General features: G+C 67.8%; 98 protein-coding genes, 1 tRNA gene, 1 other RNA gene and 1 pseudogene. 66 read left to right on the forward strand and 35 right to left on the reverse strand.

Annotated elements, in window-relative coordinates; genetic code table 11:
• Nucleotides 1–132: 132 nt before the first annotated feature.
• The 4 genes from GWK18_RS02275 to GWK18_RS02290 all read right to left on the reverse strand — a co-directional run bounded on the left by GWK18_RS02275 (nucleotide 133) and on the right by GWK18_RS02290 (nucleotide 4,498).
• Nucleotides 133–1,845 carry a DEAD/DEAH box helicase gene (locus GWK18_RS02275; protein WP_348535820.1) on the reverse strand — a complete coding sequence of 571 codons (1,713 nt, stop codon included), beginning with the start codon at nucleotides 1,843–1,845 and terminating at the stop codon, nucleotides 133–135.
• Nucleotides 1,846–2,166: 321 nt separating this feature from the next.
• Nucleotides 2,167–2,403: a DUF3107 domain-containing protein gene (locus GWK18_RS13045; protein ID WP_123825510.1), complete on the reverse strand. Its 237-nt coding sequence runs from the start codon at nucleotides 2,401–2,403 to the stop codon at nucleotides 2,167–2,169.
• 69 nt (nucleotides 2,404–2,472) lie between these two features.
• Nucleotides 2,473–3,087, reverse strand: a complete 615-nt coding sequence (locus GWK18_RS02285) for a TetR/AcrR family transcriptional regulator (RefSeq protein WP_123825509.1) — start codon at nucleotides 3,085–3,087, stop codon at nucleotides 2,473–2,475.
• 19 nt (nucleotides 3,088–3,106) lie between these two features.
• Complete coding sequence (locus GWK18_RS02290; RefSeq protein WP_166832946.1) at nucleotides 3,107–4,498, reverse strand: glutamyl-tRNA reductase; 1,392 nt, start codon at nucleotides 4,496–4,498, stop codon at nucleotides 3,107–3,109.
• Nucleotides 4,499–4,622: 124 nt separating this feature from the next.
• Between GWK18_RS02290 and hemE the strand changes: the two genes are divergently transcribed.
• From hemE to hemL, 8 genes and pseudogenes are all read left to right on the forward strand, one after another.
• Nucleotides 4,623–5,801, forward strand: coding sequence for a uroporphyrinogen decarboxylase (gene hemE, locus GWK18_RS02295; RefSeq protein ID WP_199732579.1), 1,179 nt, complete (start codon nucleotides 4,623–4,625; stop codon nucleotides 5,799–5,801).
• A gap of 68 nt (nucleotides 5,802–5,869) precedes the next feature.
• Nucleotides 5,870–7,369 (forward strand): protoporphyrinogen oxidase, encoded by a 1,500-nt coding sequence (gene hemG, locus GWK18_RS02300; RefSeq protein WP_348535805.1) that lies wholly within the window; start codon nucleotides 5,870–5,872, stop codon nucleotides 7,367–7,369.
• 80 nt (nucleotides 7,370–7,449) lie between these two features.
• A complete protein-coding gene (gene hemQ, locus GWK18_RS02305) occupies nucleotides 7,450–8,178 on the forward strand; it encodes a hydrogen peroxide-dependent heme synthase (RefSeq protein ID WP_123825505.1) in 729 nt (242 codons plus the stop codon).
• Complete coding sequence (locus tag GWK18_RS02310) at nucleotides 8,175–9,542, forward strand: ferrochelatase (RefSeq protein ID WP_123825504.1); 1,368 nt, start codon at nucleotides 8,175–8,177, stop codon at nucleotides 9,540–9,542. The genes hemQ and GWK18_RS02310 overlap by 4 nt, the downstream gene beginning before the upstream one ends.
• Nucleotides 9,539–10,606, forward strand: coding sequence for a hydroxymethylbilane synthase (hemC, locus tag GWK18_RS02315; RefSeq protein ID WP_166832948.1), 1,068 nt, complete (start codon nucleotides 9,539–9,541; stop codon nucleotides 10,604–10,606). Before GWK18_RS02310 ends, hemC begins: the two co-directional genes overlap by 4 nt.
• Nucleotides 10,607–10,662: 56 nt before the next feature.
• A pseudogene (locus GWK18_RS13050) lies at nucleotides 10,663–11,526 on the forward strand (uroporphyrinogen-III synthase); the annotation flags it as partial.
• 81 nt (nucleotides 11,527–11,607) lie between these two features.
• Nucleotides 11,608–12,597 (forward strand): porphobilinogen synthase, encoded by a 990-nt coding sequence (gene hemB / locus GWK18_RS13055; RefSeq protein WP_348535821.1) that lies wholly within the window; start codon nucleotides 11,608–11,610, stop codon nucleotides 12,595–12,597.
• Between the two features lie 144 nt (nucleotides 12,598–12,741).
• Nucleotides 12,742–14,058, forward strand: coding sequence for a glutamate-1-semialdehyde 2,1-aminomutase (gene hemL / locus GWK18_RS02325; protein ID WP_166832952.1), 1,317 nt, complete (start codon nucleotides 12,742–12,744; stop codon nucleotides 14,056–14,058).
• 63 nt (nucleotides 14,059–14,121) lie between these two features.
• Here hemL and GWK18_RS02330 read toward each other — a convergent pair whose 3' ends face one another.
• The gene (locus GWK18_RS02330; RefSeq protein WP_123825572.1) at nucleotides 14,122–14,307 is read right to left on the reverse strand and encodes a CsbD family protein; all 186 of its coding nucleotides are present in this window, start codon (nucleotides 14,305–14,307) and stop codon (nucleotides 14,122–14,124) included.
• 75 nt (nucleotides 14,308–14,382) lie between these two features.
• Nucleotides 14,383–15,177, reverse strand: a complete 795-nt coding sequence (locus GWK18_RS02335; RefSeq protein WP_166832954.1) for an exonuclease domain-containing protein — start codon at nucleotides 15,175–15,177, stop codon at nucleotides 14,383–14,385.
• A 128-nt stretch (nucleotides 15,178–15,305) separates the two neighbouring features.
• Here GWK18_RS02335 and GWK18_RS02340 point away from each other — a divergent pair, with 128 nt between their 5' ends.
• Entirely contained in the window at nucleotides 15,306–18,794 is a 3,489-nt protein-coding gene (locus tag GWK18_RS02340; protein ID WP_166832956.1) for an ATP-dependent DNA helicase, read from the forward strand.
• A complete protein-coding gene (locus GWK18_RS02345; protein ID WP_123825498.1) occupies nucleotides 18,791–22,366 on the forward strand; it encodes an ATP-dependent DNA helicase in 3,576 nt (1,191 codons plus the stop codon). The genes GWK18_RS02340 and GWK18_RS02345 overlap by 4 nt, the downstream gene beginning before the upstream one ends.
• Here the strand turns inward: GWK18_RS02345 and GWK18_RS02350 are convergent.
• On the reverse strand, nucleotides 22,359–23,576 hold the full coding sequence (locus GWK18_RS02350; protein ID WP_166832958.1) for a macrolide 2'-phosphotransferase: 1,218 nt from the start codon (nucleotides 23,574–23,576) through the stop codon (nucleotides 22,359–22,361). The genes GWK18_RS02345 and GWK18_RS02350 overlap by 8 nt on opposite strands.
• 115 nt (nucleotides 23,577–23,691) lie before the next feature.
• Here GWK18_RS02350 and nudC point away from each other — a divergent pair, with 115 nt between their 5' ends.
• Complete coding sequence (gene nudC / locus GWK18_RS02355; RefSeq protein ID WP_348535806.1) at nucleotides 23,692–24,717, forward strand: NAD(+) diphosphatase; 1,026 nt, start codon at nucleotides 23,692–23,694, stop codon at nucleotides 24,715–24,717.
• Nucleotides 24,718–24,720: 3 nt separating this feature from the next.
• Nucleotides 24,721–26,727, forward strand: coding sequence for an ATP-dependent helicase (locus tag GWK18_RS02360; protein WP_166832960.1), 2,007 nt, complete (start codon nucleotides 24,721–24,723; stop codon nucleotides 26,725–26,727).
• On the opposite strand, the gene GWK18_RS02365 is transcribed toward GWK18_RS02360, so the two are convergent.
• Entirely contained in the window at nucleotides 26,710–27,546 is an 837-nt protein-coding gene (locus tag GWK18_RS02365) for a hypothetical protein (protein WP_166832962.1), read from the reverse strand. The genes GWK18_RS02360 and GWK18_RS02365 overlap by 18 nt on opposite strands.
• A gap of 129 nt (nucleotides 27,547–27,675) precedes the next feature.
• Here GWK18_RS02365 and GWK18_RS02370 point away from each other — a divergent pair, with 129 nt between their 5' ends.
• Nucleotides 27,676–28,281, forward strand: a complete 606-nt coding sequence (locus GWK18_RS02370; RefSeq protein WP_123825494.1) for a M48 family metallopeptidase — start codon at nucleotides 27,676–27,678, stop codon at nucleotides 28,279–28,281.
• Here GWK18_RS02370 and GWK18_RS02375 read toward each other — a convergent pair.
• Entirely contained in the window at nucleotides 28,266–29,672 is a 1,407-nt protein-coding gene (locus GWK18_RS02375) for a zinc-dependent metalloprotease (RefSeq protein WP_166832965.1), read from the reverse strand. The two genes, GWK18_RS02370 and GWK18_RS02375, sit on opposite strands and share 16 nt — an antisense overlap.
• Before the next feature lie 233 nt (nucleotides 29,673–29,905).
• Between GWK18_RS02375 and GWK18_RS02380 the strand changes: the two genes are divergently transcribed.
• From GWK18_RS02380 to GWK18_RS02400, 5 genes are all read left to right on the forward strand, one after another.
• The gene (locus tag GWK18_RS02380) at nucleotides 29,906–30,922 is read left to right on the forward strand and encodes a S16 family serine protease (RefSeq protein ID WP_166832967.1); all 1,017 of its coding nucleotides are present in this window, start codon (nucleotides 29,906–29,908) and stop codon (nucleotides 30,920–30,922) included.
• A gap of 304 nt (nucleotides 30,923–31,226) precedes the next feature.
• On the forward strand, nucleotides 31,227–34,160 hold the full coding sequence (locus GWK18_RS02385; RefSeq protein ID WP_166832969.1) for a UPF0182 family protein: 2,934 nt from the start codon (nucleotides 31,227–31,229) through the stop codon (nucleotides 34,158–34,160).
• 94 nt (nucleotides 34,161–34,254) lie between these two features.
• Nucleotides 34,255–34,328, forward strand: a tRNA-Met gene (locus GWK18_RS02390).
• 489 nt (nucleotides 34,329–34,817) lie between these two features.
• Nucleotides 34,818–35,723, forward strand: coding sequence for a helix-turn-helix domain-containing protein (locus GWK18_RS02395; protein WP_166832971.1), 906 nt, complete (start codon nucleotides 34,818–34,820; stop codon nucleotides 35,721–35,723).
• A complete protein-coding gene (locus tag GWK18_RS02400; RefSeq protein ID WP_123825489.1) occupies nucleotides 35,716–36,354 on the forward strand; it encodes a hypothetical protein in 639 nt (212 codons plus the stop codon). The genes GWK18_RS02395 and GWK18_RS02400 overlap by 8 nt, the downstream gene beginning before the upstream one ends.
• A gap of 104 nt (nucleotides 36,355–36,458) precedes the next feature.
• On the opposite strand, the gene GWK18_RS02405 is transcribed toward GWK18_RS02400, so the two are convergent.
• Together GWK18_RS02405 and GWK18_RS02410 are read right to left on the reverse strand one after the other, a co-directional pair.
• Complete coding sequence (locus GWK18_RS02405; RefSeq protein WP_123825488.1) at nucleotides 36,459–37,226, reverse strand: PspA/IM30 family protein; 768 nt, start codon at nucleotides 37,224–37,226, stop codon at nucleotides 36,459–36,461.
• Between the two features lie 95 nt (nucleotides 37,227–37,321).
• The gene (locus GWK18_RS02410; protein ID WP_166832973.1) at nucleotides 37,322–38,995 is read right to left on the reverse strand and encodes a TPM domain-containing protein; all 1,674 of its coding nucleotides are present in this window, start codon (nucleotides 38,993–38,995) and stop codon (nucleotides 37,322–37,324) included.
• Nucleotides 38,996–39,204: 209 nt separating this feature from the next.
• On the opposite strand from GWK18_RS02410, the gene GWK18_RS02415 reads away from it, so the two are divergent.
• Nucleotides 39,205–40,572, forward strand: coding sequence for a trypsin-like peptidase domain-containing protein (locus GWK18_RS02415; protein ID WP_166832975.1), 1,368 nt, complete (start codon nucleotides 39,205–39,207; stop codon nucleotides 40,570–40,572).
• Here the strand turns inward: GWK18_RS02415 and GWK18_RS02420 are convergent.
• The 4 genes from GWK18_RS02420 to arsB all read right to left on the reverse strand — a co-directional run bounded on the left by GWK18_RS02420 (nucleotide 40,569) and on the right by arsB (nucleotide 43,872).
• Nucleotides 40,569–41,036 carry a tRNA (cytidine(34)-2'-O)-methyltransferase gene (locus GWK18_RS02420; RefSeq protein ID WP_166832977.1) on the reverse strand — a complete coding sequence of 156 codons (468 nt, stop codon included), beginning with the start codon at nucleotides 41,034–41,036 and terminating at the stop codon, nucleotides 40,569–40,571. The genes GWK18_RS02415 and GWK18_RS02420 overlap by 4 nt on opposite strands.
• A 27-nt stretch (nucleotides 41,037–41,063) precedes the next feature.
• Nucleotides 41,064–41,843 carry a dihydrofolate reductase family protein gene (locus tag GWK18_RS02425; RefSeq protein WP_166832979.1) on the reverse strand — a complete coding sequence of 260 codons (780 nt, stop codon included), beginning with the start codon at nucleotides 41,841–41,843 and terminating at the stop codon, nucleotides 41,064–41,066.
• Nucleotides 41,836–42,696, reverse strand: a complete 861-nt coding sequence (gene folP / locus GWK18_RS02430) for a dihydropteroate synthase (protein WP_348535807.1) — start codon at nucleotides 42,694–42,696, stop codon at nucleotides 41,836–41,838. Before folP ends, GWK18_RS02425 begins: the two co-directional genes overlap by 8 nt.
• Nucleotides 42,697–42,804: 108 nt before the next feature.
• Nucleotides 42,805–43,872, reverse strand: coding sequence for an ACR3 family arsenite efflux transporter (gene arsB, locus GWK18_RS02435; RefSeq protein WP_166833166.1), 1,068 nt, complete (start codon nucleotides 43,870–43,872; stop codon nucleotides 42,805–42,807).
• A 199-nt stretch (nucleotides 43,873–44,071) separates the two neighbouring features.
• Between arsB and GWK18_RS02440 the strand changes: the two genes are divergently transcribed.
• The 11 genes from GWK18_RS02440 to secA all read left to right on the forward strand — a co-directional run bounded on the left by GWK18_RS02440 (nucleotide 44,072) and on the right by secA (nucleotide 58,175).
• Entirely contained in the window at nucleotides 44,072–44,419 is a 348-nt protein-coding gene (locus GWK18_RS02440) for a metalloregulator ArsR/SmtB family transcription factor (protein WP_166832983.1), read from the forward strand.
• A 70-nt stretch (nucleotides 44,420–44,489) separates the two neighbouring features.
• Nucleotides 44,490–45,755 carry a cysteine desulfurase family protein gene (locus GWK18_RS02445; protein ID WP_166832985.1) on the forward strand — a complete coding sequence of 422 codons (1,266 nt, stop codon included), beginning with the start codon at nucleotides 44,490–44,492 and terminating at the stop codon, nucleotides 45,753–45,755.
• 136 nt (nucleotides 45,756–45,891) lie between these two features.
• Entirely contained in the window at nucleotides 45,892–47,085 is a 1,194-nt protein-coding gene (mnmA, locus tag GWK18_RS02450; RefSeq protein ID WP_209280891.1) for a tRNA 2-thiouridine(34) synthase MnmA, read from the forward strand.
• Nucleotides 47,082–47,411 (forward strand): chorismate mutase, encoded by a 330-nt coding sequence (locus tag GWK18_RS02455; protein ID WP_166832987.1) that lies wholly within the window; start codon nucleotides 47,082–47,084, stop codon nucleotides 47,409–47,411. Before mnmA ends, GWK18_RS02455 begins: the two co-directional genes overlap by 4 nt.
• Nucleotides 47,412–47,428: 17 nt before the next feature.
• Complete coding sequence (locus tag GWK18_RS02460) at nucleotides 47,429–48,502, forward strand: hypothetical protein (RefSeq protein ID WP_166832989.1); 1,074 nt, start codon at nucleotides 47,429–47,431, stop codon at nucleotides 48,500–48,502.
• Between the two features lie 142 nt (nucleotides 48,503–48,644).
• Nucleotides 48,645–49,331 (forward strand): MtrAB system response regulator MtrA, encoded by a 687-nt coding sequence (gene mtrA, locus GWK18_RS02465; RefSeq protein WP_123825480.1) that lies wholly within the window; start codon nucleotides 48,645–48,647, stop codon nucleotides 49,329–49,331.
• A 33-nt stretch (nucleotides 49,332–49,364) separates the two neighbouring features.
• Nucleotides 49,365–51,674: an MtrAB system histidine kinase MtrB gene (mtrB, locus tag GWK18_RS02470; protein WP_280720410.1), complete on the forward strand. Its 2,310-nt coding sequence runs from the start codon at nucleotides 49,365–49,367 to the stop codon at nucleotides 51,672–51,674.
• Entirely contained in the window at nucleotides 51,671–53,389 is a 1,719-nt protein-coding gene (locus tag GWK18_RS02475; RefSeq protein ID WP_166832991.1) for an LpqB family beta-propeller domain-containing protein, read from the forward strand. The genes mtrB and GWK18_RS02475 overlap by 4 nt, the downstream gene beginning before the upstream one ends.
• A 120-nt stretch (nucleotides 53,390–53,509) precedes the next feature.
• On the forward strand, nucleotides 53,510–54,370 hold the full coding sequence (locus GWK18_RS02480; protein WP_123825478.1) for a phosphoribosyltransferase family protein: 861 nt from the start codon (nucleotides 53,510–53,512) through the stop codon (nucleotides 54,368–54,370).
• Nucleotides 54,371–54,479: 109 nt separating this feature from the next.
• A complete protein-coding gene (raiA, locus tag GWK18_RS02485) occupies nucleotides 54,480–55,160 on the forward strand; it encodes a ribosome-associated translation inhibitor RaiA (protein ID WP_123825477.1) in 681 nt (226 codons plus the stop codon).
• 207 nt (nucleotides 55,161–55,367) lie between these two features.
• Nucleotides 55,368–58,175, forward strand: a complete 2,808-nt coding sequence (gene secA / locus GWK18_RS02490; RefSeq protein WP_166832993.1) for a preprotein translocase subunit SecA — start codon at nucleotides 55,368–55,370, stop codon at nucleotides 58,173–58,175.
• 3 nt (nucleotides 58,176–58,178) lie between these two features.
• On the opposite strand, the gene GWK18_RS02495 is transcribed toward secA, so the two are convergent.
• Nucleotides 58,179–58,631, reverse strand: a complete 453-nt coding sequence (locus GWK18_RS02495) for an Rv3235 family protein (RefSeq protein WP_166832995.1) — start codon at nucleotides 58,629–58,631, stop codon at nucleotides 58,179–58,181.
• 126 nt (nucleotides 58,632–58,757) lie between these two features.
• Nucleotides 58,758–59,393: a LysM domain-containing protein gene (locus GWK18_RS13280; protein WP_209280892.1), complete on the reverse strand. Its 636-nt coding sequence runs from the start codon at nucleotides 59,391–59,393 to the stop codon at nucleotides 58,758–58,760.
• 217 nt (nucleotides 59,394–59,610) lie between these two features.
• Between GWK18_RS13280 and GWK18_RS02505 the strand changes: the two genes are divergently transcribed.
• Nucleotides 59,611–60,183, forward strand: coding sequence for a hypothetical protein (locus GWK18_RS02505; protein ID WP_166832999.1), 573 nt, complete (start codon nucleotides 59,611–59,613; stop codon nucleotides 60,181–60,183).
• Nucleotides 60,184–60,264: 81 nt separating this feature from the next.
• Here the strand turns inward: GWK18_RS02505 and GWK18_RS02510 are convergent, their stop codons facing one another.
• The gene (locus GWK18_RS02510) at nucleotides 60,265–60,483 is read right to left on the reverse strand and encodes a helix-turn-helix domain-containing protein (protein WP_123825473.1); all 219 of its coding nucleotides are present in this window, start codon (nucleotides 60,481–60,483) and stop codon (nucleotides 60,265–60,267) included.
• A gap of 259 nt (nucleotides 60,484–60,742) precedes the next feature.
• Here GWK18_RS02510 and GWK18_RS02515 point away from each other — a divergent pair, with 259 nt between their 5' ends.
• The 3 genes from GWK18_RS02515 to GWK18_RS13380 all read left to right on the forward strand — a co-directional run bounded on the left by GWK18_RS02515 (nucleotide 60,743) and on the right by GWK18_RS13380 (nucleotide 64,526).
• On the forward strand, nucleotides 60,743–61,429 hold the full coding sequence (locus GWK18_RS02515; RefSeq protein ID WP_166833001.1) for an SAF domain-containing protein: 687 nt from the start codon (nucleotides 60,743–60,745) through the stop codon (nucleotides 61,427–61,429).
• The gene (locus GWK18_RS02520) at nucleotides 61,426–62,883 is read left to right on the forward strand and encodes a P-loop NTPase (RefSeq protein ID WP_166833003.1); all 1,458 of its coding nucleotides are present in this window, start codon (nucleotides 61,426–61,428) and stop codon (nucleotides 62,881–62,883) included. The genes GWK18_RS02515 and GWK18_RS02520 overlap by 4 nt, the downstream gene beginning before the upstream one ends.
• A 65-nt stretch (nucleotides 62,884–62,948) precedes the next feature.
• A complete protein-coding gene (locus GWK18_RS13380) occupies nucleotides 62,949–64,526 on the forward strand; it encodes a histidine kinase N-terminal domain-containing protein (RefSeq protein ID WP_348535808.1) in 1,578 nt (525 codons plus the stop codon).
• 54 nt (nucleotides 64,527–64,580) lie between these two features.
• On the opposite strand, the gene GWK18_RS02530 is transcribed toward GWK18_RS13380, so the two are convergent.
• Complete coding sequence (locus GWK18_RS02530; RefSeq protein WP_123825470.1) at nucleotides 64,581–64,829, reverse strand: WhiB family transcriptional regulator; 249 nt, start codon at nucleotides 64,827–64,829, stop codon at nucleotides 64,581–64,583.
• Between the two features lie 249 nt (nucleotides 64,830–65,078).
• On the opposite strand from GWK18_RS02530, the gene GWK18_RS02535 reads away from it, so the two are divergent.
• From GWK18_RS02535 to GWK18_RS02575, 9 genes are all read left to right on the forward strand, one after another.
• Nucleotides 65,079–65,519 (forward strand): hypothetical protein, encoded by a 441-nt coding sequence (locus GWK18_RS02535; RefSeq protein WP_166833005.1) that lies wholly within the window; start codon nucleotides 65,079–65,081, stop codon nucleotides 65,517–65,519.
• Between the two features lie 208 nt (nucleotides 65,520–65,727).
• Complete coding sequence (glf, locus tag GWK18_RS02540) at nucleotides 65,728–66,915, forward strand: UDP-galactopyranose mutase (protein WP_166833007.1); 1,188 nt, start codon at nucleotides 65,728–65,730, stop codon at nucleotides 66,913–66,915.
• A 50-nt stretch (nucleotides 66,916–66,965) separates the two neighbouring features.
• Nucleotides 66,966–68,927: a glycosyltransferase gene (locus GWK18_RS02545; RefSeq protein WP_166833174.1), complete on the forward strand. Its 1,962-nt coding sequence runs from the start codon at nucleotides 66,966–66,968 to the stop codon at nucleotides 68,925–68,927.
• 108 nt (nucleotides 68,928–69,035) lie between these two features.
• Nucleotides 69,036–69,902, forward strand: a complete 867-nt coding sequence (locus GWK18_RS02550; protein WP_166833009.1) for an ABC transporter permease — start codon at nucleotides 69,036–69,038, stop codon at nucleotides 69,900–69,902.
• Nucleotides 69,903–69,907: 5 nt separating this feature from the next.
• On the forward strand, nucleotides 69,908–70,873 hold the full coding sequence (locus GWK18_RS02555; RefSeq protein WP_166833011.1) for an ABC transporter ATP-binding protein: 966 nt from the start codon (nucleotides 69,908–69,910) through the stop codon (nucleotides 70,871–70,873).
• A gap of 21 nt (nucleotides 70,874–70,894) precedes the next feature.
• A complete protein-coding gene (locus GWK18_RS02560) occupies nucleotides 70,895–72,070 on the forward strand; it encodes a helix-turn-helix domain-containing protein (RefSeq protein WP_166833013.1) in 1,176 nt (391 codons plus the stop codon).
• Between the two features lie 132 nt (nucleotides 72,071–72,202).
• Nucleotides 72,203–73,423 carry an acetyl-CoA C-acetyltransferase gene (locus tag GWK18_RS02565; protein WP_166833015.1) on the forward strand — a complete coding sequence of 407 codons (1,221 nt, stop codon included), beginning with the start codon at nucleotides 72,203–72,205 and terminating at the stop codon, nucleotides 73,421–73,423.
• Nucleotides 73,424–73,480: 57 nt separating this feature from the next.
• On the forward strand, nucleotides 73,481–74,293 hold the full coding sequence (locus GWK18_RS02570; protein ID WP_166833017.1) for a CoA transferase subunit A: 813 nt from the start codon (nucleotides 73,481–73,483) through the stop codon (nucleotides 74,291–74,293).
• Nucleotides 74,290–74,982 (forward strand): CoA transferase subunit B, encoded by a 693-nt coding sequence (locus tag GWK18_RS02575; protein WP_209280893.1) that lies wholly within the window; start codon nucleotides 74,290–74,292, stop codon nucleotides 74,980–74,982. Before GWK18_RS02570 ends, GWK18_RS02575 begins: the two co-directional genes overlap by 4 nt.
• A gap of 116 nt (nucleotides 74,983–75,098) precedes the next feature.
• Here the strand turns inward: GWK18_RS02575 and GWK18_RS02580 are convergent, their stop codons facing one another.
• The 4 genes from GWK18_RS02580 to GWK18_RS13300 all read right to left on the reverse strand — a co-directional run bounded on the left by GWK18_RS02580 (nucleotide 75,099) and on the right by GWK18_RS13300 (nucleotide 78,272).
• Nucleotides 75,099–75,599 (reverse strand): GyrI-like domain-containing protein, encoded by a 501-nt coding sequence (locus GWK18_RS02580; protein WP_123825461.1) that lies wholly within the window; start codon nucleotides 75,597–75,599, stop codon nucleotides 75,099–75,101.
• Nucleotides 75,600–75,757: 158 nt separating this feature from the next.
• Complete coding sequence (locus GWK18_RS02585) at nucleotides 75,758–76,969, reverse strand: alpha-hydroxy acid oxidase (RefSeq protein ID WP_167739227.1); 1,212 nt, start codon at nucleotides 76,967–76,969, stop codon at nucleotides 75,758–75,760.
• 2 nt (nucleotides 76,970–76,971) lie between these two features.
• Complete coding sequence (locus tag GWK18_RS13295; protein WP_280720415.1) at nucleotides 76,972–77,748, reverse strand: MFS transporter; 777 nt, start codon at nucleotides 77,746–77,748, stop codon at nucleotides 76,972–76,974.
• Complete coding sequence (locus GWK18_RS13300) at nucleotides 77,637–78,272, reverse strand: MFS transporter (RefSeq protein ID WP_280720411.1); 636 nt, start codon at nucleotides 78,270–78,272, stop codon at nucleotides 77,637–77,639. Before GWK18_RS13300 ends, GWK18_RS13295 begins: the two co-directional genes overlap by 112 nt.
• Nucleotides 78,273–78,461: 189 nt before the next feature.
• On the opposite strand from GWK18_RS13300, the gene GWK18_RS02595 reads away from it, so the two are divergent.
• From GWK18_RS02595 to GWK18_RS02630, 8 genes are all read left to right on the forward strand, one after another.
• On the forward strand, nucleotides 78,462–79,139 hold the full coding sequence (locus tag GWK18_RS02595; protein WP_348535809.1) for a GntR family transcriptional regulator: 678 nt from the start codon (nucleotides 78,462–78,464) through the stop codon (nucleotides 79,137–79,139).
• A 409-nt stretch (nucleotides 79,140–79,548) separates the two neighbouring features.
• Complete coding sequence (locus tag GWK18_RS02600) at nucleotides 79,549–80,832, forward strand: ATPase, T2SS/T4P/T4SS family (protein ID WP_166833180.1); 1,284 nt, start codon at nucleotides 79,549–79,551, stop codon at nucleotides 80,830–80,832.
• Entirely contained in the window at nucleotides 80,832–81,692 is an 861-nt protein-coding gene (locus GWK18_RS02605; RefSeq protein ID WP_166833021.1) for a type II secretion system F family protein, read from the forward strand. The genes GWK18_RS02600 and GWK18_RS02605 overlap by 1 nt, the downstream gene beginning before the upstream one ends.
• Nucleotides 81,689–82,630 carry a type II secretion system F family protein gene (locus GWK18_RS02610; protein WP_123825301.1) on the forward strand — a complete coding sequence of 314 codons (942 nt, stop codon included), beginning with the start codon at nucleotides 81,689–81,691 and terminating at the stop codon, nucleotides 82,628–82,630. The genes GWK18_RS02605 and GWK18_RS02610 overlap by 4 nt, the downstream gene beginning before the upstream one ends.
• Nucleotides 82,631–82,781: 151 nt before the next feature.
• Nucleotides 82,782–82,979 (forward strand): hypothetical protein, encoded by a 198-nt coding sequence (locus GWK18_RS02615; protein WP_123825300.1) that lies wholly within the window; start codon nucleotides 82,782–82,784, stop codon nucleotides 82,977–82,979.
• Between the two features lie 53 nt (nucleotides 82,980–83,032).
• Nucleotides 83,033–83,383 carry a pilus assembly protein gene (locus GWK18_RS02620; protein ID WP_123825299.1) on the forward strand — a complete coding sequence of 117 codons (351 nt, stop codon included), beginning with the start codon at nucleotides 83,033–83,035 and terminating at the stop codon, nucleotides 83,381–83,383.
• Nucleotides 83,364–83,843 carry a hypothetical protein gene (locus tag GWK18_RS02625; RefSeq protein WP_233568776.1) on the forward strand — a complete coding sequence of 160 codons (480 nt, stop codon included), beginning with the start codon at nucleotides 83,364–83,366 and terminating at the stop codon, nucleotides 83,841–83,843. Before GWK18_RS02620 ends, GWK18_RS02625 begins: the two co-directional genes overlap by 20 nt.
• A gap of 8 nt (nucleotides 83,844–83,851) precedes the next feature.
• Nucleotides 83,852–84,307, forward strand: a complete 456-nt coding sequence (locus GWK18_RS02630; RefSeq protein WP_123825298.1) for a pilus assembly protein TadG-related protein — start codon at nucleotides 83,852–83,854, stop codon at nucleotides 84,305–84,307.
• 85 nt (nucleotides 84,308–84,392) lie between these two features.
• Here the strand turns inward: GWK18_RS02630 and GWK18_RS02635 are convergent, their stop codons facing one another.
• Complete coding sequence (locus GWK18_RS02635; protein ID WP_123825297.1) at nucleotides 84,393–85,808, reverse strand: aldehyde dehydrogenase family protein; 1,416 nt, start codon at nucleotides 85,806–85,808, stop codon at nucleotides 84,393–84,395.
• 192 nt (nucleotides 85,809–86,000) lie between these two features.
• Between GWK18_RS02635 and GWK18_RS02640 the strand changes: the two genes are divergently transcribed.
• Nucleotides 86,001–86,975: a helix-turn-helix domain-containing protein gene (locus GWK18_RS02640; RefSeq protein ID WP_209280894.1), complete on the forward strand. Its 975-nt coding sequence runs from the start codon at nucleotides 86,001–86,003 to the stop codon at nucleotides 86,973–86,975.
• 79 nt (nucleotides 86,976–87,054) lie between these two features.
• Here the strand turns inward: GWK18_RS02640 and GWK18_RS02645 are convergent, their stop codons facing one another.
• The 3 genes from GWK18_RS02645 to GWK18_RS02655 form a co-directional block, all read right to left on the reverse strand.
• Nucleotides 87,055–88,410, reverse strand: coding sequence for an NAD(P)/FAD-dependent oxidoreductase (locus tag GWK18_RS02645; RefSeq protein ID WP_166833023.1), 1,356 nt, complete (start codon nucleotides 88,408–88,410; stop codon nucleotides 87,055–87,057).
• Nucleotides 88,411–88,498: 88 nt separating this feature from the next.
• The gene (locus tag GWK18_RS02650) at nucleotides 88,499–89,974 is read right to left on the reverse strand and encodes an APC family permease (protein WP_166833025.1); all 1,476 of its coding nucleotides are present in this window, start codon (nucleotides 89,972–89,974) and stop codon (nucleotides 88,499–88,501) included.
• 202 nt (nucleotides 89,975–90,176) lie between these two features.
• Complete coding sequence (locus GWK18_RS02655; protein WP_166833184.1) at nucleotides 90,177–92,072, reverse strand: FAD-binding monooxygenase; 1,896 nt, start codon at nucleotides 92,070–92,072, stop codon at nucleotides 90,177–90,179.
• A 144-nt stretch (nucleotides 92,073–92,216) separates the two neighbouring features.
• Here GWK18_RS02655 and GWK18_RS02660 point away from each other — a divergent pair, with 144 nt between their 5' ends.
• From GWK18_RS02660 to GWK18_RS02695, 8 genes are all read left to right on the forward strand, one after another.
• A complete protein-coding gene (locus GWK18_RS02660; protein ID WP_348535810.1) occupies nucleotides 92,217–93,053 on the forward strand; it encodes an IclR family transcriptional regulator in 837 nt (278 codons plus the stop codon).
• A 21-nt stretch (nucleotides 93,054–93,074) separates the two neighbouring features.
• On the forward strand, nucleotides 93,075–94,664 hold the full coding sequence (locus GWK18_RS02665; RefSeq protein WP_123825294.1) for a fumarylacetoacetate hydrolase family protein: 1,590 nt from the start codon (nucleotides 93,075–93,077) through the stop codon (nucleotides 94,662–94,664).
• Nucleotides 94,645–95,331 carry a GntR family transcriptional regulator gene (locus GWK18_RS02670; protein WP_166833027.1) on the forward strand — a complete coding sequence of 229 codons (687 nt, stop codon included), beginning with the start codon at nucleotides 94,645–94,647 and terminating at the stop codon, nucleotides 95,329–95,331. The genes GWK18_RS02665 and GWK18_RS02670 overlap by 20 nt, the downstream gene beginning before the upstream one ends.
• Nucleotides 95,328–96,836, forward strand: coding sequence for a 5-carboxymethyl-2-hydroxymuconate semialdehyde dehydrogenase (gene hpaE, locus GWK18_RS02675; protein ID WP_166833029.1), 1,509 nt, complete (start codon nucleotides 95,328–95,330; stop codon nucleotides 96,834–96,836). Before GWK18_RS02670 ends, hpaE begins: the two co-directional genes overlap by 4 nt.
• Before the next feature lie 83 nt (nucleotides 96,837–96,919).
• A complete protein-coding gene (hpaD, locus tag GWK18_RS02680) occupies nucleotides 96,920–98,086 on the forward strand; it encodes a 3,4-dihydroxyphenylacetate 2,3-dioxygenase (RefSeq protein WP_166833031.1) in 1,167 nt (388 codons plus the stop codon).
• Between the two features lie 11 nt (nucleotides 98,087–98,097).
• Nucleotides 98,098–98,883 (forward strand): 2-oxo-hept-4-ene-1,7-dioate hydratase, encoded by a 786-nt coding sequence (gene hpaH / locus GWK18_RS02685; RefSeq protein ID WP_123825290.1) that lies wholly within the window; start codon nucleotides 98,098–98,100, stop codon nucleotides 98,881–98,883.
• Entirely contained in the window at nucleotides 98,868–99,659 is a 792-nt protein-coding gene (locus GWK18_RS02690) for an HpcH/HpaI aldolase/citrate lyase family protein (protein ID WP_123825289.1), read from the forward strand. The genes hpaH and GWK18_RS02690 overlap by 16 nt, the downstream gene beginning before the upstream one ends.
• Nucleotides 99,660–99,782: 123 nt before the next feature.
• Nucleotides 99,783–100,196: a GNAT family N-acetyltransferase gene (locus tag GWK18_RS02695; protein ID WP_158609555.1), complete on the forward strand. Its 414-nt coding sequence runs from the start codon at nucleotides 99,783–99,785 to the stop codon at nucleotides 100,194–100,196.
• 40 nt (nucleotides 100,197–100,236) lie between these two features.
• Here GWK18_RS02695 and GWK18_RS02700 read toward each other — a convergent pair whose 3' ends face one another.
• A complete protein-coding gene (locus tag GWK18_RS02700) occupies nucleotides 100,237–100,665 on the reverse strand; it encodes a hypothetical protein (RefSeq protein WP_166833033.1) in 429 nt (142 codons plus the stop codon).
• Nucleotides 100,666–100,756: 91 nt separating this feature from the next.
• Nucleotides 100,757–101,206: a hypothetical protein gene (locus tag GWK18_RS02705; protein WP_123825286.1), complete on the reverse strand. Its 450-nt coding sequence runs from the start codon at nucleotides 101,204–101,206 to the stop codon at nucleotides 100,757–100,759.
• 309 nt (nucleotides 101,207–101,515) lie between these two features.
• Between GWK18_RS02705 and prfB the strand changes: the two genes are divergently transcribed.
• The 4 genes from prfB to GWK18_RS02725 all read left to right on the forward strand — a co-directional run bounded on the left by prfB (nucleotide 101,516) and on the right by GWK18_RS02725 (nucleotide 104,451).
• Nucleotides 101,516–102,637 (forward strand): peptide chain release factor 2, encoded by a 1,122-nt coding sequence (gene prfB, locus GWK18_RS02710; protein WP_123825285.1) that lies wholly within the window; start codon nucleotides 101,516–101,518, stop codon nucleotides 102,635–102,637.
• Between the two features lie 42 nt (nucleotides 102,638–102,679).
• The gene (gene smpB / locus GWK18_RS02715; RefSeq protein WP_166833035.1) at nucleotides 102,680–103,165 is read left to right on the forward strand and encodes an SsrA-binding protein SmpB; all 486 of its coding nucleotides are present in this window, start codon (nucleotides 102,680–102,682) and stop codon (nucleotides 103,163–103,165) included.
• A gap of 125 nt (nucleotides 103,166–103,290) precedes the next feature.
• Nucleotides 103,291–103,659: a transfer-messenger RNA gene (gene ssrA, locus GWK18_RS02720) on the forward strand.
• Between the two features lie 138 nt (nucleotides 103,660–103,797).
• Nucleotides 103,798–104,451 carry a DUF4190 domain-containing protein gene (locus GWK18_RS02725; RefSeq protein WP_166833037.1) on the forward strand — a complete coding sequence of 218 codons (654 nt, stop codon included), beginning with the start codon at nucleotides 103,798–103,800 and terminating at the stop codon, nucleotides 104,449–104,451.
• Here the strand turns inward: GWK18_RS02725 and hisN are convergent.
• Genes hisN through GWK18_RS02745 form a run of 4 tightly spaced genes read right to left on the reverse strand, consistent with a single transcriptional unit; the run spans nucleotide 104,432 to nucleotide 108,477 of the window.
• Nucleotides 104,432–105,355, reverse strand: coding sequence for a histidinol-phosphatase (hisN, locus tag GWK18_RS02730; protein ID WP_166833039.1), 924 nt, complete (start codon nucleotides 105,353–105,355; stop codon nucleotides 104,432–104,434). The genes GWK18_RS02725 and hisN overlap by 20 nt on opposite strands.
• 23 nt (nucleotides 105,356–105,378) lie before the next feature.
• A complete protein-coding gene (gene rsgA, locus GWK18_RS02735) occupies nucleotides 105,379–106,479 on the reverse strand; it encodes a ribosome small subunit-dependent GTPase A (protein ID WP_123825281.1) in 1,101 nt (366 codons plus the stop codon).
• On the reverse strand, nucleotides 106,476–107,885 hold the full coding sequence (gene aroA, locus GWK18_RS02740; protein WP_166833041.1) for a 3-phosphoshikimate 1-carboxyvinyltransferase: 1,410 nt from the start codon (nucleotides 107,883–107,885) through the stop codon (nucleotides 106,476–106,478). Before aroA ends, rsgA begins: the two co-directional genes overlap by 4 nt.
• Nucleotides 107,886–107,919: 34 nt before the next feature.
• On the reverse strand, nucleotides 107,920–108,477 hold the full coding sequence (locus GWK18_RS02745) for a DoxX family membrane protein (protein ID WP_123825279.1): 558 nt from the start codon (nucleotides 108,475–108,477) through the stop codon (nucleotides 107,920–107,922).
• Nucleotides 108,478–108,772: 295 nt separating this feature from the next.
• On the opposite strand from GWK18_RS02745, the gene GWK18_RS02750 reads away from it, so the two are divergent.
• Nucleotides 108,773–109,654, forward strand: a complete 882-nt coding sequence (locus GWK18_RS02750) for a sigma-70 family RNA polymerase sigma factor (protein WP_123825278.1) — start codon at nucleotides 108,773–108,775, stop codon at nucleotides 109,652–109,654.
• Nucleotides 109,655–109,662: 8 nt separating this feature from the next.
• Nucleotides 109,663–109,977, forward strand: a complete 315-nt coding sequence (rsrA, locus tag GWK18_RS02755; RefSeq protein ID WP_123825277.1) for a mycothiol system anti-sigma-R factor — start codon at nucleotides 109,663–109,665, stop codon at nucleotides 109,975–109,977.
• Nucleotides 109,978–110,361: 384 nt separating this feature from the next.
• Here rsrA and GWK18_RS02760 read toward each other — a convergent pair whose 3' ends face one another.
• Both GWK18_RS02760 and GWK18_RS02765 read right to left on the reverse strand, forming a co-directional pair.
• Nucleotides 110,362–110,961, reverse strand: a complete 600-nt coding sequence (locus GWK18_RS02760; RefSeq protein ID WP_123825276.1) for a GDSL-type esterase/lipase family protein — start codon at nucleotides 110,959–110,961, stop codon at nucleotides 110,362–110,364.
• A gap of 214 nt (nucleotides 110,962–111,175) precedes the next feature.
• Nucleotides 111,176–115,072, reverse strand: coding sequence for a multifunctional oxoglutarate decarboxylase/oxoglutarate dehydrogenase thiamine pyrophosphate-binding subunit/dihydrolipoyllysine-residue succinyltransferase subunit (locus GWK18_RS02765; protein WP_348535811.1), 3,897 nt, complete (start codon nucleotides 115,070–115,072; stop codon nucleotides 111,176–111,178).
• Nucleotides 115,073–115,343: the final 271 nt, after the last annotated feature.

Consider the following 115,343-nt stretch of genomic DNA (forward strand, 5'->3'; position numbering starts at 1 on the left):
CCACCCCTCCGCGGCGGGGGACCGAGCCCGAGGGGGGGGGAGCCACCCCCGTGCTCCGGTAGCCACGAACGGAAGGGGCCGGTGCCCCGAGACCTCGGTCTCGGGGCACCGGCCCTTTCCGTGGCTGTCGGGTTAGCCCTCGCCGCCTTCGGTGGTGCGCTGGTTCTGACCCGAGCCCTGCCCGTTCGTGGTCCGCCGCCGACGGCGCCGCCGCTTGGCCTGGCCTTCGCCCGAGCCCTGCGCCCCGGAACGGTCGTGGCCCTGACCGGAGTCCCCGTTGCCCGATCCGCTCTTGCGTTCGTGATCGTGCGGACGACCGTCGCGCTCGGCGCCGTCGGGAGCAGTGTCACCCGAGCGCTGTTCGCCGTGGTGGGCACGGTTGCCGCCGCGGCCGCCCGAACGACGACGCTGCCGGTCGGAACCGCGTCCGGAGCGTTCGCCGTTGCGATCCGAGGAGCGACCGCCACGTCCGCTGCGGCCACCGCGCCCGTTCTCCGAACCCTGACGGGCGGACTTGTCCGGCCCTCCCAGGTCCTCGAGCTCTTCGGCGGCCAGACCCGCGTGAGTGCGCTTGCTCTTGGGCAGACGGCCCTTCGTGCCTTCGGGGATCCCCAGGTCGGTGTAGAGGTGCGCGGAGGAGGAGTACGTCTCGCGCGGCTCCTGTACCCCGAGCTCCAGGGCCTTGTCGATCAGGCGCCACCGCGGGACGTCGTCCCAGTCCACGAACGTGACGGCGGTGCCCTTGTTCCCGGCACGGCCCGTACGGCCCGTTCGGTGGAGGAACGTCTTCTCGTCCTCGGGGCACTGGTAGTTGATCACGTGCGTGACATCGTCGACGTCGATGCCGCGGGCCGCGACGTCCGTGGCGACCAGCACGTCCACCTTGTTGTTGCGGAAGGCCCGCAGCGCCTGTTCGCGCGCGCCCTGGCCGAGGTCGCCGTGCAGGGGAGCGGCGGCAAAACCGCGCTTGGACAGTTCGTCGGCCACTTTCGCGGCGGTGCGTTTGGTGCGGGTGAAGATGATGGTCTTCCCGCGGCCCTCGGCCTGCAGGATCCGGGACACCACCTCGTCCTTGTCCAGGTGGTGGGCGCGGTAGATGACCTGGCGGATGTCCGCCTTGGTCGTGCCTTCGTCCGGGGCCGCGGCGCGGATGTGCATGGGCTTGGACATGTAGCGGCGGGCCATGGCGACTACGGGGCCGGGCATGGTCGCGGAGAACAGCATGGTGTGGCGTACTCGGGGGACCGTCGAGAGGATCTTCTCCACATCGGGCAGGAAGCCCAGGTCCAGCATCTCGTCCGCCTCGTCCAGGACCACGGCTTTGACCTGGGAGAGGTCAAGGTGGTGCTGACGGTTCAGGTCGATCAGGCGACCCGGGGTGCCGACCACGATCTCCGCGCCCTTCTCGAGGGCTTCGATCTGGGGCTCATAGGCGCGGCCGCCGTAGATGGTCAGTACGCGCGCGTTACGGGTCTTGGCCGCGGTGGCCAGGTCGGAACCCACCTGGACGGCCAGTTCACGCGTGGGGACGATGATGAGTGCCTGTGGGGCTCCGGCGTTCTTGAGGTCATCCCAGCCCTCGTCGTCGCGTCCCACGACGCGCTGGATCACGGGGATACCGAAGCCCAGGGTCTTGCCGGTTCCGGTCTTGGCCTGGCCGATGATGTCCTGCCCGGTGAGAGCCACCGGGAGGGTCATGGCCTGGATGGGGAACGGGGAAGTGATGCCTTCGGCCGCCAGAGCGTCGACGATGTCCTGGCGGACCCCGAAGTCCGCGAAGGACTTGGGCGCCTCGGCGACCGTCTTCTCGTTCGCATCCACGGAGGCCTCGGCGACCTCTTCGATCGTCGCAGCGGTTTCAGCGGCCTCGGGAGACTCTGGGGTCCCAGCGATGTCAGCGGGTGCTGTGGGCTCGGTGGTCTCTGCCGATAGGTTCTCGGTCACGGTGGAATGGTCCTTGTCCGTCGATCGGGTGCGCGCGGGGCCGGAAACGTTGATCACGTCCGACCGCGGGAATCAGGGCCCGCGGGAAGCGGACGCATGCGCGCAGTGGGGAAGCCGATCGCGGTGGGTGCGGCGAAGACGGTGCCTCCGCCACGTGGTTGTGACTTGATCTCGTCGACGACCGGTCATCCAGTGCGCAACCACTCTACCGGTTGGTCGAGGTCAGGCGTTGGAGACGCCCGGCATGAATCCGACCTTGCGACGGGCTTCGGAGCCGATTTCGACGTAGGCGATGCCCGCGGTCGGGATGATGGTGGTGTGATCCTTGGCATCGGTCAGTGACAGGACCGATCCCTCGGACAGGGCCTTGTTGACCAGTTCCTGGGCCTCTCCCGCGCTCAACGGGGAGTCGACGACGACTTCGCGGCCGACGTTCTGGATACCGATCTTGATCTCCACGGTGCCTCCTGCGGCTGGGTTTGACTCGTCCGGCTGCAAGGCCGATCCGCGAGCCATTCTAGGAACCGGTCAGGTCCAGTCCTCGTCGATGATGCTGATTCCGCCCCAGGCTAAACGAAAGACCTGCCGTTCGGCCTCGGCGCGATCGCCGACCTCGGCGTGATGCGCCCAGTAGGAGGCACCGGCCTCTGCCATTGCGGTCAGGGAACGGGAGAGCATCACGGCGTGTCCCTGACTCAGACCCGCGTTCGGACCGAGCACCGATCCGATGGCCTCGGCCACCCCCACGTGGAAGTTTTCAAACCGGGTGCGGATCTCCGGATCGGCGAGCAGGTCGCTTTCGAAGATCAGCCGGTAGGCCTGGGGCTGGTCGGCCACGAAGTCGAAGTACACGGACAGCATGGACTCCACGCGCGTGCGGTTCACGGGGCTCGAACGCAGGGCCTCGATCAGCCGGGCGGCCAGCCCTTCCAGGTTGTCGTCCACCAGGGCCAGGTACAACTCCCGCTTTCCGGGGAAGTGCTGGTAGAGCACGGGTTTCGAGACCCCGGCCGCTTCCGCGATGTCGTCCATGGAAGCCTTGTGGTACCCGTGCAGGGAGAAAGCCTCGAGCGCGACAGCCAGGAGCTGTGCACGCCTCTGGGCTCGCGGCATCCTCGGTGAGCGCGGGCGTTGTTCTGACATGGTGGCTCCTGCCGCCGGGTCACCCCGCCGCGCGCGGCACGGAACGAAGTCGCGGCTCGGAGTTGGTGGTTGTGTCGCGGTGACCGCGCACCTGTTCGGTGCCCCGTTCGTGGGCGGCGGGATCCGCAGACGTGGGCTCGGAGGCGTCGCTCGCGTGCTTGGCCTCGGGCTCCGGGACCTCGATGCCGAAGAGTGCCTCCAACCCTGCCAGGTAGTCCTCGGCGCGGCCTTCCTGGGCGAGTTTGCGGGCACGCACCGTGGGCTCGTGGAGCAGGGACTTCACCATGCGGCGCATGGCGAACTCCACTTCCTCGTGTGCCGCGGTGCACCCGTGCTGTTGCCGGATCTTCTCGAGTTCCCGGTCGAGCACACCCATCGTGTACTGCCGAAGTGCCACGATCGCGGTGCTCATGTCCCGCCCTTCGCGGCGCTGCCGGAACCGCTGGGTGGCCTGGTCCACGATCTGTTCCGCCGCGGCCACGGATTCGTCGGTCTCCTCCGGGGCGGCGAGCTTGACGGACTCCAAGGTGATCAGTTCGACCTCGGGCAGATCGGCGACGGCGGGGTCGAAGTCCCGGGACAGGGCAAGATCCACCACGGTCAGCGGTCCGAGCGGGATCTCCTCGACCGACATGGGTTCTGAACCACCCGAGCAGCCGATCACGACGTCGCAACGTAGGAGGGCGTCCTGCAGGCCGTCGCCATCCACCGGGGTTCCGCCGCGGTTGGCCGTGAACTGCTCGGCCCGGCCCGAGGCGGAGTAGACCTCGATGTCCGCGCAGCCGCGGTCGCGCAGGGCCGCCATTGTGGCGCCCGCGTAGGCACCCGTGCCGAAGACCAGGGCGCGGCGCTGGGGCCACTTTCCGGCCGTGACGTCGTCGGCAAGGTCGAGGGCGACGGAGACGATCGAGCGCCCGCGCTCACCCAGGCTGGTGTGCGTGCCGACTTCCCGCGCGGTCTGTGCCGCCGCTTCGAACAGTCGCACGAGTTCTCCCGAGGCGGTACCGGAGCGCTGCGCTTCGGTCAGGGCGCGCCGCACTTGTCCGGTGATTTCCCGTTCACCCACGACCGCGGACTCCAGTCCCGAGACCACGGTGAAGAGGTGACGGGCGGCGTCGTCGTCGACCAGCAGGCGCACGCCGGAGGCGACGTCACCGGGGTCGAATCCCGCGCGCTGGGCCAGCAGCTCCACCAACTGATCGCGCGACTGCGCGACCACCCGGGGGTCACCGGCGTCAGCGTCGAGTTCGCCGTAGAGCTCGAGTCGATTGCAGGTCGACAGTGCGACAGCGCCGGTCAGGGCACCTGAGTTGACCATGTCCGAGGGCAGGCCGAACGCACCGTCCGCCAGACGGGCAACGGTTGTGAGATCGACATCGCGGTGTGAGGCGACCAGAGAAAAGAGCACCACAGTGATTGCATCGTAACGCCAACCGGTGGCGGCACATGTCACCGCAGTGCTCGAAGTGGTGTCGGACCCAATCACTGACGACGCGTCACCAAACCCCGGCGAGGTGCTTGGCACAATGGCGGTGATGACGACTTCACCTACCCCCCACAGTGCTGCGCCGGGGCATGTGATCGGGCACGACGACGTGACCGACTCCACGGCTCCCTCCGGTTTCAGAGGCGGGTTTGCCAACCTCCCCACTGACCACCCCCTCCGCTCCGGTCGCACGCTCGAGACACCTCTCCTGCAGGCCCTCACCGCACGGAAACCGGCTCACCCGCCCGTGTGGTTCATGCGCCAGGCCGGCCGGTCCCTGCCCGAGTACCGCGAGGCCCGCGGCCAGACGGCCATGCTCGATGCCTGCCTGACCCCGGATCTGGCCGCCGAGATCACACTCCAGCCGGTGCGTCGGCACAACGTGGACGCGGGCATCTTCTTCTCGGACATCGTGGTGCCGCTGCGCCTGGCCGGCGTGGACGTGGAGATCGTGCCGGGCAAGGGCCCCGTCCTGGGCACCCCGGTCCGTACGGCAGCGGACGTCGCCGCCCTGCCGGAAATCGACGACGACGCACTGGAGCCCATCCGCGAGGCGGTGGCCCTGACGGTGGCCGAACTCGGGGAGACCCCTCTCATCGGGTTCGCCGGTGCCCCGTTCACGGTGGCCGCCTACATGGTCGAAGGCGGACCGTCCCGTGACCACCTGCTCCCTCGCACGATGATGCACGCGGACCCGGAGGCCTGGGACGCGCTCGCGAACTGGGCGGCACGCGCCTCCGGTGCGTTTCTGCGGGCGCAGGTGCTCGCAGGGGCCTCCGCCGTGCAGCTGTTCGACTCCTGGGCGGGATCGTTGTCCGTCCACGACTACCTGGACCACGTGGTGGGGCACTCGGCCACCGCACTGTCCGCCGTCGCCGACCTCCCCGTTCCCCGGATCCATTTCGGAACCGGAACCGGCGAACTGCTCGGGGCCATGCGCGACGCCGGGGCGGAAGCGGTGGGCGTGGACCATCGAATCCCGCTCGAGGAGGCCAACCGCCGACTGGGCGGGCGTACGGTGGTTCAAGGCAACATCGACCCCGCGTTGCTCCCCGCCCCGACGGACATCCTGCACCGGCACGTCGACGACGTGCTCCGTGGTGGATCGCAGGCCCCGGGGCACGTGGTGAACCTGGGCCACGGTGTGCCGCCGAGCACCGACCCGAACGTCCTGACCGACCTGGTCAGCTACATCCATGCGAGCACCGTCGCCTCCGGGCGCGGCTGAGCCGCTACCACCACCTCCGGTGACCGCCTAGGCAGCGGGCCCCACCGGAATCTGAAAGGAGCCTTCCGGTGACCCCCTCCTCGGACGAGCGCCAGAGCGCCACGAAGCACCGCCGAGCACGCAGTGCGCTCGTGGTCGGGGGTGGTGTCGCCGGACTCGTGGCCGCGCGGGACCTGGCGATCGCGGGGCTGCGCGTGACCCTGGTCGAATCCCGGCCCCAGTTCGGTGGCGCCGTGGGCTCCCACATGGTTGCGGACCTGGTCCTGGATTCCGGGGCGGAGTCCTTCGCGACCCGCACCGACGATGTTGCCGACCTCATCAAGGAACTCGGCCTGACCGGTCGGGTGTGCGCACCGAATCAGGCGGGGTCTTGGGTGTACCTGGCCGACGGCGCGCGGCCCGGCGAGCGCTCCGGCGTGCTCGGAATCCCGGGTGATCTGGACCGGGAAGGGCTGAGGGAGACCCTCGGCAAGTACGGCATGTGGCGGGCCAAGCTGGACCTGAAACGACCGGCACGCGTCGGTGTCAAGGCCAAGACGGTGGGGGAGCTCGTCCGGGCCCGTATGGGCGCGGCCGTGGTCGAGAAACTCGTGGCACCCTTCACCCTCGGCGTGCATTCGCTGCACCCCGACGAACTCGACGTCGACACCGTGGCACCCGGCCTGCGCAAGGCCCTCCAGGAGTGCGGGTCCCTGACCGCTGCCGCCGCCTCCCTGCGGCAGGCCACACCGGCCGGGCAGAACGTTGCGAGCCTCAGCGGCGGCATGAACGTCCTGGCCGAAGCCCTGGTTCGTGACCTGACCACCAGGGGAGTCAAGCTCGTGACCGGGTACGACGTCCTGGCCCTGGACCGCGACCCCCGGCGTTCGGGCTGGATGGTGGTCCAACGGCAGCCGGACACCGGGGACAAGACGGCGATCGCCCGCGGTGAGCTGCTGGTCATGGCCGCCGACGGCAGCAGCGCCATCCGTCTGCTCTCCGGGGTGGACCGGGACTTCGCCCAGTTGCAGCCCGACCCGAGCCCCAAGGTGGCCCTGGCCACGCTCGTCGTCGACCGCCCGGAGCTCGATGCGGCCCCGCGAGGCACGGGCGTGCTGGTCGCCCCCGACGCCAAGGACGTGCGGGCGAAGGCCATGACCCACGCCTCTGCCAAGTGGCAGTGGGTCCGTGACGCCTTGCCCGCGGGACGCCACGTGGTCCGGCTCTCCTACGGCCGAGGCGGGGAGAAGGACAACCAGGTATCACCCGAACTCGCCCTCACGGACGAGCAGTTGGTGACCCTGGCCATGCGGGACGCCTCCACCCTCCTGGGCGTCCGTCTGCGCCCTCAGGACTTGGTGGATGCGGACGTCGTGCGCTGGGAACAGGCGCTGAGCCGGCCCTCGCCCGGACACCGTGACCGGGTCGTGCGGTTGCGTGAGGACGTGGCCAAGCTGCCCGCGGCCGTCGCCGTGGGCGCGTGGCTGGCCGGTACCGGCCTGGCCGCCGTCGTCAAGGACACCCGCCGTGAGGTCGCCGAACTGCTGGAACGCGAGGCCGCGTCACCGGCCACGGACGACCACCCGTGAACGACACCCACCAGTCAGAATCACCCGACAGACAGTCCGAGGATCCCGACGAGGACCGGACCAGGAAGGACGAGAGAACCGTGAGCGAGAACGCACCGTCGAGCACGCAGAGCACACAGACCCCGGAGCAGGCGGAGGAGACCCTCTACTGGGCCGTGTGGTCGGTGTACGCCCGTGATCACGGCCGCACCGCGTTGACCGCGGCGGAGGAGGCCCCGGCCGTCGAGGAGTTCGACGCGCTGGTGGCCGCCCTGGCCGAGGAAGGTGTGATCGTCCGCGGCACCTACGACGTTTCCGGGCAGCGCAACGACGCCGACGTCATGCTCTGGCTGCACGGCGACGACCCCCAGGCGCTGCAGTCCGCCCTGCGCCGCGTCCGCCGCACCGCGCTGATGGCAGGCACCCACCAGGTGTGGTCCTCGATGGGTGTGCACCGCGACGCGGAGTTCACCCGCAACCACCTGCCCTCCTTCGCCCGCGGGGTGGCCCCGGAGAAGTGGATGTGCGTCTACCCGTTCGTGCGCTCCTACGACTGGTACTACATGGACGACGAGCATCGCTCCAAGATCCTGCGCGACCACGGCATGAAGGGCCGGGATTACCCGCAGGTGCTGGCCAACACCATCGCCTGCTTCGGGCTCAACGACTACGAATGGCTGCTCGGCCTGGAGGCTCCTGAACTCGTGGACCTGGTGGACCTCATGCGTCACTTCCGGAACACCGAGGCACGGCTGTACGTACGCGAGGAGACCCCGTTCTACACCGGCCGCCGGGTGGAGACCGCGGAACTGCTCGAGGTTCTTCGATGAGCGCCGGTCAGACCCGGGACCGGGAGGTCGAACCGGAGGAGGTGCTCGCGCCGTCGTCGGTCGTGGTGCCGACCGGTGACGAGCTGGCCCGCCTTGCAGCCGACGGCGGAACGGGTGCGACGGCGGGTGCAGCGCAGATTTCCTCTGCGGCGCTGAGCCAGGCCCGCGCCGACGAAGCCGCCGAGTGGGACGCCGTGGTGCTGTCCTCCTTCGGCGGGCCGGAAGGTCAGGACGACGTGATCCCGTTCCTGCGTAACGTCACGCGCGGCCGCGGCATCCCGGACGAGCGCCTCGAGGAAGTCGCCACGCATTACCGGGCCAACGGTGGGGTCTCGCCGATCAATGCGCAGAACCGTGCCCTGCTGGCCGCGCTGGAGGCCGAAATGCGGGACCGCGGTGTCGAGACGCCGATCCTGTGGGCGAATCGCAACTGGGAACCCTACGTCGGCGACGTCGTCCGGCAGCTGCACGACGAGGGCAAGGACCGGGTGCTGGTGCTCGCGACCTCCGCCTTCTCCGGGTACTCGTCCTGCCGCCAGTACCGCGAGGACTACGGGGTGGCGGTGCGGGAAGCGGGCCTGCAGGACCGGATGACGATCGGCAAGATCCGTCAGTACTACGACTCCGAAGGCTTCCTGCTCCCGTTCGTGGAGGGTCTGGAAACCGCCCTGACCGAGATCACGGCCCAGGACTCCTACGGCGAGGGCCCCACGCGGATCCTGTTCGCGGCCCATTCCGTGCCCGACGTGGACGCCGTGGCCTCCGGGCCCGAGCAGATGCGGGACCGTTTCGTGGGTGGCTCCGCCTATGTCCACCAGCTGCTCTCGGCTTCCCGGGAAATCATGGCCCGCCTGGCCGACCGTGCCGGGCACGGGTCCGTCGATCAGCTGCCCGACTGGGAGCTGGTCTTCCAGTCCCGCTCCGGCTCGCCGAAGGTGCCGTGGCTGGAACCCGACGTCAACGACGCGATCGAGAAGGCCGCGGGTGACGGCGTGGGTGGCGTGATCGTGGTCCCGATCGGATTCGTCTCCGATCACATGGAGGTCATCTGGGACCTGGACACCGAAGCGCGGGAAACGGCCGCCGAACAGGGCCTCGCGTTCATCCGCACGGCCACCCCCGGTACGCACCCGGCATTCGTCGCGGCACTGGTGGACCTGATCGAACAGCGCATGGTCGGACGCTCCGCCCCCGAGCGGGTCTCCGCGTGCGCCGAGGGCACCTGGTTCGACACCTGCGCGGCCGAATGCTGCACCAAGGTGCTCCGCGGCGCCACCGAACCCCGGCCCACGGTCGCCCAGCGCGAGCCCGGGGCTCCGCTGCCGGTGGGTACCGATGACGACGGAGCCGTGGTCTACGCATGAGTTCTGCACCGACGGCGGTCCTGCGCGTGGGAACCCGGGGCTCGGACCTGGCGGTGACCCAGACCGGTCACGCGGCACAGGCGCTGAGTGTCGCCGCCGCGGCCGCCGGAGCACCGTTGGAGCACGAGCTCACGATCATCCGCACCGAAGGTGACGTGGCCACGGGCTCGCTGGCCTCCTTGGGCGGCACCGGCGTGTTCGCCGCAGCCTTGCGGCACGCCCTGGTGGAGACCCGGGTGGATCTGGCGGTGCATTCGCTCAAGGACCTCCCCACGGCCCCGCACCCTGGACTGGCCATCGGCGCGGTCCCCGTCCGCGAGGATCCCCGGGACGCCCTGTGTGCCCGCGACTGCCTGGCCCTTGCCGATCTGCCCCTCGGGGCCAAGATCGGTACGGGGTCACCGCGCCGGGCCGCGCAGTTGTTGGCGGCCCGCCCCGACCTGGTCATGGTCGACATCCGCGGCAACGTCCCCACCCGTCTGGGCAGAGTTGCCGGGCTGGACGAGGACGGGCCGGGGGACCTGGACGCCGTGGTGCTGGCGGCGTCGGGACTCAACCGGCTGGGACTCGGTGACAGGATCACGGAGTACCTGGACCCGTCGGTCGTGTTGCCGGCCCCCGGTCAGGGTGCCTTGGCGCTCGAGGTGCGCGCGGACCTGCTGTTGGCCGATCCGGAACTGGCGACCCAGGCCTCCGGGGCCTACGGCGAGTTCCCCTCCGTTCGCCCGGACCCCGGGCGTGCGGGGCAGGCCGAACTGGACGCCTGCCTGCTCGCCGCACTGGGTGCGGTGAACCACCAGGAGACCCGGTGGGCCGTGACCGCCGAGCGGTCCTTGCTGGCCCGGCTGGAAGCCGGGTGCGCGGCGCCGGTCGGCACGTTGGCCACGGTCGAGGACGGGTTGCTGGTGCTGCGCGTTGCCGTGGCAGCCCCCGACGGGAGCCGGATCATGCGGCGCACGGAAGCCTCCGACGAACTCTCCGCCGAAGCCGCGCGTGAACTCGGCCGGAGGGTCGGCGATGGGCTGTTGGCCGACGGCGCCGCCGCACTGGCGGGACTGGCCTGAGGCTGCGGTCCACGGTGCGACCGAACGACGGCGAATCTCCGCTCTCCGGGGCGCGCGTGCTCGTAACCCGGACCCCGGACCGGGCCCGCGACCTCGTCGCCGCACTACGGGCGGCGGGTGCCGAACCCGTCCTGGCTCCCGTGCAGGAAGCCGTCCCGGTCTCGGGTGCCGACGCGCAGGCGTTCCAGGACCTCTTGGACCGCCTGGCCGGTTCCGGTGCGCCCCACTGGGTGGCCGTCACCTCGGCCAACACCGTGCGAGCCATGGCACGCGCGGTGTGGGCAGGGTTCTCCGGCAACGGGCGTGGGCTCGGGGAATGGCTGGCGCCTGCCTTGCAGCGGGGGCTCCAGGTCGCGGCGGTCGGTACGGCCACGGCCGCTGAACTGGAAGCCCACGGGGTCCCCGTCCACCTGCTGCCCCCGGCCGAGCATTCGAACGCCCGGGGGATGGCGCGGGTGTGGCCCACGCCGCCGTCGTCGGGCCACGACGACGCCCCCACGGTGTACCTGCCCCAGTCCGCGAACGCCCGCCCCACCCTGGCCCGGGGACTCACCGAGCACGGGTGGCGGGTTCGAGTCGCCACGGCCTACCGGATGGCCGAATGGCCGTCCGCGGACCCGCTGGTTCCGGCTGACCCGCTGGACGGGCTCCCGGTCTGGACCACGGACAGGGCCCGGACCGAACTGCACTCCGGGGCCGTGGATCTGGTGGCGGCCACGGCGCCGTCGGTCATCCAGGCACTCGCGGCACCCGCAGAACCCGCGGCGACCCGTGACGACGTCGTGAACCGCGACACGCGACGTGGGTACCGGCCACCTGTGCCCGCTACCGTGGGAGTGGTCGCGATCGGGGAACCCACGCGACAGGCCTGCGAGAAGCTGGGCATCACCGCGCTCGCGGCCCGCGACCCGTCAACGGACGCATTGATCGAAGCACTCGAGGAGCAACGAACCATGAGCACAGCTCAGAACCAAGCCGGGAGCCCGGAAACCCGCGGGTCCGTGGACCTGCCGTACCGGCCGCGGCGGCTGCGCACCTCACCGATCATGCGCGCGCACGTCCGTGAGACCCACCTCCACCCCAGTCAGCTCATCCTTCCGGTCTTCGTGCGCGAAGGTGCTCAGGAGCCCCGCGCGATCAGTTCCATGCCGGGCGTCGTGCAGCACTCGATGGATTCCCTGAAGCACGCCGCGACCGAGGCCGTGGAGCTGGGGCTCGGTGGATTCATGATCTTCGGCGTGCCCACGACCTTGGACGCCACCGGCTCCGGACTGGTGGCCGAGGACGGTGTGCTCAACCAGGCCCTGTGCGCCGTCCGTGCGGAGGTCGGCGACGACATCCTGGTCATGGCCGATCTGTGCCTGGACGAGTTCACGGACCACGGCCACTGCGGTGTCCTCGACGACCGCGGCCGGGTGGACAACGACGCCACGCTCGCGCTCTATGCCCAGGCCGCCGTGGCCCAGGCCGAGGCCGGTGCCCACGTGCTGGGCCCCTCCGGCATGATGGACGGTCAGGTGGGCGTCATCCGCACGGCCCTCGACGAGGCCGGGTTCATCGACACCTCCGTGCTGGCCTATTCCGTCAAATACGCCTCGGCCTTCTACGGGCCCTTCCGAGAGGCCGTGGACTCGAGTCTCACCGGGGACCGCAAGACCTACCAGATGGATCCCGCCAATCGCCGGGAGGCCATGCGCGAGCTGGAGCTGGACCTGGACGAGGGGGCCGACATGGTCATGGTCAAGCCCGCGATGTCCTACCTGGACATGGTCCGCGAGGTGGCCGATCATTCGCCCGTCCCCGTCTCCGCCTACCAGATCTCCGGCGAGTACTCGATGATCCAGGCGGCTGCCGCCAACGGGTGGATCGACCGTCGTGCCGCCATCCAGGAGTCCCTGCTCTCGATCCGGCGAGCGGGTGCCGACACCGTCCTGACCTACTTCGCGACCGAGGCCGCGCGGTGGTGGCGGGAGGAGAACGGAGTGGCCTGAGAACAGGCCCGGACCGGTCCGGACCGGCCCCGTGGTGAGGACCCGGGCCCGAGCGCCGCGCAGCCACACCGAACCGACCAGACTTTCCCGCCCCGTACCGGCGGCGACCCCAGCAACAGACCAGAAACCAGAGAGGACGATCTCGTGACCGTCTCCGAAGAACTCTTCGACCGTGCCCGGCGTGTGATGCCGGGTGGCGTGAACTCGCCCGTGCGGGCCTTCAACTCCGTGGGTGGCACACCCGCCTACATCACCGCCGCGCGCGGGCCCTACCTGCAGGACGTCGACGGACGCGAGTACGTGGACCTGCTCGGCTCCTGGGGCCCCGCCCTGGTCGGCCACGCGCATCCCGTGGTGTTGGAAGCCGTCCACTCGGCAGTGGAGAAGGGCCTGGGATTCGGCACCTCCACCCGCGCCGAGACCGAGCTGGCCGAGGCCGTGGTCGACCGGATTGCGGCGATCGAGGAGATCCGCATGGTCTCCACGGGCACCGAAGCCACCATGACGGCGATCCGACTGGCGCGAGGCGTCACCGGACGCGACCTGGTCATCAAGTTCGCAGGTTGCTACCACGGCCACGTGGACTCGTTGCTCTCGGAGGCCGGCTCCGGCGTCGCAACCCTGTCCTTGCCGGGCTCCGCGGGGGTCACGGCCGCCACGGCGGCGGAAACCCTGGTGCTGCCCTACAACGACCTGGAGGCCGTTCGCGCCGCCTTCGCCGCCCATCCCGATCGGATCGCGGCCGTCATCACCGAAGCCGTGCCCGCCAACATGGGTGTGGTCCCGCCGGAGCCCGGTTTCAATGCCGGACTGCGGGAGATCACCCGCCAGAACGGGGCGCTCATGATCTTCGACGAGGTCATGACCGGTTTCCGCCTCCATCCCGCCGGGTACTGGGGCCTGTCCTCACCCGACGAGGGCGGGTGGGAACCCGACCTGTTCACCTTCGGCAAGGTCATCGGTGGCGGTCTCCCGGCCGCCGCGGTCGCGGGCAAGCGTGAGGTCATGGAGCAGCTGGCACCCACCGGGCCGGTGTACCAGGCGGGCACCCTGTCCGGCAACCCCGTGGCCATGGCGGCCGGACTGGCCACGCTTCAGTTGGCCGACGACGACTGCTACCGCACCGTGGACCGCCGGTCCGAACAGCTGCGGGCCGCCGTGACGGAGGCCTTCGACGCGGCGGGTGTGGACCACTCCGTGCAGAACGCGGGGTCGCTGTTCTCGGTCACCTTCGGCACCGCGGGCAAGCCCGTGCGCACCTACGCCGATGCCAAGGCCCAGGAGGTCTTCCGCTGGGCCCCGTTCTTCCACTCGATGCTCGATCAGGGTGTGCACCTGCCGCCGTCGGTGTTCGAGGCCTGGTTCCTGTCCGCGGCCCACGACGACTCCGCCATGGAGCGCATCATGCAGGCACTGCCGGCCGCTGCCAAGGCGGCCGCGGAGGCCACGCCGAACGCCTGACAGCAGACCGGAAGGGTCGGGCCCGCGTGTGTGCGTGCCCGACCCTTCCGGTCTGTCAGCGGGTCACTGACCCGTGATGTTCTTGGCGGCGTCCTTGACGTTCTCGCCCGCCTGCTTGGTCTTGGCCGATGCCTGGTCTCCGGCGCCTTCGGCCTGCATCTGCTCGTTGTCGGTGGCCTCGCCCAGGGCTTCCTTGCCCTTGCCGGATGCCTCTTCCGCCTTGTTCTTGATCTTGTCGCCGAATCCCATGACTGCCTCCTGGGTGGTGATGGATAGTGACATTGCCAACAGTACCCTTAGCAAGTTGGTGGGTGAGACGGGCCGTCAGGACCTGACGGGCCAGGTCCCGTCGATCACGATCGTGGGATCGTTCTTCACCCCGCGCAGGTAGTCCTGCAGGTTCAGTGCCTGTGCCTCGGCCCAGCCGATCTGCGCGTCGTGCAGGGCTGCGGCCGGAACACACAACTCCGCGTGTTCCCGGGCCAGGATCTGGGCCAGTCGCACCGCCGCCAGGGCGTCCTCCGCGGACGTGTGGGCGGATTCCAGGGGGATGCCGTAGGCCTCGGACAGTGCCACGAGGGTTCGCTTTCCGTGCCAACGAACCCGGACCTGCTTGTGCATGACATACGGGTCCAGGACGGGGCGCGGGGCGGCCAGGTCCAGACCGTGGCGCTGCGCCTCCGCGGCCAGGACGGTGAAGTCGTACGGTGCGTTGAAGGCCAGGACGGGGATGTTCCGGACGAACAGGTCGCCGATCACCTGGACCAGTTCGGAAACCACCTGTCCGGCCGGAGCACCGTGCTCGCGAGCGTGTTCCGTGGTGATGCCGTGGATGGCGGCGGCGCCGTCGGGAATCTCGACGCCGGGGTCGGCAAGCCATTCCCATTGCCCCAGGATCTGGCCGTCCGGAGCCACGAGCAGCACGGAGGCGGTCACGATGCGGCAGGTCCGCGCATCACGGCCCGTGGTCTCCAGGTCGAAGGTGGCCAGTGCCTGGTCGGGCCAGGCGAGCTGCGCGTCGATCACGACGTCGTCGAGGTCGGCGGCCTCCGGCTGGGTGCCCTCCGCGACGGGGGTGTCGAAGAGGGTCGGCTGATCGGGTCCGGGCACGTGCGGCATGTCCACACCGTACGTGCCCGTACCGACACCGTCTGGCAACCCACCCGGAGGGCTGTTGTGTGAGCCGCCTTACGCCGCGATGGTGCTCGGATGCTTGTGTCGTCCGGGACTCGTGGTGGGATATGGCCATGGTCGATCTCAGCCCAGTACAGCCTGATTCCGCTGCCCAGGACGCGGACGTGCTTGCCGGTGTGCTCCCCGTCGAACGCCGGGGCAGGTGGGCCATCACCGCTCCCGAGCCCAGTGGACTGCACGTTCCACCGTGGGAGGCACTGGATCCTGAGCAACAGGAGATCGCCGGACTGGAATTCGGGTGTGGGCCCCGCCTGGTCCTGGGAGCACCCGGCACCGGACGCACCACAGCCTTGGTGTCGCTTGCCGCGCGCCGGCTCCGGGAGGGGCTGTCGGCGGACAATCTCCTGGTCCTCACCCCGAGCAGGAGTTCCGCCGCGCGGGTACGGGACACCCTGACGGCCACGGTGGCCACCACGATGTCCACCCCGCCGGTGAGGGCGTGGCAGGCGTACGCGTTCGACCTGCTGCGCCGAGCCCATGTCCAAGGCCGGCTGCCGGGGGTGGAGAACCCGCCCAAACTGCTCTCCGGACCGGAACAGGACGTCCTGATCCGCGAACTGATGGAGGGCCACGCCCACGGCATCGGCGCGGGCGTCGTCTGGCCCCCGGATCTTCAGGAAGCCGTGTCGACGCGCGGCTTCCGGCAGGAGATGCGGGAACTGTTCGACCGGCTCTCGGAGCACGACCTGTCCCCGGAAGACCTGGCGGACCTCGGGCGTCGGCTGGGCCGACAGGACTGGGTGGTTGCGTCGTCGTTGCGAGCCGAGTACCAGGCCGTTCGGCGGCTGCGCATGCCGGAGGCCTTCGACCCCGCGGAGCTGGTCACGGAGGCCGCTCGGCTGCTCGAGAACGACCCCGAGATGCTCGCCACCGAGCAACAACGGCTGGAACTGGTCCTCGTCGACGATCTCCAGGAGGCCACCCGTTCGATCCACCGACTCCTGGCCGTGCTGTGTGCGGGCCGGGACGTGATCATGACGGCCTGCCCGGACACCGTGGTCCAGGGTTTCCGTGGCGCCCGCCCGGACGCGCTGCGCGGGCTGACCGACCGCGTCGGTACGGCAGCAGCACCGCTGCGGACCCACCTGCTGGTCACGGGCCACCGCATGCCCGCCGAGATCCAGGAGGCGTGGGGGAGGGTTGCCGCCCGGGTTCCGGCCGTGACGGGCCAGTCACCGCGGTCGCGGCGCCCCTCACCGGCCCCCACCCCGAACACTGCGTCGGCGCCGGGGCCCGAATCCTCTGGATCCGGGGCTTCCGCCGCGCAGCCAGGTTCGGGTGATTCGGGCCTGCACGCCGTCGTGTTGGCCTCCGAGGTGCATGAGGCACGGTGGATCGGACACGGCATCCTCCGGCGCCATCTCCTGGAGGGGGTGCCGTTCCAGGACATGGCCGTGGTGGTGCGCAACAGTGCTCGGCTCAAGAGCGTCCAGCGCCAACTGGAAGGACTCGGGATCCCCGTGACCACGTCCGCCGCGGAGACGCCCGTGCGGGACGAACCCGCCGTCAAACCGCTGTTGGACGCGCTCAAACTGGTGGTAGACGCGCACCACAACGACCAGGAGCCGACCGACGAGTCCGCGTCCCTGCTGGCCGCGGTCGAAGCCGTGGACCTGTTGGGCTCACGGATCGGCGGGGCCAGCGCCATGGACATCCGGAGGCTGCGTCAGAGGCTGCGCTACGCGGAACTCAGGGACGGTGGCGGCCGCAATTCGGACCAACTCCTGGTGGAAGCCCTGGTGGTGCCGGGGGCGCTGGACGCCGCTGGGGTGCGCTCGACCCCCGCCAGGCGGATCGCTCGCATGGTCCAGGCCGGCCGGGCCGCGTTGGGTGGGCCCAATGCGACCGCGGAGACGGTGCTCTGGGCGCTGTGGGAGGCCGCGGGGGTCGCGGATGCGTGGCAGCGGGAGGCGCTCAACGGTGCGGAGGCCGGACGACGAGCGGACCGCGACCTGGACGCCGTCGTCGGTCTGTTCGAAATGGCCGAACGATTCGTGAACCACCTGCCCGGTGCCGGTGCGGCGGAGTTCCTGGACTTCCTGGAATTACAAGAGCTGCCCATGGACACCCTTGCTGCACGGGCCCCCACCCGGGCGACGGTCGAGATCATGACCCCCGCCACCGCGGCCGGCCGGGAATGGCCCGTCGTGTTCGTCGCGGGAGTCCAGGAGGGCCAGTGGCCCAACACCACCCTGCGCGGCCAGCTCCTGGGTGCCGATCTGCTCGACGACGCCGTGGAGCTGGGGGTCGAGGCCGCCGCCAGGACCTCGCCGGTCACGCGCGTCACCCTGGTCCGGCATGACGAACTGCGGTCCTTCTCGACCGCTGTATCCCGCGCCGGGCGTGAACTGCTCGTCAGTGCCGTGGTGGACCAGGACCACGAACCCTCCGATTTCCTGGGCCTCGTGGACCCGTGGGAGGTGTCCCGCCACCCGGAGGCCGCGGAGAACAGCAGGCCCGTGCTCAAGGCACCCCGGCCCCTGACCCTGCGCGCTTTCACCGGGCAGTTGCGCGCCGCCGTCGGGGACGGGGCCGAAGCCCCTGAACACGCAGAGGCCGCAGCTCGCCTGCTCCACCGGCTCACCCGGACCCGCACGCCCGTGCCGGGCGCGCATCCGGAGCAGTGGTGGGGTCTCCTGCCGCTGTCTTCCGAGGGCCCCGTCCTGGATCCCGACCAGCCCGTTCCGGTGTCGCCGTCGCGGATCGAGACCATCAGCCGCTCGCCGTTGGACTGGTTCGTGTCCACGGCGCGGGCGGAGGAAGCCACGGATGCCGCGCGCAGCCTGGGCACGCTCGTGCATTCGATCGCGGAGGAGTTCCCGAACGGCTCGGGGACCGAACTGGTCGCCCAGTTGGAACGTCGCTGGCCGGAACTCGGTCTGCCCACCGGGTGGGAAACGGACCTCCTGCTGGAACGGGCCCGCACCATGCTCCGCAAGTTCGCCGCGTACGTGATCGATGCCCGCAAGGACGGCGGGCGGGAACTCGTCGCGGTGGAAGGCTCGTTCAGCGTGCTGGTTCGTGGACGCGCGCGGGACGCCCTGCTCCGGGGCCGCGTGGACCGGCTGGAGGTGGATGCCCAGGGTCGTTACGTCGTGGTCGACCTCAAGACCGGGGCCGTGCAGCCCAGCGGGGCCGATGTTGCACGGCACCCGCAGATGGGCACCTACCAGGTCGCCCTGGCCGCCGGGGCGGGGGAGGCAATGGCTGCCGCTGCTCGATCCCAGGACGACGACGCCGCGCCCGATCAGGAGGCCGACCTGGTCCTGGACCTCGGCCCGGAATCCCGGGTGTCCGATCCGGGCGGAGCCGTCCTCGTGCAACTGGGCCGAACAACCAGCGGCTACACGGCACAGCGCCAGGACCCGCTGGCACCCGACGAACGATGGGCCCAGGAACTCGTCACCGCCGCGGCCGAACTGGTGTCCCGCGACCATTTCATCGCCCGCCACACGGGGCAGAACACCGGCTCGTACGGGATGCGCTGTCGCCTGCCGGAGATCTGCCCGCTCTGTAGTCAGGGAAGGCAGGTCACCGAATGAACGCCCATCCGTACGGTGGGATCGACCCTCGATTCACCCCCGAGGAACTGGCCGCCGCGCTGGGGACAAACACCCCCACGGGCCAGCAGTCCGCTGTCATCTCCGCGCCTCTCACGCCCAAGCTCGTGGTCGCGGGCGCAGGTTCGGGCAAGACGGCCACGATGGTCGACCGCGTGGTCTGGCTGGTGGCCAACGGGATTGTGCGGCCGCACCAGGTCCTGGGCGTGACCTTCACCCGCAAGGCCGCCGGCGAACTGCGGGACCGAGTGCGCGGGCGGCTCAGCGTTCTGCGCTCCAAGGGGCTGCTGGTCCCGTCCGAGGACACGGCGATGGAGGACACCGCCGCCGCAGATGTCGGAGACGTCGGCGACTCGCTGCCCCTTGACCCCACCGTGTTGACGTACCACTCCTACGCGAGTGCCCTGGTGCGGACCTACGGGCTGAGGATCGGGGTCGAGCCCGAGACCGTGTTGCTCGGCCAGGCTCAGGCCTGGCAGCTGGCCACCCGCGTGGTGCAGTCCTGGGACGGCGAGGTCACGGCCGACCTCAAGGCCTCCACCCTGACCCAGGACGTGTTGTCCCTCAGTTCCGGGGCAGCGGAGCACCTGCTGAGTCCGGGGGAGATCGACGAGTTCCTGGAGGGCTTCCTGCCCCAACTGTCCGACGTCCCGCCGTCCAAAAAATCCAGGGCACTCGACAAGGCCGTCAAAGATGCGGTGGCCAAGATGCATCGCACCCGTTTGCTCACGCGGTTGGTCAAACGGTTTCGTGACCTCAAGCGGGAGACCGAGACCATGGACTTCGGGGACCTGCTGGAACGCGCGGCCCGCATCGCCAAGGAGGACCCGGCGGCCCGAACCCTGGAACGTGAACGCTTCCGCGTGGTCCTGCTCGACGAGTTCCAGGACACCTCCCACGCGCAGATGGTGCTGTTCGCTTCTCTGTTCGGAGACGGCCATTCCGTGATGGCCGTGGGAGATCCCCAACAGTCCATCTACGGTTTCCGCGGCGCCTCCGCGGGGCAGCTGTTCAGCTTCGACCGGTGGTTCCCCGCCCCGGACGCAACGGCTGCCGAACCGGCCTACCTCACCACGGCCTGGCGGAACGACACCGCGATCCTGGACGTGGCGAACACCATCGCCCAACCGCTGCGCACGCCGCCGCCGTGGTCCGTGAGCACCGGCCGGGGCCTGCAGGAGGTCCCTCAACTCGACCCCCGCCCGGGCGCCGGGACCGGCCGTGTGGAGGTCAACCGCTATCTCACCGACGACGACGAGGCCCGCGCCATCGCCGGATCCATTGCGGGATCCATTGCGGGATCCATGGGTGGGTCCATCGCCGAGTCCGACCAGGGCCCTGGTTCTGCGCACGGTCAGGTCGCCTCGGAGCGCACTCCGCCGGTCACCACCGCGGTGCTGTGCCGGCGTCGTGCCCAGTTCGAGCCCGTGCGACGGGAACTGGCCGCACGCGGCATCGCCTACGAAGTCGTGGGCCTCGGTGGCCTGCTCGAGGTTCCCGAGGTGGCCGACGTCGTCGCCACCCTGCAGGTCCTCACCGACCCCGGACGTTCCGACGCCCTGGCACGCCTGCTCACCGGGGCGCGCTGGCGCATCGGAGCCCGCGACCTGGTCGCTCTGGCGGACTGGGCGGGGCACCTCGAGCGGCGTCGCACGCAGGCGGCGCGCACCGGCCGCCTGGTCGAGGAGATCGACGCCGACGCCGAGGCCGGGGCGGGGGAGGGCGGCGACGTCGTGATCGAACCCGACCTGTCCGATGCCGCATCGCTGATCGAGGCGGTCGAAACCCTGCCGCGGCCGGGGTGGACCTCCGGGGCCGGGCGCAGCATCACGGACAGCGGACGCGATCGCATGCAGCGCTTCGCCGACGAGCTGCACGGCCTGCGGTCCTGGCTGTCCGAGGACCTGGCCACGGTGCTGACCGTGGTCGAACGAACCATCGGCGTGGACATCGAGGTTTCGGCCAGGGCCGGGGCTTCCGCGGCGGAGGGGCGGCGGAACCTGGACGCCTTGCAGGACGTGGCGCTCGAATACAGTGCTGCGACCGGGTCGCAGGACATCGGGGCCTTCCTCGCCTGGCTCAAGGTCGCCGCTTCCGAGGAGAATCCGGACACCGCACCTGCGGATCCGAACCCCGGCGCCGTACAGATCCTCACCGTCCACGCCTCCAAGGGGCTGGAATGGGACCACGTCTACGTGCCGGGCATGAACGCGAAGTCGTTCCCGTCCGACAAGTCCTCCGCCTGGACCAAGTCTGCCGCGGCCGTGCCCTGGCCGCTGCGTGGTGACCGGGACTTCCTGCCACAGTGGGCCCCGGACACCACGGACGTGGTCACGCTCAAGGAGTCCATGGCGCTGTTCGTCGAGGACTGCGCGCAGCACACGACCGATGAGGAGCGACGGCTGGCGTATGTCGCGTTCACCCGTGCCCGTAGCCTGCTGAGCCTGTCGTGCTCGGTGTTCGTGGGCGGCACAGCCATGCAAAGGGCTCCCTCGGAGTTCCTGGACGAGTTGAACGATCTGACGGAGCCCGGACCGGCGGGTACGTCCGTGGTGCGTCGGGGAACCTGGGTCGAACCGGACGAGGACTTGCCCAACCCTGCCAAGTCGAGGACCCTCGAAGCGGCCTGGCCCTACGATCCCCTCGAGGGCCCCGAGGTCACCGAGATCGTGGCGAGCACAGCAAGCCCCGGTGCGGACACCACCGGAGCTGAAGTCCACGGGGCTGAGGGCACGGGTGCTGAAGTCATCGAGTACCGCACGGTGCGGCCCCCAGTCCGGGCGGGACGACGTCGCCACCTGGAACAGATCGCGCGAGCGGTACTGGACGGAGGTTTCCGGGAACACCGTGACCTGAGCGACCAGGAACTCTTGGCGCTGCCCGAGGTCCGCCGCTGGGCGGAGGAGGCCCAGGTGCTCGTAGCCGCCCACGAGGCGCCACCGGACCAGCAGGTGCTGCCCATGCCGTCCCACATCTCGGCCTCGACGGTGGTTGCCTTGGGCCAGGACCCGGAAGCCGTCGCCGCCCAGTTGCGGCGCCCCATGCCGCGGCGCCCCGCCGTGGCAGCCAGGGCCGGAACCACGTTCCACGCCTGGGTCGAGGAGTATTTCGGTTCGAGCGCGATCTTCGACGTGGACGAACTCCCCGGCGGCGCCGACGACTTCGTGGACGAGGGCTACGACCTCCCCGCGCTGGCGCGGACCTTCCGGGAGAGCGAATGGGGGCAGCGTCAGCCGTGGGCGGTCGAGCACCCGATCGAGACACCACTGGGCGGATTGACCGTCCGCGGCCGGATCGACGCCGTGTTCAAGCTGCCCGACGACCGGTGGGAACTGGTGGACTGGAAGTCCGGGCGAGTCCCCGGGGCCGCAGACCTGGCGGGTAGAGCTGTGCAGCTGGCGGTGTACCGCCTGGCCTGGTCACGGCTGATGGGGGTGGAGCTGGAGAAGGTGTCGGCGGCGTTCTACTACGTGGCCTCGGACAGGACGGTTCGCCCGCACGACCTGGCGGGCGAAGCCGAGCTGGAGGCGATCGTGACGCGAACCCTCAAGTGAGCGGGTCGCGGCGCAGCTGCGTCACATTGGTCGGCGGCTCGGCCTGACCGGCCTGATCCGTCTGACCGGACGGACCCGTCTGATCGACGCCGTTGGCCTGCCCGTCCACGTCAGGAACGCCGGCCGCTTGAGCCTGCTCGCTCTGCTCCGGCTGAGACTGTTCCGCGCGGGTACGCGCTTCACGCGCGTGCTCCGTGCGGGCCTCCACCGAGTCCTCCGCCTGTGCGGGGCGGCCGGAGGCCAGCTCCTCGTCGTAGTCCGCCACGTCCTTTTCGAGCACCCGGAGCGTGTGCTGCGCGTCGGCCACCATGTCCGGTCGCTCGCGGGAGACCCCGCGCACCAGCCAACGGGCCAGCGCGAACTCGGCTTCCAAGTGGGCCCGACGCAACAGGTGCGGGTCGGGGGCGCGGACACCGGATCGCGTGTAGGCAGCCACCACAGCCTCCGCGAAACCGGCGTCGTTGGCGCCGATCAACCAGGCGAAGTCCAGGGCGGGGTCGCCCACGTGGACGTCGGACCAGCCGGTGACGGCGGTGATGCGGTTGCCGTCGACCACCAGGTTGTCCTCGTTGAGGTCGCCGTGCACCACGTGGGTGGAGAAGCGCCACAGGGTGCGGTCCTCGAGGGCGTTCTCCCAGCGTTGCAGCAAGCCGGACGGGATCTTCCCCGTGGTGGCGGCCTGGTCCAGCTCGTTGAGCATGCGGGTCCGGCACTGGTCGGCGCTGTAGGCGGGCAGGTCGGCGTCCATGACCATTGCGCGCGGCAGGTCGTGGATCGCGGCCAGGAGCTGGCCGATCTGGGTGGTCACGGGCGGGACGGGCTCCGCGCTGGGTGGTTGCGGCCGCGTGGGTGCCGCGTCCTGCAACCGGTCCAGTCGGTCGATCGGCACCGGCCCACCGGGGAGGTGAGAGTAGATGAAGGTCCTGCGTCCGCCGTCGTCCACGGAGCCCACCACGGTGGGGATCAGGAACGGCAGCTTGGACCGCAGCGCCGGGGTGAACGCGCTCAACACGGCGTGCTCGGCGGCCAGTCGGGTACCGGCTTCCTCCGTCAGGGGGCTGCGCACCCGCCAGCGTTTGTGGGCCTGATCCGTTACGACGGCGGAGCGGAAATCGGCGTCGTCGTCCGGTGACGGACCAACCGATGCGGGCACGATCCCGGGCACCCCGGCGACCGCCACCGCTGCCAGATGTTCGAGGGAGGGGCGCATGGAAGCAACCCTACAAGGGGCGGGGAAGGTCACCGCGCCGGTGCGTGGCAGGGGAGTTACCCACCGCCGTGGAGGGCACAGGCCCGGCCCACGTGCGCGCCGTTAGAGTGGAACGGTGCAGTTGCCCAGGCCCACAGTCCTCAACCCCGATGTCATGCCGCTGACGCGTTCGCGTCTGGAACGGCGCAGCCCGGAACGCGACCGCGATGACCAGCGGCCGGGTTCACGGTGGACGTTGGTCACCCTGGACGGTCGGATGCCCGTGGCCGACGGGCGCCTGGTGCTCGTGGAACGCTCAGACCTTGCGCGGATTATCGAGGGCTTGGACGATCCCGACGCCGACCCGGGACTCCCGGAGGTCTACCTCGGTGAACTCACCGACGGCAGCGCGGAGGGCGTGACAGTCCGCCCTCAGCAGGGTCAGGGCGAGATGACACAGGCCCTCACGGAACTGGTGGAACTCAGCCACGCCAGGGGAGATTCGGCCGGCCAACCGCTCGAATGGGCCACCCTGCGGGCGATCGCCCCGGCCCTGGGAGCAGCCGAGCCGGAACACGCAGCCCTGGCGGTCACGGCCCAGGCCGTCACGGCCTGGCACGTCGACCACCCGCGCTGCCCCCGGTGCGGCGAGCTCACGCACGTCGAACGCTCCGGCTGGATGCGTCGATGCCCCGCCGACCGGTCCATGCACTTCCCCCGCACTGACCCCGCGGTGATCGTGGCGGTCACGGACGGTGCCCCTGACTCGTCCCGCGAACGCATCCTCTTGGGCCAGTCCGCGGCCTGGAGCGGTAACCGCTTCTCCACGCTGGCCGGCTTCGTGGAACCCGGCGAATCCATCGAACAGGCTGTTGTCCGGGAGATCGAGGAAGAATCCGGGATCGTGGTCGACCAGGTGCGGTACCTGGGCTCCCAACCCTGGCCGTTCCCGCGGTCGCTCATGATCGGCTGCACGGCCGTCATGCAGTACGGCCAGTTGACCCCCGACGGGGACGAGATCGCTCAGCTGCGGTGGTTCACCCGCGATGAACTCCGGGAAGCCTCCCTCAGCGGAGAGATCGTACTGCCCGGCAAGGTTTCGATCGCCCGCGCGCTGATCGAGCACTGGTTGGGCGAAAACCTGCCCGAATCCGGTTGGTGACCCGTGCTCGCCCCTGACGCAGCGGCTCAAGCGCTCTTCCCGGTCGAGAGTGAGGATCAGCGGTCCCTCCCCGAACGCATCCTGGACGGGCTGGACCCGGAACAACGCCAGGCCGCCACGGCACTTCGCGGCCCCGTGTGCATCCTGGCGGGAGCGGGAACGGGCAAGACCCGCGCGATCACCCACCGGATCGCCTACGGAATCGCCACCGGCGTCTACACCCCGCAGAAGGTGCTCGCCCTGACGTTCACCACCCGCGCCGCCAACGAGATGCGCAACCGCCTCCGGGTCCTGGGCGCCGACGGCGTGCAGGCCCGTACGTTCCATTCAGCGGCACTGCGCCAGCTGCAGTACTTCTGGCCGCAGGCGATCGGGGGCAGTGTCCCGGAGCTGGTGGAACACAAGGCGCGCCTGATCGCGCAGGCCGCGGGCGCCATGCGTCTGAGCAACGACCGCGCCACCATCCGTGACCTGGCCGGGGAGGTCGAGAAGGCCAAGGTCTCCATGCTCACACCCGACACCTACGCCGCGGCGCACGAATCCGGTGGCGTTCCGCGGCCGTTGCCGGGCGGTCACGACGCCCGCACGATCGCCCGGCTGTGGCAGACCTACGAAGAGATCAAGACCGACCGCAACCAGATCGACTTCGAGGACGTGCTGCTCCTGACCGTCGGCATCCTTGAGGAGGACGAACGCATCGCGGCCACCGTGCGTGCGCAGTACCGCCACTTCGTGGTCGACGAGTACCAGGACGTCTCCCCGTTGCAGCAACGGCTCCTGGACGCGTGGCTCGGCCCGCGTGACGACCTGTGCGTGGTCGGCGACGCCTCCCAGACCATCTACTCCTTCACGGGGGCGACCTCCCGCCATCTCCTGGACTTCCCGCGCCGGTATCCGGAGGCCACCGTGGTCAAACTGGTCCGGGACTACCGGTCCACACCGCAGATCGTGAACACGGCCAACCGGTTGCTCGCCGCCCGCCGCCCCGGGACGGACTCCACACCGGGTACCTGGGCCACCCCGCTACGACTGGTGGGCCAGCGCAAGGAGGGCCCCGCGCCGTCGTGGAACGAATACGACGACGACCAGCTCGAGGCCCAGGGCGCGGCGGTGCGGATCCAGGACCTCCTGGACGACGGTGTTCCCGCCTCCGAGATCGCGGTTCTGTTCCGCACCAATGGCCAGGCCCAGGCCTACGAGACGGCGCTCGCCGACGCCGGGATCGGATTCCGGCTCCGGGGTACCGAACAGTTCTTCCGCCGTCCGGAGATCCGACAGGCACTGCTGCAGATCCGCTCGGGCGCCCAGGCCGAAACTCCGGCGACCGCCGACGACGCCACGGCCACACCCGCCGGTGACACGCACGGCAACTCCGGGGGTGCCGCAGCCACCGGGACCGCCGGGGCCGCTGCGGTGCGGCAGACCGTGAGGGACATGCTCTCCTCGTTGGGCTGGTCACCGCAGGCACCGCGGGTCACGGGGGCGGTCCGTGAGACCTGGGAGTCGCTGGCCGCGCTGGTGGACATGACCGATCGGATGGCCGCGGCGCACGAGGAGGCGGCACGCACGGCCGAGGAACACGGCAGGACCGGGCCGGGGGAGTTCACCCTGCGGCAGGTGGCCGAGGAACTGTCCCGCCGTGCCACCCAACAGGACGCCCCCGCGGTCGAAGGGGTCACCCTGGCCTCCTTACACTCCGCCAAGGGCTTGGAATGGGACGCGGTCTTCCTGGTGGGACTCACGGAGGGGCTCATGCCCATCACCTTCGCCGAGACCTCCGACGAGATCGACGAAGAACGTCGCCTGCTGTACGTGGGAATCACGCGTGCGCGGGAACACCTGATGCTCTCCTGGTCCCTGACCCGGACTCCCGGCGGGCGCCCCAACCGGCGGGCCTCACGGTTCATCGATGATCTCCTCCCGGAACGCCCGGGCAGTTCGCGGCGTTCGGCCCGCCCGGCGGGCCAGGGACGCGGTGCTGCGCGCCGCGGTTCAACCCGCCGCGCATAAGGGGCAGGCGGCCTGCGGATTCGGCACCCGCTCGATCGTCGACACCGGCCCGCCCGGGTGCAGAACGGTCACGTGCTCGGCGGCGGACCCGTCGACCGGGCCGTTGCTCGGGTGACCCCGGTGGCCGACCTCCGGACCACCGGCACCGGCCTGGGCGATCACCGCTTGGGCGAGCACGGCGGCGGCCAAGGCGGTGTGGGTTGGCCAGGCGTCGTACCGCGCACCCCGGGAGGGCTCGGGCTGCGCGGTCCCTGCGGCCTTGGCCATGCAGTCGGGGCAGGCCCGGGCGTACCAGGGGCGAACGGGCCACAGCATCGTGGTCCCCGGAGCGTGGCCACCCGGAACCACGACGTCGAGCACCTCCTGGCGCTCCCGCACACGACCCTCGGCGGCAGCTGCCCGGAGATCCAGGGACGCGCCGTCCGGGTCCGACAGGTCCACCGCGCGAATGACCAAACTGCTCGGACGGTCCTCGGCCGTGAAACGGGCGGGATCCGAGAGGGCCACGGCGTTCGGGTTGGCGGCACGGATCCGCTGCCGAACGCCCAGGTCCCGGGACCGGCCGACGTCGGGAAGGTCAAAGGCGCCCGCGGCGGCGTCGTCCCAGGTCACCGGTCGCGGGTCCGAGATCACGAAGCCTCGGACCCCGCAGCCGGCCAGGAGAACGGCGGCCGCCGCGGTGACGGGGCTCAGGCCCAGGAACATCAGCTGCAGGTCCGTGACGGGCGGTCGGCCGTCCAGCCGGACACCGGTGCTCACGGTGCGGCGGAGCTGGGGATGGCGGGCTGCGGGTACGGCGGGGACGGCAGATGTGGGCACGGTGTCCCTCCTGGATACGCGGTGCTCTGTCCCGGCAAGGAATCGCCGGTGTGCACATCAGTGTGACCCGACACCGGGCCAACCGGACCTTGTCCACAGGCGCGGTCGGGGGCTGGCTACCATCGTGGGGTGGACCGAGCCAACCCCGCTGAAGAGCCCGTCGAGAGCCCCGTCGCACCCGCGTGGGCGCAGAACCCACCCGTCGAGGTTCGGCGTTCGGCGCGGCGCCGCAAGACGGTGTCCGCCCACTGGTCGGGGGACTCCGTGGTGCTGCAGGTACCGGCGCGGATGTCCGCGCGGGAGGTCAAGCGGTGGGAAACCGAGCTCGTGGCCAAACTCGTGGCCTCACGCTCCAGGGCCACCGCGGCAGGGCGCCGTCGTTCGAGTGACGAGTACCTGGGCGAACGGGCACAGCACCTGTCCCGCACGTACCTGGATGGTCGCGCGCGTCCCACCAGCATCACCTGGTCGTCCCGCCAGAACACCCGGTGGGGATCGGCCACCCCCGCCACCGGGAGCATCCGCATCAGCGACCGCCTGCGTTCTGCCCCGGAATGGGTCATCGACTCCGTGGTCCTCCACGAGCTGTGCCACCTGCTGGAGGCCAACCATGGCCCCGCGTTCCGCGCCCTGGAGGCCCGCAGCCCTGACACGGCAAAGGCCCAGGCCTTCCTGGACGGAGCGGCCTGGGCCCTGCGGTCACCGGCGGAGGAACCGGGTCAGTCGGTGGACTGACCGGAAGAGCCACCCGCCCCGCCGTCGTCGGTGTCGTCCCCGGTGTCGTCGCTGGTTTCGTCCTTGGTGTCAGACCCCAGCAGCTGTTCCAGGGCGGCGTCGAACTCCTCGTCGGAAGCGGTGAGCAGGCCGCGACGCGACTCGTACGCCGCGGGATCGTCCAGATCCTCGTCGGTGGGCAGAAACTCGGCGGCCTCCCACAATCCGTCGCGGTCTTCCATGCCACGCCGCTGTTCCACGAAGCGCCAGAACTCCGCAGCTTCCCGCATCCGCCGCGGACGCAGTTCCAGGCCCACGAAAGACCCGAAGGCGTGCTCGGCGGGACCGCCCGAGGCCCGACGACGGCGCATGGTCTCGGAAAGTGCGGCGGCTCCCGGCAGGTTGGTCGTGGCGCGCACGGTCACCACGTCCACCCACCCCTCGATCAGGGCGAGGATGGTCTCCAACTGCTTGAGCGTGGCCTGCTGCTTCGGCGTCTGCTCGGGCATGAACATCCCGGACCCGAGCGCTTCCTGCATGGCCGCGGGATCCGACGGGTCGATCTGCGCGGCCAACCCCTCGATGCGGTCCATGTCGATGTGGATCTCCTGCGAGAACGCGGTGATCAGGTCGACCACGTACTGGCGCAGCCACGGCGCGGCGTGGAACAGGCGGGCGTGGGCGACCTCGCGCACGGCCAGGTAGAGCACGACCTCCTGCTCCGGAACGCCCAGGTCCTCACCGAAGTCCTTGACGTTGCGCGGGAGCATGGCGGAACCGTCCTGGGCCAGCGGGAAGCCGATGTCCGTCGAGGACACGACCTCGGCGGCCAAACCACCCAGGACCTGGCCCAGCTGCATGGCGAACATCATGGAGCCCGCGTTGGCTAACATCCCGGAGGCACCGCCGAGCATGCCGGTCATCTCCTCGGGCAGCTGGCCCTGGATCGAGTCGGTCAGGGCTTTGGTCATGGACTCCGCCACCGGGCCCGTGATCTCCTGCCAGGTGTCGAAGGTGCCCTCGACCCATTCGCTGCGGGACCAGGCGGTCGGGTTGGTGGGGGGTGTGTCGAAAGCCGTGTGGTCGGCCACCCAGAGCTGCGCCAGCTGGACCGCTTCGTCGATGACCTTGCGTTCGGCCTCCGTGACCGACGGGTCTCCCGCAGCGGAAACCACACGCCGGGCGTGATCCTTGGCGGCCTTCCAGTTGACGGGTCCGTCAGCGGGGCCAGCTGAGAACATCGACTGGACCTGGGCGAACATGGCCTGCATGGCCGCCGGATCGGTGGGAATCCCCATCTTCTGGAGGTCTTCCTCCGACATCCCGGACTGGCCCAGGAACTGCTGGAACATCGCCTGGAAGGGGTCCTGACCTTCGTTGTCGTTCTCGCCGTTGGGGGGCTGCGACGTCATGGTTCCTCGATCCTTTGGCCGGTCCAGATGCTCGGGCCACGTGCGTCCGGTCAGGTCGCCGCGGCGTAGTATGTGGCGACCAGGCTATCGACTCTCCCCGCTGCATTGGGAGGCCCTGGCCCGTCGTTCGCTTGAAGCATGCGAGTTTAAGGATCTGCCGACCAGTGTCTCCCCGCCTCCCACGCGCGCTCCGCGCCCTCCGCGGACGCCGGCTCGGCCTGGAGTCCGGATCGATGATTGCCACCGCCCTGCTGATCGTGGTCGCGGTGTGGGCTCCCACCCCGTTCGTCCTGGAGCGACCCGGTCCCACGTTCGACACGACGGGGGAGGTCGACGGCAAGACCGTGATGAGCATCGACGGGACCCGGACGTACCCGTCGGAGACCCAACTGGATTTCACCACGGTGTACGTGGTGGGTGGTCCGGAGTCCAGCCCCCGCATCCTGGACACCATGTATTCGTGGGCCGCGCCCACCCAGGCGGTTCTGCCGCTCGAGGTGATGTACCCGCCTGCGACCACCCAGGAGGAGATCAGCAACTCCGGAACCGCGGCCATGGATTCCTCCCAGGACCTGGCCGTGGCGGCGGCCCTGGAGCACATGGGCCAGGACTACACCACCACGTTGACCGTTCATGAGGTCGCCCCCGGTTCCCCCTCGGAAGGGGTCCTGGAACCCGGCGACGTGTTGCGTACCGTCAACGGCGAGCCCATCACGTCCTTGGACGGCCTGCGGGAATCCTTGAACGACGACGAGGACGCCCGGGTGGACCTGATGGTCGACCGCGACGGGCAGGAGAAGAAGCTCACCGCCGCCACCGAGGAGTCCGAGGGCAACCAGCAACTCGGTGTCTATCTGGAGCGGGAGTTCGACTTCCCGTTCGACGTCACGTTCAGCATCGACGGCGTCGGCGGGCCCAGCGCGGGCATGATGCTCTCCCTCGGGGTCATCGACGAGCTGACCCCCGGATCCCTGGGCGGTGACCGCCACATCGCGGGTACGGGCTCCATCGACGTGAACGGTGACGTCGGGGCGATCGGCGGAATCCGTCAGAAACTCGTGGGTGCCGCGGATTCCGGGGTCGACGTCTTCCTGGCACCGGTGGAGAACTGTGGGGAAGTGGTCGGTCACGTCCCTGACGGCATGGACGTGGTCGCGGTGGACACGCTCGAGGACTCCGTGGATGCGGTCACAGCCATCTCCGAAGGCACCGATCCGGCCAGCCTCCGCACCTGCTCCGCGGATTCCTGACCCCTACCCCGCGGCCGCGGTGCGGATCAAGCCCTCCGCACCGCGGGCTCGGTCCGAGTTTCGTGTGAATCCCCGCGTGACGCTCTGGGCGAATCCTGGTGCGCCACTGTGGGGAGACTTTGCTCACGGACGCCTGTGGCGGACACAATGGGGGGTGCGTATTCAGCGCGCCCTTTGAAGAGCCCATGGAAGGCCCAGGACCGACGTGACATCAGGACCGGCAGAACCGCCCCGAACCCCCAGATCGCCGCGCCCGGCCGGGGCATCCAGCCGGAAACCCCGTAAGGGGCGCAGCCCGTTGTTCATGACGGTCGTGATCGTGGCCGCGCTCATTGCGGCATTCGTGGCTTTCACCCAGATCTACACGGATGTCCTGTGGTTCCGGCAGATCGGCTACCTCAAGGTCTTCGTGACCCAGAACGTCGCGCGAGCGGTGATCTTCGTCGTCGCAGCCCTGCTCGTGGCTGTTCTGCTCTGGCTCTCCCTGTGGCTCGCGCACCGGCACCGGCCCCTGACCGCGGCGGCCGCGGCCGACGACAACCTCCGCCGGTACCAGCAGGCACTCGAGCCGGTCCGCAAGATCGCCATGTTCGCCGTGCCCGTGCTCTTCGGTCTGTTCACGGCCTCAACCATGGCCGCGCAATGGGAGACGGTCGTGCTGTTCTTCAACCAGGAGCCGTTCGGGCAGGAGGACCCGCAGTTCGGCATGGACATCGCGTTCTGGGTGTTCACGCTCCCGTTCCTGCGCCTGGTGTTGGGATTCCTGGTCTCCATCCTGTTGTTGTGCGCGATCGCGGCCGTGCTGGTGCACTACGTATACGGCGGCATCCGCATCTCTGAGAAGGGCCTGACCTTCACCATCGCGGCACGCGTCCAACTGGCGGTGACCGCTGCGCTGTTCCTGATCCTGCAGGGCATCAACTTCTGGCTGGACCGCTACGCCACGCTGCAGTCCACGTCAGGTTCCTGGACCGGTGCGCTCTACACGGACATCAACGCGGTGATTCCGGTGCGCGCGATCCTGGCCGTCGCCGCGATCGTCGTGGCCGTGCTGTTCATCGTCTCCGCGGTCATCGGACGGTGGCGGTTGCCGCTGATCGGAACGGCCATGCTCGTGGTGGTCGCCGTGGTGGCCGGTGGGATCTATCCATCGCTTGTGCAGCGCTTCCAGGTCACCCCCACGGAGCAGCAGGTCGAGTCCGAATACATCCAGCGCAACATCGACGGCACCCGGACGGCCTTCGGGCTGGAGGACATCGAATCCGAGTCCTACGCCGCCACCGTGGACGCGGGGGAAGGTGATCTGGCCGACTACGCCCAGACCACCAGCAACATCCGACTGCTGGACCCCAACGTGGTCTCGCCCGCTTTCGCACAGCTGCAGCAGTTCCGTCCGTACTACAACTTCCCGGCCACGCTGAACGTGGACCGGTACGAGGTCGACGGCGAGGTCCAGGACACCGTGCTGGCCGCCCGCGAACTCGATGTGAACGCCACTGACTCCTGGTACAACCAGCACGTCGTCTACACCCACGGTTACGGGCTCATCGCGGCCTACGGCGACCGTGTGGAGTCGGATGGTCGGCCGTCGTTCATCCAGGGCGGCATCCAGGCCCAGGGCGACATCTCGGAGGACTACGAACCTCGCATCTACTTCGGTCAGCAGTCCCCGGAATACTCCGTCGTCGGTGGGGCCGAAGGCGACCAGGACCTCGAACTGGACCGCCCGTCCACCACGGACGACGAGGGCAAGGACGTCAACACCACGTTCTCCGGCGAGGGCGGGCCGAACGTGGGCAACCCGCTGAACCGGCTGTCCTACGCGATCAAGTTCCAGTCCTCCGACCTCTTGTTTTCGGACGCCGTGCGCGGCGAGTCCCAGATCCTCTACGACCGCAACCCGCGGGAGCGCGTGTCCCAGGTGGCCCCGTACCTGACGGTGGACGGCAACCCGTACCCGGCGATCATCGACGGTCGGGTCAAGTGGATCGTGGACGCGTACACCACCTCGGACGCGTACCCCTACTCCACGCCCATGGAGCTGCAGGACGCCACCGCGGACACCACCACGGCCGAAGGAGCCTCTGCCCAGCTGCCGAACGAACGCGTGAACTACATGCGGAACTCGGTCAAGGCCACCGTGGACGCCTACGACGGGTCGGTGGACCTCTATGCCTGGGACGACCAGGACCCGGTGCTCAAGGCCTGGCAGAAGGTCTTCCCGGAAACGGTCAAGCCCTACTCGGAGATGTCCGCCGAACTCATGGACCACGTGCGATACCCGGAGGACATCTTCAAGGTCCAGCGTGAACTGCTGAACACCTACCACGTGACCCAGGCCAACAGTTTCTACGCGGGCGACGACGTATGGTCGATCCCCAACGACCCCACCAGTGACGATTCCACGGCCATCCCGCCGTACTACCTCTCCCTGCAGATGCCGGGCGAGGACCAGGCCAGCTTCTCACTGACCACGCCCTTCATTCCACAGCAGAACCAGGGCGAGAACACCCGCAACGTGCTCTACGGGTACCTTTCTGCCAACGGCGACGCAGGCACGGGCGAGGACGGCGTCAAGGCCGACACCTACGGCAAGATGACGTTGCTGGAACTGCCTCGAAGCTCCGTGGTTCCGGGCCCCGGGCAGGCGCAGAACAACTTCAACTCGGACACGGAGGTCTCCTCCGCGCTGAACCTGCTGCGGCAAGGTGGTTCCGAGGTGATCAACGGCAACATGCTCGCACTGCCGGTCAACGACGGAATCCTCTACATCCAACCCGTGTACGTGAGGTCTTCGGGCGAATCCGGGTACCCCACGCTGCGGCGCGTGTTGGTCTCCTACGGTGAGGAAGTCGGCTTCGCCCCCACGCTGGACGAGGCGCTGGACCAGGTCTTCGGTGGGGACTCGGGAGCCCAGACCGTGCAAGGTGCCGGGGTGAGCGAGGAGCAAGCGGCCGAGGCCGCAGGCCAGGATCCCGCAGCCACCGACCAACCCACGGACGGAAGCACCGACGACGCCGGCTCCGGTTCGGGTGGAGGCGGTTCCCTCGAGGACGCCCTCGACGACGCCAGCAAGGCCATGGAGGACTCCAACACCGCCATGGAGGAGGGGGACTGGGGCGCCTACGGCGAGGCCCAGGACCGGTTGGAGGACGCCATCAACCGGGCGCTGGAAGCCGACGGGGTGGCCACCTCCACGGCGCCGTCGGCACCCGCCACGAGCGATTCGGGGAACTGACACCACTCAACCCGCGCCGGGACGGAGACCGTCCCGGCGCGGGGCACCCGATTTGCATGGGTGTCATCCGGTGCGTACAGTAGTCATCTGTCGCCGCGGGGTGGAGCAGTTCGGTAGCTCGCTGGGCTCATAACCCAGAGGTCGCAAGTTCAAATCTTGCCCCCGCAACTCTCGAAGGCCCGGTTCCTGGAATCCAGGAACCGGGCCTTTCTTCGTGCAATGTGGTCAACCTGTTCGATGCTGTTCCGCAGAAGCGCGTTGCAGGTTGCCGAAGACCCTGGTGAGGCGGGGATCCGATCGGACACCGTCCAGTAGTTCGTCGTACATCGTGATGCCCAGGACTTCGCTGTTCGGGAAAACGGCTCAGTCCGCTGTCGGTGGAGCTGGCGTGTTTCCCGAACATTCCTGCTTTCTTGTTTGGGTAAATAGAGTGTTCCGTCGTCGGCGGAACAAGCCCAGGACCTGAACGGGGGCCCAGTCGTGGCGACCAGCGACGCGCCTACGGCCGCTGAGGCGGCGCGAATCGTTGCAGCCTCCGTGCGTGAGCGTCTGCCGCGTAACTGGAAGACAGTCGAGGCGCTTGAACCAGACCGAGGAACGGCGCGTCCGGACCTGGAGATCACCGTCGAAGCCCCGGATGGTCGCACAGCACGTTTGGTGGTCGAGATCAAGCAGGTCCTGGAGCGTCGCGACGTCGGTCGGGTCACTGATCAATCCCGCAGCATGACGACAAGTCACACCGACGTTCCGGTCGTCGCAGCCAGATACCTCACCCCATCGGTACGAGAAGCGTTGGCGGAGCAAGGGCTCTCGTACGTGGACGCCACCGGGAACATCCGGGTCGTCATCGATGCACCCGCGGTGTTCATCTCGGAAAGCGGTGAGGACCGCGACCCTTGGCGGAAGGGTCGACCTCGCGGCACGCTGAAGGGAGAGCCTGCGGCGCGAGTCACTCGCGCGTTGCTGGACTACCGCCGCGATTGGAGTGTGCGTGAACTAGTGGCTGCCTCCGGCTCTTCCACTGGCGCCGCCTACCGCGTGTTGGATTACCTTGAGCGTGAGGGCCTTGTGGTCAAGAAGCTCACCCGTTACCGGGTAACCGACTGGGAGCGACTGTTGCGTGCATGGAGCGCTGACGCCGCGTTTCAGACGACAACTCGCACGATGGCCTTCATCGAGCCTCGCGGCGTCGAGTCTTTCCTCCGAAACCTGGCGGAGGACTCGACGTTCCCTGTTGCCGTCACGGGTTCGATGGCTGCGAGAGAGTGGGCGACCTACGCCCCGGCCAAGGCCGCTTATGTTTATGTCTCGTCCATCCAGGAGGCCTCCGAACAGTGGGGGCTCCGGCCCAACGCCGCCGCTCCGAACGTCATCCTGCTCGAACCCAAGACCGTCGGTGACGTGCCGTTCGTCAATACCGTTCGTGCTGAGGCGGGCTATCCGGTGGCCGCGCCGCCTCACGTGGCAGCCGACCTGCTCAACGGGCCGGGCCGCGAACCGGCTGAAGGCGACTACCTGATCGAGTGGATGAAGGCCAACGAAGAACGGTGGCGCCGTGAATGACGAAGTGGCGCTGGCGCGGACGGGGCTGCTCGATGCGCTGGAGGCATTGGAACTGCACCGCGACGCACTCGTCATTATTGGGGCGCAGGCCGTCTACCTCCACACGGGTGCGACGGAGATCGCCTTGGCCGAGTTCACCACAGACGGTGATGTCGTGGTGGACCCGCACAACTCGAAGTCGATGCGGAGGATCCGTGGCATTGAGGCTGCGTTGATCGACAACTCCAAGATGGTCATCGGGGCTCGCGATCCTGCCGTCCACCCTCGGGAGTTCGAGGTCTCCGTGGCTGGTCCCGCCGCGCTGCTGGTGGCCAAGCTGCACAAGATCCACGACCGGATCGACTCGCCTTCGAGGCGTGACAACAAGGACGCACACGACGTCTACCGTTTGCTGCGGGCTGTGGAGACGCAGGTGTTCGTTGCGGCGATCGAACGCCTTTTGCACGAAGGTGTCAGCGCGGACGTAACTCGCGAGGCGATCATCCAACTCGACGAGCTCTTCGGCAATGGCGCAGCTGCCCGCGGGTCCCTCATGGCCGGTGCAGCTGAGGAGTTGGTCGGTGACCCAACTGCCGTGTCCGAGAGCGTGGCGCTGCTGGCAGAGGACCTCCTTGCCGCACTGGAGCGCTAAAGCTTTATTGCGTCTGGACGTCCGGCGCGGTCGCTGACGAGCGCCGGTGAGGGTGGTTCCTGCCCGTCGCCTCAAGGTGACGGGCAGGAACCACCCCGCACGTCTCAGACCTCCTCGGAGCTCACGATCTTCTCGCCGTCCTTGGCGGCGTTGCCCGATCCGCCGGCCTTGAGCGCGGCCAGCCGGGCCTCGAGTTCGGACTGCCGGCCCAGTTCCTCCAGGGACTCGAACTGCGCGTCCAACGACGACGCCGCGAGTTCCTGCTGACCCGCGATCCGCGCCTCTTCGCGGCGGACCTTGTCCTCGAACCGGGAGACCTCGGAGAGCGGGTCCATCACGTCGAAGGCCTTGAGCGAATCCTGGACGGCCGCCTGGGCCGCGACCGTCTTCTGGCGGGCGTTGAGTTCGTCCCGCTTGGCGGAGAGTTCCTGCAGCTTGCCGTGCATCTTGTTCAGCCCGTCCTTGAGCTGATCGACCACGCGCGTTTGAGCCTCGATCTGCGGAGCCGATGCGCTGGCCTCGGACTCGTGCTGCATCTGACGCTGCAGTGCCACCTTGGCCAGGTTGTCGAACTTGTCGGCCTCCGTGCTCTGGCCCGCGGACCGGAACTGGTCCGCGCGGGTGGACGCCGCAAGCGCCTTGTTGCCCCACTCCTCGGCATCCCGAACGTCCTCGGCGTGGTCTTGTTCGAGCATCCGCAGTTGGCCGATGGTGGTGGCGACGGCGGATTCGGCCTCCCGGATGTTCTGCGTGTAGTCACGCACCATCTGGTCCAACATCTTCTGCGGATCCTCAGCGGAGTCGATCAAGGCATTGATGTTGGCCTTGGCCAGCTGGGCCACGCGCCCGAAGATGGACTGCTTTGCACTCATGGGATCGTCCTTTCGATCAGGGTCTGACGGTCGTTCAGGTGGTTCGAGTGGTTCGTGTCGGATGCGGTGAGGTCAATGTGGGGTGGCGACAGTGCTCAGAAGTCGAAGCCTCCGAGGTCACCCAGTCCGCCCAGGAATTCGCCCAGACCGTCGCCCACGGAATCGCCGAAGCCACCGCCGAAGTTCTCACCGATGGCGTTGCCGACGTCGCCGCCCACGTTCGGGGCGCCGTCGTTGAAGCCGTCCAATGCGGAACCCAGGAGGATGCCGCCCAGCACCGCCCCGCCCAGACCGGGGGAGCCCATGCCGCCGTATCCCTGGAAGCCACGGCGGTACCCGCCTCGGCCGTAGCCTCCGTGGCCGCCCCAGCCGGGGCCGCCCATGGGTCCCCAACCGCCGCCGTATCCCCCGTGAAATCCGGAGACGTCGTCCTGCGCTTCCTGGCGGGCGGAGGTGGCCAGCCGGATGGCTTCGTTGGCGTGGTTGAGCGCGGTCGAGGGTTCGGTGCTGCGTAGCCGCTGCGCCTCGGAGAGATGCCGTTCGGCCTCCGACAGGTGGGTGCGCGGTTGTGCGGTCACGCCCCCGCGGCGGGCCCCCAGGTAGTCGTGGGCTTGTGTCACGGCGGCCTGAGCGGAGACTAAGGTGCGGTCCAAAGTGGCCCGGGCGGCTCGGTCGCGTTCGTGCTCCTCCCGGAGCCCGCCCAAGGCCTTCTCGAGTTCCGTGGTGACCACGGCCAGGCGGTGGGCCAGGGAGTAGGGGTCGAACCGTCCGGCGGCCAGTTCCGCCTGGATGCCGGTGAGCACGGACCGCACGCCCGCGGCGCTGCCGGTCAGTTCGGTGCGCATGGCCACCTGGGCGGCGGCCTCGGCCTCGGCCACGTCCCGCTGGGCCACGGCCACCGCATCGCGCAGGGACTGTTCTGCGCGTTCCAGATCCTGGGCCCCGCGTTCCACGGAGGCCACCAGGTCCCGGGCCTGTGCTGCAGCCTGCTCCGCTGCGCGAACCTCCAGTGCAGCCTCCGACCGGGCACCACTCTCGAGATGGGCCTCGGCCTGACGAACGGCGGTGTGCACGAAGTCCACCCGGTCCCTGGCCTGAGCCAGATTGTCGGGGAGGGTCTGCCAGGCGGAGTCCAGATATCGGGCGGCCACACGGTCCAAGGTGGCCTGCGCCCGTTGCAGATCCGGTGCCAATGCGTCGACGGCGGCCGTCGCGGCCTGTGCTGCCGCTGGAATGTTGCTTTCCAGGGCACGGAGCCGGCTGAAGGATTCGCGCTGCTGCGTCAACGGCCGGGCGGCTTGCTGGCAGCGGTCCAGGATCTCGCCGATCCATGCCCGCTGTTCGGACTCCGTGTCCGGAGTCGAGTCCTCGAGCTTCTGCTGGAGTGCGAAGGATCGTTGCAGGTGGTCCTTCGCCTGACTCAGTGCTTCTTGATACGGGCCCACCGCGTCGTCACCGAACTGGAGTTGAGCGAAGGCCAGTTCCTGTTCAGCAGACTGCACGGCGTTGTCCGCCGAAACCAGCGCCTCACCGGCGCGCTTGTGCAATTCCGGGAGGGGGACGGGGGCGTTCTGCGGCAAAGTGTGGGCCGCCGCTTGCTCAACAGGGACCCCACCGGGGCCGTAGCGCTGATTGGGGTCCGCAGCGACGGCGGGCGCCTGACCGCTACGACGACGGCGGCTGCGCGACCAGGAGATCAGCCCGGCCGACAACACGATGGCCAGCAAGCCGATGACTCCCAGGACTCCGAACGCAGCAGACGTGCTCATGCTGGGAAGTCTACTGAGGGGGTTGGTGTCAAACCTGGGTGCGCAGTGATGATTCGCCGTGGGCGTGGTTGGGTTACTAACCCAACTGCCGATGCGCCCAGCCAGGGAATGCCCACTCGGCTGCCCACCGGCTCGCGCACAGGGTGGACACAGCCAGAGGGGGATACTGGTTCCCAGTCCACAGACGTGATGAATGAGGAGTTCCGTTCATGAGTGACGGTCACCAGCCGTACGGTTCCAACCCGCAGGACCCCAATCAGTACGGCTACCAGCCCGCTCCGATGGTCAACCAGAACCCTTACGCGGACGCCTATGGCGCCAACCAGGCGGCAGGGGAGCAAAAGACGCAGTCGCGCGGAATCGGCCGCAAGACACTGGCCGGTGGCATGGTGGTGGCGGCTCTGGTCGGGGCGGGGACCTACGGCCTGGTCGACCTGGCTGCGGGCGGATCGAACGCTCTGACCAGCGCGACGCAGGGCGCCAGCTCCGATCTGATCGTGAACAACGAGGACGATGTCAATGCGGTCACTGCGTCGGCGGCCAAGGCATCGCCGTCGGTGGTCACCATTTCCTCCGTGTCCGGGAACCAGTCCGGCTCCGGTTCCGGCGTGATCCTGGACGAAGAAGGTCACATCCTCACCAACACGCACGTGGTGACCCTGGACGGGCAGACGAACGATCCCGATCTTGAAGTTCAGCTCTCCGACGGCACGGTGACCGAAGCCAGCGTCGTCGGCACGGACCCGCTCTCGGACCTGGCCGTCATCAAGGTCGACGCCGAAGGGCTGGTTCCCGCCGAGATTGGTGACTCCTCGAAGCTCAACGTGGGTGACACGACCATCGCCATCGGTGCTCCCTTGGGCCTTTCCGGCACCGTGACGGACGGCATCGTCTCCACCACGGACCGCACCATCACAGTGGCATCCTCCGCGGTTCCCGACACACCCACGGAGGGCGACACCCAGGACGAGGGCAACAGCAGCGGGGACGACTGGAGCGACTTCTTCTTCGACTACGGCCAGGGCTCCACGCAGGGTGAGACGGAATCCGTGTACCTCAACGTTCTGCAGACCGATGCGGCGATCAACCCCGGCAACTCCGGTGGTCCGTTGGTCAACACGGACGGGCAGGTCCTGGGCATCAACGTGGCCATCGCTTCCGCCGGTTCGTCGTCCTCCGGAGAGTCCTCGGCAGGCAACATCGGCGTGGGCTTTGCGATCCCGATCAACCACGCCAAGCGAGTGGCCGACGAGATCATCGAGAACGGCGAAGCGACCCACGGGTACTTGGGTGCCACGGTGTCGGCCTCCCCGGCCAACGACGGCGACAGCCAGGTCTTCTCCGGCGGTGCCGTCGTGCAGTCCGTGGAGGACGGCTCACCGGCGGCCGATGCCGGCCTGGAGAAGGACGACATCGTCCAGAGCTTCAACGGGCACAAGATCCAGGATGCAGACGAACTGACCGCAGCCGTCCGCGAACTGCCTGCCGGTGGCGAAGGCGAACTGGTCTACACCCGTGACGGACAGGAAGAGACCGTCACCGTGACGGTCGGCAACGCCGAGGACGCCCAGAACTAGAGCTTGGCCCCGGTGAAGCCCAGCTGACGCCAGGCTTCGTACACGCCGATGGACGCGGCGTTCGCCAGATTGAGTGAGCGCCGCGCGGCCAACATGGGGATCCGCACCTCCTGCGTCACGTGCGGATCCGTCTTGTGCTCCTCGGAGAGCCCCTGGGACTCCTTGCCGAACATCAGCACGTCGTCCTCCCGCCACTGGACCTCTGTGTGCGGCGTGACCCCCGTGGTCGTGAACGCGAACACCCGGTTCGGCTGCAGGGCCGCCCAGGCCGATTCCAAGTCGGGATGGACGGTCATGACGGCCAGGTCGTGGTAGTCCAGACCGGCTCGGCGCAGGTGGGCGTCGTCGAAGTTGAACCCGATGGGCTCCACGATGTGGAGTTCCGCCCCGGTCACCGCAGCCAGACGGATCGCGTTGCCGGTGTTGCCGGGGATTTCGGGTTCCACGAAGAGGATGCGCAGCATGACAGCGATCCTAGGGCGTGGGGCGGCTCAGGACTCGGCCAGGACACGCTGCCGCAGCATGAGCATCGAGCCGTCCCGCAGCACCTGGAGAAGTTCCGTGTGCCGGGCCGTGCATGGTTGCCCCGCAGCGTCGTCGTGGGCAATGCGCTGCCCGGAACCGCCTGTCAGAGCAGGCGCCAGGCTCAGGTGCAGTTCAGCCACTCGCTCGGCGGCGAACCAGTGGCTGAGCAAGGTGGGGCCGCCTTCGCACACCACCCGGTGGTACCCGCGGTCGGCGAGATGGTCGTGGATCAGCTCGGGGTCCGCTCCGGGCCCGCTGCCGAGCGCGACGACGTCGGCCACCTCGGTCAGCTCCCGGACTTTGTCCACCGGTGCGTCGGGACCGGTGAAGATGATCGGCCGGGTCGGGGCCTGGGCCAGGAATGGGGTGTCAACGCTCAGGTCCAAGGCGGCGGACACCACCGCCAGGGTGGGGTGCTCGTCCATCCCGTGCGTAGTCCGCCAGGCGACGGAATCCTCGGACACAGTGAGACCGCCGTAGCCTTCGTCCCGCAGGGTCCCCGCACCCACCATCACGACGTCCGCCACGCTCCGGAGCAGGTCCATGAGCAGCTGATCCGCCGGAGAGGACAGCCCACCGGACACCCCGTGCAGGACGGCCGAGCCGTCCAAGGAGGAAATCATCATTGCCACCGCGCCCTCGCGGGAGTCCGGCCAGGTGGACAGATACGTTTCGCGCAGTTCAGTGGGGGAGACCTGACCCGGCTCCGGCCACAGGCGGTCGAAATGCGTCACGGTCTCAGGCATTGCGGTCTCCCATGTTGTGCTGCGGGTCGATCGGCTCGCGCAACCCCAGGACGGCCGCCGCCATGTCCAGGGCCCGGCGGGAGCCGCGGGCGTCGTGCATCCGAAAAATCCTGGCCCCTCCGAACGCACACGCGGCAGCGGCCACCAGAGACCCCTCACCGCGCTCCTCCTTGGGCAGGCCCAGGGACTCACCCACGAAATCCTTGTTGGACACCGCCGCCAAGGCCGGGTGACCCAGGGCCGCGATCTCCGCGAAACGGCGGGTCAGTTCCAGTGAGTGGGCGGTGTTCTTGTTGAGATCGTGACCCGGGTCGATCACGAGCTGGTCGGTGCGCAACCCGCTCGACAACGCGGCCTCCACTCGTCCTGTCAGGAACCGGAGGACGTCGGCCACCACGTCGTCGTAGGTGGGGCGCGGGACCACGGTCCGGGTCGAGGCGGGGGAGGAGGTCAGCGAATGAGTGATGACCAGGTGCGCACCGTGCTCGCGAACCACCGAGAGCATGTCCGGATCGGAGAGCCCGGTGGTGTCGTTCACGACGTCCGCACCCGCGGCCAGGCACGCGTCGGCGACGCTCGCGTGAAAAGTGTCCACGGAGATGATGACATCCGGGCGGGCCGCCCGGATGCCTTCGACGACGGGCAGGACACGTTCCTGCTCAGCGGCTGCAGGCAAGGGCTCACCGGGGGAGAACGGCACCCCGCCGATGTCCACCCAGTCGGCGCCCTCGTCCACGGCTCGGAGACCGGCGTTCACGGCGGCGCCCAGGGCAAAGGTGCGGCCCCGGTCGTAGAACGAATCGGGGGTGCGATTGACCACGGCCATGACCAACAGGTCGGTGCGGAAATCCACGCGCCGCGGTCCCATCAGGCGAACGGGAGCCATAAAGTCCGGGTGGAAACCCAAGGGCGGCGGGACAGGTGCGTGCGGATCGGTCACGCACCTCACGGTACCGGGCCGTCAGGTCAAGCGTTCCTGGGGTCGGTGCGGGGCGTCGTCGTTCTTGAAGTGTTTTCGCAATGCCAAGGCTGCGTAGACCAGTGCCACCAGAGCGGGCACCTCGATCAACGGGCCGACCACGCCGGCCAAGGCTTGCCCGGAGGTGACGCCGAAGGTGCCGATGGCCACGGCGATCGCGAGCTCGAAGTTGTTGCCCGCCGCCGTGAAGGCCAGCGTGGTGGTCCGTGCGTAGCCCAGTCCGAGCGTGCGCCCGACGACGAATCCGGCGCCCCACATGACGGAGAAGTACACCAGGAGAGGAACCGCGATCCTGGCGACGTCCCAGGGCTGCGAGGTGATGCGGTCGCCCTGGAGCGCGAACAGGAGAACCACCGTGAACAGCAGCCCGTAGAGAGCCCACGGGCCGATCGTCGGCAGGACCTTCGATTCGTACCACTTGCGCCCGCGGCGACGCTCGCCAAGGGTGCGGGTCAGGAAGCCCGCCACCAGGGGGATGCCCAGGAACACGAGGACCGAGACGGCGATCTCCCACGTGGAAACCTCCAGACCCTGCTGATCCAGACCCAGCCAGCCCGGCAGCCCCACCAGGTAGAACCAGGCGAGCCCGCTGAAAGCGACCACCTGGAACACGCTGTTGATCGCCACCAGGACGGCCGCCGCCTCGCGATCCCCACACGCGAGGTCGTTCCAGATGATGACCATGGCGATGCACCGGGCCAGACCCACGATGATCAAGCCCGTGCGGTACTCCGGCAGATCAGGCAGGAAGATCCAGGCCAGGGCGAACATCAAGGCCGGGCCGACCAGCCAGTTGAGCACCAGGGAGCCACCGAGCATGCGCTTGTCCGCGGTCACGCTCCCGAGCCGGTCGTAGCGGACCTTGGCGAGCACCGGGTACATCATGACCAGCAGACCGAAGGCGATCGGCAGCGAGATGCCGCCGACCTCGAGCCAGGCCAGGAAGTCGCCCAGGCCGGGAATCAGCCGCCCCAGAGCGAGACCGGTGATCATGGCCAGCCCGATCCACACGGGGAGGAAACGGTCGAGGGTGGACAGATGGCGGCGCATCGGGGCGTCCGGCTCCGGGCCACGCGAACCGTCCCTCACGGCCTTCGTGGGTCCTGACGTCATGACGCAACTCCTGTCGAATCTCCGTGTGCGGTCCCAAGGTTTCGGGCTCGCCCTTGCATCGATGTATGTCAATGCACAACGTCAGGGTGGCCCACTGCTTCGAAGATTGTCAATTCACCTGTGCCATCATGGGTGAATGCCCCAGAACGTCACGCCGTCGGAACTGCTGCCGGTCCTCCAGGACACGGTGCCGCAGCCCCTGCCCGCGCGGACTGCTGACGCCGTGGCGGCCGAGTTCAAGGCCCTCGCGGACTCCGCCAGACTGCGCCTGTTCCTACAGATCGCGGGCGTGGAGGGGGAGGTTTGCGTGTGTCATCTGGACGGCATGGGACTGTCCCAGCCCACGGTCTCCCACCACCTGCGCAAGCTCCGGGAGACCGGGCTGGTCACGAGTGACCGCCGCGGTACCTGGGTGCATTACCGCACCACGGAACGGGGCGAGCGGATGGCTGCGCTCGTCGCCGACGTTCTGCCCGGCTCCTGACGACGAGCGCCGCGTGACCGCACTCACTCGGCCCCTCCAGAGGACTCGACGACGCTCGTAGACTGGCCCCATGCCCACCCCTGACCCGACCCTGACGTCCAGCGTGCCGACCTCCGGTCCGGCATCTCGGGCGTCCCAGGTGTACTTGGACCACGCGGCCACGCACCCCACGCTTCCGCAGGCGGCGACCGCCATGCTCGACCAGCTCCAGCGCGGCGGAAACCCGTCGGCCATCAACGCCACCGGCAGGAGCGCACGTCGCGTTCTGGAGGAAAGCCGGGACACCGTCGCCCGGGCACTGAACGTGGACTCCGTGGAGGTCATCTTCACCTCCGGGGGGACAGAGGCCGACAACTTGGCGGTCAAGGGCCTCTACGGCCGGCGCCACCAGGAAAACCCAGCGCGGACCCGGGTCCTGGTCTCCGCCGTCGAACACCCTGCGGTGATGGAGAGCGCCCAGTTCCTGGCCGACCGCCACGGCGCGCAGTTGGAAATCGTGCCGGTGGATGCCCAGGGGCGGGTCAGCCCCACGGTGCTGCGGGACATGATCGCCCGGGCCCCGGATCAGGTGGCCCTGGTGGCCGTCATGTGGGCCAACAACGAAATCGGCACCGTCCAGCCCGTTGCCGAGCTTGCAGCCGTGTGTCAGGAGCACGGGGTCCCGCTGCACGTGGACGCCGTTCAGGCCTTCGGCGCTCTTCCGGTGGATGCCAGCCTTCCGGGCATCGCCACCCTGGCCGTGACGGGACACAAGATCGGGGCGCCCGTGGGCACCGGTGCGCTCTACGTCGGCCGGGACGTCAAGCTGGACACCACCCTCCACGGCGGCGGGCAACAGCGCTCGCTGCGTTCGGGCACCCTGGACGCCGCGGGGGCGGCCGCCTTCGCGGCAGCCGTGGACACCGTGTGCGGTGACCTCGCGACCGAGTCGGAGCGTATCGCCTCGTTGCGTGACGACCTGATCCGTGGCATCCGCGCCGCGGTTCCAGAGGCCGTGCTCCGCGGACCGGAGGATTTCGAACACACCGGAACCCGGTTGCCCAACAACGTCCACTTCACCTTCCCCGGTGCGGAGGGCGATTCCCTGCTGTTCCTCCTGGACGCCGCCGGCATCGCGACCTCCACAGGTTCTGCCTGCTCCGCCGGGGTCCCGCGCCCGTCGTCGGTCCTGTTGGCCCTGGGCCTGGACGAGGACACAGCCCGCGGCGCCCAACGCTTCACCCTGGGCCACGGTTCCACCCACGACGACGTCGCTGCCCTTCTGGCCGTTCTGCCCGAGGTGTACGGTCGCGCGAAGGCCGCGGGAATGGCCGGGCGCGTCTCGTCGTTGGGGTAGGGGCGGCCCCCGGAGCCGGAGTCTCGGGCCAAAACCTGAACCGACTCGCAGACCCCGTCCGATCCAGCTCGTTCCGACCCACCGCTTTCACCCACACCTTCCGAACCACACCGTTCGACCCACACAGGAGAATCCATTGCGCGTGCTCGCAGCCATGTCCGGAGGCGTCGACTCGGCGGTCGCCGCCGCCCGAGCCGTGGACGCCGGCCACGACGTCACCGGAGTCCACCTGGCCCTCAACCGCATGCCCGGCACCCTGCGCACGGGCTCCCGCGGATGCTGCACCGTGGAGGACTCCAACGACGCCTGGCGGGCCGCCGAGAAACTCGGCATCCCGTTCTACGTGTGGGACTTCTCCGAACGCTTCAAGGAAGACGTGGTCGACGACTTCGTGGCCGAGTACGCTGCCGGACGCACCCCCAACCCGTGCCTGCGCTGCAACGAAAAGATCAAGTTCGCGGCCCTGCTGGAAAAGGCGATGGCGCTGGGGTTCGACGCGGTGTGCACCGGCCACTACGCCAACGTGGTGACCGTGGACGGCCACCCGCAACTGCACCGCGCCGCCGAGGACGCCAAGGACCAGTCCTACGTGCTCGGCGTGCTGGACGAACAGCAGCTCAACCACTGCCTGTTCCCCCTGGGGGACACACCCTCGAAGGCCCAGATCCGAGAAGAGGCCGCCCGCCGCGGCCTGTCCGTGGCCTCCAAGCCGGACTCCCACGACATCTGCTTCATCCCCGACGGCGACACCCGCGGATGGCTCTCCGAGCGCATCGACCTGGAACCCGGTCGAATCCTGGACGACCAGGGCAACGACCTGGGGCAGCACGACGGCGCACTGGCCTACACGGTCGGTCAGCGCAAGGGGCTGAAGATCGGCCGACCCGCACCCGACGGCAAGCCCCGGTTCGTCCTGGAGATCCGTCCCAAGACCAATGAAGTGGTCGTGGGGGCCAAGGAGCAGCTCGCGGTCCGCACCATCCGTGGCATCCGTGCGTCGTGGGCCGGGCAGCCCGTTCCAGCCTTCGAGCAGTTCCTGGCGGAGCAGCCGCAGCCGGCGGGGGCGACGTCGTCGTCGATCCGCGTGGAGGTCCAGGTCCGTGCCCACGGTGAGTCCTTGCCTGCCACGGCGTGGCTCGAGTCCGCCGTGGACGACGACGCCGCGGAGCCCGCGACCCGGGTGGAACTGATCATTGTCCTGGACGATTCCCTCAAGGGCGTGGCGCCCGGCCAGTCGGCCGTGGTCTACGACGGAACGCGCGTGCTGGGGCAGGCCAAGATCAACACGGCTCGGGCAGGGGCCCCGGCTGACTTAGGATCGAGCGCATGAAGGCGTCCGAACAGGCCATGACCGAGCTGCGTTCCATCCGCGACACCATCGACAACCTGGACGCGGTCCTGGTGGGCGTGTTGGCGGAACGGTTCAAAGCCACCCAGCGTGTGGGGGAACTCAAGGCTCTCAACGATCTCCCCGCCGGTGACCCCGAGCGGGAGAAGCTGCAGATCGAACGGCTGCGCCGGTTGGCCTCCGAGGCGCAGCTGGACCCGGAGTTCGCGGAGAAGATCCTGAACTTCATCATCAGCGAGGTCATCCAGCGTCATGAACGCATCGCCGAGGAACACCGAGCTGACGAACAACGCGCCGATGAACGATGAACACCGAGCCGAGGCCGATGCCTGAGCGCACCCAGGTCACCGGTCACGCAGCTTTGGAGCAACGTCCGGAAACGGCCCGCGCCACGGTGCTCGGCCAGTTGCCGGGAACGAACATGGTGGAGACCGTCACCATGCTGCGCGGCGAACTCGGTGCACCGCACCGCGGCGTCCTGCCGATCCTGGCCGCGCGTTCCGACGTAGCACATCCGGTGCCCCGAACCGCCACGGTCCTGACCGACCTGTGGACGGACCTGCAACCGCACGGGTGGCGGCTGACCCGCCACGACGGCAAGGAGTCCCGCGCCGCGGCCGCACTGGTGGCCAGCGACGTGAACGTGCTCGCCGACGTCCTGGGAGCCGAGACCGACGGCGACCGCGGCCCGGTCGTCGTGGAACTGCTCGGGCCGATGTCCCTGGCGGCGTCCCTTCACCTCCACAACGGGGAGAAGGTCCTGCTGGACCACGGTGCCCGCCGGGACGTGGCCGAGGCCCTGGCCGACGGCGTGGGTTCACACCTGCGCTCGGTCCGCGACTCAGCGGACGGGCGCCCGATCGTGCTGCGGTTGCGTGAACCCGACCTGGCACGCGTGCTGAACGGCGAGGTTCCCACGGCCAGCGGGTACCGCACCCTGCGGGCCGTTCCGAAGCACGAGGTGGACCGCGCCGTGGAACTCCTGGCCGAGTCCGCGCGCGCCGCGGGCGCGGTGGAGACCGAACTCGTCCTTCCCGACGGCGTCGACCCCCGTCATCACGCGGGCGGCGCCGTGGACAGGTTGTACCTGGCCCACCCGGGGTCGGCGGCCGAGGACTGGGAGCCGATCGCCGCCGTCGTGGAGAACGACGTGCGGATCGGTCTCCTTCTGCCCGCGCTCACGCGTGGCGGTTCGGACCGGTTCGTGCCGGTCGGCCGACTCGTCGAGTCCGTGGCGAGGCCGTGGACCGACCTGGGGTTGCGGGCCCAACTGCTGGACCAGGTCACGGTCGCCCCCGACGCAGGTCTTGAGGCCCACGCGCCGCACGAGGTCCGGCGCGCGACCGAGCGGGCGACGGACCTGGCCCACGCGTTGCACGAGGTGGCACTCGACGCGTGACACACTGCCACCCCGACGTCGGCGGGTGAACCCGGCATGGGCGGACACTGACCGCGGCATGACATCATGGCGGCGGTACCGTACACCCAGGCTGCCTGCGCCGGACCAGGAATGAGCGGGGAGCCCTGATGATGGAGGATCGGTGAACGCACGCATTCTGGTCGTCGACGACGACGCAGCTCTGGCAGAAATGATCGGGATCATCCTCAACGCCGAGGAGTACGAAACCGTGTTCTGCGCCGACGGCGCCGAGGCCGTCCAGGCCTTCCACGACGCCCAACCGGACCTGGTGCTCCTGGACCTCATGCTGCCCGGCAAGGACGGCATCCAGATCTGCCGCGAGATCCGAACCGCCTCGGACGTCTCGATCGTCATGCTTACCGCCAAGTCGGACACCGAAGACGTGGTCCGCGGGCTCGAGGCAGGTGCCGACGACTACATTCCCAAGCCCTTCAAGCCCGCAGAGCTGTTGGCCCGTGTCAAAGCCAGGCTGCGCCCGGGGTCCCGGGCCACCAGCAACGAACTCGAGGTCGGTGACGTCACGATCGACATCACCGGGCACCAGGTCACCCGCGACGGCGTGGAGATCAGCCTGACCCCCTTGGAGTTCGAGTTGCTGGCCACTCTGGCGCGTGCTCCCGAACAGGTGTTCTCGCGTGAAATGCTGCTGCGCGATGTCTGGGGATACCAGCATGCGGCTGACACACGTCTGGTCAACGTGCACGTCCAGCGGCTGCGCTCCAAGATCGAGCGCGATCCCGAGAATCCGCAGATCGTGGTGACCGTGCGGGGAGTCGGCTACCGCGCGGGCCACCTGGAAAGGCACTGAGCGAGCCCGCCCACGGTGCTCGCCTGAACCACGATGTCGGAACGCACGGATTCTCCGCCCCAGCACTCGGGCCCCACCCTTGAGGACGGGGTCATCGACGAACGCGCTGACGTGGTCGCAGGTGGATCCGAGCACGACGAGCGCCGCACCCCGGTCGCTCTGACGGCTGGCCCGCAGCCGGGGCACGCTGCCGATGCCCGGGTGGCCGCGGAGGCCACGACTCCGCGTCGTTTTGCCGCGCGACCGACTCCGCCTGCGGCGCCCCGGCGTCGTCGGGGTCCGATCAACATGTTGCGATTCCGCTTGGGACTGCTGGTCCGGCGGTGGAGGCAGTCCCTCCAGTTCCGTGCCGTGAGCATCGCGATGCTCGGGGCCATGGTGATCTTCCTGGTCACGGGCGCATTCCTGTCCCACCAGATCTCCGAGCGACTGTTCAACGACCGCCTGGAACAGGTCTTGGCGCAGTCCGACACCGACTTCACCCAGGTGCAGGCCAGTTTCCAAGCCTCCGACGCCGCGGACCGTGAGCAACTGCAGACGCTGGTCAGCTCGACCCTGGACAACCTGGACAGCGACCCCGCCAGCAGCCAGCGTCGGTGGGTGCTCGTGCCGCTGTCCACGGAGACCGGTCAGAACATGCTTCCCGCCCAGGCGGAGAGCAGTTGGATGACCTCGGCCACCGTGCCGGAGGAGCTCCAGGACCGTGTGGCCGGCGGGGACGGGACCTATTGGCAGTCCTCATCGGTCCGGATGGACGAGAACGGCGCCCCAGTACCTGTGGTGATCGTGGGCCGCGTGGTGGAGCCCCAACAAGGCTCCAAGTACGCGCTGTACCTGGTCAACGACTTCTCCCAGCCCCAGAACACCCTGGACGAGATCCACGCCGTGCTGATCCTGGCCACCCTGGTCCAGGCGCTGCTGGTCTCTGGAGTGGTGGGGTACGTGACCCGGGAGGTGGTCCGTCCCGTGTCCACGACCGCGCGAGTTTCGGAGTCTCTGGCAGACGGCAACCTGGGCGTGCGCATGGAGGTCGAAGGTTCGCACGAGGTGGCCCGCCTGGGGCGGTCCTTCAACCGCATGGCCGACAACCTTGAGGACCAGATCACCCGGCTGGAACGCCTGTCCTCCATGCAACAGACCTTCGTGTCGGACGTTTCCCACGAACTGCGCACGCCCCTGACCACGGTGCGGATGGCGGCGGAGGTGCTCCACAACGCCCGCGACGAATTCGACCCGGTCAACCGGCGGTCCGCGGAACTGCTCTACAACCAGGTGGACCGGTTCGACACGCTGTTGGCCGACCTGTTGGAGATCTCCCGGTTCGACGCCGGTGCCGCCCGCCTGGACATCTCCGGCACCAATCTTTTCGCCCTGATCAACGAGGTCCTGGAGGCCACGGCCCCGCTCGCTGCGAATTCAGGGTCCGTGGTCCGCGTGCACTCGGACCTCCAGCGGTGCATCGTGCAGATGGATCAGCGCCGGATCGATCGCATCTTGCGCAATCTCCTGGTCAACGCCCTGGAGCACGGCGAAGGCCGCCCCGTGGACATCGTGGTCAAGGCCTCCGACGTCGCGGTGGGGATCGCCGTGCGTGACCACGGCATCGGCATGACGCCGGAGCAGACCCAGAAGGTCTTCAACCGGTTCTGGCGTGCCGACCCCGCCCGTGCTCGCACCACGGGTGGAACCGGACTCGGGTTGTCGATCGCCGTCGAGGACACGCGTCTGCACGGCGGCCGACTCGATGCCTGGGGCTCTCCCGGGGACGGCGCGTGCTTCCGCCTCACCCTGCCCCTGCTCAGATCGCGCCCCCTCTCGGACGCGGACGTCAGCCCGGTGGATCTGCCCCCGGTGGACGACGAACTGCCGTCGGTCGCCGTCGTCACAGACACCGGAACATTCTCCGCGGTCCCGCTGGACCGCGATTCCGTGATCGCGCCCGTCACGGAAACGATCCCCGTCATCAGCCCGCTCGACGACGACGGTGACGACTCGGCCGAGGAAACCCCCGGAGGGGACCGGGCATCCGGGACCGACACCGTCCCAGTCCCGGAACACGACCCCGTGCGGGCCGCGGCAGGGCTGGAGGGACTCGGTGCGAGCATGACCAGCCTGCGTCCCGCCATCGGCGGCGACTTCCTCACCTCCAGCACCGTGAGCGACGAGGGGGTCACCGGCGCCCATCAGTTCGAGGCCGTCCCGGCGGCGGCAGTCCATGGCCTGGGCGAGGACACGGCCGACGATCTCGACGAGGCCTACGAAGACCTCTACGCGGACGACTCGGGTGAACTGCCCGCTTTCCACGACGCTGAGGACGACGACCAGACGGGTGGTGCCCGATGAGGCGGACACACAGGTTCTCCCTGCACCGGTGGCCCCTGGCCGTGACCGTGACCGGGGCCCTGTTGCTCTCTGGCTGCGCGTCCATCCCCACGTCTGGACCGGTGCACCAGGCGGATCCGCCGGTGTCCTCCACCCCGGACGCCAGCACCGAACCCGCCGTCGCCGGCCCCGAAGCCGACATGACCCCCGAAGAGGTCGTTCAGGGCTTCCTGGCGGCAGGACAGGGCCAGGACGACGATTACGCCGTGGCGCGGCAGTATCTGACGACGGATCTGGCGGAGACCTGGAGCCCGTACGAGCGCACGGTCGTCTTCTCCGGCGCAGCCGGCATCCAGGAGGGACTCGAGGAGAACCAGGTCCGGGTCAGCGTGGACGAACGCGCCACGATCGATGACCACGGCGTGATGAAGCGACGCGAGGCGGGCTCCAGCGAGGAGATGGACGTGGAGTTGACCGAGGTCGACGGCCAGTGGCGGATCTCCTCGGTTCCCGACGGGGTCCTGGTCCCGGCGTCCAACCTGGACGACCTCTACCAGCCCCACAACCTGTACTTCCTCGGCAAGGACGGCAAGACCGTGGTGCCCGATCCCCGGTGGTTCCCGGACCGCCAGGGAGTCTCGACCTCCATCATCCGGGCCCTGTTGAACGGCCCGGCCCCGTACCTGGAGGGTTCCGTTGACTCCACCTTCCCGGAGGGCACCGAGCTCGCAGGCCCCTCTGTGCCGGTGCAGGACGGGACGGCCGAGGTGTCCCTGGACGTGCCGGACTACAGCGCCGTGGACGTGGTGGGTAACCGGAACATGTACTCCCAGGTGAGTCTGACCCTCTTGGCGCTGGGGAACGTGGAGAACGTGAACCTGTCGGCCGGCGGGGGAGAGGCGGACCTCGGCGCGGATGACCAGTCCCCGTTGTCGCCCGACCCCGTCACGGTTCCTTCGCGTCAGATCGGACTGGACGGAGACCGACTCGTGTATCTTCAGGGCGGGCAAACCCAAGCCGTGGACTCGGTCTCCGATGCTTTGGTGGGGCAGGCGCCGCAGAATCCGGCGATGAATGCGGACATGACGGAATTCGCGGCCCTGGTCGACGACGGCTCCACGCTCGTGACCTTCACCGACGCCGAACCCGAAGCCGTTGAGCGGTTCACGGGAGAGGACCTGTCCGCTCCGTCCACGGACCCCAACGGCTGGGTCTGGGTGGGCACCGGGGACGGTCAAGTCAGGGCTGCGGATGCCGGGACTGCAGGGACGCAGGCCGAGGACGTCGACGCACCGTGGTTGGACGGTCGGGCGGTCAGGTCCCTGAAGATCTCCCGGGACGGTTCCCGTGCCCTCATTGTGGTCTCCGACGGAGAGTCGGCACAGGTGCTGATCAGCGGGGTTCAGCGTGACGACGACGGCAGACCGCAGTCCTTGAACACCCCGTACCTGGTGGACTCCGGGGAAGGCGACCTGATGATGGGCGACGCGGCGTGGATCAGCGAGACCCAGTTCGTGGCGACCTCCGTGACCGACGGCGGTACCGCGCCCCGGCTGTACGACATCTCCGGGCGCTACCGCGAACTGCCCTACGTCGACGACGGTGTGACCAACGTGGCGGGAGGCAACGGGGAGCGCGAGATCTTCGTCGAATCGGGGGACGAACTCCGCCTGCTCACCGGTGAGTCCTGGTCCCCGCAGAGTGACCAGATCGCATCGACGGCCTTCGCCGGATGACGTCAACCCCGCAGCGAATGGGGCTCCACAGTCCTCGCGCTGACGGGCACGCTTGAGTGGGCCGACACCCGTCGTGAACTGAGTCGGTCCGTGGTGGGAACCGCGGTGCAGGCTGCTCTCGTGAGTGTCCACGGACAGGCATGGGATCGCGTCGCCACCGCTGTGACCGGGGTGATCGCAACCGGTCTGGAACCGGTGCTGCCCGTTGAGTGCGTCGTGTGCCGAGAGCCCGGAGCGGCGCTGTGCCGCTCGTGTCGGCGCCTGCTCCATCGCAGCACCGCCCATCCGGCACGTGTCGAGCACTACGCCCGCCATGCCGACGGACTCCCCATCGTCGCGGCGGGCACCTACGAACACGAACTGGCTACGTGTCTTCTGGCCATGAAGCAGGCCGGGCGCACGGACCTTCTTCCCGAACTGGGGCCGGTGCTGCTGCGAGCCGTGCGCGCCGCCCTCGGAACTCCGGGGCCGGTCGACGACACCGCGGGGCCACGGCGGGTGGACCTGGTGCCGATCCCCACCTCCGCCCGGGCCCTCCGTCGCCGGTGGTTCGATCCGGTCGGCGAGCTGCTCTCGGCAGGGCGCCCGGGCGTCAACCTCCCGCCGGGGACGTCGGTCACACCCTGGTTGGTGCACCGTAGCCGGGACCCGGACGGTGCGATCCGCGAACTGGCCCAGCGGCTGCACCTTGGTCCGCGTGCGGAGGCAGGGGCGCAGAAAGCACGTTCTGCCGACGCGCGGGTGCGCTCGGGTGCTCAGAACTTCCGCGTGGCAACGGGACGTCGTCTTCCCTCCGGCCGACGGGCACAGCCGGGTGCGGTGGTCCTGATCGACGACGTCGTGACCACCGGGGCCACGTTGTCCAGAGCCTGTCGGACCCTGCGTGACGCGGGGGCGGAGGTCCTCGGCGCGGTCGTTCTGGCAGCGGCCCATACGCCGACAGGGAACATGCCGCACGGGGTCGGCCACGAAGGCCTGTGAAGGTGAATTCAAAGTGTGAGCGGGGTAACGTGAGAGGTACCGGGATTGGTCCCCGGGGTGGAGGTTGCATCGCCGGTCTCCACAGTGACCAGCGAGACTGGAGGACACCATGGAGCTCATCATCCAGGGGCGCAACGTCAGCGTTCCGGAACGGTTCAAGGAGTACGTGGCCGAAAAGGTCGTGAAATTCGAAGAACTGGGTGACAAGGTCCAACGGATCGAAGTGAAGGTCGTCAAGGAGAACCCCACTCCCGGTCGTGACGGTATGCGGGTCGAAGCCACGGTTATCGGGCGAGGCCCCGTCCTCCGTGCAGAGGCCCGGGGTGATGACAAGTTCGCAGTGTTCGACGAGGCCTACGCCAAGCTGATCGAGCAGCTGCGCCGCGCCCGCGATCGTCGTAAGGTGCACCGCGGCCACCATCGTCCCACCGCCGTGTTCGAGGCCACTGGTCCGCTGCCCGTGGCACCGACCGATGGCCCGGTCTATGCCTCCGAGCAGGAACTCGCGGCTGCCGAGGTCGAGGCCTTCGACACGGAGTACGGCCTGGAAGACGACGTTCCGCCCGTGGAGATCCGGCGCAAGCGGTTCCCTGAGGAACGCATGACCGTGGACCAGGCCGTGGATCGCATGGAACTGGTCGGTCACGACTTCTACCTGTTCGTTGACGCGGAAACCGGTGAGCCGTCGGTCGCATATCGCCGGAAGGGCTGGGAATACGGTGTAATTAGTCTCAGCTCGGAGGCCACCGACACGGAGTCGGAACCCGCCCGGGCCTACCAGGCGGGCTAGTCAACACCTGATTTCGACGGTGCGGGGCGAGAGATCACCCCGCACCGTCGTCATGTCCACTGGCGTACACTGGGGCGGATTGTCATGCCCCCGCCACCACGGGAGTATGGGTCGGGACGCGGCGACGTGTCGCCCCACGCCGTAGAGATCCCCCGACGTAGCGATCCCCGCGGACATATCCCCACGACGTACAAGGAGCGTGAGCACGTGGCCTCAATCCTGGAGAAGGTGCTCCGGACCGGTGACAAGAAGGTGCTCAAGCGCCTCAAGGACTACTCCGACGCGATCAACTCGCTCGAGGACGGTTTCCGCGACTTCACCGACGCAGAACTGCGTGCCGAAACGGACTCCTTCCGCTCCCGGATCGAGGACGGCGAGTCACTGGACCGCCTGCTGCCGGAAGCTTTTGCCGTGGTCCGCGAGGCCTCCTCCCGGACGTTGGGCAAGCGACACTACGACGTCCAACTCATGGGCGGTGCCGCGTTGCACCTGGGCAACATCGCCGAGATGAAGACCGGCGAAGGCAAGACGCTCGTGGCAACGGCACCGGCCTACCTGAACGCGCTGTCGGGCAAGGGCGTGCACGTGGTGACCGTCAACGACTTCCTGGCGGGTTCCCAGGCCGAGCAGATGGGGCGTATCTACCGCTTCCTGGGCCTGGAGACCGGGACCATCCTGGCGGGCCAGGATCCTGCCACGCGGCGCAAGCACTACGCAGCGGACATCACGTACGGAACCAACAATGAGTTCGGCTTCGACTACCTGCGCGACAACATGGCGTGGAACGTCGACGAACTCGTCCAACGCGGCCACAACTTCGCGATCGTTGACGAGGTCGACTCGATCCTCATCGACGAATCCCGTACACCTCTGATCATCTCGGGCCCGGCCTCCGGTGATGCGAACCGCTGGTACTCCGTCTTTGCGAACCTGGTGCAGCGCCTGGACCTGGACGAGGACTACGAGGCTGACGAGAAGAAGCGCACGGTCTCCGTCCTGGAAGGCGGCATCGACAAGGTCGAGGACTGGCTGGGTATCGAGAACCTCTACGACACCGCCAACACCCCGCTGATTGGCTTCCTCAACAACGCGCTCAAGGCCAAGGAACTGTTCCAACGGGACAAGGACTACGTGGTCATGAGCGGTGAAGTGCAGATCGTCGACGAGCACACGGGTCGTATTCTCAAGGGCCGCCGCTACAACGAAGGTGTTCACCAGGCGATCGAGGCCAAGGAAAAGGTCGAGGTCAAGCCCGAGAACCAGACGATGGCCACCGTCACCCTGCAGAACTACTTCCGTCTCTACGACAAGCTCGCGGGCATGACCGGTACCGCGGAGACCGAAGCGGCCGAGTTCATGAACACCTACGAACTCGGTGTGGTCGCCATCCCGACCAACAAGCCGATGATTCGTCAGGACAAGACGGACCTGGTCTACAAGGACGAGGTCCGCAAGTTCGCCGCCGTCGTTCAAGACATCGAGGAGCGGTACAAGACGGGTCAGCCTGTCCTGGTGGGCACCACGTCCGTGGAGAAGTCCGAGTACCTCTCCAAGCTGCTGTCCAAGCGTGGGGTCCGGCACGAAGTACTCAACGCCAAGAACCACGCTCGTGAGGCAGCGATCGTCGCGCAGGCGGGACGTAAGGGTGCCGTCACGGTGGCCACCAACATGGCCGGGCGCGGCACCGACATCATCCTGGGTGGCAACGCCGAGGCCATGGCCATCGAACGCATGAAGGAAAAAGGCCTGGACCCCGAGCGGGATCTGGAGGGGTACGAGGCGGCGTGGCCGGCCGTGCTCGCTGAGGCCGAGCTCGAGATCGGCGATGAGCACCAGGAGGTCCTGGATCTTGGTGGTCTGTACGTGCTCGGCACCGAACGGCATGAATCCCGGCGTATCGACAACCAGCTCCGTGGCCGCTCCGGACGTCAGGGGGATCCGGGGGAGTCGCGCTTCTACCTGTCCCTGACCGACGACCTCATGCGCCTGTTCAACGCGGGCGGTGCGGCTCGCCTCATGGCCAACGCGGCGGACGACTCGGCCCTGGAATTCCGCATCGTCTCCCGCGCCATCGCCTCGGCCCAGAACCAGGTCGAGGGCCGGAACACGGAACAGCGCAAGAACGTGCTCAAGTACGACGACGTTCTCAACCGCCAGCGCAAGGCCATCTACGAGGACCGACGCCGCATCCTGGAGGGTGACGACCTCAAGGAGCAGATCCAACAGTTCCTCACCGACGTGGTGGGCTCGATCGTCGTGGACCGGACCAGCGCAGGGCACCCGGAGGACTGGGACCTGGAAGGTTTGTGGGAGGCACTTGGACTGGTGTACCCGGTGGGCGTCACCGCGGACGAACTCATCGAGGAAGCGGGCGGTCGCGAAAAGCTCACCACCGGGTTCCTGCGCGAGCAGATCGTCTCCGACGCCCAGGTGGTGTACGAGGAGCGCGAGGAGTCCGTGGGCTCGGAGGCCATGCGGAACCTGGAACGCCGCGTCCTGCTGTCCGTCCTGGGGCGGAAATGGCCCGAGCACCTCTACGAGATGGACTACCTCAAGGACGGTATCGGTCTGCGGGCCATGGCCCAGCGTGACCCGTTGGTCGAATACCAGCGCGAAGGCTTCACCATGTACGAATCCATGATGGGTGCCATTCGCGAGGAAACCATCACATACCTGTTCAACATGGACCTGTCCAAGCAGCGCGCGGGCACGGGCGGGGCGGTGTCCGTCAACGTTCCTAAGCAGCCCAAGTTCCTGCAGTTCTCCGCCCCGGACGAGGACGGCGACGTCGACGTCCACACCGAGCCCAACACCACGGTCGCGGCGGACGGTCAGTCGGAGGGCGACGGGCGGGCGGACTCCCCGTCGGAAGCACCCACGGAATCCCCGCAGGACAAGGTGTCCACCGACGCCGATGCCGCAACGGCCCAGCCGAGGTCTCGCGCGGAACGCCGTCAGGCCGAAGCGGCTGCCAAGCGCAAGGGCACCAAGCGTCGTTCCCGCAAGGGCAAGTGAGGCTCAGCCGATCTCCAGGACCGTGACACGCCATGCGAGTTCGGGCCGTTCGGCCCGGATGACCAGGGCGCGGGTCCGGGCGTCGTCGCGAATCACCAGGGCGACCTCGTAGACACCCTCAGTCACGTGGCACACACGCTGCCGCAGGACCTCGGAGTGCCGGTGCGTTGCGTGGACCGGAGCCTGCGGCGGCTCCAGCAGACGGCGCTGCTGCAGTACACCAGAGCGTCGGCGAAGTTTGTCCACGATTTCCGGTGTGGTCCAGCGCAGCAGCTGGGCGGCGGGCCGGGTACCGGCCATGACTTCCAGCGCGGCGACCGCCACTGCTCGGGTCAGAGCGGTGACTCGTTCGCGTTCCGTCCCCAGTGCGAAGGTGGTCGCTGCCTGCTGTCGTCCCCGCCAGACGTACCCGTGCTGCTGGGTGCCTGCTGCTTCACTGCGAGCGAAGATGGACATGTCGGGCTCCTCGGAGTCATCGGAACATTCGGGGTACTGGGAGTTTTCGGGGTTTCGAACTGATCGGTCGGCGTTGTCGAAGTATTCGGTGGCGGGTGGACGGACGGTGATGAACGGTTGCGGCTCTCAGGCCCCGGACGGATGCAAGGAGTCAGGAACCGTCAGCACCGTTCCGGCCTGAAGCAGGTCGGGATCCGGGACCTGGGCGGCGTTGGCTTTCCACAATTCGGGCCAGGTGGCTGCGATCTGGGCCGCGTCAGCCTCCGGCCCCAGCAGATCAGCGGTGATGGACCACAAGGACTCTCCGCCGCGAACCGTGACCGTGCCTTCGACCACCCTGTCGGCACCGGCGTGGGTGTCCTGGGCGGGGCGGGACGGGAACGTGTCTCCCCTGGACGGGGCCGGTGGGGCGGTGGGGGAACCGGCGGTTGCATTGGGGTGGTCGTCGCCCGTGTGCCCGGTCTGTCCGCCCCCGGCGGGTTCCTGGCTGCTCCAGAACGGGGACGGCACGGCGGTCGATGACTCCTCGGGCACTCCTGTGTCGCGCTGCTCGTGCGCGGGGTCCTCGACCGCGGTCACCACGGGCTGTTCGGCGTGAGCCGCCGTGCCCTCGAGTACGGAGTTCAGGCCCAGGGCGGCCAGGCCCAGGATCACGGGAGTACCGGGGGAGTACAGGTCCAGCGGAGACTCGTGCGAGTCACGCCCGTCGTCGCCGACTGGTGGCGGCGGTGGTGTGAAGCGATGTGCTGATCGCGGAGTCACCGTGCACCTCAACTCTCGTCGTCTGAGCGGTCCGTGCGTCGGATGACGTCACGGCAACCAAGTGTCATTTGATGGTGATTGATTGCATTTGATGTTGTTCAAGAGCATGAGCGCACGTTCGATCTCAGTCAATAGCCGAGGGGTGACTTCTTGTTGTGTGGCGTAAAGTGACGGAGGCCACTTGAGATTCCGGGTGTGGGGCAGAACAGGGGAAGCGATGCGTTGGGACGACTTGTTCGCCGACATGGAGGCGCAGCTGGCCGCGGAGCGATACCGCGGTGTGGAGATGGAGGCTGCCGAACTCACCCGCGCGGAGACCGCCGAGGCGCTGTTGGAGGATCGTTTCGGTGCGCACCTGGGATCTCCTGTCCGGATCTCCCTGCGCGGTGGTCGGGGCCTGGACGGGTTCGTGGCCTCCGCCGGCGCGGGGTGGGTGGTGCTTGAGGAGCAGGGCCATGAAACGCTCGTTCCGCTCGCGGCCGTCGACTGGATCGAAGGTTTGGGTGTGCGTCGGCAGTCACCGGAGCATCGGCGTCGTCTCGGGTTGCCACACGCCATGCGCGCCCTGGCAACGGCACGCGCAGCCGTGCAACTGCATCTGACGTCCGGGCCTTCGGTTGTTCTGGAGGGAACCATCGACCGTGCGGGGCGTGACCACCTGGACCTGGCCCTTCACCCGTCGGATGAATATCGACGACGGCGCTCCGTACGTTCGATTCGAACGGTGCCCTACGGGGCGGTCGCGTGCGTGGTGGCACGGAACGTGGGGGACGGGCCCGACTCGGTCTGAGTGATGTGTCAGGCCACGGGCCGCCCGGCAGGGCGCCGGTCGCCGAAAGTGAGATCACTTGCCGTCCTGGCCGGCGGGTGATCAGTCGAGCGAGACGCCCGAGTGGATCGCTTTCGCGGTCTCCTGGTGCTTCTGCTGCACCCATTCCTCGAAGACGCTGATCTGGATGCGCCACTGGCCGCGGCCACCGATCTGGATGGCGGGCAACTCGCCGGAGCGCACCATGGCTCGCACCTGAGCGGGGGAGGCGCTGAGAATCTCCGCCACGTCCGCCAGGGTGTAGAACTGGGCGTTTGCCACGACTTCTCCTTCTGGGGCCGGCGGACGTACTGGGCCTGCTGCGAATGGTTGGTCACCAGTGTGCCACCGACGGGTCCTCGTCCTTGGTTGTCCACAGGATCACATGCAAACGCGTCCTTCTGCGGATTGTTGCGTCGGCTGCGTCCACAGATTGACCGACGGTGTTCCGAGGAACTGTTGACGTGGGCCAGGATGACCACGCGAGTGTCCGTGCACGGGCCATCGGACAGCTGGTGGCTCGCTACGTGAGGAGAGCGTTGTGCCCAGTGGATCGAACAGCCGAACCGGGGTCTCCTCGGCTGCGCACGCCGGGGAGCCTTCCTCGTCCGGCAGGTTCCGCAAACCGGGCTGGAAGGAACCGCGTCTGCTGATCGGGTTGGGGCTCGTCCTCGCCTCGGTCGCCGGCACCACGGCCACGTTGGCCCTCACGAGCGTCACCCAACCGCATGTCGTGGCCACGCGCGACCTGGAAGTCGGGACGAAGGTGACGGCTGACGACTTCCGGACGGTCGACGTCCGGTTGGAGGGTGTGGAAGGGTCCTACCTCCAGGACGTTGACGCGTTGGAAGAGGGGACCGTGGTCCTTGCCAGTGTGCCCAGTGGCCAGCTGGTACCGAGCGCCGCGTTGGGAGCGGCCGAGGACCTGGACCGTCGCCCCATGGGCATACCGCTCACGGCTGCGCTGCCCAGCGGCACGGGTGCCGGTGACACCGTGGACCTCTGGGTCTCCGAACGTGAGAACACCGGGCGAGGCTGGGGTGAAGCAGAACAGGTACTCGAGGGGGCGGAGCTGGCCTCCGTCGACGAGGCCACCGGAACCCTGGGTGCTGGGCAACAACTGACGGCGCAGGTGCTGGTCGAGGAGGGCGACGTCTCCGACGTCGTCGACGCCCTGGCCAGTGAATCCCGGATCACACTGGTTCCCCACATCGGCGGTGGCCGGTGAGCGTCCCGCTGACGAGCGTCGGCGCGACGGCGGATCTCCTGGGGCAGGAGATCGACCGTTTGCACGGACCCGTGACGCTTGTCCGGCGATCGGCCGATCTGGCGGAGGTTCTGTCCGTGACCCGCTCCGGTCTCGCGCGGGCGGTCCTCGTCGCGGAGGGTGCCGAGGAGTTCGTGCCCGAAGCCATGGACACCCTTCTGGCGGCGGGCGTCGTGGTAGCGGTCGTCGAAGGCTTCGACGACGACCGCATGGTCGCCGCCGGGGCTGTCTTCGTCCCGGTCGACGCCGATGCCCGTGAAGCCGCCGAGATCCTGAGCGATGAATCGCAGCGAATCACGCGGCTCAGAGGGGCCGCACCCGGGGCGCCGACCGCGGAGCCGACGGCGGCCGTTTCCGCGGGCGCCCCGCAGGAGTCGGAGGGGGCCCTCGGTCCCGGAGACGACATCGGCATCGGAGAATCGCTGCTCCTGTCCACGGATGACCACTTTTCGAACGGCGGCAAGCGGATCGACGACGGGGCCCGGTCCCGCGTGGTCGTCGTCTGGGGGCCGCACGGCTCGCCCGGGCGGAGCACCGTCGCCGTCAACCTGTCCGCCGAACTCGCGGCGCAAGGTCACCGGGTCACGCTGATCGACCTGGACACCTGGGGTCCCTCCGTGGCCAGCCTGTTGGGGTTGTTGGACGAGGCCGCCGGAGTCTCCCTGGCCTGCCGAGCCGCGGATCGGAACAGCCTGGATCCGGCGGCGCTCGATCGAGCGGCGGTCCGGGTCGACCTCGGTCGGAGCCACATCGATGTCCTGACGGGGTTGACCCGACCCGACCGGTGGCCGGAACTTCGTTCGGGTTCGGTGCGCAGACTCCTTCATGCCTGCCGAGCTTTCGGTGAGGTCACACCCCCGGGGGAGGAGGATGCCGCGGCGCAGCAGCCTGTGATCGTCGTGGACATCGGGTTCAGCCTCGAAGAGGACGAGGAGCTGAGTTTCGATTCCGAGGCGCCGCGGCGGAACGCGGCAACGCTCACAGCATTGGAGGAAGCCGATCTGGTACTGGCCGTCGTGAACGCCGATGTCCTGGGGCTGCCCAGGGCGGCGAAGTCCCTGCCGTCACTCATGGAGGCCACGACCGCATCCGTCGTCGTGGTCGCCAACAAGGTCCGCAAGGCTGCGGCCGGGCGTTCACCGCGAGCCGCCGTACGGGAGGCGTGGGCCGCCATCGGTGCCCCGGCCCCGATCAGCGAGTTCCTGAGCTTTGACCCGGCAACGGTGGACCAGGCCGCATTGGACGGGTCGGTGCTGTGCGAAGCTGCCCCGAACTCGGCATTGCGGCGCGAGCTGGAGTCCCTGTCGCAGCATGTCAGCGAACGCTTGGCGGGTCAGGACGTGGCGGATGCCGAGGAGGAAGTTGTGACGGAAACAAAGTTCGGCCGACGCCTGAGCGGCTGGCTCCGCCGGTGATAGCCTGCCAACGGACCCGGCGCCGCCGGTGACCCTGCCCGTCAGCAACCCGGAAGGGACGCGCCGTGCCTCAGTCGGTCGCCCGTGAACGCCTCGAACTCTCGGACCGGGCCGTCGAGCATCTTCACCTGTTGATGGCGGAATCCCAGATCCTGGCGGATCTCGGGATGGGCGATGTCATGATCACGGTGCCGGTGGCCCTGGCGCCGGGGCCGCGGCCGCAACCCGCCGTGGGAACGGCCATGCGCGTCGGGTCGCACACCAGGCCCGCGACAGCGCAGACCATGTACGTGGACGATCAGCCCAACCGTGAGGTCGACGACGACCTGGCCGAGTTCCTGCGCGAAGCCTGGGGGCGGGAGACCCTGACCGTCAAGCGCGACAACGTCACGCACCGCCAGGTCATGGCCGTGCCGGTGACCTGCGACTCGCACACGCTGGGGGTCCTCTCCCTGCACACCGACGGACCCGAGGACGGGTTGTCCCGCATGGACCTGTTCTACCGGGACAGTGCCCTGGACCTGATGCGCATGGCTCGGGTGGGGGCTTGGCCGACTCCGGGGCTTCCGACCGCCCCGGGGCGGGGTGCGCCGCGCGTGGGGGACGGGGTCATTCGCCTCGATGCCCGGGACCGGGTGAGTTTCATGTCTCCGAATGCCGTCTCGGCGGTCAACCGCCTGGGGTCGTCCCCGAAGGTGATGGGCGAATTCCTGACGGACGTCCTGGCGTCCGTGCTGCCCAAGGGCCAGCAGGTGGACGAGGTGCACATGGGTGTGCTGCGCGGCCGCATGGCCAACTACGCGGAACTGCGCCGGGGCCGGGCCGCCGTCATGTTCCGCTCCATCCCGCTCAAGTTCGACGACGACCGACTCGGCGCGATCTTGCTCTGCCGCGACGTCTCCGAGCTACGTCGTCGGGAACGGGAACTGGACTCCAAGGACGCGACCATCCGCGAGACCCACCACCGGGTCAAGAACAGCCTGCAGACGGTTTCCGCCATGCTGCGCATGCAGACCCGGCGCGCCGAGAGCGAGGAAGCCCGCCGGGGTCTGGCGCAGGCCACGGGGCGCGTGGACACGGTCGCGATGGTCCACGACGCCCTGTCGCAGATGTCCGAGGCGGCAGTGGACTTCGACGCGTACTTCTCCCGGCAACTGCGCACGATCGTGGACCTGGCGGCCACGGAAGGTGCGGTGGAACCTGTGCTTGAGGGCAGTTTCGGGGAACTCCCGGGACGCATCGTCACCCCACTGGCGCTGGTGCTCAACGAAGTCGTGACCAACGCCGTGGAGCACGGGCTCGGCGGGCGGGGCGGAATGGTGACGGTGACCGCACAGCGGCGTCGTCCAGAATCCACGGAGCCCGATCCGAGCACCGGGGGAGTTGAGTCCGGAGCCGAACCGTCCGAAGAACTCGTGGTCACGGTCTCCGACGACGGCGCCGGGCTGCCGGCGGACTTCCCCGTCGGCCGGTGGGCCGCCGACGAGAAGACGGAACCTCGGCTCAAGCCGCGCGGACTCGGATTCAGGATCGTGCGGAACCTGGTCCTGGGTGAACTCGACGGCGCGATCACCTGGGGGCACAGACAAGGAGGCGGCACGACCGTCGAAACGATCGTGCCGCTCTACACAGACTCCCGATGAGGCCTGGTCAAGCTCCAAGGCTCAGAGCAGGGGACTCAGACCAGAAAGCTCAGATCAGGAGGCCCGGCGCGCCCGCGCGTTGCGGCGCTTGAGGGCCCGACGCTCGTCCTCGCTCATGCCACCCCACACTCCGGCGTCCTGGCCGGAGGTCATGGCCCAGCTCAGGCACTCGTCCATGACGGCGCAGCTACGGCACACGGCTTTGGCTTCTTCGATCTGAAGCAGGGCGGGGCCGGTGTTTCCGACCGGGAAGAACAGCTCAGGGTCCTTCTCGAGGCAGGCTGCGCGAGAGCGCCAATCCATCAGCGATGGCTCCTTTCGAATGCGCTCCCGACGACGGGCATGACAGATCACGCCGAATTTTCGTGGGATGCGCCAGTGGCACGAGGTAGACGCGAACCGACCAGAGGCCACGTCTGAAAACTTGCCTAGACTTTGGCATGTGAACACAGCGTGAACAAGGGGTTTGGGAGGTTCGTCACATCACTTGACGCCCCTGCGTGTGGGCCTGTGTGTAGGGTCGACGCAGACCATTGCCTCGAGGAGAGTTCCGTGCCCCCCACCGTGTCCAGCCTGAACCCTGACGACGGTCGCCGCCCGAGCGTTCGTCCCCAGGCCCTGGTACCGCTCGTGATGATCGTGGCAGTCCAGGCGTTGGTCCTGGGAATCGGGGCGGCCTTCATGCTCTACGCGATGGTCACGGGTGAGGTGTGGTCCGTTCCCGGTGCGATCTTCCTGACCGTGGTCTTCGGCGGTGGCTGCCTGTGGCTTACGAATGCGGCGCGGGGTCTGTGGCACGGCAAACGCTGGCCGCGGGCCGCGGCTTTCACCGCGCAGTTGTTCTCCTTGGTCGCGGCCGGTGCCATCGTGCGTCCGTTCAGCACCCTGGGTGCCGTGGCGTTGGCGGTGGCTGCGGTGGTCGCCATGTTGTGCCTGTTCACCCGGCCCGTCGTGGACTGGACCACGCAGGAGGTCCGTGCGGACCTCCGGTGAATCGCGCGCTGATGTCGTCGTTGGCGACGCGGCCCGCGTGAATGGGCTCACGCCGCCCGTCGCGCGTGGGGTGCCCGCCGGGCGCGGCGGACTCCGGTACTTTTGGGCATAATGCCGAACTGGTGCCCGTGCGCGCCTGCAAAGAACCCCCCGGAGATCCGCCAGGTGATCTGCCAGCGGGGGAAGACGTCTTGGGAACGGAGTCAACGTGAACGCTGATCTTGTCGTGGTCGGGTCGGGCCTTTTCGGTCTGACGGTCGCCGAACGGGCTGCCAACGAACTGGGGCTGAAGGTCGCGATCATCGACCGCCGCCACCACATCGGCGGCAACGCCTACTCGGAGAAGGAAGAGCGCACGGGGATCGAGGTCCACCGCTACGGTGCGCACCTGTTCCACACCTCCAACGAGCGCGTGTGGGAGTACGTCAACCGGTTCACGGATTTCACCAACTACGTCCACAAGGTCTACACCCGCCACAACGGCGAGGTGTTTCCCATGCCCATCAACCTGGGCACGATCAACCAGTTCTTCCGCTCGGCCTACGGCCCGGGTGAGGCCAAGGCGCTCATCCAGGAGCAGGCCGGTGAACTCGCCGGCACGGATCCCCAGAACCTCAACGACAAGGGCATCCAGCTGATCGGGCGCCCGCTGTACGAGGCGTTCATCAAGCACTACACCGCCAAGCAGTGGCAGACCTCCCCGGAGGAGCTGCCAGCGTCGATCATCACCCGCCTGCCCGTGCGGTACACCTACGACAACCGCTACTTCAACGACAAGTACGAAGGCCTCCCGGTGGACGGCTACACGGCCTGGTTGGAGCGGATGGCGGAGCAGCCGAACATCGAGGTCCACCTGGACACCGACTTCTTCGACGACTCCCACGAGTTCTCCAAGGCCAACGTCGTCGGGCAGGTACCCGTGGTCTACACCGGTCCGGTGGACCGCTACTTCGACTACGCCGAAGGCGATCTGTCCTGGCGCACGATCGACCTCGAGGAAGAGGTCCTGGAGATCGAGGACTACCAGGGCTGCTCGGTCATGAACTACCCGGACGCCGATGTCCCGTTCACCCGCATCCACGAGTTCCGCCACTTCCACCCGGAGCGTGACTACACCAAGGACGCCACCGTGATCATGCGCGAGTTCTCGCGGTTCGCGGAGAAGGGTGACGAGCCCTACTACCCGGTGAACACTTCCGTGGACCGGCAGAAGCTGCTGGCGTACCGCGACCTCGCTGCCGGGGAGTCCTCCGTCCTGTTCGGCGGTCGACTGGGCACGTACAAGTACCTGGACATGCACATGGCCATCGGCGCCGCGTTGTCCATGGTGGACAACAAGATCGCCCCGCACTTCCAGGGCGGAAACAAGATCCAGAGCGGAGGAATCGACGCGTGAGCGAGCAGACCGCAGAACAGCATGAAAGCCAGGCCGACGCCCAGGGCTACCTGTCCAAGATCTCCAACGAGGTCGAGGAACAGGGGCAGGCGTTGCGCGAGGTGGCTCGGGTGGTCCTTCCGGCCAACCAGGACCTGGATGCCCTGCCGCTGTACGTGGATGGGCCCTTGCAGCGTGAGAGCAGCAACTCCGGGGCCGGCGAGGTCGCGGAGCACCCGGACGACATCCTCTCCCGGCGCTCCATGAAGATCCGCCCAGGACGTCGTGTGTCCTTCGGCTCCTACTTCAACGCGTTCCCCGCCTCCTACTGGCGGCGTTGGACCTCGGCCGAGAAGGTCGTGCTCTCGGTGTCCACCGAGGGCTCCGGCTCTCTGATCGTCTACCGTTCCAACGCCCGCGGTATTTCCCAGCGCGTCGAGGACCGTCGTCTCAAGGGCACGGACACGAGCGAGTTCGAGCTGACCCTGGCGCCGTTCGGCGACGGCGGCTGGTACTGGTTCGACCTGATTGCCGACGACGAAGGCATGACCCTGACCTCCGCGGCCTGGTCCGTGCCGGACGACCGCCCCGCGGGTACCGTGACGCTGGGTGTGACCACGTTCAACCGTCCGGACTACTGCGTCAACACGATCAAGACGATCGCCGGCGCGGACGGATTCGACCAGGTCCTGGACGAACTGATCATCGTGGACCAGGGCAACAAGCTGGTCGAGGACGAGGCCGACTTCCCCGAGGCGCAGGCCGCCATGAACGGCAAGCTGCGCGTGATCCGCCAGGGCAACCTGGGTGGCTCGGGTGGCTTCTCCCGCAACATGTACGAGGTGGTCCAGGGCCGTGAAGACGGTTCCAAGTCCGACTACGTGCTGATCCTGGACGACGACATCCTGCTGGAGACTGAAGGCGTGCTGCGCGCCGTCGCGTTCGCGGACTTCTGCCGGACCCCCACCATCGTGGGCGGGCACATGTTCGACATGTACAACCGCCCCCTGCTCAACGGCTACGCAGAAGTGGTCAACAAGCACCGCTTCCTGTGGGGCCCCATCGAGGGTCTGGGCGGCGTCGACTTCTCCGAGGCCGGCCTGCGGTCCCGTCGCATGCTGCACCGCCGCTGGGACGCCGACTACAACGGTTGGTGGATGTGCCTGATCCCGCGCGTGGTCCTGGAAGACGTGGGACTGTCGCTGCCGGTGTTCATCAAGTGGGACGACTCCGAGTACTCCCTGCGCGCCGCGGAAGCCGGGTACCCCACGGTGTCCCTGCCCGGCGCGGCCGTGTGGCACGTGTCCTGGATGGACAAGGACGACGCCGTGGACTGGCAGGCCTACTTCCACGAACGCAACCGGCTGATCGCGGCACTCCTGCACTCGCCGTTCCCGCGCGGCGGCCGCATGATCCGCGAGTCCTACAACGTGGACACCAAGCACACGCTGTCCATGCAGTACTACGCGGCATCCACGGTGCTCATGGCCATCGAGGACGTGCTTAAGGGCCCCGAGGGCCTGCACGGGATGATCGGCTCCAAGATGCCGGAGATCCGGGCCCTCAAGGACCAGTTCTCCGATGCCCAGTTCAGCAAGGACCTGGGCGAGTTCCCGGCGGCCAAGAAGTCCAAGCCCTCGAAGCGCGTGGGCCCGCCCAAGCCGCCCACTTACCGTGGACTGCTGCCCTGGGCCGCCAAGACCGTGGTCAAGCAGATCGGACTGCCCGTTCGGGAGCTGTCCAAGACCAACCCGGAGGAGTACGTGGCGCACCAGGACGGCAAGTGGTACCACTTGTCCACCCTGGATTCCGCGGTGGTGTCCAACGCGGACGGCACCGGGGCGGCGTGGCACAAGCGCGACCCCAAGGCCGTGCGTGACCTGCTGGCCCGCAGCGCCAAGCTCCACACGGAACTGCTCTCCCGCTGGGACTCCCTGGCCAAGCAGTACCAGGAAGCTCTGCCGCAGATCACCTCGCCGGACGCTTGGGCCAAGACCTTCCAGGCGAACCCTCCGGCGGATCCCAAGAAGTGATCGACCCGCAGGGTTGACCCCATGGCCGACCGCCAGACCTGGCGGTCGGCCATGCGCATGAAGATTTTGACGAAGACGAAGACGAAGACTGAAGTCCAAGGAGCAAGGATGAGTACATCCGCGCCGGAGTTGATGACCCCGGGCAAGGGCAGGGGCCTGCTGGACGTGTTCCGCAACCGCTATCTGCTGCGTCTGGTCGTGGACAAGGAGATCCAGATCCGGTACCGGGGCACGGTGCTGGGCCTGCTGTGGTCGTACCTGAAGCCGGCCGTGCAGTTCGGTGTCTTCTACATCGCCATGGGTATTTTCCTGGAGCTCAACAAGGGCCTGGAGAACTATGCGATCTATTTGTTCTCCGGAATTGTCTTGATCAATTTCTTCGGAGAGATCTTCGGTAATTCTTCTCGGTCGATCACGGACAACGGGGGATTGCTCAAGAAGATCTACCTCCCCAGGCAGTTGTTCCCGGTGTCCAACTTGTTCGTGGCGCTGGTGCATTTCGTACCGCAGCTGCTGATCCTGTTGATCGCCTGTCTCGCCTCCGGCTGGCACCCGAATTTCAAACAGTTCCTGTGCATGATCGCGGGCTGCGTGATTGTGGCGGTCTTCGCACTGGGACTGGGCATGATCTTTGCCACCTTCAACGTATTCTTCCGCGATGCCGAGAATTTCGTGGACATGATCATGATGGTGGCCACCTGGGCCTCCCCGGTGCTTTACCTGTTCACCATGGTCCAGGACAAGATGCCGGCCTGGTTCTACTACATTTATTTCGCCAATCCGCTCACGGTGGCCGTTGAACTGTTCCATTACGGGTTCTGGCTCCCCTCCACGGAGCTGTGGCAGCACTGGCACGTGCCCGCCCATCTGATGACCATTTGGACGCCCGTTGCCCTGTTGATCGCCTTCGGCACCCTGTTCCTCGGCGATTTCCTCTTCCGCCGCTACGAGGGCAACTTCGCCCAGGAGCTCTGAGAGACATGACAACCATTCCGTTCAAGAAGCCGGGCGTCACCTTCAGCGAGGAAACGGTGGCCATCCGATCGGACCACATGTCCAAGTGGTTCACCCTGCGGCACACGCGGTCCATCAAGGAAGCGGTCATGTGGATCGCCAAGGGCCGCAAGGGTGACCTGTCCGAGAAGTTCAAGGCCCTGGACGATGTCTCCTTCGACATCCACGACGGCGAAACCGTTGCCCTGCTGGGCTTCAACGGCTCCGGAAAGTCCACCACGCTCAAGATGATCTCCGGGGTCATGCACCCGGACGAAGGTTATGTGGGTACCCGCCGCAAGGTTGCGGGCCTGATCGAGGTCGGCGCGGGTTTTCACCCCGATCTCACCGGTCGCGACAACGTGTACCTCAACGGTGCGATCCTGGGCATGGACAAGGCCGAGATCGATTCCAAGTTCGACGACATCGTGGCCTTCTCCGAGATCGGGGAGTTCATCGACACCGAGGTGAAGTTCTACTCCTCGGGCATGTACCTGCGTCTGGCCTTCGCTGTCGCGATCCACACGGATCCGGAAGTCTTCCTGGTGGACGAGATCCTCTCCGTGGGTGACGAGCCCTTCCAGAAGAAGTGCATCAGCCGCATCAAGGACCTGGTGCGCCGGGGCAAGACGCTCGTCGTCGTCTCTCACGACCTGGACCTGATCATGGACATCTGTGAGCGCGGGATCGTGCTGGAACACGGGAAGATCGTCTACGACGGCCCCTCCGTGGGGGCCGTGGCCAAGCTGCGTGACCGCCCGGCGGCCGACGTGCAGCGTGAACAAAACGAGCGCGTGGAACGGCGGCTGTACTGGAAGCGCGACGAGCGCAGGAAGGCCGCCGAAGAAGCGGCTGCCAAGGGCGAGACCTACGTTCCGGAGTACGACCCCGAGCTGGACGACCCGGCCGATCTGGACGACCCCACCAAGGTCAAGCGCACCAAGGGGCTGTGAGCACGGGCCCGAGGATCGGCCATGGACCAGGACACGTCGGAAGGCCCCGGACCCGAAGGGGCCATCAGCGCGCTCGTCGATGCACTGCGGGGGGATGAGTCCATCGTGGCCGACACCGTCCGGATCCTCCTGGACACGGTGCCCGGGTACGACGACGTCTCGACCGACTCCCTGGAACGTTCGACCCGGCGCAACATCCGGCTGAGCACGCAGGTGATCCGCGACGGGCACGTACCGACCGGCGAGGACTTGACCGAGGCGGAGGAACTGGCCACGGAGCGGCTGGCCCAGGGGGTGTCGCTGGGCAGCGTGCTCTCCGGGTTCCGGGTCAGCATGTCCGTGATTCTCGAACGTCTGCTGGCACTGGCGCCCACACACGGGGTCACGGCCTCGGAGGCGTTGTCGTTCAGCACCGGACTGTGGGCGCTGGCCGACGCATTCTCCTCGAGAGCGCTGCGGGTCTACCAGGAACAGGGGATCGCGGCCGCGGCCGCGGATTCCGCTCGGAGACTGCAGTGGATCGTGGACGCCGTGGTGCGCGGGCATGAGCCGGTGGAACTGCGGCGCGGCGTCACCGCCTACGCGGTGCCCACGGATCGCGCGGTCCGCGCCTTCCACCTGACGCGTCTTCAGCAGGAGGGACTTGACCCCACGGGTCTGGTGCAGTTCGTCCTCGCGTCCGTACCCGGGGCATTGGCCGCACCGTACGGCTCGGCCGCGGTCGGCATCCTTCCCGACGAGGGCGCCGTCCCCCAGGTCCCGGTCGAGCTGCTCCTGGCCGTGGGGCCCGCCGTCGTGCCGGAGGACCTGCCACGCTCCTACCTGACCGCAACTCGGGTGCACGAAGCCGCCTTGGCCACGGGACTTGGCGGAGCTGTGGACCTCGAACGCCTGTCCTGGCGATCGGGTGTGGCAACCAGTCCGGACACCACCCGGGTCCTCGAGCAGCGCCTCCTGGCCCCGGTCCAAGCCCACGGAACGTTCGGCGACCTGCTCCTGGAGTCCTTGGCCGCCTACCTGGACAACGACCTCAACATCGCGCGGGCCGCGGCCGCCATCCCGGTGCACGTGAACACCCTGCGGTATCGACTGCGACGCTACGAGGACCTGACGGGGGTGGACACCCAGAACCTGAACACGGTCGTCGAAATCGCGTGGGTGCTGGCTGCCCGGAAGGGCATGAACCGTTCGCGGTGATGCACCAGCGGTCGTTGTAGATCAGCACAACCGTTCGGCTGCGCGCTTGCACTTTTGTCCGTGGCGTCCATCACAATGAACGAAGAAGCTGGGAGGAGACACCGCCCGGCAAGCAGTTCAGAGGAGGCCGCCATGACCCGAACCGACTCCGCGGGACCCGATCCGTCCGCAACCGACGTGGTGATCGTGGGCGGAGCCCGGACCCCGTTCACCCGTCTGCTCGGGGCACAGGCCTCCCTGCGGGCCACGGACCTGGGGGCGCACGCGATCCGCGCGGCCCTCGAGCGCTCCGGAGTGGACCCCTCCGAGGTGGACACGGTCATCATGGGGCAGGTGGTCCAGGCCGGATGCGGGCAGAACCCGGCGCGGCAGTCGGCCATCGCCGCCGGAATCGGATGGGACGTTCCCGCCCTCACGATCAACAAGGTGTGCCTGTCCGGCCTGACGGCCGTGATCGACGCCGCCCGGTTGATCCGACTGGGGGAAGCCTCCGTGGTCGTCGCGGGCGGCCAGGAGTCCATGACCAACGCGCCGCACCTGCTTCCCGGATCACGCGGCGGGCACAAGTACGGAACCGTCGGCATGCTCGACGCCGTGGCCCATGACGGACTGACCGACGCCATGACGGGTCAGGCCATGGGGGAGCTGACCGAGGAGGGCAACGCGCAGTTGGCCCTCGACCGACGCGAGCAGGACGACGTCGCCGCCAGATCCCATCAACGGGCCGCCGAAGCCCAGGCCGCCGGGGTGTTCGCCCAGGAGATCGCGCCGGTGGAGATTCCCCAACGCAAGGGTGACCCCGCCCTGGTGGAGCAGGACGAGGGGGTTCGTGCGGAGGCCACCGTGGAGTCCCTCGGAAAGCTGCGTCCCGCCTTCGGATCGGGCTCGGAAGCCTCCATCACCGCGGGGAACTCGTCCCCGCTGTCGGACGGTGCGGCCGCCGTCGTCGTCACCTCGCGTGCGACGGCGCAGGCACACGGGTGGGAGGCCCTGGCCACTGTGGGGGCGGCCGGGCAGGTGGCCGGGCCGGATTCCTCCCTGCACTCCCAGCCGTCGCGGGCCATTCAGGCGGCGGTGGACAAGACGGAATGGTCGGTTGCCGACCTGGATTTCGTGGAGATCAACGAGGCCTTCGGGGCGGTGGCCTGCCAGTCCTTGGTGGACCTGGACTATCCGCTGGAGCAGACCAACATCCACGGCGGAGCGATCGCTCTGGGCCATCCGATCGGTGCCTCCGGTGCCCGGTTGGTGCTGACCGCGGCCCTGGAACTGTCCCGGCGGGGGAGCGGCCGGGCCGCCGTCGCCCTGTGCGGAGGCGGGGGCCAGGGCGATGCGCTCCTGCTCAGCCGCTGAGCAGCCCTTACCACCCTCCGTGCTGTCTGAGCACGTGCCCGTCGAAAGGATCTGACCGTGACACTGGACAAGACCGTGGCCACCCCGGCCCAGGCCGTGGCCGACATACCCGACGGGGCCTCGCTGGCCGTCGGCGGATTCGGCCTGTCCGGGAACCCCATGCAGCTCATCCAGGCGTTGCTGGACCACGGCGCCAAGGACCTGAGTGTGGTGTCCAACAACTGCGGGGTGGACGACTGGGGCCTGGGCATCCTGCTCAAAGCCGGCCGGATCGCCAAGATGACCTCCTCCTACGTGGGGGAGAACAAGGAGTTCGCGCGGCAGTACCTAGAGGGCGAGCTGGAGGTCGAGCTGGTCCCGCAGGGCACCCTGGCGGAGAAACTGCGGGCCGGCGGATCCGGCATCGCGGCGTTCTTCACTCGCACGGGGGTGGGCACCCAGGTCGCGGACGGTGGGCTGCCCATGCGCTACGACGCCGACGGGAACGTTCTCAAGGCATCCTCGCCCAAGCCCCTCCACCCGTTCACCCCGGGCCCTGCAGCAGGACTGGAGGAACAACAGTATGTCCTGGAGGAAGCGCTGGTGACCGATTTCGCGCTGGTCCACGCCCTGAGGGGTGACCGCCACGGGAACCTGGTGTTCAACAAGGCGGCCCGGCAGTTCTCACCCCCGGCGGCCATGGCCGGTCGGGTGTGCATCGCCCAGGTGGAGGAACTCGTGGAACCGGGGGAGCTGGACCCGGACACGGTCCATCTGCCCGGCGTGTACGTCCACCGTGTCGTGGAAGTGGGGTCCCAGATCGACAAACCGATCGAGAAACGCACGGTCCGTCCCGCCACTGAGCACACCTCGGGAGGAGCAGAGTCATGACACAGCAGACCCACGACGCCGACACCACCCCGCCTGTCCGGCCCACCGGTTGGAGCAGGGACCAGATGGCGGCCCGTGCCACCCAGGAGCTTCCGGACGGTTCCTACGTGAACCTGGGGATCGGCATGCCCACGCTGATTCCCAACCACATCCCGTCCGGTCGCACGGTGGTGCTCCAGTCCGAGAACGGGATCCTGGGTGTGGGCCCCTACCCACGCGAGGAGCAGCTCGACCCCGACCTGATCAACGCCGGCAAGGAAACCGTCACGGTCCTGCCGGGGGCGGCCTTCTTCGATTCGGCGCTGTCCTTCGGGATGATCCGCGGCGGCAAGATCGACGTGGCCGTCCTGGGAGCCATGCAGGTCTCCGCCAACGGCGACCTGGCCAACTGGATGGTGCCCGGCAAGATGGTCAAGGGCATGGGCGGTGCCATGGATCTGGTGCACGGTGCGGGCAAGGTGATCGTGTTGATGGATCACTGCGCCAAAGACGGCACGCCCAAGATCCTGCCCACGTGCACCTTGCCCCTGACCGGGCGCGCCGTGGTCAACCGCATCATCACAGACCTTGCGGTCATCGACGTCGTCGGCACCGACGCCGACCCCCGCCTGGTCCTGGTGGAAACCGCCCCGGGTGTCACCCGTGAACAGGTTCAGGCCCTGACGGCCGTTCCGCTTTCGGACGCCTGACCCGGTCTCAATCCGCCGAACCCTCGCGAAACTCCCGCATCAGACCTCGATGCGCGAGTTTCGCGAGGGTTCGGCGGTGAATGATGGCGCCGGAGCGGTGGATCCTGTCTACGTGCTCAGTCCTCGACGCGGGTGAACAGATCGGTGCGCATGGCTGCAGGATCGCCTTCGGGGCTCGGTTCCGTCACGTAGACCTCCCACAGCGGGAACGTCGGCGTGTGTCCGGACTCCACCACGGCCTGCATGAACGCGCCCCATGCCTCGCCGAGACCGTCGTACCCGCCGATGTAGGTCGTGGCCACGACCTTGCCCGCAGGCAGTTCGGAGGCCACCAGCTCGTCAGGAAGTTCTTGCGGGACGCGGTCCACGGGAACACCGGCTTCGATGTCCACGGTTTCCGAAGGCATCCGTGTGTGCAGCCCGAACGCGGGTCCGACCGGTTGAATCCCCTGCGCGTCCAGCGCCGGGAAGATGCTGCGGAAGGTCGCGTCGTAGAAGCCCGACATCGCCTCCGGGGTCATGGGTAGGTCCTGCTCGCGGGCAACGACGGTGGGGGTCGCGACTGCATCGATTACGACGACGCCGTCGAACGGCTCCGGTGCGACGGAGGTGTTCATGTCGGACTCCTGGGGTGCGAGGCAGCTGCTGTCGACTGCGACTCTACGGCGTCCCGCGACCGCACCGGGAGGCCGTCACTCCGCTGAACCCTCGCGAAACTCCCGCATCAGGCCTCGATGCGCGAGTTTCGCGAGGGTTCAGCGGGGGGGGTACGGGGTCACCAGGGGGCCCGGACGTGGTCGGGGGTCAGGTCCTGGAACGACTTCACGCCCAGCAAGTGCATGGTCACCTCGACCTCCTGGGCCAAGATCTCGATGACCTTCATCACACCTTCCTGCCCACCGGCCATCAAGCCGTACAGGTACGCGCGGCCGATCAACGTGAAATCCGCACCCAGGGCCATGGCGATCACGATGTCTGTCCCGGACATGATGCCGGAGTCGTAGATCAACTCCACGTCCGGCCCCACGGCCGTCCGAATCTCCGGCAGCGCCCGCAGCGGAACCACCGTGTGGTCCAGCTGCCGTCCTCCGTGGCTGGAGACCACCAGGCCGTCCGCCCCGGAGTCGATGCACCGCTGCGCGTCGTCGGTGGTCAGGACACCCTTGACGAACAACCTGCCCGGCCAGGCCTTGCGGATCCATTCCAGGTCCGTCCAGCTCAGGGAGGGGTCGAACATCCCGTTGATCAGTTCGGGCAGGGAAGAGGCGGAATCCGAGAGGGAGGCGAAGGGCAGCGGATCCGTGGTGAGGAAGTTGAACCACCACTCCGGGCGGAGCGAGGCGTCGGCGACCGTCCGCAGGTTGATCCTCGGGGGAATGGTCATGCCATTGCGTGCATCCCGCAGGCGCAGTCCGGCCACGGGGGTGTCCACCGTGACCAACAGCGTGTCGAATCCGTTGGCCCAGGCCCGGTCGATCAGCTCCTGCGATCGCTCCCGGTCCTTCCACAGGTACAGCTGGAACCACCGCCGGCCCAGCCCGGAGGCCCGGGCCACCTCCTCCACGGACCGGGTGCCCATCGTGGACAGTGCGAACGGGATACCCGCAGCGGTGGCCGCGGCCGCACCGGCGTCCTCACCTTCGGAGTGCATGAAGCGGGTGAAGCCGGTGGGTGCGATCCCGAACGGCTGCGCGCTCACTCCTCCGGCGATGGTGACGGCCGGGTCCACGGTGGTTGCGCCCTTGAGGACGTTCGGCACCAAGGTGGTGTCCCGGAAGGCCTCGCGGGTCCTTGCCGCGGTGACCTCGGCCAGCGCGGCACCGTCCACGTAGTCGAAGGCGGGGCGCGGCGTCCGTCGTCGTGCAATGGCACGCAAGCCCTCCACGTCGGCGGCCTTGGCCAACCTCGCGGGACGCCGGTCCAGGGTGGGGCGGTCGAACTGCAACAGCGGCCGCAGTTCGGCGATGCGGGGGATTTGTCGTTGCAGCTTCACTGACCCGTCACCTCGCCCTTGATGGCCTGCTCCTTGACAGAGCGGGAGGCCAGAATCGCGATCAGGGACAGCAGACAGGCCAAGGAGACGACGACGGCGGCAGCCACCACCGCACCGTTGCAGAGCTGGATCACGAACGCCAACCCGAGCGGGGTCAACCCAGCGACCAGCGCGGCGTTGACCTCACGGGTCACGGCAATGCCGCTGTACCGCTCGCGGGCGGGGAACAAGTGCGCCAGGAAAGCACCCTGGCTACCTCCCGTCATGGCGATCACGATGCCGTATCCGCCGGCCACCGCCGCACCGGCCAACATCACGCTGCCGCTGGTCAGCCCCGCGAACAACGGGAAGGCGTACAGGACACCCACGGCGCTGCCGGCGGCGAACACCTTGGTGGGGCCCCAGCGGTCCGCGGCCATACCGCCCAGGGGCGCACCGAAGATGCCGAAGACCGTGCCGATGGTCACCGCGGCAAGGGCTGCGCTGCGTTCCATGCCGACCGCGTCGGAGGTCATGAGGGACAGCGCAAAGACCGCCATGGCGTAGTTCAGCGCGTTGTGGCCGGTCATGGCCATGAAACCGAGGACGAGCGCGCGGCCGTGGTGCCTGAGCAGCTGCATGGCGGGGACGTGGTGGCTCTGCTTCTCGGCCTCCGCGCGGGTCATCGCCGCAACGTACTCGGGGCTTTCCTCCAGGTGGCGGCGGATGAACCAGGCCAGCAGGAACAGCAGGACCGACGCCAGGAAGGGCAGACGCCATGCCCAGGCGAGCAACGCCTGATCGCCCAGGCTGGAAACTGCCAGGAACGCGCCGGTGGCCAGCACGATGCCGCCGGGGGAGTGGCCAGGACGAACGAGGTCATCAACCCGCGTTGCTTGGGCGGTGCGAATTCGGAGACGATGGTCATGGCACCCGCGAGTTCCGCGCCGGCTCCCATGCCCTGGATGATGCGAAAGACCACCAGCAGGACGGGGGCCAACGCCCCGATGACCGCGCTGGTGGGGAGCAGGCCGATGCCCACGGTGGCCAGGCCCATCAGGATGATGGTCAGCATCATGGCGGGGCGGCGTCCGTATCGGTCGCCCATGTGACCGATCACCATTCCGCCCAAGGGCCGGGCCACGAATCCGACGGCGAACGTGGCGAAGGCCGCCATGGTGGCACCGGTGTCCGTGCCGGCGAAGAACAGGGGACCGATCACCAGACCGGCCGCTGCGCCGTAGAGGGCGTAGTCGTACCACTCGATGAGGGTGCCGGTCACCGCGGCGAACAGGGCCCGCCTCGCGCTGGGGGACATGCTGTTCTCGACACTGTCATCCGGGTGAGTGGTCGGTGCGGAGTTTGAAGCTGCGACGGCGCCGTCGTCGCCCTTGCCGGTGGGGTCGAGTGTCGTGTGATTCGGAGGCGGGTGTTCGTCGTGCTGCGGGGGTGCTGCGCATCTGGAGCCATGAAATATATTTCTAACCGAGTGTGATACAGTTCACAAGTGGTTGAGCAGAAAAAGCGGTCGTCGCTGACCGCCACGATCAACGAGCGCTTGCGGACCATGATCCTCACGGGTGAGTTGACCCCGGGGCAGGTGGTCATCGAATCGGATCTGGCCGAACGGTTCGACAGCTCCAAGACTCCGGTGCGCGAGGCCTTGCATCAGTTGGTCACCGAAGGTCTGGTTTCCGTGCTGCCCAAGAAGGGCTACCTGGTGCGGCCCATGACCCAGCAGGACCTCACGGAAGTCCTGGATCTGCGCATGTTGTTGGAGCCCCACGCCGCTGCGGAGTGTGCGCGCTTTGCCGACGCGGAGACCATCGGGCGGTTGCGGGAGTGCCTCGACAGGCAGGAGGCGGCTGGACCCAAGAACCCCATGGCCCGCACCGAACGCGCACGGTCCTTTCACCTGGAGATCGCACATTCCGCGCGCAGTACGCGACTGCTGAGCTCCTTGCAGCGCTGCTACGCGGAGATGGTGCGCGCCCAGCACGTGCTCCCGCAGCTGCGCGATCATCTGGGGAACCCCAGGGAGCTCGAGGAGCACGAGGCGATCTACAAGGCCATCACGGAGGGCCAGTCGGCAGCGGCTGCCGAGGCCATGCGGGTTCACCTGCGAACGATCCGTTCCACCATGGGTGTTGATCTGGGGGCCGAGGCGCTGCTCTGGCGTGGGTGATTCTCGCCGCCCTGCGCCGTCGTCGTGTCCGGGATTGTGTGGGTCTTGAGGCCCCTTGACCTCTGTCCGCCGGTGGGCCCACACCTACATGGGGGTGCATGGTGCGTCGAAGCGTGTCGAGCCTGATGGTGACTGTTTGCCCAGGTCAGCAGAGTTTTCCACAGCGGAACTCAAGGGTGTTCCGGTGTGATGTGAATCGCGTCTAGATTCATCTCGACACCCGACGCGGTGAATCGGCCCAGGTCAGAAGACATGGGCCGGGTGATCGTGCGGGTGTGGTCCCGGCCCTTCTCGGCCTGGGGCGAGAGCTGAACACGAGGGGGCCGCGATGGCGCAGCTTGCACCGCGGGGAATTCGACGCCAGATGGTGCGGACGGACCCCGTCATGTCTGCCGCTGCGGCCTCCGGGATGTCGACGGAGAGCCAAGCGATGGCCTGGGTGTTGGACAGCGTGCGCGAACGTGTCCGCCTTCAGGGGCTGGACCCGGTCGAGAGTCCAGACGAAGCGGCCCGGATCATCGAGGACGTCCTTCAGGAATACGATCACGCGTCGGCACGCTCGGGGGCCGTCGCGTTTGCGGATCTGGACGTCACCCGCGGTGAGGTGCTCGACGCCGTCGCTGGCTTCGGCGTCCTCCAACCGTTGCTCGACGACGATTCGATCGAAGAAGTGTGGATCAATGGTCCTGATCAGGTGTTCGTGGCGCGCGGTGGCGAGTCCGAGCTGACGGGGTTGCATGTCGAGAACGACGAGGTGCGTCGTCTGGTGGAGCGGATGCTGCGGCGTTCCGGACGGCGCTTGGACCTAAGTTCGCCGTTCGTGGATGCCTCGCTGCCTGACGGCTCGAGACTCCACGTGGTGATCCCCGACGTCACCAGAGAGCACTGGTCCGTCAACATCCGGAAGTTCATCGTCGCCGCGCGGCGCCTGAACGAACTCGTCGGGCTCGGGTCCATGTCGCCGCAGGCCTCCAGGTTTCTGGCTACAGCGGTGCGGGCCGGTCTGAACATCCTGGTTTCGGGTGCCACTCAGGCCGGCAAGACCACCATGCTCAACTGCCTGTGTGCGGAGATCGACCCTCGCCAGCGGGTAGTGACCGTGGAGGAGATCTTCGAACTGCAGGTACCGCTGCGCGACGTCGTGGGAATGCAGTGCCGTCAGGCAAACCTCGAGGGGACCGGCGAGATCGCGCTCCGCAGGCTCGTCAAGGAAGCGCTGCGCATGCGCCCGGACAGACTGATCGTCGGCGAGGTCCGTGAGGCCGAGTCACTCGACATGCTCATCGCCTTGAACTCCGGTTTGCCGGGCATGTGCAGCATCCATGCGAACTCGGCCAGGGATGCCGTGACCAAGATCTGCACACTTCCGCTGCTGGCCGGAGAGAACATTTCCTCGAACTTCGTGGTCCCCACCGTGGCCGCCTGCTTCGACCTGGTGGTCCACTGCCGACGACGCCCCGACGGTCACCGCGAGGTTGAAGAGGTCCTGGCCCTCGGCACCAGGGTGGAGAACGGCGTGATCGAGGCCTACCCCGTGTTCCGCAGAGTCGACGGTGACCTGCTCGCCGTAGCCGGCGAGGTACCGGCGGCGCAGAAATTCGCGCTGGCCGGAATACCCGTCGAGGGTCTGCTCTCCGACTTGGACGCCGGTACGGGTACCGATGACCAGCCGCGCGGAAACCGGGGGTCCTGATGGGTCTTCTGCTCGGACTCGGCCTGGGTGCCGGGTTGTTCCTGATCTGGTGGTCCTTCTGGGAGCGCCCCTCCGAGGCGCGGCGACGGCGCCTTCACCGCGAGGGTGTGATCCGAACCCGGCTCGACCGCGCGGGCCTACATGACGTTCGGCCGAGTTCGCTCGTCGTGTTGTCGGGCCTGTGCTCCGTGGTGTCGGCCGTCGTCGTGTTCGCGGTGACCGGAGGGGTGGTCTTTGCGGCCTGTGCGGCCATCGTGGCGGCGTTCATTCCGTGGGCCTTGTTGGGACAACGGATGCGACGTCGTGCCAAGCAACTGCGGACGGTCTGGCCGGACGTCGTGGACCTCCTGCGGTCTGCCATCCGGGCCGGCATGTCGCTTCCGGAAGCGCTCGCGCAATTGCAGCACCGCGGACCTGCGGCCGTTCAACCGGCCTTTGCCCGATTCGCCGCTGATTACCGGGCCACGGGCCAGTTCATTCCGGCCTTGGACGCGCTCAAGGCGGAGCTGGCGGATCCCGTGGCGGACAACATCGTGGAATCCTTGCGGGTCACGCGCGAAGTGGGCGGTACCGACCTCGGCCGTCTCCTGGGGACGCTGTCCGAGTTCCTGCGTGAGAACTCGCGCACCCGCAGCGAACTCGAAGCTCGACAGTCCTGGACGGTCAACGCAGCACGCCTTTCGGTTGCTGCCCCCTGGCTGATCCTGCTCCTGATGACCAGCCAACCGGCAGCCGTCCAGGCCTATGACTCACCGGCGGGTGCCGTCGTGCTGTTGGGCGGTCTTGCGATTTCCTTCGTGGCTTACCGGTTGATGCTGAGGCTGGGCGCACTCCCCGAACCGGAAAGGGTGCTGCGATGAACCTGCCCCTGGTCATCCCGCTTGTCCTGGGAATCGTTCTGAGCTGGGGCCTCTGGCTGATTCTGATGCCGGCACCTTCCGAGGAAGGTCGCAAGCTCACGCGGCGGGTCCTGGCGCAGATGCGGGCGTCGGATGCCACGGTTCGCCATGCAGAGCAATTGCGGGCCAGGCGTGACCGCGGTGCGTTGGGCATCGCCGGACACCTGATTGCCCCGCTCACGGGTGCCTGGGAGAGGTGGAGTTCCGGGGACTCCCTGCGTCAGCTGCGCGGGAAACTCGAGCGCGAAGGCGCTCAGCGTACCGTTTCCGATTACCGCGCCGAGCAGGTGTTGGCCGTTCTGGCAGGAACGGTCCTCGGACTCGTCTGGGGTGTGGCGGCCGTCCTGCGGTTTGGCGCGCCCATCGCGGCCGTGGCAGTCGTGGCCGCCGGTGGGGCCTTCGCCGGTGCCTGGTGGAGGGGCTGGTGGCTCAACCAACGCATCGCGTCCCGCGAGGCAAGGATGCTCGCGGAGTTCCCCGCCGTGGCCGAGATCCTTGCGCTGTCGGTCGGTGCGGGCGAGTCCACCCTCGGCGCGCTGGAACGCGTCGGGCGTGTTGCCGACGGCGTCCTCGCGGAGCAGTTCCGGGCGGTCCTGGTCCGGACCAAGTCCGGCGTCCCCCTGGTGCAGGCCCTTCAGGAGTTCTCGGACCGGGTGGGCGTCTCACACGTCTCACGATTCGTCGACGGGATCGTCGTCGCCCTGGAAAGAGGAACCCCTCTGGCCGAGGTCTTGCGAGCCCAGGCCCAGGACGTACGTGACGAGGACAAACGCGACCTGATGGAGATCGCCGGTCGCAAGGAGATCGCCATGATGGTGCCGCTCGTGTTCCTGGTGCTCCCGTTGTCCGTGCTCTTCGCAGTGTTCCCGGGCATCGCTGTTCTGAGGCTGGAACTGTGACCGGCGCACGTTCACGGGACCACCCCTTGCTCCACGGCGCGGTGGACGGCAATGACCTCGTCCCAAGACCAGTAAACCGACCAACGACGTCGATCACCTCGCCGTCGGAACCCACGACCGGATCGACCAGTCAACCCGAGAGGAAAACGCCATGAACACGAACCCCGTCGAGAACCCCTCGGAGGACGCCATCCTGACTGCCGGCGATCACGCCGATCGGGGAGACGTGCCCGGGTGGGTCATGCTGACCCTCATGAGCGCGGTCCTGGTGGCGGGCCTGCTCCTGATCGCCCAACCGGCACTCGAAGGCCTGTTCAATGACGCGATTGCGCGCGTCACGGGGCAGTGATTTCAGGGCGCGAGCCACGGGACACCCGCTCGTCCGACAAGGACTCTGGCTCGGTGGTCGCCGAATGGGCGATGGTCGCCGGAGTCACCGCAGTCCTCTTCGCGGTCACCCTGCAGGTGATTTTTGCGCTGCACGTCCGCAATGTCCTGATCGATGCAGCCTCCCACGGCGCGCGGTACGGGACACTCGCGGACCGGGGACCCTCCGATGCAGTGGGGCGGACGAATGACCTCATCACGCAAACAGTTGGCCCCGGGTTCGCCGGCAACGTGCGCGCCGATGCCGCCACGATCGACGGAGTGCCCACGTTGGAGGTCACCGTGGTGGCGCCACTGCCCATCGTGGGGCCATTTGGGCCTCCCGGCACATTGGAGGTCACGGGGCATGCGATTGACACGAGCTGAGAGCCGTGAACGCACCACCGGATCATTACAGGACCGCGTCCCGACGGCGACGGATCCGGACACCGGCTCGGCACTGGTTGAGTTCTCCGTGCTGTCGGTGATCCTGCTGGTGCCGATCGTAATCTTCGTGGCCGTTCTCGCGCAGGCGCAGGCGGCGTCCTTCGCCGCAGTGGCCGCTGCGCAGCAGGGCTCGCAGGTCATTGCCAACGTACCGGCCGAGGACCTGGATCTCGGGGTGGTCGAATCCGCCGCACGCCTGCCCGCGACGGACCAGGGACTGGCACCCGGCGAGATCGAGATCCAGATCAGTTGTTCGGACGGGACCTGCAACGAACCGGGTGCCGTGGCCACCGTGACCGCGGTGACCACGGTGGACCTGCCGCGTATTCCCCTGCTGGGCACCTATCGAGTGGCGCGGATGGAGCACAGTTCGACCGTCGTCGTGGGGCGGTACGCATGAGGCGGCCCATGGGCCAGGGACCCGATGACGATAGCGACGACGGCCAGATCTCCATCTTGATCGTCGGAATGATGCTGATCTGCCTGCTGGCGCTGATCGTGGTCATGGCGGTGACGTCGATCTACCTCGCGGAGCGAAAGCTGCAGGCGCACGCCGACAACGCGGCCCTGGCTGCCGCCGACAGTTTCCGTGGGTTGGACATCCCGGATGACGGCAGCGGCCGACCCGCAGCGGAACTCACGGATTCGAGCGTGTCCGGAGCTGCATCGTCGTACCTCACGGAGGTGGGCGCCGAGTTCGACGTCGACAGTCTGTCCGTGGGGGCCGGCACGGGGACTCCTGACGGGCGCACCGCGCAGGTGACCCTGGACGCCGTGGCCCATCCGCCGGTGGTGGCCTGGATCATTCCGGGCGGGGTGCCCATCACGGCAACCGGCGACGCCCGAGCCGAATTCGAACAGTGAACACCGCCGAACCCTCGCGAAACTCGTCCATCAACGCATGATGGGCGAGTTTCGGGAGGGTTCGGCGGGAAAGAGGGCGGGAGGGTCATCCGTTGATGACCTGCGGGACGCCCAGGTGCTTCAAGCCCTCCACACCGAACTCCACGCCGTAGCCGGAGCGCTTGACGCCACCGAACGGGATGCGGGGGTCCACGCCGCCGTGGGAGTTGATCCACACGGTGCCGGCCTGGATGCGAGCGGCAACCTCCTTGGCACGGTCACGGTCGGCCGACCACACGGACGCGCCTAGCCCCACGTCCAGCGCGTTGGCCTGGGCGATCGCGTCCTCCAGATCCGTGTAGCGGATGATCGGCAGGGCGGGGCCGAACTGCTCCTTGACCACCAACTCGGCATCGGGGGAGATGTCGGCCACCAGGGTGGTCGGGTAGAAGTTGCCGGGCGCGTCACGGTCCGGTTCGCCGCCCATCAGAACGCGTGCGCCGGAGGCCTTGGCGGCCTCCACCAGGTCGTCCACGATCTTGAACTGTGCGGCATTCTGCAGCGGGCCCAGCACGTTGTCCTCCTCCAGGCCCACGCCCATGGGCATCTTGCCCGCGAACTCCACGAGGGCCGCACACACGTCGTCGTAGATGGCATCCGGGACGTAGAGCCGCTTGAGGGCCGCGCAGGTCTGACCCGTGTTGATGAACGCGCCCCAGAACAGGCCTTCGGCGATCGCGGCCGGGTCCACGTCGTCCAGGACGATCCCGGCGTCGTTGCCACCGAGTTCCAGTGTCAGGCGGGTGATGTTGTTCGCGGAGGCCTCGATGATCTTGGAGCCGGTGGCGGTGGAGCCGGTGAACATGATCTTGTCGATGCCCTCGTGGGTGGACACTGCGGCCCCCACCTCGCGTTCGCCCGCGATCACGGACAGCACGCCTTCCGGAAGCGCGGAGTTGAGCACGTGGCACAGAGCCAGCACGCTGAGCGTCGTGTACTCGGAGGGCTTGACCACCACGGTGTTGCCCATCCGCAGGGCCGGGGCGATCTGCCACACGGTGATCATCATGGGCCAGTTCCAGGGGCCGATTGCCCCGACCACACCGACGGGGCGGTAGTTGAGGACCGCGTGGGTTTCGCCGTCGTCGACCAGGGTCTGTTCCTCGAGCTCGAAGGACGCGGTGGCGCGCAACCACGCGGCGCACGCGCCCACCTCGAACCGCGCGTTGGGACCGTTGAGCGGCTTGCCCTGTTCGCGGGAGAGCAGTGTGGCCAGGGGCTCGGCGTTGGCCTCGATCGCGTCAGCGGCCTTCATGAGCGCCTCGCTGCGCTCTGCGTGGGACTTGGCACCCCAGGCGGGCTGCGCGGCGCGGGCGGCGGCCACGAGCTCATCGAGCCGTGCGACGTCCTGCACGGGTGCGGTGCCGATGAGTTCGTCCGTGGCCGGGTCATGGACCGGGCGCCCGTTCTCCGCGACGACGGCGGAGAGCAGTTCCTGGTACGTGCTGGTCGAAGTGCTCACGAGATCTCCTTGACGTGATGGGCCTGCCGCAGTGGTTCCCGGTTCATCCGGTGGACCCGGCGGAGGGAGGTGTTCCTGGGTCCATGGTCCGTGGCCCTGCGTGCGGACCGGTTGCCCAGGAGCGCAGGCTTGTTGGTCACGAGTGTGCCTCACATCACAGGGTGGTAGCTTCGCATCAGGGAGAGCAGACACATGACATCCAACGATCCACAGGTGCCGCCGTCCGGTCCAGATGCGCCGCCACGGGACTCGGCCATGACCATGCCCGAATGGCGCGAAGCAATCACACAAGCCATCGGGCGGTTACTGCTGAGCGCCCCGGACGAGGCGGCGTTCCGCGCGTCGTTGCGGTCCGCGAGCCTGGAGGACGTACACCTTTTCGACATGCACACGGACGCCCACACCGTGCTGCGTGACCAGGAGCTGGCCGCCGCGACCACCGGCGCCTACTGCAAACTGAGCCTGCAGATCTCCGGGGCGGCCAAGCTGGTCCAGGACGGCCGTACGTGCCTGCTCGAACCCGGGGACCTTGCCCTGTACGTGACCCAGCGGCCCTACGAGCTGTCCTATCCGGGTCCGCAGCACAGTTTGGTGGTGTTGTTCCCGCAGAACGTGGTGCACATGAGTCCCGAACAGATCGGGCAGGTCACGGCCACGCGCGTGAGCCGCAACGAGGGCCTGGGGCGCGTGGCCGTCCCGCTGTTCGAACAACTGGCCGCCAACATCGACCTGCTGGAAGGTGCCCACGCCATGAGCCTGGTGCGCTCCGCGCTGGACATGCTGGTCACGGTGCTTTCGGCTGAGGCCCACGCCTCCGGGCGGGACACCACGGAGAACATCCTGCTGCAACAGGCCAAGGCCTACGTCGAGGACAACCTGCACGACCCCGAACTCTCACCCTCGCGGATCGCCGGCGCGCTCTACGTGTCCGTGCGGCAGCTGCACAGCCGGTTCTCTCAAGGGGAGCAGACCGTGTCCGCCTACATCCGCGCGCGGCGGCTCGAACGCATCCGCCAGGACCTGGCAGACCCGCTGCTTGCGCACGAATCCGTGCACACCATCAGCTCCCGGTACGGGCTGTTCGACCCCTCCTACGTGTCCAAGGCGCTCAAGACCGAGTACGGGGAGTCGCCGTCGGCCTACCGCTCCCGAGTCCTGGGCGGCTGAGCGACGACGACGTCCCGGTGGGCCGCCGTCGTCGCCATGAATCCCAGCGAATCCAGGGTGAATCCTGTGTGTCGGTCGCTCAGGCCAGCTCTCGGATCACCCGCCGGGCGGTGGTCAACCCGGTTTCCAGAGCACCCTCGACCACCACGCCGCGCCAGCCCTTTGCCCAGTCAGCACCCGCGAAATGCATGCGGGTCTGCGTGTTACCGAAGTGGTGCCAGCCGTTGGTGAACTGGCCCTTCTTGAGCGTGGCCCATGCCTGGCCGCTCCACTTGTCCGCCACCCAGTCGTGACCGGTGCAGTCGATGACCTCCAGGTCCGGGCGCCATTGATTCACGATCTCCTGAGCGGAGGCGGGGTCGTTGACGTCCACACGGTCGTGATGGGAGCCGAAGCTGACCGCGATGGTCGAGCCCTCGTCGTCGGGATCCTCGGGGTTCTGTGGATCCAGGAAGTACTCGCTGCGGATCATGGCGGCCTTGGCCGGGGTGGGGGCGTAGCCGAAGATGTTGTGGTGACCGCGGATCTTGATCCAGATCTTGGCCCCGGTGGAGTTCCACTTCTCGTCCACGATCCGCTGCATGGCCTGGGGCAGCCGAGGCTCGAACTCGATGGTCCCCAAAGCCCCCACGGGAACGGTCACGATCACGGCGTCCGCGGCGATCGTCTCCCCGGATTCCAGGGTGACCGTGGCGCCCGAACCGCTGTGTTCGATCTTGCGCACGGGCGTGGACAACCGGATGGGGCACCGCAGGTCGGCGGCCATGTTCTGGTAGACCCCGCGCATGCCGTTGGTCAGTTTGAACCGCAACGTCTGTTCGTCCAGCAGGGGTAGCCGATGATCGGAGAGCGCCACCCACTGCTTGGCCATGAGGGCCGAACCGTTGTGCGGGTCGCCGATGTAGCCCGCCGACCAGTACGAGTCGCACAGGTCGATCTCCTCCTGCGTGAACTCACCATTGCGCAGGGCGTCCAACGGACTCTGGTCGTCGAAGGCCAGGAAGCGCTCGCGGACCTCGGCCGGGCCGGTGAAGTCCTGGGACAGGACGTGCAGGGGGTCGTGGGGGTTGGGGAAGAACTCCCGGGAGCCTTCGAAGATCTTGGCCATGGGGCGCTCGAGCATCGCGTCCACCTGGGCCTCCGACCCTTCCTTGAGTTGGCCGTCGGTGATCCAGTACGCGCGGTCGCTCACGGGGCTGGGGAAGATGCTCTGCCCGTACCGCGTGATCTCCGTCCACATGTGCGGCTGCATCCAGTGCACCCACGTGGCGCCCAGTTCCAGCGGATAGCCCATGCGGTCCTCGGTCCAGGCGCGTCCGCCGACGCGGTCGCGGGCCTCCACGATCTCGACATCAATACCTGCCGTCTGCAGTTCCCGCGCGGCGACCAGGCCTGCAAAGCCTGCTCCTACGACGACGGCGTGTGGGGTAGCCATGTTCTTGTCCTTCCGGTGGGTTCGGTGTCCGGTGGGTGGGGTTCGGTGTCCGGCCAGGCCGGTGTTCATCGGTTCATGGTGCTGCGGGTCAGGGGACGGCGTATTCGTCGTCCTCGTCGATCTGGTCCTGGTGGCGCATGGACTGGTACCCGGAGGGATCCCGGTGGCGGATGACTTCGCCCCACACCAGGCCCAGCGCGCCGGCGGCGATGATGATCCCCGGCATGACCACTACCAGCAGCGACGGGCCTTCCGCACCGATCATGAGATCGAAATTGACGAGGATCAGCCCGGCCACGACCAACAGGCCCACGGCGGAGAGCCCCGGTGCGATCAGGCGCGTCCACACTCCGTGCCCGTGGTGGTCCTTCGCGAACCACACGACGACGGCGATCGAGGTGACCGCCAGCAGGAACACCAGTCCGAATGCCGCCGCGTTGGTCAGCCAGGTGAACAGCGTGATCACCGGGTACAGCGGCCCCAGTTCGTGTCCGATACCGGCGACGGCGAAGACCGCGACGACCACCAGCGCCAGCACCGACTGGGTGAGGGAACCGGCCCAGGGGGCACCCGCCGTCGTCGAGCGCTTGAGGTAGCGCGGGAGGACGTGCGAGCGGCCCAGGGCGAAGAAGTAGCGGGCGGCGGCATTGTGAAAGGCGATCAGGGCCGCCAACAGGCTGGTGATGAACAGGATGTTGGCGATCTCGGCCAGGACGGGGGAATGGCCCGCGAGCCAGACGAACAGCAGGTCCGGTCCGAACTCCTGGGACTTTCCGATGATTGCCGAGGGCCCCACACCCATGGCGAAGGCCCACGCGGAGGCGGCGTAGAACAGGGCGATCACACCCACGGCGATGTACGTGGCCCGGGCCACCGTGCGGCGGGGGTCCTTGGTCTCCTCGGAGTAGATGGCGCCGGATTCGAAGCCCATGAAAGCGGCGATGCCGAAGGCCAGGAGCACGCCGATGCCGGTGGTGAAGAACTGGCCGGGCTGCAGGGTCTGGGTGGACAGACCCTCTGGTGCGGAGCCGATCGACAGGACGCTCACCACGATCACCACCAGGAACTCCAGGCCCACCAGGATGCCCAGAACCTTGGCGGAGAGATCCACGCTGTTGACGCCCAGGGCTCCGACGACCACCCAGCCCACAGCGGCTGCGGCCCACCAGGGGACCGTCAGGCCGGTCCAGGTGCTCAGGGCGTTGGAGAGGGCGAAGCCGAACAGGCCGTAGAGCCCGATCTGCATCATGTTGTAGGAGACCAGGGCCAGGATCGCGGCCGCGATGCCCTGCCGATTGCCCAGGCCCTCGGTGATGTAGGCGTAGAACGCGCCGGCGTTCTGCACATGGCTGCTCATGGCTCCGTACCCGGCGGCGAAGAGCACCAGGATCACGCCCAGGACCAGATAGCTGACCGGCACGCCCAGCAGACCGGAGACCGCGAAATTGGTGGGAACCCCGCCCGCCAGCACGGTCAGCGGGGCGGAGGCCGCAATGATCATGTACACCAGCGAGGTGGTCGACAGGTGGCGGTGGGCCAGTTCGGGTTGGGGGTTCTGCGTCATGGTGACCTCAAGGTGGCGCGGGAAGGTGTCGAATTCCTGATGACACCAATGTGACCCAAGGCACACCGTGCGGTGTTGTGTTCCAGCGCGCCCCGGTTGGCCGTGGACGCGCACCCTCCACACCCTCCACACGACCGAACCCTCGCGAAACTCGCGCTTCAGGGGGTGAAGGGCGAGTTTCGCGAGGGTTCGGCGGGAGGGGCTACCGGAAGATCGGTTTGAAGAACTCCGTCAGGGCGGTCTTGTCCGTCAGCGGCAGCACCGCCGCCACGTACTGGTCCGGGCGAACGACGACGACGGCGCCGTCGCGCGAGATACCGCGCTCCTCGAAGATGTCCTCCTCCGGCAGGGTCGCGTAGACCTTCTCCCACGTGTGCAGGTCGAACGGCCCCACCTTCGGCTTGAGTACCGCGGGGACAGTGCTGATGTCCACCTCTTCGTGCGGCTGCTGGTAGATCACCCGCGCGTCGAACAGGGCGTCGTCGTCCTGACCCGCGGTGCCGAAGCCGGCGGTGTGGGCGACCACGGGGGAGTCGGGGGAGGTGCCCAACCATTCGCCGAACTCCTGCGCGGCCGTGTTCTGGGCGTCGGCAAAGACGTAGATGCGCCAGCGGCCGTCGGCAACGGCCTGGTGACCCAGGTGCAGCGGGTTCGTGTCACACACGCGGGCGACTTGCGCGGACTTGAAGCGCTTGCCGACCGGGTAGCCCGTTGCCAGGTCCTGGTGCTCGGTGTCACCGGTGATCATGGACGGCTGGTACTCGGTCATGAAACCTGCGGGGAATTCGGCCGTCTTGACGTAGAAGTCCTCGAGGTAGGAGGGGTCTTCCAGGTCCTCGGGCTTGGTGGCCATCAAGGTGGACCATTCCTTGTCGAAGTCGATGAGGTTCTTGGCGATCACCTGCCGTTCACCCGAGTAGGTCCGCAGCAGGGATTCGGGGGATCGGCCTTCGACGACGTGTCCGAGCTTCCAAGCCAGGTTCCACCCGTCCTGCATGGACACGTTCATGCCCTGACCCGCCTTGGCGGAGTGGGTGTGGCAGGCGTCGCCGGTGATGAAGACGCGCGGTGTGCGGGTGGGGGAGTCGATGTCGGTGTCGGCGTCTCCGACGTCGTCGAACGCGTCGGTCAGCCGGTGTCCCACCTCGTACACGCTGTGCCAGGCCACGTTCTTCACGTCCACCGTGTACGGGGCCATGATCTTGTTGGCGCGTTCGATGATCTCTTCGATGGTGGTCGCGCGAACTGCGGCACTGCCTTCCAACGGAACTTCGCCGAGGTCCACGTACATGCGGAAGAGGTGCCCGCCTTCGCGGGGGATCAACAGGATGGAGCCGCCGGACTGGGACTGGATGGCGCACTTGGTGCGGATGTCCGGGAAATCGGTGACGGCCAGGACGTCCATGACGCCCCAGGCGTGGTTGGCCTGGTCGCCGGAGAGCTTGCGCCCGATGGAGGTGCGGACGCCGGAACGGGCCCCGTCGGAACCGACGACGTACTTGGCGCGCACGGTGCGCTCCTCACCTTCGCGCTCGCCGGCGGTGTGGCGAACCCGGACCTCCACGGGGTACTCGCCGTCCGGGTGAACCGTCAGGTCCACGAACTCGATGCCGTAGTCCGGTTCCACGCGGCCGGGGGAGAGCAGGGAGAACTCCGCGAAGTAGTCCAGGATGCGGGCCTGGTTGACGATCAGATGGGGGAACTCGCTCACACCGTTGGGGTCGTCCTTGGTGCGGGCCGTGCGGACGATCTTGGCGGGGTCCGCGGGATCCGGTTTCCAGAAGTTCATTTCCGTGATGTGGTACGCCTCGTCGATCAGTCGGTTGGCGAATCCGAAGGCCTGGAAGGTCTCCACGCTGCGGGCCTGGATGCCGTCGGCCTGGCCGATCTCCAGGCGGTGGGGGCGCTTCTCGATGATGCGGGTGTTGACGTTCGGGAACTGCGAGAGCTGGGCTGCCGTGATCATTCCGGCGGGGCCCGTGCCGACGATCAGCACGTCCATCTGATCGGGCAGTTCGGTGGGCCGATCGACGCCGTTCCCTGCTGCGGGCTGAACGCGCGGGTCCGTGGACACGTATCCGTGGTGATGGAACTGCATGGTCATGCGGGCTGCACCCCTTGAAAGTTCAGGTTCGATAATGGAACATCATTGTCAGATATCGAATTGTGAACTGGATCATATACGGTTTACCGAGGGGTGACAAGGGTCACGACGGAGGACGAAGTGCCGAGAACGACAAGCGTGACGACGCCGCAGGCCCGGGCGGGATTGCCCGAGGACGAGGTTCGCGCGAGCGCGCCCAAAGGGCAGGCTGCCGTGGGGTCGCAGACCCTCAGTCGAGGCATCCGCATCCTCGAGGTGCTGGCGGAGGCCGGTGGCCCGTTGGCCATCGACGAGGTGGCGGCCCAGCTGGGGGTGCACCGATCGGTTGCGTACAGGTTGATCCGAACGCTCGAAGCGCACGGTCTGGTGCAGCGCGGGGCATCCGGACAGTTGAGTCTGGGGGTGGGGCTGGCCGCCTTGGCCTCACGGGTGGAAGTGGATCTCCGGGCGATCGTCGTTCCTGAACTGACGCGCGCGAGTGAGGATCTGGGGCTCACGTGCTTCGTCGCGCTCCAGGAGGACGCGGAGTGTGTCACCTTTGCCAGCGTCGAGCCGCCGCGAGCGGTGGCCGTGGTGGCCCAGCGTCCCGGTACGCGCCACTCACTGACGCGCGGAGCCAGCGGGCGAGCCGTCCTGGCGGCCTTGTCCGATGACCTGTGGCCGGTTGATTCGGAGTCGGGCATCGGGTCGGAGGATCTGAAACACGAGGTGGAGCGCGTTCGGGGGCGGGGCTGGGCCGAATCCACGGACGAAGTGATCCCCGGTCTGGGCGCGGTTGCGGTTCCTCTGGCACTGCCGGACGGTCGTGCGGCGTCGGTCGCTGCGCTCTTCGTGGGGCCGCCGGTGGGGGCCGGGGGGATCGCGGAGAGGCTGCACGAGGTCGTGGCCGGTGTCCGTCACGCCCTCGGAGAAAGTGAGCCAGGCTACTTGTTGACCCTTCCAGGATCATATACGATCCGGAATCAGAGGCTCTGACCCAGCGTGGAAAGGTTTGACATGGCGAGCAATCCTGCGGCACCCGTGAACCCGGGCAAAGTGATCGCGGTCCATGTGGCCTACGAGTCACGGGCGGCCCAGCGCGGGCGCAAACCCGCCCAACCGTCCTACTTCCTCAAGACCAACAGCTCGGTCTCGGGTTCGGAAGGAACCGTCGAACGCCCGGCCGGAACCGAGCTGCTCGCGTTCGAAGGCGAGATCGCCTTGGTGATCGGCGAACCTGCCCGCAACGTCCCGCTGGCCGAGGCGTGGGACCACGTGGCGGCCGTGACGGCGTCCAACGACCTGGGCATCTACGACTACCGAGCCCCCGACAAGGGCTCGAACCTCCGCTCCAAAGGTCGTGACGGGTACACCCCGATCGGCCCGGAGCTGATCGACGCCCGCACCGTGGATCCCGCCGGTCTGCGGGTCCGCACCTGGGTCAACGGCGAACTCGTCCAGGAGGACACCACGGGGGAGGCGCAGCTGATCTTCCCGCTGGCCCAGTTCGTCGCAGATCTCTCCCAGCACATGACCCTGAACACCGGTGACGTGATTCTCACGGGCACCCCGGCCGGTTCCTCCGTGATGGTGCCCGGCGACGTCGTCGAGGTGGAGGTCGATGCCCCGACCGCTCCCGGGGCCCCGAGTTCGGGCCGGCTGCGGACCACGGTGGTCGAGGGCCCGGGCGATTTCGACCCGGCACTCGGCACCACACCGCAGGTCGACGACGCCCAGCGCGAAGACGCCTGGGGATCGCGGGAGGCTGCCGGGCTGGGCCCCACGCCAGCCCAGGACGCCGCAGACGACGCCGCTGACCTCCCTCAGGCGCTGCGGAACAAGCTCATGGCGGCGCCCACCGCGGGGCTGTCCGCGCAGCTTCGCAAGCGCGGTCTGAACCAGGTGGTCATCGAGAACGTGTACCCCGGCGCGCCCGGGACCAAGATGGTCGGCACAGCCAAGACACTGCGGTTCCTGCCCGGCCGCGAAGACCTCTTCAAGTCCCACGGTGGCGGCTACAACGCGCAGAAGCGTGCCTTCGACGCCGTCCGACCCGGCGAGGTGTTGGTCATCGAGGCGCGCAACGAACCAGGGTCGGGAACCCTGGGCGACATCCTGGCGCTTCGTGCCAAGGCCAATGGTGCCGCCGGGGTGGTCACCGACGGCGGTGTCCGGGACAGCGCGGCCGTGCTGGAGATCGGCCTGCCGGTGTTCTCCCAGACCAGCAACCCGGCCGTCCTGGGACGCAAGCACGTGCCGTGGGAATCGGACGTGGCGGTGGCTTGCGGCAACGCCACGGTGATCCCGGGGGACGTGATCGTGGGGGACGACGACGGCGTCGTCGTCATTCCTCGGGCCCTGGCCGAAGAAGTGGCCGACGAAGCCCTGGCGAAGGAGCACGAGGACTCGTGGGTCTTCGACCGCGTGGCCGAAGGCAACCCTGTGGACGGCCTGTTCCCGCCCACCGGTGAGTGGAAGCAGAAGTTTCAGGAATGGCTGGCCGAGAACCCGGCGCCGAACCACGGGGCCGACTCTCCGGCCGACCTTGCCGGCAACCTTCCGACCAATTCTGCGGAAGGGGTCGGCGATGGCACCGAACGCAACTGAGACCCAGCAGCCCGGTGCCGGTCTGAGCAAGGCGCAGACGGCGTACCACTGGATCAAGGAGCGCATCTCCACCCAGGAATTCGCTCCCGGGTACCGGCTCGTGCTCAGCACGATCGCCACCGCGTTGGACATGAGTGTGGTCCCGGTGCGTGAAGCCATCCGTCAGCTCGAGGCCGAAGGCCTGGTCACCTTCACCCGCAACGTCGGGGCGCATGTGTCCATGGTCGACGAGTCGCGGTACCAGGACTCGATGGAGTCCCTGGGAATCCTGGAAGGTGCCGCCACGGCGCTCGCGGCCCCGCACGTGGAGGCCGAGGACCTGGTCAAGGCCAAGGAGCTCAACGCCCGGATGGCCGCATCCCTGGACGATTTCGATCCGCACGTGTTCACCGAGACCAACCACGCGTTCCACCGGGTGCTCTTCGACCGCTGCCCCAACGCCCGGCTCAACGAACTCGTGGACGCCGAATGGGAGCGACTGGGGCACCTTCGGGACTCGACGTTCACCTTCGTCCCGGACCGCGCCCGTGAATCCGTGGCCGAACACGACCAGATCATCGACCTCATCGAGTCCGGCGCCCCCGCCCACCAGATCGAACAGGCCGCGCGGGAACACCGCACGAACACCCTGCGCAGCTACATCAAGAGTCAGAAGGAGACCCCGTGACCGAGAACAACGCCACCGCCCGGCCGGAGAACCTGCCCGAACGCATCCAGCACTACATCGACGGCGCATTCGTCGATTCCCAGAACGGGGCGACGTTCGACGTCATCGATCCCGTGACCAACCAGACCTACATCCAGGCCGCCGCGGGCCAGAAGGAAGACGTCGAGGCGGCCGTGGCCGCGGCCAAGAAGGCATTCGAGGAGGGCCCCTGGCCCAAGATGCTGCCGCGTGAGCGCTCCCGGGTGCTCAACAAGATCGCCGACATCGTGGAGTCGCGCGAACAGGTCCTGGCGGAGATGGAGTCCTACGACTCCGGTCTGCCGATCAAACAGGCCCTCGGCCAGGCTCGCCGTGCCGCCGAGAATTTCCGCTTCTTCGCGGACCTGATCGTGGCCCAGATCGACGACGCCTACAAGGTGCCCGGGCGCCAAGCCAACTACGTCAACCGCAAGCCGATCGGTGTGGCCGGGCTCATCACGCCCTGGAACACCCCGTTCATGCTCGAGTCCTGGAAGCTGGCGCCGGCGATCGCGACGGGCAACACCGTGGTGCTCAAGCCAGCCGAGTTCACCCCGCTGTCCGCCTCCCTGTGGGCCGGGATCTTCGGGGAGGCCGGGCTGCCGCAGGGCGTGTTCAACCTGGTCAACGGGTTCGGTGAGGACGCCGGCGACGCGCTGGTCAAGCACCCGGACGTTCCCCTGATCTCCTTCACGGGCGAGTCCCGTACCGGGCAGATCATCTTCGGCAACTCCGCACCCTTCCTCAAGGGCCTGTCCATGGAGCTGGGTGGCAAGTCTCCGGCCGTCGTGTTCGACGACGCCGACCTGGAGACCGCGATCGACGCCACGATCTTCGGTGTGTTCTCCCTCAACGGGGAACGCTGCACCGCCGGTTCACGCATCCTGGTGCAGCGAGGCATCTACGACGAGTTCGTGGAGCGCTACGCGGCCCAGGCGCAGCGGGTCAAGGTCGGTCTGCCCTCCGACCCCACCACCGAGGTGGGTGCCCTGGTGCACCCCGAGCACTTCGACAAGGTCATGTCCTACGTGGAAATCGGCAAGTCCGAAGGCCGACTCGTGGCCGGTGGCGGTCGCCCGGAAGGCTTCCCGGAGGGCAACTTCGTTCAGCCGACCGTGTTCGTGGACGTGGCCCCGGATGCTCGGATCTTCCAGGAGGAGATCTTCGGCCCCGTCGTCGCCATCACCCCGTTCGACACGGAGGAGGAGGCGCTGGAACTGGCCAACAACACCAAGTACGGCCTGGCGGCCTACATCTGGACCAACGATCTCAAGCGTGCACACAACTTCGCGCAGAACGTGGAGGCGGGCATGGTGTGGCTGAACTCCAACAACGTGCGTGACCTGCGCACCCCGTTCGGCGGTGTCAAGGCTTCAGGTCTGGGCCACGAGGGCGGCTACCGGTCGATCGACTTCTACACCGACCAGCAGGCCGTGCACATCAACCTGGGCGAGGTCCACAACCCCGTGTTCGGCAAGCAGCAGTAACCCGATCCACCGGGCGGGCAGGGCCTCCGTCCGTCCGGGTTCGTCAACGATCCACCACCCGTCACGACAGCAAGGACGCCGCCATGACTCACCTCGAAGACCGCACCCTGACCTCCTCCGGCTTCTACGTTTCCCAGGAAGCTCCGATCGTTTCCGAGAACCCGATTCCCACCCCGTCCGTGCCTGCGCCCGACATCCTGCGCTGCGCGTACATGGAACTGGTGGTCACGGACCTGGAGCGATCCCGCAACTTCTACGTGGACGTGTTGGGCCTGACCGTGACCGAGGAGGACGAGAACACCGTCTACCTTCGGTCCATCGAAGAGTTCATCCATCACAACCTGGTGCTGCGCAAGGGCCCGCAGGCCGCCGTCGCCGTGTTCTCCTACCGCGTCCGCAGCCCAGAGGAGTTGGACCGCGCCGTCGCTTTCTACGAGGAGCTCGGCTGCCGCGTGGAGCGCAAGGCCGAGGGCTTCACCAAGGGCATCGGTGATTCCGTTCGCGTGCAGGATCCGCTGGGCTTCCCGTACGAGTTCTTCTACGACGTCGAGCACGTGGAGCGACTGGCCTGGCGCTACGACCTCTACACGCCGGGGGCCCTGGTCCGTCTGGACCACTTCAACCAGGTCACCCCGGACGTTCCCCGAGCCACCAAGTTCATGCAGGACCTGGGATTCCGCGTCACGGAGGACATCCAAGACGAGCATGGGACCGTCTACGCCGCGTGGATGCGTCGCAAGCCGACCGTTCATGACACCGCCATGACCGGTGGCGACGGCCCGCGGATGCACCACGTCGCGTTCGCGACGCACGAGAAGCACAACATCCTGGCTATCTGCGACAAGCTCGGCGCGCTTCGGATGTCCGACCGGATCGAACGCGGCCCCGGCCGTCACGGTGTCTCCAACGCGTTCTACCTCTACCTGCGGGATCCGGACGGGCACCGTGTGGAGATCTACACGCAGGACTACTACACCGGAGACCCGGACAACCCCGTTGTGACCTGGGACGTCCACGACAACCAGCGCCGCGACTGGTGGGGCAACCCCGTGGTTCCCTCCTGGTACACGGAAGCGTCCACCGTGCTCGACCTGGACGGCAACCCCGTCCCCGTGGTGGCCCGTACGGATGACTCCGAGATGGCCGTGACCATCGGCGCGGACGGGTTCTCCTACACCCGCGCGGAGGAAGGTGCAGAGTCCATGCCCGAATGGAAGCAGGGCGAGTACAAGCTCGGCAACCAGCTGTGAGGAGCTGACTCATGTTGGAGCAGGACCAGCTCAGCACGATTGCCGACGACCTCGCGCGGGCAGAGGCGGAGCGGACCATGATCCCGCGCTTGACCGCCCAGTACCCGGAGATGACCGTGGAGGACTCCTACGCGGTGCAGAACGAGTGGCGCAAGCGCGGGATCCAGGCCGGCCGTCGCGTGGCCGGGCGCAAAATCGGCCTGACGTCCAAGGTCATGCAAGTGGCCACCGGGATCACCGAACCGGACTACGGGACGATCTTCGCCGACCAGGTCTACGAGAACGGTTCCGTGATCGAGCACGGCCAGTACTCCAACGTGCGGATCGAGGTCGAACTCGCATTCGTGCTGAAGAACGATCTGACCGGGCCCGATGTCTCGATCTTCGACGTCCTGCGTGCTACCGAGTACGTGGTGCCGGCCCTGGAAGTCCTGTCCTCGCGGATCGAGATGGAGGGACGGACCATCGTCGACACCATCTCGGACAACGCTGCCCTGGGCGCCATGGTGCTGGGTGGACGGCCCGTGGCCCCGGACGCCGTCGACCTGCGCTGGGTCTCGGCACTGCTGTACCGCAACGAGACGATCGAGGAATCCGGGGTGGCCGCGGCCGTCCTGAATCATCCCGCCACCGGGGTGGCGTGGCTGGCCAACAAGCTTGCCGAGCATGACGACGGCCTCAAAGCCGGCGAGGTGATTCTTGCCGGGTCCTTCACCCGCCCCATGTGGGTCGAGGCGGGGGACACCGTGCACGCGGACTACAACGAGCTGGGGGCAATCACATGCCGTTTCGTGTAGAGCTGCCGCCGACCTTCGGGGATCGCCTCGCGGCTGCTGATGGGGCTGGTGATCCGGCGCTGATCGGTGGCTGGGTCTGCTCGGGTTCACCGGTTGCCGCGGAGATCACGGCGTCGTCGGGACTCGACTGGATCCTCCTGGACGGTGAGCACTCGCCGATCGGGCTCGAATCCACGGCGGAGTTGCTACGCGCCATCGCGCCCTACCCGGCCACTCCCGTGGTGCGGGTGCCCGCGCTGGACACCGCGTTGATCAAGATGTTCCTGGATCTCGGTGCGCAGAACATCATCGTGCCCATGGTCGACACCCGGCAGATGGCCGAGCAGGCCTCCGCCACGATGTTCTACCCGCCGCGTGGTGTTCGCGGGGTTGGTAGCGCCCTGGCCCGTTCGGCGCGCTGGAACGGGGTGGAGAACTACCTGACTCGTGCCCACGAGCTGGTCTCACTGACAGTGCAGATTGAGTCGGCTACCGCCGTCGAGAACGCAGCCGAGATCGCCGCGGTGGACGGTGTGGACGCGGTGTTCGTGGGGCCTTCGGACCTTGCGGCGTCCATGGGCCACCTGGGGCAGCAGACGCACCCGGAGGTCTTGGCTGCCGTGGACACCGTGTTCCAGGCCGTCAAGGCCGCGGGCAAGCGCGTGGGCGTCAACGCGTTCGACCCGGCTCAGGCGCAGAAGTACGCCGATGCCGGAGCGGATTTCATCGCCGTTACCTCGGACGTCACCGTTCTCGCCCAAGGCATGCGCGCCACCGCAGGCACCTGGGGCCGCTGAGTCTTGCTGAGTCCCATCACGGAAGATGATGTTGCGGCCCTACAAGCGCTCTACGAGGCGACCCCGGGGTACTTTCAACGAGTTGAGGGCCACCCGCCCGGTCCCGGAGCGGCTCACCTTAAGTTGACCACGCTGCCGCCAGACACATCAGCGGACGCCAAGTACGGCTTCGGATGGTTGGGCGACGACGACAATCTCTTGGCCTTTGCCGACGTCATTCGTGGCTACCCGTCCACCGAGATGGCGTACATCGGGCTGTTGATGGTTCGTGGTGCGCGGCAACACGAGGGGTTGGGGTCCCGATTCCACGCTGCGCTTCTGGATGAGGTGAACCACTGGGCTGAGGTCGACCGAATCCAACTTGACATTGTGCAGACCAACCGGGACGCTGCGGAACCGTTCTGGGCGGCCATGGGCTATGAACCAACCGGTGTGATCAAGCCGTACACGTCCGGCAGGGTCTCAACCACCTGTGCTCTGTGGGAGCGGCCCGTACATCCCGCCGAACCCTCGCGAAACTCGCGGATCACGGGTTGATGGACGAGTTTCGGGAGGGTTCGGCGGACAGGGGCCGTCGCTATAGGTCCTTGCGGTGCCCCACCAAGCGGGCGGGGTTGCCGGCCCAGATCTCGTTCTCGCCGGTGGAGGTCAGCAACACGGCGTTGGCGCCAATCATGGTGCCGTTGCCGATCGTCGTGACGCCGGGGCCACCGAGCACTTTGCACCCGGGGAACAGGACGACGTCGTCGCCAATCACGATTCGCTCGAAATCCGACTGGTCGCGGGTCAGATGCGCGTCCTTACGCCCCACCGTGACCTGGTGATAAATCCGAACGCGATCACCGATGGTCACCTCGGGCAGGATGATCGTCCCGAAGCCGTAGTGCACCAGCCGGAAGTCCTTGCCGATCTCCACGGCGGCCGGGATGGAGATGTTGAAGGGCATCAGAGCCAGCCTTGCCAGCCGTGATCCGCGTTTGCTCACCAGACGTTCGGGAAGTCCCACTGTGCGCTCCTCATGAAACGGTTCGGTCCAAGGTGCAGCACGAAGCGGGGGGTCTTCGTGACAAGGCCAGACTAGGTCAGTCGCGAAGACCTCACCATTCCGGCAGCTGCCGGTGCTCGGCCCGCAGGGGATAGCGCTTCCAGGCGCCGTCGCGCCAATACTTAAGCTGCTTGACCTGCCGGAGCAGCGCATCGGGGCAGGTATTTATCCGGATTTGGTCCGTGATGAGCTTGTCCAGCGTGGTCAGGGCGATGTCACGGTCGCGCCAGTCCTCACGGGCTCGAGGGTCGATGATGTCCAGGATCTGATCGATCCGGTCCACCAGGTAGGTGGGGATGATGTCCACGCGCGACCACTGGATCTTCTCCCGAGTGACGGTAGACCAGATGTCCCAGGTGTCCTGCCCGCTCTGGTACTCGGCGATCTTCTTGCGCAGGTCGATCATGTCGTCGACCACCTCGCCCTTGCGCCCCAGGTTCTTGTCGTCGAAGTCGAGAAGATTCTCGGCCAGCTTAAACGGATTCAGAGACAGTGACGGCATGGGGTTCCTTCCGGGCGTTGGCCCACCGGAGATGGGCGTCCCTGCGATTGTCTCCCGGATGGCCCTTCCACGGAAGCAAGGTGCCGAACCGGGCGCCTGCCCTCCCGCTTCCCCTTCCGCCGAACCCTCTCGAAACTCGGCAATCGCGGGTGGATCAGCGAGTTTCGCGAGGGTTCGGCGGAAGGGGAAAGGGCGACGACGGCGTCGGGCCCGGTGGGGGAGGCGGAGCAGGTGGCCGGCGGGCGGTGTCGACTGCGGTTTGTGCCCATGAACTCAGCGGTTTGCCGCCATGAACTAAGCTGTACAGCTATGGCCTCCATCGATTTTCCCGCGGAACTGCGTGACCTGCGCTCGACCTATGACTCCATCGCGGCGGTGTCCGACGTGGATCAACTGCGCGCGGACATCGCAGACCTCAACGAACAGGCGGCTGCACCCGACCTGTGGGACGATCCCGAGTCCGCCCAGAAGGTGACCTCCAAGTTGTCCCACAAGCAGGCGGAGCTCAAGCGCCTGGACGAGCTCGCCAGCCGGATCGACGACGTTGAGGTCATGGTGCAGCTCGCCGAGGAGGAGGACGACGCCGACACCCTGGAGATGGCGGGGGAGGAACTCGAGTCGGTCAAGAAGTCCCTGGCCGACCTGGAGATCACCACGCTGCTCTCCGGTGAGTACGACGAACGCGACGCCGTGGTGACCATCCGCTCCGGCGCGGGCGGAGTGGACGCGGCCGACTTCGCGGAAATCCTGATGCGCATGTACCTCCGGTGGGCCGAGCGCCACGGCTACACCACCAAGGTCCTGGACACCTCCTACGCAGAAGAGGCCGGGCTCAAGTCCGCAACCTTCGAGGTCAAGGCGCCCTACGCCTTCGGCACCTTGTCCGTCGAGGCCGGGACGCACCGCCTGGTGCGCATCTCCCCGTTCGACAACCAGGGCCGCCGCCAGACCTCCTTCGCGGCGGTGGAGGTCATCCCGCTGATCGAGTCCGATGACACGATCGAGATCCCCGAGACCGAGTTGAAGATCGACGTCTTCCGCTCGTCGGGCCCCGGCGGGCAGTCCGTGAACACCACGGACTCGGCCGTGCGCATGACCCACATCCCCACGGGCATCGTCGTGTCCATGCAGAACGAGAAGTCGCAGATCCAGAACCGTGCGGCCGCCCTGCGCGTGCTGCAGTCCCGTTTGCTGTTGCAGCGCAAGCAGGAGGAAGAGGCCAAGAAGAAGGAACTGGCCGGGGACGTCAAGGCATCCTGGGGCGACCAGATGCGCTCCTACGTGCTCAACCCGTACCAGATGGTCAAGGACCTGCGCACCAACCACGAAGAGGGCAACCCCCAGTCGGTCTTCGACGGCGGCATCGACGCGTTCGTCGACGCCGGAATCCGCTGGCGCGCGGGTGCCCTGAACAACGCTTCCGAGGAGTAAGTCTGCTCCGTCGCGGTGCGGATCGAGCGGACCCAGAAACACATGGCAAAGAAACAGAACGACGACGGCCGCCGGATCGTCGCGAACAACAAGAAAGCCCGGCACGACTACGAGATCCTGGACACCTACGAGGCCGGACTGGCACTGATGGGTACCGAGGTGAAGTCCCTGCGGATGGGGCGTGCGTCGCTGATCGACGGTTACTGCGGATTCGATCGCCGCGGTGAACTGTGGCTGGAGAACGTGCACATCCCCGAGTACCTCCAGGGTTCCTGGACCAACCACTCCGCCAAGCGCCGCCGCAAGCTGCTGCTGCACGCCAGCGAGCTGGCCAAGATCGAGCAGAAAACCCGCGAAGCCGGCTTCACGATCGTGCCGCTCAGCCTGTACTTCCTGGACGGCAAGCGGGTGAAGTGCGAGATCGCCGTGGCCCGCGGCAAGCGCGAGTACGACAAGCGCCAGGCTCTGCGCGAGGCCCAGGACAACCGCGAGGCACAGCGCGCGATGCGCTACCGCAACATGCGCTGAGTGCGGGCCCACCGTCGTCGTCGCTGCCTCATGCACCTTGTCCGCGGCGGCGGTGGACGGCTATGATGAAACGTCCGGATCCAGCGGGAACGCGAGGTTCCGGAAGTTGGTTGACAACCACATACGGGGATGATCGGTTTCGACGGTGTGAGTCGATTCGAGAGAAGCGGGTCGAGAATGCGCAGTCATCTCGTAAACGTTCTGTGCAAACCAATAAGTGCCAATTCCAAGCGCACTGACTTCGCTCTCGCTGCCTGATTCAGCGACAGCAGTCTGTCAGCCCGGGTTCGCCTTCGGCCCGGGACCTGGCATCAGCTAGAAGGCCAATGCTTCAGCAGCACGTCGCGGGCTGCTGAGGGACTTTCACGCGACTGAGCCCGTTGGTCACTTGTGTGCATGATGGCCAGGGCTGAGAAAATCACACGCACACTGCACCCGGAGAAGTCTTGATGACACTGCACCGGACGGGGGTTCAATTCCCCCCATCTCCACCATTTGTTCGGACGAGGGCCGTCTCCACCGTCACGGTGGGGGCGGCCCTCGTCTGTGTACGACCAGGCCTGCAGGTTGCACTGTGGAAGACTGGAACCAGTCCAAGTCCGAGCACACCCAGGCACCGGAGGTCCACCGACGTGAGCTACGAACGTCCCCAGAACACGAACGATCCTTCCGCGCAGCCCCCGCAGTACGGCGTGCGCGTCCCCGAGGGACAGCAGCAGCCGCAGTACGGACAGCCTGCACAAGGCGGGCCCGACGGCGCTCGGAACGCCGAGGAGCCGTGGAACGACAACGGCCCGGCCCAATCTGCCCAGCCCACGCAGTACGGTCAGCCCGGTCACGGCGGCCAGAACTACTACGTCCCCGCGGCGGGCGGGAACAACCAGAACCCGTACGACCAGCCCTATGTGGCCCCGCCTGTGGCGCCGGGCCGTGGCCTGGCCATCGCGGCGCTTGTGCTGGGCATCATCAGCATCGTCCTGTTCTTCCTGGGCCTCACGGTCCTGCTGGCGCTGCTGGGTCTGGTCTTCGCGATCATGGCTCTGATGAAGGCGCGCAAGGTCCCTGGATCCCGCAAAGGGCTGGGCATCACGGGCCTGATCCTCAGCATCGTGGGCCTGGTGCTCAGCGGCATCGCGCTGACCTTCTGGATCGTGGTCGGTGGAATGGCCTGGCAGATCATGCAGGATCCGGCCGCCCAGGAATGCATCTCGCAGTACATGGAGGACCAGGACCAGGCCGCCTACGAGCAGTGCCTCCAGGACGTCGTCAACACTTCCAATTCCTGACCTGTCTTCCTGACCTTCGCGGTGAAAGCCGAGTCAACGACGGCGCCCCTCGGCTTCCGCTGAACAGTTCACGGCAGGCGAGGGGGGCCGTCGTCGGGGGCGGGGGGCCCGGGCAGGCGGCGCTGAGTTCGGGCACCCGTTCGTGGGGGCGCCCATTGGTGACCGCGGCGTTGCCGCCGAACGGCCCGGGGGTGCCGTCCAGTGCCGTGAACCGTCCGCCGGCCTCTTCAACGATCGGCACCAGGGCGGCCATGTCGTGCAGGTTCAGTTCGGGTTCGGCTGCGATGTCCACCGCCCCCTCGGCCAGCAGGCAGTAGGACCAGAAGTCCCCGTAGGCGCGCGTCCGCCACACACGGTCGGTCAGGTCGATCAGTGCGTCGCGTCGGCCGAGTTCCTTCCACCCGGTCAGCGACGAGAAGGACAGGGAGGCGTTCTCGAGCTGATCCACCTGGGACACGCGGATCTGTTCGGCCTTGGCCAGGGAACGGCCGGTCCAGGCCCCGGACCCGGTGGCAGCCCACCAGCGTCGGCCCAGAGCCGGTGCGGAGACCACGCCCACCACGGGCTGGCCGTCGTCGATCAGGGCGATCAGGGTGGCCCACACGGGAACACCGCGGACGAAGTTCTTTGTGCCGTCGATGGGGTCGATCACCCATTGGCGGGAGCCGCCGCCAGTGCTGCCGAATTCTTCCCCCAGGACGCTGTCACGCCCGCGGGCGCGGGCCAGCTGGGAGCGGATCAACTGCTCCGCCTCCCGGTCCGCGTCGGTGACCGGCGTCAGGTCCGGCTTGGTCCCCACCTGCAGGTCCTGGGCCTTGAAACGGCGCGTGGTCAGGGCATCAACGGCATCCGCGAGTACGTGGGCAAGGCGCATGTCATCGGTGTAGGTGCTGGGAGATCGCATGACCTCCAGGCTAGCCGATCACCTCATCGCCCCAGGTGCTTCTCGTTCTGCTCCTCGTCCCGCCCGGACCCGAGCAACCGGCGCAGGGACTCCAGCCGAGCAGGCCCGGCCTCTCCCGCGTGCCCGTCGGCCACCCACGCGTCCAGGGCACAACCCACGGCGTCTGCCAGGTGCGTGCAGCCCTTGGGGCAGTCGGCGATGGCCTCGCCGAGTTCGTCGAAGGACTCGACGATCCGGTCCGGGTCCACGTGAGCGAGCCCGAAGGACCGCACCCCGGGTGTGTCGATGATCCACGTCCCGGGTCCCGTGTCCGGGACGCGCAGCGCAAGAGCGGACGACGACGTGTGGCGGCCACGTCCGGTCACGGCGTTGACTCCGCCCGTGGCCCGGTCCGCACCCGTGAGCGCGTTGACCAGGGTGGACTTTCCCACCCCCGAGTGGCCGAGCATGGTGGAGACCTTGCCGTCCACGTGTTCGCGCAGTTGTTGGACCAAGGCGGGGTCCAGGGGGAGGGAGTCGTCGGAGGCCTCGGAGCCCGCACCGGCCGGGCCGGAGGTCAGAACCGTCAGATCCAGTGCACGGTAGTGCTCGATCAACCAGGCGGGATCCCGAAGGTCCGTCTTGGTGATGCACAACAAGGGCTCGATCCCTGCGTCGTAGGCGGCAACGAGGGAGCGGTCGATGAATCCCGTCCGCGGTTCGGGGTCCGCCGCAGCCACCACGATCACCAACTGGTCCGTGTTGGCCACCACCACGCGTTCCACGGGGTCGGTGTCATCGGCACTGCGCCGCAGCAGCGTTCGACGGTCCTCCAGCCGCACCAGTCGGGCCAGGGTGTCCGGGGCGCCGGTGGTGTCGCCGACCAGTCCCACCAGATCCCCTGCGACCACCGGGGTTCGTCGCAGGGCCTTGGCACGGACTGCGGTCACCAACCGTTCGTCGTCGGTGTCCTCGGCCACCACCGCCGTGTAGCGGCCCCGGTCCACGGTCACCACCCGGCCGGTCTCCGCGTCCTCGAACGCCGGACGTTCCTTGGTCCTGGGCCGGGTGCCCTTCTTGTTGGCCCGGACCCGGACGTCGGATTCGTCCCAGTCGTAGTCCACCGAATTCCGACGGTTGCTCATCCGCGCCCCCGCGCGGACCCGGTCACCATGTCCGCCCACAGCTCGGGGAACTGGGGGAGGGTCTTGGCCGTGGTCGCGATGTTCTCCACCCGTACGCCGTCAACGACCAGCCCGATCACGGCGCCCGCGGTGGCCATGCGGTGATCGTCGTAGGAGCGGAACTCGCCTCCTCGCAATGCGGCGGGTCGGATGATCAAGCCGTCGGCGGTCTCCTCCGCGTCCCCGCCCAGGCGGTTGATCTCTGCGGTCAGCGCGGCCAGTCGGTCGGTTTCGTGGCCCCGCAGGTGGGCGATCCCGCGCAACCGGCATTCGGAGGTGGCCACGGCGCAGATCGCCGCAACCGTGGGGGCCAGCTCACCGGCTTCGGACAGGTCCAGGTCCACACCGGTGACCACGCTCGGCCCCCTCACGGTGAACTGCCCGTCCTGGAGATCGACGGTGGCGCCGAAGCGCGGGAGGATCTGCGCCCAGTGAGCACCACCCTGAGTGGTCTCCTCCGGCCAGTGCGGGACGGTGACTGTCCCACCGGTCACCACGGCGGCGGCCAGGAACGGGCCCGCATTGGACAGGTCCTGTTCCACCCGCACGTCGAAGGCGCGAATCGGACCGGGGGCAACGGTCCACTGTGCGGGCACCGAATCATCCACCCGCACCCCCACCTGGTGCAGGACGTCGACGGTCATCTCGACGTGCGGCATCGACGGCACCGCGGCTCCGGCGGGGGAGTCGTGCCGCAGCGTCAGGCCTTCTGTGAACTGCGAACCCACCAGCAACATGGCGGTCACGAACTGGGAGGAACCGGCGGCATCCACGGACAGGACACCTCCGGTCACCGTGCCACCCTCGGCCGGGCCGTGGATCGTGAACGGCAGGGCGCCGGCGCCGCCGTCGTCCACCGTGATGCCGAGCCCACGCAGGGCCTGGACCACGGGTCCCATCGGCCGCTTGCGTGCGTGGGGGTCGCCGTCGAACTGAGTGGCTCCTGGAATCAGGGCGGCCAGTGGCGGCACGAATCGCATGACCGTCCCTGCGAGACCGCAGTCCACGGAACGCTGCTCGTCCCCACCGGTGAAGGGGCGTGGGATGGGCTCGATGCCCAGATCGGGGCCGTACGGAGAATCGCCCGGGATCTCGGTGATCGTGGCGCCCAGTTCCCGCAGCGCGGCGATCATCAGGGCGGAGTCCCTGGAGTGCAGGGGAGAACGCAACCGGCACGGTCCGTCGGCCAACGCAGCCAGAACCAGCCACCGGTTGGTCAAGGACTTGGAGCCGGGGACAGTCAGCGACGATTCGACGGGGTCGGCCCCCACGAACGGAGCCGACCACAGTGGATGGACCGTGGTCGGCTCTGTTGCGGTGGCTTTCCCGGACTCTTCGTGGACCACGAATTCTCCGTTCGAGCGCATGTCAGGTTGTGGTGCTGATCCGCGGATCAGCGCATCAGGCGGAGGCCGTCTTCTGTGCCTTCTTGGCCTTCTTGGCGGCTGTTTTCTGGGCCTGCTCCCACCGCTTGGAGGCGTCCTTGCCGATGCCCTCGGCCTGCTTCTGGACGTCGTTGACGAAGTGCTCGGCGCGCCACATCAGCGACGGGCTGCCTTCGGTGTCCACGGCGGCCAGCATGGTGGCGCCCACCAGGGACACGTTCTTGAGTGCGGAGTTGCGACGCGCGGCACGCTGTTCCTTGGTGCCGTTGTCCGAGGCACGGAAGTCCAGGTACGCGTTGACCGCGGTGGTGGAGACCAGCACGGAGGCCGCCAGGCGGGGGGCCTTGCCGAGGGCGAACATGGCTGCCGATGCGACCTGAGCCGCGGCCAGGCCCTGCGCCACGACGGCGGAGTTGTTCAGAGCCGGGGCCGCCTGCGGGACGGCACGACGCATGGTGCTCAGAGCGGGATCGAGGTGCTCTGCGGCTGCCGATGAGTTACGGAAGCTGTCAATACCGTTGACGATGTAACCGGTGGCCAGCAGCGGACGTGCGATGCGGCGGACGATGCTCATGGGGTCCTCCTAGACGTTTACGGGGGCCGAACGACGCCGGGAACCTGCGTCCCGGCCCTCCGACCTGTTCCATCCTAACCAGCCTTACGGGAGGCAGGAACATTCGCGACGGGCAGGTTGTTGCCGCTTGTGGTCGGGTCAGGGGCATGCAGTCCGTGCAGCCAATGACGCGACAAGCAAAAGACGAGAGCCAGAGACAGACGGGAAGGACGGTGCCGATGTGGCCGTGGACGCTCGAACAGCTGTGCTCGACCGAGAGCCGACCGTGGGCACCGCGGGCCTAGACTTGTCGGCAATGAACGACGACGACACCGTGCGTACCACTCCGGGCTCACCCGGGGAGCCCAACGGGCGCAACGACCCGGAGGCGAGTGTGCCGCAAGAACCCGCGCCAGAACTACTCGAGGGCATCGATCCCGACCACGACGACTCCGCGGGGAACCCTGAGGACGACGCCGCGGAGGACAGCTTCGTGGACGTGGCCAACGAGACCCCCGCCGAACGCGCCGTGCGCTTCGAACGCGAGGCGATGGTGTACGTCGACCAGCTTTACGCGGCCGCTCTGCGGATGGCACGCAACTCAGCGGATGCCGAGGACTTGGTCCAGGAGGCCTACACCAAAGCGTTCTCCTCGTACCACCAGTACAAGCCGGGGACCAATCTCAAGGCCTGGCTGTACCGGATCCTGACGAACACCTACATCAACCTGTACCGCAAGCGTCAGCGCGAACCGCAGCAGGCCAACACGGACACGGTTGAGGACTGGCAGCTGCACCGGGCCGAACAGCATTCGTCGACCGGGCTGCGGTCGGCGGAGGTCGAGGCATTGGACCACCTGCCCGATTCCGACGTGAAGCGGGCGCTCCAGGACCTCCCGGAGGAGTTCCGGCTGGCGATCTACCTCTCGGACGTGGAGGGCTTCGCCTACAAGGAGATCGCGGACATCATGGCCACGCCCATCGGAACGGTCATGTCCAGGCTGCACCGCGGGCGGAAGCTCCTACGGGAGAAGCTCTCCGACTACGCGACGGACCGCGGCATCGACACCTCGGGCACGGGCCGACGCAAGACCTCAACGACTCAGGGCGCCACCACGAGCGCGAAGGCAGCGGTCACGGCCGCAGCGGGCACCGGGACCGACGGCGCCGCGACCGACCACCGACCGCAGGAAGCATGAGGGCAGGCATGAACGAGCAAGCCATCCAGAAGGAGTCAACAGCTCCCTCCGCACCGCTGGACGGTGCGGCAGCACCGTGTGGATGCAGTGGCGAACAGGTCGAGAGGATCTATGAGTACCTGGACGGGGCGCTGACCGTCGAGGACCTCAAGGAGATCGCCGCACACCTGGAGTCCTGCGAGGACTGCACTCATGAGAGCGAGCTCGAACAAGTCATCCGGACGGTCGTCAAGCGCTCCTGCAGTGAGACCGCGCCCGACACGTTGCGCTCGGCGATCATGACCCGCATCCACGAGGCCTGCGGGGAGACACCGAGAGGCTGATGCCATCCGTCATCCCGCCCGTCCCGCGAGGGGAACCGGACGAGAACATGGAAGGGGCCGGACACTCAGTGAGTGCCCGGCCCCTTCCATGTGTAGCCGAACGGCTGAGGAATCCACGCCGCGAGGGCGTGAGGTCTCAGGCGTTGGGCCGCTTGCCGTGGTTCGCCCCGTTCTTGCGGCGATCCTTACGCTTGCGTCCGCGCTTGCTCATGCGAACCTCCTAGATGTGCTGACCGGATGGGCTTGAGATTCTCGCCCGGGTCCAATCTGCTCCGGGGCGAGACACTGCCGACCATTCTCGCACATCCGCGAGCCCGCACCACCCAACGGCGGCAAAGCACACAGGCTGACCCGCGTGAGTACAGGCCGCGAACGGTCGGTCGGTCACTGAGGCTCGGGCAGGTCCAGCCAGGAGTACCACCCGCGGTGCAGAACCAGCCAGGCGATCAGACCGTACCCGGCTTGGCCTGGCTGACCGTCGTTGGCGGATAGGTCCTTGCGCCACTGCTCGTGGTGCTGCAGCGGGTTGAAGGTGTCCACGTAGATGTGATTGCGGCGGGTGACCACGTCGGCGTAGGCCGCAGACAGGTCAGCGATCTTCCGGTTGCGATCCGCATCCAGCGTGGGGGGAGGGCCGACCACCAGGACCTTGATGTTGTTCTGGGATGCGGTGTCCACGATGTTGGCCATGTTGAGCCGCGAACGTGCCGTGGTGATGCCCAGGTCCACGTCCGCCGTCGACGGGGAGATGACCACGCGGTTGTCGGCTCCGGACGAGAACCGACGAGCGGCCTCGCCGAACCAGCGGTCGTTGAGGGTCTCACTACCTTCGCCCGGAGCGGCCAGAACGTACGAGGAAATCGGGACGACGTCGTGGGGGGTCCGCGCCAGCACACGGCCGTACCATCCGAGAGCTCGGGGGTCACCGGTGCCGGCCAGCAGTTCGTCACCGACCGCGACAATTCTGATCCTGCGTTGGTCCACAGCTGTCCTTCTTCGATCTGCTCTTGGGGGAGGGGTGGGTGGGGGGGCATGGGTGCTTGCTTGTCAACGGTACACGGCGACCCAGATCTGTCCCGTGCGGGGGCCGCCCGGGGGGGGGGGGGGGTGGGGGGGGGGGGGGGGGGGGCTCCTTGCTTGCCAACGCCCCGCGGCCCCGCCCCCTTTCCGTGCGCGGCGCCGTGTGGGTGGAGGTGACTCAGCGGTTGTCGAAGAGTTCCTCGAGGATCGTCTCGTTCTCCAGGGCGTGCCGCTTGGCCGAACCATTGGCCGGGGAGGCGGACGCGGGGCGGGAGATCAGGCGGACCTTCCGGTCGAGTTCCGGCACCAGGTTGACCGCCATGAACGGCCAGGCACCCTGGTTGGCGGGCTCGTCCTGCGCCCAGGCGACATTCGCCTCCGGGTAGCGGGCCAGCTCGGCCTTGATCTCCTCGAGCGGCAGCGGGTAGAGCTGCTCGACGCGCACGATCGCCGTCGTCTTGTCGCCGCGTTCCTTGCGGTGGGCGATCAGGTCGTAGTACAGGCGACCCGAGACCAGGACGACATCGGTGACCGCCTTGGGATCCAAGCCCGCCTGGTCCTCGATCACGGTCTGGAACGTGCCCGAGGTGAACTCCTCGATCGGCGAGGCGGCGGCCTTGAGCCGGAGCAGCTGCTTGGGAGCGGCCACGATCAGCGGCTTGCGCGGACGCGAGTAGGCCTGGCGGCGCAACAGGTGGAAGTGGTTGGCCGGGGTGGAGGGCTGTGCCACGATCATGTTCTTCTCGGCGCACAGCGTCAGGAAGCGCTCGATACGGGCCGATGAGTGGTCCGGGCCCTGGCCTTCGAAACCGTGGGGCAGGAGCATGACCAGCGACGAACGCTGACCCCACTTCTGCTCGGCCGAGGAGACGAATTCGTCGACGATCGTCTGGGCGCCGTTGATGAAGTCACCGAACTGGGCCTCCCACACCGTCAACGCGTCGGGACGCTCGACCGAGTAGCCGTACTCGAAGCCGAGGACGCCGTATTCGGAGAGCAACGAGTTGTAGATCGACAGGGGAGCCTGGTCGTCCATCAGGTGGTTCAACGGGGTCCACTCGTCACCGGTGACGTTGTCGAAGAACACGGCGTGCCGCTGCGTGAAGGTTCCGCGGCGCACGTCCTGGCCGGACATACGGACGGGGATGCCCTCCATCATGAGCGACCCGAACGCCATGATCTCGCCCATGCCCCAGTCCACGCCGCCTTCGACGGTCATCTTGGCGCGGCGTTCGAGCAGCTTGGTGAGCTTGCGGTGCACGGTGAAGCCCTCGGGGACCTCCAGGTGCACCTCGCCCAGGCGGCGAGCGGATTCCGCGGACACGGCGGTGGACCGGGGGATCGAGACCCCGGAGTCCGTCTGCTGGGCGGACGGGCGCTCGATGTTCGCGATCGCGGCGGCGTCGCCCGTGACCAGCGGGACGTCGGAGGTCTGGGCGTCGTGGGTCTCCGTGAACACCCGTTCCAGGCGTTCCTGGTAGTCCTTGAGCGCGCGATCCGCCTCTTCCTGGCTGATGTCACCACGGCCGACCAGGTTGGCGGTGTAGACCTTACGGGTCGAACGCTTCTGTTCAATTGTGTGGTACATCAGCGGCTGGGTCATCGACGGGTCGTCGCCCTCGTTGTGGCCGCGACGGCGGTAGCACATCAGGTCGATCACGACGTCCTTGTTGAACTTCTGGCGGTACGCCAGGGCCAGCTGACCCACGTGCGTCACGGCCTCCGGATCGTCGGCGTTGACGTGGAAGACGGGGGCCTGCACGGAACGGGCGACGTCCGTGGCGTAAGCCGAGCTGCGGCCCGCCTCCGGTGCGGTGGTGAACCCGATCTGGTTGTTGACCACGATGTGCACGGTGCCGCCGGTCTTGTAGGCCGGGAGCTGGGACATCTGCATGACCTCGAACACGATGCCCTGGCCCGCCATCGCTGCGTCACCGTGGACCTGGATCGGCAGGACTGGGTAGGAACCGTCGCCTTCGGGACCGGCTGCCAGCACATCGGTCTTGGCGCGTGCGACGCCCTCGATCACGGGGTCGACGGCTTCCAGGTGTGACGGGTTGGCGCCCAGGTAGACCTGGGTCTGGTTGCCGTTGTCTGAGGTGAACGTGCCCTCCGTGCCCAGGTGGTACTTGACGTCACCGGAGCCCTCGGAGGCACGCGGGTCCTGGCTGCCCTCGAACTCGCGGAAGACCTGAGCGTAGGACTTTCCGGCAATGTTGGTCAGCACGTTGAGACGGCCACGGTGGGCCATGCCGATGACCACACCGGCCATGTTCTCGTCCGCGGCGTCCGAGATGACGGCGTCCAGCAGCGGGATGAGGGACTCGCCGCCCTCCAGGGAGAAGCGCTTCTGGCCGACGTACTTGGTCTGCAGGAAGGTTTCGAAAGCCTCTGCTGCGTTGAGTCGGCTGAGGATGCGGAACTGCTCGTCGCGCGTGGGCTTGGTGTAGCCCTTCTCGAGCTCGCCCTGGAACCACTCACGCTCGGCGGGGGTGTCCAGGTGCATGTACTCGACGCCTACGGTGCGGCAGTAGGCGTCACGCAGCAGGCCAAGGATGGTGCGCAGCGTGAGGGTCGGTGCGCCGCCGAAGCCACCGGTGGGCCATTCACGGTCCAGATCCCACAGGGTCAACCCGTAGGTGCGGATGTCCAGGTCCGGGTGGGTCCGCATGGTGTAGCCCACCGGGTTCATGTCGGCCATCATGTGACCGCGCACGCGGTAGGCGTGGATCAGCTGCTGGATGCGGGCGACCTTGTTGACCTGGGTCTCCGGGTTGACCTGGTTGTCCTGGGCCCAACGGACCGGTTCGTAGGGGACCTTGAGGCCCTGGAAGATCTCGTCCCAGAACTCGTCGCCCAGCAGGTAGGACTCGACCAGCTTGAGGAACTCACCCGAACCGGCACCCTGGATGACGCGGTGGTCGTAGGTGGAGGTCAGGGTGATGATCTTGGAAACGCCGATCCGCGACAGGGTGCGCGGGGAGGACCCGCGGTACTCGGCCGGGTAGTCCAACGCACCCACACCGATGATCGCGGCCTGGCCCTTGGACAGACGCGGAACCGAGTGCACCGTGCCGATGCCACCGGGGTTGGTCAGGGAGACCGTGGTCCCAGCGTAGTCCTCCATGGTCAGTTCACCCTTGCGGGCACGCTTGACCATGGCCTCGTAGGCGTCCCAGAACTGACGGAAGTCCAGGTCCTCGGCACCCTTGATGTTCGGGACCACCAGGTTGCGGGAACCGTCCTTGTTCGGAAGGTCGATGGCCAGACCGAAGTTCACGTGGGCGGGCTGGATGGCAACGGGCTTGCCGTCCTGGACGTCGTAGCTGACGTTCATGGACGGGAAGTGCTTGAGCGCCTTGACCACCGCGTAGCCGATGAGGTGCGTGAAGGAGACCTTCCCACCGCGGTTGCGGGCCAGGTGGGAGTTGATCACGATGCGGTTGTCGATCAACAGCTTGGCCGGAACGGCGCGCACGGTGGTGGCCGTGGGGACGGTCAGGGACGCATCCATGTTCGCGGCAACGGCCTTGGCGGGGCCACGCAGCTTCACGATCTGGTCCTGGGCCTCCTGCTCAGCGGGTGCCTTGCCGGAGGTCGATGCAGCTGAATCCACGGTGGTCTTCTTCTCCTGGGCCTGATTCGCGGTGGCTTTGGGTGCCTGGGCCTTGCTGATGGGAGCCTTTGCGTCGGCGCTTCCGGATGTCGTGGCGCGCTCGGCGGCCTTCTGCTGAGCCGCCGGTTTGGGCTGCACGTCGGAGGTTGCCTGCTGCGGCGTCTTGGGCGGCCCGGCCTCGGTGGTCGCGGCCTCGTCGGAACGCTGCGAGGTGGCGGGGGCCTTCTCGCCGGTCGGAGCCTCGGCATCGGTCTTGGAATCGGGCTTGGTGCCGGAGGAGTCCGTAGCGGCCTGGGTACCGGCCTGGTCGCCGTCAGCCTTGTCCATGGCCTCGAAAATGGGCCACCAGTCCCTGTCCACCGTGTTCTTGTCGGCTCGATACCTCTTGTAGAGGTCCTCGACGAGCCATTCGTTGCCCGCAAACTCTTCGGGGATCAGGTCTCGTGGTGTGCTCGCCACTTGGCTACGCCTCATTCTCTCGTCTTGATCCGGTGACCCTCATTGGTCACGCCAGTCGGCCGCGAACCCGGCAGAGATCCCGGTCCCGAGAATCGATGGGTGATCTGGGCCGCGACGTGGGCGACCAACGCTGGTCACCCACGGTCACCGACCTTCCCCGTCGATCTCGAGACGCCGTCAGCAGCCGGACGGTCGCACTTCGCGCAAGTCTAGTGTTCGCGGCAACATACGGCCAACAGCTGACGGCCGATCGGCGGGTCCACCGGTTCGC

The organism is Kocuria sp. JC486 (assembly GCF_011602805.1).
Lineage (GTDB): Bacteria > Actinomycetota > Actinomycetes > Actinomycetales > Micrococcaceae > Kocuria > Kocuria soli.

Coding starts and splice junctions, on each gene's coding strand:
- GWK18_RS02285 (WP_123825509.1), bottom strand. CDS start 3,087: ATGTCAGAACAACGCCCGCGCTCACCGAGGATGCCGCGAGCCCAGAGG.
- hemE (WP_199732579.1), top strand. CDS start 4,623: ATGACGACTTCACCTACCCCCCACAGTGCTGCGCCGGGGCATGTGATC.
- GWK18_RS02310 (WP_123825504.1), top strand. CDS start 8,175: ATGAGCGCCGGTCAGACCCGGGACCGGGAGGTCGAACCGGAGGAGGTG.
- hemC (WP_166832948.1), top strand. CDS start 9,539: ATGAGTTCTGCACCGACGGCGGTCCTGCGCGTGGGAACCCGGGGCTCG.
- GWK18_RS02330 (WP_123825572.1), bottom strand. CDS start 14,307: ATGGGATTCGGCGACAAGATCAAGAACAAGGCGGAAGAGGCATCCGGC.
- GWK18_RS02335 (WP_166832954.1), bottom strand. CDS start 15,177: ATGCCGCACGTGCCCGGACCCGATCAGCCGACCCTCTTCGACACCCCC.
- GWK18_RS02340 (WP_166832956.1), top strand. CDS start 15,306: ATGGTCGATCTCAGCCCAGTACAGCCTGATTCCGCTGCCCAGGACGCG.
- GWK18_RS02345 (WP_123825498.1), top strand. CDS start 18,791: ATGAACGCCCATCCGTACGGTGGGATCGACCCTCGATTCACCCCCGAG.
- GWK18_RS02350 (WP_166832958.1), bottom strand. CDS start 23,576: ATGCGCCCCTCCCTCGAACATCTGGCAGCGGTGGCGGTCGCCGGGGTG.
- GWK18_RS02375 (WP_166832965.1), bottom strand. CDS start 29,672: ATGACGTCGCAGCCCCCCAACGGCGAGAACGACAACGAAGGTCAGGAC.
- GWK18_RS02380 (WP_166832967.1), top strand. CDS start 29,906: ATGATTGCCACCGCCCTGCTGATCGTGGTCGCGGTGTGGGCTCCCACC.
- GWK18_RS02385 (WP_166832969.1), top strand. CDS start 31,227: ATGACGGTCGTGATCGTGGCCGCGCTCATTGCGGCATTCGTGGCTTTC.
- GWK18_RS02405 (WP_123825488.1), bottom strand. CDS start 37,226: ATGAGTGCAAAGCAGTCCATCTTCGGGCGCGTGGCCCAGCTGGCCAAG.
- GWK18_RS02410 (WP_166832973.1), bottom strand. CDS start 38,995: ATGAGCACGTCTGCTGCGTTCGGAGTCCTGGGAGTCATCGGCTTGCTG.
- GWK18_RS02415 (WP_166832975.1), top strand. CDS start 39,205: ATGAGTGACGGTCACCAGCCGTACGGTTCCAACCCGCAGGACCCCAAT.
- GWK18_RS02420 (WP_166832977.1), bottom strand. CDS start 41,036: ATGCTGCGCATCCTCTTCGTGGAACCCGAAATCCCCGGCAACACCGGC.
- GWK18_RS02425 (WP_166832979.1), bottom strand. CDS start 41,843: ATGCCTGAGACCGTGACGCATTTCGACCGCCTGTGGCCGGAGCCGGGT.
- arsB (WP_166833166.1), bottom strand. CDS start 43,872: ATGCGCCGCCATCTGTCCACCCTCGACCGTTTCCTCCCCGTGTGGATC.
- GWK18_RS02440 (WP_166832983.1), top strand. CDS start 44,072: ATGCCCCAGAACGTCACGCCGTCGGAACTGCTGCCGGTCCTCCAGGAC.
- GWK18_RS02445 (WP_166832985.1), top strand. CDS start 44,490: ATGCCCACCCCTGACCCGACCCTGACGTCCAGCGTGCCGACCTCCGGT.
- GWK18_RS02455 (WP_166832987.1), top strand. CDS start 47,082: ATGAAGGCGTCCGAACAGGCCATGACCGAGCTGCGTTCCATCCGCGAC.
- GWK18_RS02460 (WP_166832989.1), top strand. CDS start 47,429: ATGCCTGAGCGCACCCAGGTCACCGGTCACGCAGCTTTGGAGCAACGT.
- mtrB (WP_280720410.1), top strand. CDS start 49,365: ATGTCGGAACGCACGGATTCTCCGCCCCAGCACTCGGGCCCCACCCTT.
- GWK18_RS02475 (WP_166832991.1), top strand. CDS start 51,671: ATGAGGCGGACACACAGGTTCTCCCTGCACCGGTGGCCCCTGGCCGTG.
- raiA (WP_123825477.1), top strand. CDS start 54,480: ATGGAGCTCATCATCCAGGGGCGCAACGTCAGCGTTCCGGAACGGTTC.
- GWK18_RS02495 (WP_166832995.1), bottom strand. CDS start 58,631: ATGTCCATCTTCGCTCGCAGTGAAGCAGCAGGCACCCAGCAGCACGGG.
- GWK18_RS02505 (WP_166832999.1), top strand. CDS start 59,611: ATGCGTTGGGACGACTTGTTCGCCGACATGGAGGCGCAGCTGGCCGCG.
- GWK18_RS02530 (WP_123825470.1), bottom strand. CDS start 64,829: ATGGATTGGCGCTCTCGCGCAGCCTGCCTCGAGAAGGACCCTGAGCTG.
- GWK18_RS02550 (WP_166833009.1), top strand. CDS start 69,036: ATGAGTACATCCGCGCCGGAGTTGATGACCCCGGGCAAGGGCAGGGGC.
- GWK18_RS02555 (WP_166833011.1), top strand. CDS start 69,908: ATGACAACCATTCCGTTCAAGAAGCCGGGCGTCACCTTCAGCGAGGAA.
- GWK18_RS02560 (WP_166833013.1), top strand. CDS start 70,895: ATGGACCAGGACACGTCGGAAGGCCCCGGACCCGAAGGGGCCATCAGC.
- GWK18_RS02565 (WP_166833015.1), top strand. CDS start 72,203: ATGACCCGAACCGACTCCGCGGGACCCGATCCGTCCGCAACCGACGTG.
- GWK18_RS02575 (WP_209280893.1), top strand. CDS start 74,290: ATGACACAGCAGACCCACGACGCCGACACCACCCCGCCTGTCCGGCCC.
- GWK18_RS02580 (WP_123825461.1), bottom strand. CDS start 75,599: ATGAACACCTCCGTCGCACCGGAGCCGTTCGACGGCGTCGTCGTAATC.
- GWK18_RS13300 (WP_280720411.1), bottom strand. CDS start 78,272: ATGTCCCCCAGCGCGAGGCGGGCCCTGTTCGCCGCGGTGACCGGCACC.
- GWK18_RS02600 (WP_166833180.1), top strand. CDS start 79,549: ATGTCGACGGAGAGCCAAGCGATGGCCTGGGTGTTGGACAGCGTGCGC.
- GWK18_RS02605 (WP_166833021.1), top strand. CDS start 80,832: ATGGGTCTTCTGCTCGGACTCGGCCTGGGTGCCGGGTTGTTCCTGATC.
- GWK18_RS02610 (WP_123825301.1), top strand. CDS start 81,689: ATGAACCTGCCCCTGGTCATCCCGCTTGTCCTGGGAATCGTTCTGAGC.
- GWK18_RS02615 (WP_123825300.1), top strand. CDS start 82,782: ATGAACACGAACCCCGTCGAGAACCCCTCGGAGGACGCCATCCTGACT.
- GWK18_RS02625 (WP_233568776.1), top strand. CDS start 83,364: ATGCGATTGACACGAGCTGAGAGCCGTGAACGCACCACCGGATCATTA.
- GWK18_RS02630 (WP_123825298.1), top strand. CDS start 83,852: ATGGGCCAGGGACCCGATGACGATAGCGACGACGGCCAGATCTCCATC.
- GWK18_RS02640 (WP_209280894.1), top strand. CDS start 86,001: ATGACATCCAACGATCCACAGGTGCCGCCGTCCGGTCCAGATGCGCCG.
- GWK18_RS02645 (WP_166833023.1), bottom strand. CDS start 88,410: ATGGCTACCCCACACGCCGTCGTCGTAGGAGCAGGCTTTGCAGGCCTG.
- GWK18_RS02650 (WP_166833025.1), bottom strand. CDS start 89,974: ATGACGCAGAACCCCCAACCCGAACTGGCCCACCGCCACCTGTCGACC.
- GWK18_RS02655 (WP_166833184.1), bottom strand. CDS start 92,072: ATGCAGTTCCATCACCACGGATACGTGTCCACGGACCCGCGCGTTCAG.
- GWK18_RS02665 (WP_123825294.1), top strand. CDS start 93,075: ATGGCGAGCAATCCTGCGGCACCCGTGAACCCGGGCAAAGTGATCGCG.
- GWK18_RS02670 (WP_166833027.1), top strand. CDS start 94,645: ATGGCACCGAACGCAACTGAGACCCAGCAGCCCGGTGCCGGTCTGAGC.
- hpaD (WP_166833031.1), top strand. CDS start 96,920: ATGACTCACCTCGAAGACCGCACCCTGACCTCCTCCGGCTTCTACGTT.
- hpaH (WP_123825290.1), top strand. CDS start 98,098: ATGTTGGAGCAGGACCAGCTCAGCACGATTGCCGACGACCTCGCGCGG.
- GWK18_RS02690 (WP_123825289.1), top strand. CDS start 98,868: ATGCCGTTTCGTGTAGAGCTGCCGCCGACCTTCGGGGATCGCCTCGCG.
- GWK18_RS02705 (WP_123825286.1), bottom strand. CDS start 101,206: ATGCCGTCACTGTCTCTGAATCCGTTTAAGCTGGCCGAGAATCTTCTC.
- prfB (WP_123825285.1), top strand. CDS start 101,516: ATGGCCTCCATCGATTTTCCCGCGGAACTGCGTGACCTGCGCTCGACC.
- smpB (WP_166833035.1), top strand. CDS start 102,680: ATGGCAAAGAAACAGAACGACGACGGCCGCCGGATCGTCGCGAACAAC.
- hisN (WP_166833039.1), bottom strand. CDS start 105,355: ATGCGATCTCCCAGCACCTACACCGATGACATGCGCCTTGCCCACGTA.
- rsgA (WP_123825281.1), bottom strand. CDS start 106,479: ATGAGCAACCGTCGGAATTCGGTGGACTACGACTGGGACGAATCCGAC.
- aroA (WP_166833041.1), bottom strand. CDS start 107,885: ATGCGCTCGAACGGAGAATTCGTGGTCCACGAAGAGTCCGGGAAAGCC.
- GWK18_RS02745 (WP_123825279.1), bottom strand. CDS start 108,477: ATGAGCATCGTCCGCCGCATCGCACGTCCGCTGCTGGCCACCGGTTAC.
- GWK18_RS02750 (WP_123825278.1), top strand. CDS start 108,773: ATGAACGACGACGACACCGTGCGTACCACTCCGGGCTCACCCGGGGAG.
- rsrA (WP_123825277.1), top strand. CDS start 109,663: ATGAACGAGCAAGCCATCCAGAAGGAGTCAACAGCTCCCTCCGCACCG.